Annotated in this window: 107 protein-coding genes and 2 pseudogenes (2 of these 109 running past the window's edge); 98 read left to right on the forward strand and 11 right to left on the reverse strand. The window is 50.0% G+C overall.

The features are described from left to right. The 36 genes and pseudogenes from cobT to AC506A_RS03345 form a co-directional block, all read left to right on the forward strand. Nucleotides 1–756, forward strand: partial view of a nicotinate-nucleotide--dimethylbenzimidazole phosphoribosyltransferase gene (gene cobT / locus AC506A_RS03170; RefSeq protein WP_495459521.1) — the 3' portion only. The gene continues 303 nt to the left of window position 1, outside the view; the window shows 756 of its 1059 coding nt (coding positions 304–1059); the start codon falls outside the window, past its left edge; the stop codon is at nt 754–756. Nucleotides 757–796: 40 nt separating this feature from the next. Next, nucleotides 797–1393 carry a bifunctional adenosylcobinamide kinase/adenosylcobinamide-phosphate guanylyltransferase gene (cobU, locus tag AC506A_RS03175; RefSeq protein WP_495459522.1) on the forward strand — a complete coding sequence of 199 codons (597 nt, stop codon included), beginning with the start codon at nt 797–799 and terminating at the stop codon, nt 1391–1393. A 1-nt stretch (nt 1394) separates the two neighbouring features. Continuing rightward, complete coding sequence (gene cobS, locus AC506A_RS03180; protein WP_495459523.1) at nt 1395–2210, forward strand: adenosylcobinamide-GDP ribazoletransferase; 816 nt, start codon at nt 1395–1397, stop codon at nt 2208–2210. A gap of 261 nt (nt 2211–2471) precedes the next feature. Continuing rightward, a complete protein-coding gene (locus AC506A_RS03185) occupies nt 2472–3512 on the forward strand; it encodes a LacI family DNA-binding transcriptional regulator (RefSeq protein WP_495459524.1) in 1041 nt (346 codons plus the stop codon). A gap of 357 nt (nt 3513–3869) precedes the next feature. After that, nucleotides 3870–5264, forward strand: a complete 1395-nt coding sequence (locus AC506A_RS03190; RefSeq protein ID WP_495459525.1) for an ABC transporter substrate-binding protein — start codon at nt 3870–3872, stop codon at nt 5262–5264. 193 nt (nt 5265–5457) lie between these two features. After that, entirely contained in the window at nt 5458–8394 is a 2937-nt protein-coding gene (locus AC506A_RS03195; RefSeq protein WP_495459526.1) for an extracellular solute-binding protein, read from the forward strand. Between the two features lie 109 nt (nt 8395–8503). Then, nucleotides 8504–9376: a carbohydrate ABC transporter permease gene (locus AC506A_RS03200; protein WP_240548257.1), complete on the forward strand. Its 873-nt coding sequence runs from the start codon at nt 8504–8506 to the stop codon at nt 9374–9376. A 4-nt stretch (nt 9377–9380) separates the two neighbouring features. Continuing rightward, nucleotides 9381–10247, forward strand: coding sequence for a carbohydrate ABC transporter permease (locus AC506A_RS03205; protein ID WP_495459527.1), 867 nt, complete (start codon nt 9381–9383; stop codon nt 10245–10247). Nucleotides 10248–10260: 13 nt separating this feature from the next. Further along, nucleotides 10261–11733 carry a gluconolactonase gene (locus AC506A_RS03210; RefSeq protein WP_495459528.1) on the forward strand — a complete coding sequence of 491 codons (1473 nt, stop codon included), beginning with the start codon at nt 10261–10263 and terminating at the stop codon, nt 11731–11733. Beyond that, nucleotides 11714–12334, forward strand: a complete 621-nt coding sequence (locus tag AC506A_RS03215) for a Yip1 family protein (protein ID WP_495459529.1) — start codon at nt 11714–11716, stop codon at nt 12332–12334. Before AC506A_RS03210 ends, AC506A_RS03215 begins: the two co-directional genes overlap by 20 nt. Before the next feature lie 14 nt (nt 12335–12348). Further along, the gene (locus AC506A_RS03220; RefSeq protein WP_495459530.1) at nt 12349–14925 is read left to right on the forward strand and encodes a DUF5696 domain-containing protein; all 2577 of its coding nucleotides are present in this window, start codon (nt 12349–12351) and stop codon (nt 14923–14925) included. Next, complete coding sequence (locus AC506A_RS03225) at nt 14922–15824, forward strand: carbohydrate ABC transporter permease (RefSeq protein WP_495459531.1); 903 nt, start codon at nt 14922–14924, stop codon at nt 15822–15824. The genes AC506A_RS03220 and AC506A_RS03225 overlap by 4 nt, the downstream gene beginning before the upstream one ends. Nucleotides 15825–15887: 63 nt before the next feature. Beyond that, on the forward strand, nt 15888–16844 hold the full coding sequence (locus AC506A_RS03230; RefSeq protein WP_475780114.1) for a carbohydrate ABC transporter permease: 957 nt from the start codon (nt 15888–15890) through the stop codon (nt 16842–16844). Between the two features lie 27 nt (nt 16845–16871). Then, on the forward strand, nt 16872–18605 hold the full coding sequence (locus AC506A_RS03235) for a DUF5060 domain-containing protein (RefSeq protein WP_495459532.1): 1734 nt from the start codon (nt 16872–16874) through the stop codon (nt 18603–18605). 29 nt (nt 18606–18634) lie between these two features. Next, nucleotides 18635–19651, forward strand: coding sequence for a glycosyl hydrolase (locus AC506A_RS03240; protein WP_495459533.1), 1017 nt, complete (start codon nt 18635–18637; stop codon nt 19649–19651). A gap of 23 nt (nt 19652–19674) precedes the next feature. Next, on the forward strand, nt 19675–20670 hold the full coding sequence (locus AC506A_RS03245; protein ID WP_495459534.1) for a glycoside hydrolase family 113: 996 nt from the start codon (nt 19675–19677) through the stop codon (nt 20668–20670). A gap of 209 nt (nt 20671–20879) precedes the next feature. Continuing rightward, entirely contained in the window at nt 20880–23426 is a 2547-nt protein-coding gene (gene hrpB / locus AC506A_RS03250; protein WP_495459535.1) for an ATP-dependent helicase HrpB, read from the forward strand. Between the two features lie 13 nt (nt 23427–23439). Beyond that, complete coding sequence (locus AC506A_RS03255; protein ID WP_495459536.1) at nt 23440–23730, forward strand: DUF1294 domain-containing protein; 291 nt, start codon at nt 23440–23442, stop codon at nt 23728–23730. Nucleotides 23731–23963: 233 nt separating this feature from the next. Further along, nucleotides 23964–26057 (forward strand): HelD family protein, encoded by a 2094-nt coding sequence (locus AC506A_RS03260; protein WP_495459537.1) that lies wholly within the window; start codon nt 23964–23966, stop codon nt 26055–26057. A 697-nt stretch (nt 26058–26754) separates the two neighbouring features. After that, on the forward strand, nt 26755–27570 hold the full coding sequence (locus AC506A_RS03265) for an aminoglycoside adenylyltransferase domain-containing protein (RefSeq protein ID WP_495459538.1): 816 nt from the start codon (nt 26755–26757) through the stop codon (nt 27568–27570). A gap of 117 nt (nt 27571–27687) precedes the next feature. Further along, nucleotides 27688–28788, forward strand: coding sequence for a DUF3900 domain-containing protein (locus tag AC506A_RS03270; protein WP_495459539.1), 1101 nt, complete (start codon nt 27688–27690; stop codon nt 28786–28788). Between the two features lie 30 nt (nt 28789–28818). Further along, the gene (locus AC506A_RS03275) at nt 28819–29238 is read left to right on the forward strand and encodes a ribosomal maturation YjgA family protein (protein WP_495459540.1); all 420 of its coding nucleotides are present in this window, start codon (nt 28819–28821) and stop codon (nt 29236–29238) included. A 96-nt stretch (nt 29239–29334) separates the two neighbouring features. Continuing rightward, entirely contained in the window at nt 29335–30096 is a 762-nt protein-coding gene (locus AC506A_RS03280) for an SDR family NAD(P)-dependent oxidoreductase (protein WP_495459541.1), read from the forward strand. Between the two features lie 76 nt (nt 30097–30172). Then, nucleotides 30173–30841, forward strand: a complete 669-nt coding sequence (locus tag AC506A_RS03285) for a response regulator transcription factor (protein WP_495459542.1) — start codon at nt 30173–30175, stop codon at nt 30839–30841. Nucleotides 30842–30843: 2 nt separating this feature from the next. Next, nucleotides 30844–32262: a sensor histidine kinase gene (locus tag AC506A_RS03290; protein WP_495459543.1), complete on the forward strand. Its 1419-nt coding sequence runs from the start codon at nt 30844–30846 to the stop codon at nt 32260–32262. Nucleotides 32263–32396: 134 nt separating this feature from the next. Beyond that, nucleotides 32397–32984, forward strand: a complete 588-nt coding sequence (locus AC506A_RS03295; protein WP_495459544.1) for a metallophosphoesterase family protein — start codon at nt 32397–32399, stop codon at nt 32982–32984. A gap of 26 nt (nt 32985–33010) precedes the next feature. Next, complete coding sequence (locus AC506A_RS03300; RefSeq protein ID WP_495459545.1) at nt 33011–33439, forward strand: NUDIX hydrolase; 429 nt, start codon at nt 33011–33013, stop codon at nt 33437–33439. 22 nt (nt 33440–33461) lie between these two features. After that, complete coding sequence (locus AC506A_RS03305) at nt 33462–33860, forward strand: GNAT family N-acetyltransferase (protein ID WP_495459546.1); 399 nt, start codon at nt 33462–33464, stop codon at nt 33858–33860. Nucleotides 33861–33885: 25 nt separating this feature from the next. Then, nucleotides 33886–34275 (forward strand): annotated as a pseudogene (locus tag AC506A_RS03310) (GNAT family N-acetyltransferase); the annotation flags it as partial. Nucleotides 34276–34422: 147 nt separating this feature from the next. Then, nucleotides 34423–34818 (forward strand): GNAT family N-acetyltransferase, encoded by a 396-nt coding sequence (locus AC506A_RS03315; protein ID WP_495460959.1) that lies wholly within the window; start codon nt 34423–34425, stop codon nt 34816–34818. 53 nt (nt 34819–34871) lie between these two features. After that, a complete protein-coding gene (locus tag AC506A_RS03320) occupies nt 34872–35357 on the forward strand; it encodes a DUF1572 family protein (RefSeq protein ID WP_495459547.1) in 486 nt (161 codons plus the stop codon). Nucleotides 35358–35371: 14 nt separating this feature from the next. After that, entirely contained in the window at nt 35372–35755 is a 384-nt protein-coding gene (locus tag AC506A_RS03325) for a hypothetical protein (RefSeq protein WP_495459548.1), read from the forward strand. 198 nt (nt 35756–35953) lie between these two features. Continuing rightward, the gene (locus AC506A_RS03330; protein ID WP_495460960.1) at nt 35954–36433 is read left to right on the forward strand and encodes an 8-oxo-dGTP diphosphatase; all 480 of its coding nucleotides are present in this window, start codon (nt 35954–35956) and stop codon (nt 36431–36433) included. 250 nt (nt 36434–36683) lie between these two features. Beyond that, on the forward strand, nt 36684–36881 hold the full coding sequence (locus AC506A_RS03335; RefSeq protein ID WP_495459549.1) for a hypothetical protein: 198 nt from the start codon (nt 36684–36686) through the stop codon (nt 36879–36881). A gap of 32 nt (nt 36882–36913) precedes the next feature. Then, entirely contained in the window at nt 36914–37618 is a 705-nt protein-coding gene (locus AC506A_RS03340) for a class I SAM-dependent methyltransferase (protein ID WP_495459550.1), read from the forward strand. Nucleotides 37619–37620: 2 nt separating this feature from the next. Next, on the forward strand, nt 37621–38187 hold the full coding sequence (locus AC506A_RS03345; protein WP_495459551.1) for a GNAT family N-acetyltransferase: 567 nt from the start codon (nt 37621–37623) through the stop codon (nt 38185–38187). Nucleotides 38188–38232: 45 nt separating this feature from the next. Here the strand turns inward: AC506A_RS03345 and thrC are convergent, their stop codons facing one another. Then, nucleotides 38233–39501, reverse strand: a complete 1269-nt coding sequence (gene thrC / locus AC506A_RS03350) for a threonine synthase (protein ID WP_495459552.1) — start codon at nt 39499–39501, stop codon at nt 38233–38235. Between the two features lie 186 nt (nt 39502–39687). Between thrC and AC506A_RS03355 the strand changes: the two genes are divergently transcribed. The 18 genes from AC506A_RS03355 (at nt 39688) to fosB (ending at nt 54402) form a co-directional block, all read left to right on the forward strand. Beyond that, nucleotides 39688–40584: a LysR substrate-binding domain-containing protein gene (locus AC506A_RS03355; RefSeq protein WP_495459553.1), complete on the forward strand. Its 897-nt coding sequence runs from the start codon at nt 39688–39690 to the stop codon at nt 40582–40584. Next, a complete protein-coding gene (locus AC506A_RS03360; RefSeq protein ID WP_495459554.1) occupies nt 40581–42059 on the forward strand; it encodes an FAD-binding oxidoreductase in 1479 nt (492 codons plus the stop codon). Before AC506A_RS03355 ends, AC506A_RS03360 begins: the two co-directional genes overlap by 4 nt. Further along, a complete protein-coding gene (locus AC506A_RS03365; RefSeq protein ID WP_495459555.1) occupies nt 42056–42616 on the forward strand; it encodes an MFS transporter in 561 nt (186 codons plus the stop codon). Before AC506A_RS03360 ends, AC506A_RS03365 begins: the two co-directional genes overlap by 4 nt. Nucleotides 42617–42763: 147 nt before the next feature. Then, entirely contained in the window at nt 42764–43426 is a 663-nt protein-coding gene (locus tag AC506A_RS03370; RefSeq protein ID WP_495459556.1) for an FMN-dependent NADH-azoreductase, read from the forward strand. 224 nt (nt 43427–43650) lie between these two features. Further along, on the forward strand, nt 43651–46059 hold the full coding sequence (gene helD, locus AC506A_RS03375) for an RNA polymerase recycling motor HelD (protein WP_495459557.1): 2409 nt from the start codon (nt 43651–43653) through the stop codon (nt 46057–46059). Between the two features lie 21 nt (nt 46060–46080). Continuing rightward, on the forward strand, nt 46081–46518 hold the full coding sequence (locus tag AC506A_RS03380) for a GNAT family N-acetyltransferase (protein ID WP_495459558.1): 438 nt from the start codon (nt 46081–46083) through the stop codon (nt 46516–46518). Nucleotides 46519–46682: 164 nt separating this feature from the next. Then, entirely contained in the window at nt 46683–47303 is a 621-nt protein-coding gene (locus AC506A_RS03385) for a TVP38/TMEM64 family protein (protein WP_495459559.1), read from the forward strand. Further along, the gene (locus tag AC506A_RS03390; protein ID WP_495459560.1) at nt 47300–47782 is read left to right on the forward strand and encodes a tetratricopeptide repeat protein; all 483 of its coding nucleotides are present in this window, start codon (nt 47300–47302) and stop codon (nt 47780–47782) included. The genes AC506A_RS03385 and AC506A_RS03390 overlap by 4 nt, the downstream gene beginning before the upstream one ends. 911 nt (nt 47783–48693) lie before the next feature. Further along, nucleotides 48694–49125, forward strand: coding sequence for an NUDIX domain-containing protein (locus AC506A_RS03395; RefSeq protein ID WP_495459561.1), 432 nt, complete (start codon nt 48694–48696; stop codon nt 49123–49125). Between the two features lie 339 nt (nt 49126–49464). Further along, the gene (locus AC506A_RS03400; protein ID WP_495459562.1) at nt 49465–49941 is read left to right on the forward strand and encodes an NUDIX hydrolase; all 477 of its coding nucleotides are present in this window, start codon (nt 49465–49467) and stop codon (nt 49939–49941) included. Further along, nucleotides 49938–50606, forward strand: a complete 669-nt coding sequence (locus AC506A_RS03405) for an HAD family hydrolase (RefSeq protein ID WP_495459563.1) — start codon at nt 49938–49940, stop codon at nt 50604–50606. Before AC506A_RS03400 ends, AC506A_RS03405 begins: the two co-directional genes overlap by 4 nt. Before the next feature lie 16 nt (nt 50607–50622). Then, a complete protein-coding gene (locus tag AC506A_RS03410) occupies nt 50623–51141 on the forward strand; it encodes an NUDIX domain-containing protein (protein WP_495459564.1) in 519 nt (172 codons plus the stop codon). Nucleotides 51142–51207: 66 nt separating this feature from the next. Beyond that, nucleotides 51208–51714 (forward strand): GNAT family N-acetyltransferase, encoded by a 507-nt coding sequence (locus AC506A_RS03415; protein WP_495459565.1) that lies wholly within the window; start codon nt 51208–51210, stop codon nt 51712–51714. An 18-nt stretch (nt 51715–51732) separates the two neighbouring features. Further along, on the forward strand, nt 51733–52224 hold the full coding sequence (locus AC506A_RS03420) for an NUDIX domain-containing protein (protein WP_495459566.1): 492 nt from the start codon (nt 51733–51735) through the stop codon (nt 52222–52224). 31 nt (nt 52225–52255) lie between these two features. Beyond that, nucleotides 52256–52735 (forward strand): SRPBCC family protein, encoded by a 480-nt coding sequence (locus tag AC506A_RS03425; RefSeq protein WP_495459567.1) that lies wholly within the window; start codon nt 52256–52258, stop codon nt 52733–52735. Nucleotides 52736–52770: 35 nt separating this feature from the next. Beyond that, nucleotides 52771–53358: a GNAT family N-acetyltransferase gene (locus tag AC506A_RS03430; protein ID WP_495459568.1), complete on the forward strand. Its 588-nt coding sequence runs from the start codon at nt 52771–52773 to the stop codon at nt 53356–53358. Between the two features lie 16 nt (nt 53359–53374). Beyond that, nucleotides 53375–53962, forward strand: coding sequence for a hypothetical protein (locus AC506A_RS03435; protein WP_495459569.1), 588 nt, complete (start codon nt 53375–53377; stop codon nt 53960–53962). Nucleotides 53963–53979: 17 nt separating this feature from the next. After that, on the forward strand, nt 53980–54402 hold the full coding sequence (gene fosB, locus AC506A_RS03440; protein WP_495459570.1) for a metallothiol transferase FosB: 423 nt from the start codon (nt 53980–53982) through the stop codon (nt 54400–54402). Between the two features lie 17 nt (nt 54403–54419). Here the strand turns inward: fosB and AC506A_RS03445 are convergent, their stop codons facing one another. Then, entirely contained in the window at nt 54420–54794 is a 375-nt protein-coding gene (locus AC506A_RS03445) for a VOC family protein (RefSeq protein WP_495459571.1), read from the reverse strand. Nucleotides 54795–54959: 165 nt separating this feature from the next. Beyond that, complete coding sequence (locus AC506A_RS03450; protein WP_495459572.1) at nt 54960–56366, reverse strand: sulfatase family protein; 1407 nt, start codon at nt 56364–56366, stop codon at nt 54960–54962. A 129-nt stretch (nt 56367–56495) separates the two neighbouring features. Between AC506A_RS03450 and AC506A_RS03455 the strand changes: the two genes are divergently transcribed. Genes AC506A_RS03455 through AC506A_RS03470 form a run of 4 tightly spaced genes read left to right on the forward strand, consistent with a single transcriptional unit; the run spans nt 56496 to nt 59281 of the window. Continuing rightward, complete coding sequence (locus AC506A_RS03455) at nt 56496–57533, forward strand: formylglycine-generating enzyme family protein (protein ID WP_495459573.1); 1038 nt, start codon at nt 56496–56498, stop codon at nt 57531–57533. Then, nucleotides 57526–58071 (forward strand): GrpB family protein, encoded by a 546-nt coding sequence (locus AC506A_RS03460; RefSeq protein ID WP_495459574.1) that lies wholly within the window; start codon nt 57526–57528, stop codon nt 58069–58071. The genes AC506A_RS03455 and AC506A_RS03460 overlap by 8 nt, the downstream gene beginning before the upstream one ends. Then, nucleotides 58068–58814 (forward strand): ferritin-like domain-containing protein, encoded by a 747-nt coding sequence (locus tag AC506A_RS03465; RefSeq protein ID WP_495459575.1) that lies wholly within the window; start codon nt 58068–58070, stop codon nt 58812–58814. Before AC506A_RS03460 ends, AC506A_RS03465 begins: the two co-directional genes overlap by 4 nt. After that, the gene (locus AC506A_RS03470; RefSeq protein ID WP_495459576.1) at nt 58811–59281 is read left to right on the forward strand and encodes a GNAT family N-acetyltransferase; all 471 of its coding nucleotides are present in this window, start codon (nt 58811–58813) and stop codon (nt 59279–59281) included. The genes AC506A_RS03465 and AC506A_RS03470 overlap by 4 nt, the downstream gene beginning before the upstream one ends. On the opposite strand, the gene AC506A_RS03475 is transcribed toward AC506A_RS03470, so the two are convergent. Continuing rightward, nucleotides 59270–59716, reverse strand: coding sequence for a GNAT family N-acetyltransferase (locus AC506A_RS03475; protein ID WP_495459577.1), 447 nt, complete (start codon nt 59714–59716; stop codon nt 59270–59272). The two genes, AC506A_RS03470 and AC506A_RS03475, sit on opposite strands and share 12 nt — an antisense overlap. 100 nt (nt 59717–59816) lie before the next feature. Here AC506A_RS03475 and AC506A_RS03480 point away from each other — a divergent pair, with 100 nt between their 5' ends. The 9 genes from AC506A_RS03480 (at nt 59817) to AC506A_RS03520 (ending at nt 67067) form a co-directional block, all read left to right on the forward strand. Next, the gene (locus tag AC506A_RS03480) at nt 59817–60323 is read left to right on the forward strand and encodes a GNAT family N-acetyltransferase (RefSeq protein WP_495459578.1); all 507 of its coding nucleotides are present in this window, start codon (nt 59817–59819) and stop codon (nt 60321–60323) included. Nucleotides 60324–60347: 24 nt separating this feature from the next. Beyond that, nucleotides 60348–60791, forward strand: coding sequence for a GNAT family N-acetyltransferase (locus AC506A_RS03485; protein WP_495459579.1), 444 nt, complete (start codon nt 60348–60350; stop codon nt 60789–60791). 29 nt (nt 60792–60820) lie between these two features. Beyond that, nucleotides 60821–61123 (forward strand): hypothetical protein, encoded by a 303-nt coding sequence (locus tag AC506A_RS03490; protein ID WP_495459580.1) that lies wholly within the window; start codon nt 60821–60823, stop codon nt 61121–61123. A 1-nt stretch (nt 61124) separates the two neighbouring features. Beyond that, nucleotides 61125–61577 (forward strand): GNAT family N-acetyltransferase, encoded by a 453-nt coding sequence (locus tag AC506A_RS03495; RefSeq protein ID WP_495460961.1) that lies wholly within the window; start codon nt 61125–61127, stop codon nt 61575–61577. A 415-nt stretch (nt 61578–61992) separates the two neighbouring features. Next, complete coding sequence (locus AC506A_RS03500; protein WP_495459581.1) at nt 61993–63246, forward strand: DNA polymerase IV; 1254 nt, start codon at nt 61993–61995, stop codon at nt 63244–63246. After that, the gene (locus AC506A_RS03505) at nt 63243–63749 is read left to right on the forward strand and encodes a YhjD family protein (RefSeq protein ID WP_495459582.1); all 507 of its coding nucleotides are present in this window, start codon (nt 63243–63245) and stop codon (nt 63747–63749) included. The genes AC506A_RS03500 and AC506A_RS03505 overlap by 4 nt, the downstream gene beginning before the upstream one ends. 105 nt (nt 63750–63854) lie before the next feature. Beyond that, complete coding sequence (locus tag AC506A_RS03510) at nt 63855–64364, forward strand: DUF4362 domain-containing protein (protein WP_495459583.1); 510 nt, start codon at nt 63855–63857, stop codon at nt 64362–64364. A gap of 70 nt (nt 64365–64434) precedes the next feature. Then, entirely contained in the window at nt 64435–65700 is a 1266-nt protein-coding gene (locus tag AC506A_RS03515) for an MFS transporter (RefSeq protein ID WP_495459584.1), read from the forward strand. Between the two features lie 374 nt (nt 65701–66074). Then, the gene (locus AC506A_RS03520) at nt 66075–67067 is read left to right on the forward strand and encodes a S41 family peptidase (protein WP_495459585.1); all 993 of its coding nucleotides are present in this window, start codon (nt 66075–66077) and stop codon (nt 67065–67067) included. A gap of 104 nt (nt 67068–67171) precedes the next feature. Here the strand turns inward: AC506A_RS03520 and AC506A_RS03525 are convergent, their stop codons facing one another. The 4 genes from AC506A_RS03525 to AC506A_RS03540 all read right to left on the reverse strand — a co-directional run bounded on the left by AC506A_RS03525 (nt 67172) and on the right by AC506A_RS03540 (nt 69783). Then, on the reverse strand, nt 67172–67684 hold the full coding sequence (locus AC506A_RS03525) for a hypothetical protein (RefSeq protein ID WP_495459586.1): 513 nt from the start codon (nt 67682–67684) through the stop codon (nt 67172–67174). Between the two features lie 65 nt (nt 67685–67749). After that, nucleotides 67750–68613, reverse strand: coding sequence for an SDR family oxidoreductase (locus AC506A_RS03530; protein ID WP_495459587.1), 864 nt, complete (start codon nt 68611–68613; stop codon nt 67750–67752). A gap of 91 nt (nt 68614–68704) precedes the next feature. Next, nucleotides 68705–69163, reverse strand: coding sequence for a hypothetical protein (locus tag AC506A_RS03535; RefSeq protein WP_495459588.1), 459 nt, complete (start codon nt 69161–69163; stop codon nt 68705–68707). A 92-nt stretch (nt 69164–69255) separates the two neighbouring features. After that, complete coding sequence (locus AC506A_RS03540) at nt 69256–69783, reverse strand: hypothetical protein (protein ID WP_495459589.1); 528 nt, start codon at nt 69781–69783, stop codon at nt 69256–69258. Nucleotides 69784–70002: 219 nt separating this feature from the next. On the opposite strand from AC506A_RS03540, the gene AC506A_RS03545 reads away from it, so the two are divergent. Beyond that, a complete protein-coding gene (locus AC506A_RS03545; RefSeq protein WP_495459590.1) occupies nt 70003–70572 on the forward strand; it encodes an SF0329 family protein in 570 nt (189 codons plus the stop codon). Nucleotides 70573–70616: 44 nt separating this feature from the next. Here the strand turns inward: AC506A_RS03545 and AC506A_RS03550 are convergent, their stop codons facing one another. Further along, entirely contained in the window at nt 70617–71819 is a 1203-nt protein-coding gene (locus AC506A_RS03550) for an HD-GYP domain-containing protein (RefSeq protein ID WP_495459591.1), read from the reverse strand. A gap of 328 nt (nt 71820–72147) precedes the next feature. Between AC506A_RS03550 and AC506A_RS03555 the strand changes: the two genes are divergently transcribed. Genes AC506A_RS03555 through AC506A_RS03565 form a run of 3 tightly spaced genes read left to right on the forward strand, consistent with a single transcriptional unit; the run spans nt 72148 to nt 74333 of the window. After that, complete coding sequence (locus AC506A_RS03555) at nt 72148–72756, forward strand: N-acyl amino acid synthase FeeM domain-containing protein (RefSeq protein ID WP_495459592.1); 609 nt, start codon at nt 72148–72150, stop codon at nt 72754–72756. Next, nucleotides 72756–73514 (forward strand): ThiF family adenylyltransferase, encoded by a 759-nt coding sequence (locus AC506A_RS03560; protein ID WP_495459593.1) that lies wholly within the window; start codon nt 72756–72758, stop codon nt 73512–73514. Before AC506A_RS03555 ends, AC506A_RS03560 begins: the two co-directional genes overlap by 1 nt. A 51-nt stretch (nt 73515–73565) precedes the next feature. Continuing rightward, a complete protein-coding gene (locus AC506A_RS03565; protein WP_495459594.1) occupies nt 73566–74333 on the forward strand; it encodes a class I SAM-dependent methyltransferase in 768 nt (255 codons plus the stop codon). Nucleotides 74334–75021: 688 nt separating this feature from the next. On the opposite strand, the gene AC506A_RS03570 is transcribed toward AC506A_RS03565, so the two are convergent. Then, nucleotides 75022–75729, reverse strand: a complete 708-nt coding sequence (locus AC506A_RS03570; protein WP_495459595.1) for a FadR/GntR family transcriptional regulator — start codon at nt 75727–75729, stop codon at nt 75022–75024. 241 nt (nt 75730–75970) lie between these two features. On the opposite strand from AC506A_RS03570, the gene AC506A_RS03575 reads away from it, so the two are divergent. The 25 genes from AC506A_RS03575 (at nt 75971) to AC506A_RS03695 (ending at nt 113193) form a co-directional block, all read left to right on the forward strand. After that, nucleotides 75971–77128 (forward strand): ABC transporter substrate-binding protein, encoded by a 1158-nt coding sequence (locus tag AC506A_RS03575; RefSeq protein WP_495459596.1) that lies wholly within the window; start codon nt 75971–75973, stop codon nt 77126–77128. Next, nucleotides 77125–78321, forward strand: coding sequence for a CaiB/BaiF CoA transferase family protein (locus AC506A_RS03580; RefSeq protein WP_495459597.1), 1197 nt, complete (start codon nt 77125–77127; stop codon nt 78319–78321). The genes AC506A_RS03575 and AC506A_RS03580 overlap by 4 nt, the downstream gene beginning before the upstream one ends. Next, the gene (locus AC506A_RS03585) at nt 78318–79373 is read left to right on the forward strand and encodes a CaiB/BaiF CoA transferase family protein (protein ID WP_495459598.1); all 1056 of its coding nucleotides are present in this window, start codon (nt 78318–78320) and stop codon (nt 79371–79373) included. The genes AC506A_RS03580 and AC506A_RS03585 overlap by 4 nt, the downstream gene beginning before the upstream one ends. A gap of 19 nt (nt 79374–79392) precedes the next feature. After that, nucleotides 79393–80232, forward strand: a complete 840-nt coding sequence (locus AC506A_RS03590; RefSeq protein WP_495459599.1) for an amidohydrolase family protein — start codon at nt 79393–79395, stop codon at nt 80230–80232. An 18-nt stretch (nt 80233–80250) separates the two neighbouring features. Continuing rightward, nucleotides 80251–80574: an L-rhamnose mutarotase gene (locus AC506A_RS03595; protein WP_495459600.1), complete on the forward strand. Its 324-nt coding sequence runs from the start codon at nt 80251–80253 to the stop codon at nt 80572–80574. Nucleotides 80575–80597: 23 nt separating this feature from the next. Beyond that, nucleotides 80598–81050: a MaoC/PaaZ C-terminal domain-containing protein gene (locus AC506A_RS03600; RefSeq protein ID WP_495459601.1), complete on the forward strand. Its 453-nt coding sequence runs from the start codon at nt 80598–80600 to the stop codon at nt 81048–81050. 100 nt (nt 81051–81150) lie between these two features. Beyond that, nucleotides 81151–82782 (forward strand): response regulator transcription factor, encoded by a 1632-nt coding sequence (locus tag AC506A_RS03605; RefSeq protein ID WP_495459602.1) that lies wholly within the window; start codon nt 81151–81153, stop codon nt 82780–82782. Beyond that, nucleotides 82779–84662 (forward strand): cache domain-containing sensor histidine kinase, encoded by a 1884-nt coding sequence (locus tag AC506A_RS03610; RefSeq protein ID WP_495459603.1) that lies wholly within the window; start codon nt 82779–82781, stop codon nt 84660–84662. Before AC506A_RS03605 ends, AC506A_RS03610 begins: the two co-directional genes overlap by 4 nt. After that, nucleotides 84646–86346 carry an extracellular solute-binding protein gene (locus AC506A_RS03615; RefSeq protein ID WP_495459604.1) on the forward strand — a complete coding sequence of 567 codons (1701 nt, stop codon included), beginning with the start codon at nt 84646–84648 and terminating at the stop codon, nt 86344–86346. Before AC506A_RS03610 ends, AC506A_RS03615 begins: the two co-directional genes overlap by 17 nt. Before the next feature lie 161 nt (nt 86347–86507). Further along, complete coding sequence (locus AC506A_RS03620) at nt 86508–87413, forward strand: ABC transporter permease subunit (RefSeq protein WP_495459605.1); 906 nt, start codon at nt 86508–86510, stop codon at nt 87411–87413. A gap of 19 nt (nt 87414–87432) precedes the next feature. Continuing rightward, nucleotides 87433–88311: a carbohydrate ABC transporter permease gene (locus AC506A_RS03625; RefSeq protein ID WP_495459606.1), complete on the forward strand. Its 879-nt coding sequence runs from the start codon at nt 87433–87435 to the stop codon at nt 88309–88311. A gap of 88 nt (nt 88312–88399) precedes the next feature. Continuing rightward, nucleotides 88400–90157, forward strand: a complete 1758-nt coding sequence (locus AC506A_RS03630; protein ID WP_495459607.1) for a type 2 periplasmic-binding domain-containing protein — start codon at nt 88400–88402, stop codon at nt 90155–90157. A 98-nt stretch (nt 90158–90255) separates the two neighbouring features. Next, nucleotides 90256–92745 carry a glycoside hydrolase family 2 protein gene (locus AC506A_RS03635; protein WP_495459608.1) on the forward strand — a complete coding sequence of 830 codons (2490 nt, stop codon included), beginning with the start codon at nt 90256–90258 and terminating at the stop codon, nt 92743–92745. A gap of 272 nt (nt 92746–93017) precedes the next feature. Then, a complete protein-coding gene (locus AC506A_RS03640; protein ID WP_495459609.1) occupies nt 93018–97652 on the forward strand; it encodes a fibronectin type III domain-containing protein in 4635 nt (1544 codons plus the stop codon). Between the two features lie 474 nt (nt 97653–98126). After that, a complete protein-coding gene (locus AC506A_RS03645) occupies nt 98127–101027 on the forward strand; it encodes a beta-galactosidase (protein ID WP_495459610.1) in 2901 nt (966 codons plus the stop codon). Between the two features lie 7 nt (nt 101028–101034). After that, entirely contained in the window at nt 101035–103020 is a 1986-nt protein-coding gene (locus AC506A_RS03650) for a right-handed parallel beta-helix repeat-containing protein (protein WP_495459611.1), read from the forward strand. 4 nt (nt 103021–103024) lie between these two features. Then, nucleotides 103025–104311, forward strand: a complete 1287-nt coding sequence (locus AC506A_RS03655) for an alpha-L-fucosidase (RefSeq protein ID WP_495459612.1) — start codon at nt 103025–103027, stop codon at nt 104309–104311. Nucleotides 104312–104451: 140 nt separating this feature from the next. Next, on the forward strand, nt 104452–105000 hold the full coding sequence (locus tag AC506A_RS03660) for a QcrA and Rieske domain-containing protein (RefSeq protein WP_495459613.1): 549 nt from the start codon (nt 104452–104454) through the stop codon (nt 104998–105000). Between the two features lie 95 nt (nt 105001–105095). After that, entirely contained in the window at nt 105096–105992 is an 897-nt protein-coding gene (locus AC506A_RS03665; RefSeq protein ID WP_495459614.1) for a proline iminopeptidase-family hydrolase, read from the forward strand. Next, a complete protein-coding gene (locus AC506A_RS03670; RefSeq protein WP_495459615.1) occupies nt 105982–106794 on the forward strand; it encodes an AAC(3) family N-acetyltransferase in 813 nt (270 codons plus the stop codon). The genes AC506A_RS03665 and AC506A_RS03670 overlap by 11 nt, the downstream gene beginning before the upstream one ends. Before the next feature lie 261 nt (nt 106795–107055). Next, entirely contained in the window at nt 107056–108837 is a 1782-nt protein-coding gene (locus AC506A_RS03675) for an AAA family ATPase (protein ID WP_495459616.1), read from the forward strand. Nucleotides 108838–109030: 193 nt separating this feature from the next. Further along, nucleotides 109031–109846 (forward strand): GNAT family N-acetyltransferase, encoded by an 816-nt coding sequence (locus AC506A_RS03680; protein WP_495459617.1) that lies wholly within the window; start codon nt 109031–109033, stop codon nt 109844–109846. Between the two features lie 162 nt (nt 109847–110008). Then, nucleotides 110009–111091, forward strand: a complete 1083-nt coding sequence (locus AC506A_RS03685) for a glycosyltransferase family 2 protein (protein WP_495459618.1) — start codon at nt 110009–110011, stop codon at nt 111089–111091. Between the two features lie 19 nt (nt 111092–111110). Beyond that, on the forward strand, nt 111111–111818 hold the full coding sequence (locus AC506A_RS03690) for a glycosyltransferase (protein ID WP_495459619.1): 708 nt from the start codon (nt 111111–111113) through the stop codon (nt 111816–111818). Between the two features lie 19 nt (nt 111819–111837). Continuing rightward, on the forward strand, nt 111838–113193 hold the full coding sequence (locus tag AC506A_RS03695) for a glycosyltransferase family 2 protein (RefSeq protein ID WP_495459620.1): 1356 nt from the start codon (nt 111838–111840) through the stop codon (nt 113191–113193). 365 nt (nt 113194–113558) lie between these two features. On the opposite strand, the gene AC506A_RS03700 is transcribed toward AC506A_RS03695, so the two are convergent. Next, a complete protein-coding gene (locus tag AC506A_RS03700) occupies nt 113559–113720 on the reverse strand; it encodes a hypothetical protein (protein ID WP_495459621.1) in 162 nt (53 codons plus the stop codon). Nucleotides 113721–114010: 290 nt separating this feature from the next. Between AC506A_RS03700 and AC506A_RS03705 the strand changes: the two are divergent. Together AC506A_RS03705 and AC506A_RS03710 are read left to right on the forward strand one after the other, a co-directional pair. Further along, nucleotides 114011–114623, forward strand: a pseudogene (locus AC506A_RS03705) (ABC transporter ATP-binding protein); the annotation flags it as partial. Nucleotides 114624–114752: 129 nt separating this feature from the next. Then, nucleotides 114753–115343: the 5' portion of a DUF2705 family protein gene (locus AC506A_RS03710; RefSeq protein WP_495459622.1), read on the forward strand. Its footprint extends 189 nt past the window's final position; the window shows 591 of its 780 coding nt (coding positions 1–591); its start codon is at nt 114753–114755; its stop codon lies beyond the right edge, outside the window.

Genomic DNA, 115343 nt, shown 5'->3' on the forward strand with positions numbered 1-115343 from the left:
AACGTGCTTGCCAGAGGTGCCGGTGCTGATGTCTACTGCGTGGATATGGGTGTGAATGCGGATTTGGAGCATGCGTCATTGATTAACTGCAAAGTCCGCAAAGGAACCGCGAACATGACCAAGGAGCAGGCGATGACTCGTGAGGAAGCGATCTCGGCTATCACAGCAGGGTTTCATCTGACGGAGAAGCTTGCTGCTGAAGGCTACCGCATGTTTGCAACAGGGGAAATGGGAATTGGCAATACAACGGCAAGCGCAGCACTTTGTGCTGTGCTTGGCAGCATGTCGGCTGATGAATCGGTTGGGCTGGGTACGGGCATTAACGAGGAGCGTCGTTTGCATAAGATTGATGTCGTTAACCGGGCGATCGCCTGCAACGCGCCTTCTTCCTCTGATCCAATCGGTACATTGGCCAAAGTAGGCGGACTTGAGATTGCCGGACTGGTCGGCGTCATTCTCGGTGCGGCCGCTACTCGCAGCCCGGTTATCATTGATGGTTTCATCTCTTCGGCAGCAGCACTTGTTGCAGCCTCGATTGCACCGCAGTCTGCGGCGTATATGATCGGCTCTCATCTCTCGCAAGAGCAAGGACATCGCAAGCTGCTGGATCAGATCGGACTTTCGCCAATGATTCATTTGGATATGCGGCTTGGTGAAGGAACGGGCGCAGTGCTTTGTTTCCATCTCATCGATGCGGCACTTCGTGTGATGCGCGAGATGGCTACGTTCGAAAGCGCTGGTGTGTCGCGCGAATAGCTGACTGTAAAGATTGGTGGTACGTGAGGAGGGGGAGAGAATGGCGATATTCATTACCGGCGGCGCCCGTAGCGGCAAAAGCGGCTTTGCCGAAGCATATGCGATGAAGCTTGCCAAGCGGGGCATCTATGTCGCCACATCGCAAGCTTGGGATGAGGAGATGAAAGATCGCACCGAGCATCACCGTCGTACACGCGAGCTGTCTGGTTATAGATGGGAAACGATTGAGGAACCGCTTGAATTAGCAGATCTGCTGCTGCAGCTTGAAACGGATGCGGCGTCGCTTGAGGGGGAGCGGCCTGCCGTTCTCGTTGATTGCCTGACGCTATGGCTGACGAATCAGATGCTTCGCATTGAAGAGGGAGCCACTGCAGAAGTTTTAACTCACGAAGACAACGTGCAAATCGCTGTTGATAGGCTTGTCGATGCCGTAGCCAGCTACACCGGTCCGCTGCTGCTAGTGACGAACGAGGTCGGAAGCGGGATCGTGCCTGCCTACCCGCTGGGAAGACGGTTTCGGGACGAGGCCGGCCGATTGAACCGGAAGCTGGCGGCATGCTGTCAGCAAGCTTTCCTGGTAGTGGCTGGCATCCCGCTCGATTTGAAGGCGCATGCTTTTCACCTGGAGGAGGAGTAGCTTGCTTAGCCGAATACTGAAAGAACAGCTGCAAGCTGTTGGAACCGCTTTTCAACTGCTGACGAGAATTCCGGTCCCTGTCGTGATCCCGTTCACGCCGGAGGTGCTGGCGCGAAGCGTCGTCTACTATCCCGTTGTAGGCGCAGTGATCGGCGGTGTTGTGGCATTGGCTGGTATGCTCCTTCATGACGCGGTGCCAGCGATGCCGTCTGCCGTTATTCTGCTCGTGGTCTGGATTGCGCTTAGCGGCGGACTGCATACAGATGGGCTGATGGATACCGCGGATGGGGTGATGAGCCACCGCTCCCGCGAGAAGATGCTGGATATTATGAAAGACAGCAGGGTCGGCGCGATGGGCGTATTGACGGCGGTGCTGCTGCTTTTGTTTAAATTTTCTAGTTTGACGGCCGTAATGAACGTATCGGAGCTGGATTGGCGCGTCTTCTTCCCTCTGATCATGATGGCTTGCGCCTGGAGCAGGCTATGGATTGTCCTTGCCATGGCAGTATTTCCGTTCGCAAGGCCAAACGAGGGGATGGCATCGTTGTTTCGAGCGGTGCATTTTCGTCATGCCGCGTGGGCTGTGTTGGTGACCATTTTGCTGGCGGCAGGATCATTGCTTGTATGGCCGATCACTGGGCTTCAGTCGGCGTTTGTTACGCTGCTGCTGCAAGGGGGGATCGCGGTTGCCGCGGGCTGGATGCTCGGCTTTTGGCTGACCCGCAAGCTGGGTGGTTTGACCGGAGATACCTATGGAGCCATGTCAGAAATCATAGAATCGATTCTGCTGTTTAACCTAATGTTGGTTCTGGTGTAATAAATACTAATTAAGGGACGACCTGCGACTTCGATGTCTGCAAGGTCGTTCTTTGTATGTCCAAATGGAGATTTCGTTAACAATTAGCCATTCGACCAAACAAATGCATAACAAATTGCAACATCTGATTTACCTTTGGCAAACTGTTTGCTATGATTAGTTTACAACAAGCGGCAAATTTGGACTCGTTCATCGAAATGCGGTCAAAGACCGATCAATAGGCTGAGACACCTAAATTGTGCACAGAATGGACTGGTCCGAATGAGAGGGAAAGTGAAAATCCAAGAAATCGCCGATTTTGCGGGCGTTTCAAAGTTTGCTGTGTCGCGCGCGCTATCAGGCAAGAATGGCGTGAGCGAGCGAACGAGAGAAATGATCATGAAAGCGGCAGGCCAGCTCGGATACTTCAAAAATAATGAGCCCGCCCGGTTTACGGGAGAGCTGAACGAGCATGAAGACGTGAAGCGAAGCGGGACCATTGTCGTACTGTTTCCGAACGTGCGTTATCAGAATCGGGATTCCGTCTACTGGGGTCCTGTATTTGACGGCGTCAACGCGAGATTGAGCCAGCGGGGCATGGACATTATTACGCTGACCGAACCGTCTGGCGAGCATGTATTTTCTCTTCTCAAGCCCGAAGCCATTCAAGGCGTCATTACGATCGGCTCTGTCTCCACTCAGATTCTGCTCGATATTAAACGAATGAATATCCCTGTCGTCATGATCGACCATAGTGATCCGGCACTCCATTGCGACACGGTATTCTCCGACAATTTTAGCTGTATGCAGGAGCTCATGACGAAATTAATCAGTAAGGGCTACCGGAAGTTCCAGTACGTTGGGAGCATCAAGGATGCACCTAGCTATTTCGAGAGATGGCTTGCCTTCCGCACAATGTTGGAAAGCTACCAGATCGAACTAAATCAAGACCCGCAGCTGATCGGTCCTGACGCTCAAGATATGTATCTCTTATTCTCCAAGATCAAGCTAGGAGAGCTGCCTGAGGTATTCGTCTGCGCGCACGACGTGAATGCAAGGTATTTGATCGAAGAGCTGAATAAGCTTCAGATCCAGGTGCCAGAACAATGCGCCGTTACGGGCTACGACAACACCTGCGACAATTATCCGATTCTTGCAACGGTCAATGTGAACAAAGAATTGCTTGGGATGAGAGCTGTCGATCAGATACTGTGGCGGATCCTTAATCCGAGCTCGTCCTATGAGAAAAAGTTGATTTACGGCGATATTATTATTCGAGATGCCCATGCTCATCCCATTGCGAGCATGGAATCCGTTATCTGAATCGATATCCGGGAGCCATTAGGCCCGCTTGAATGCGTCGAAGCATTCAGGCGGGCTATTTATATGCCGCCAGGAATGTCTAAAGACCTAACAAAATAACAAATACATAACACTTTAAAAAATAAATATAATTTAATTTGTTATTTTAACCAAAATTTAATTGACTGTTTTTGGTGGTGGGTGCTATGATCGGCATGTGGTTTTGTGAAAGTTAGCCTAACGGTGGTGGTGATAGAACATTAAGCGGTAAAATGTAAACGTTTACGTTGGGGAATCTGGTAAAGAAATGCAGTTCGGAGGCGGATTGGCTATTGCTCCGAAGTGCGGCAAGACAAACAAATAGGAGGTTGTTTTGCAATGAGAAAAATGAAAGCACTTACAATCTTGTCTGTCGCGTTAATGCTTACTCTAAGTGCATGCGGAGGAGGCAACAGCAATAACAGCAGCAATGGCACAAACACAACCGAAAGCAACACTGCATCCAACACAACTGCTGAACCCGCCGCTAACAATGCCGCAACCGAAGAAAATGCCGCAGCGAACGAGCCTGTGGCGGAAGCCATCGATTTAGGCGGCCGCACAGTCAAAATCTCCATGTGGTGGGATGGCAAGCCAAAAGGTGAAACGGCCGGCGAGAAAGCCTCCCTCGCGAAGATTGCAGAGCTCGAAGAAAAATATAACATGAAGCTCGAATTCGTGAACATTCCGTTCGAACAATACATGGACAAGTTCACGACCGCAGTGCTTGCAGGCGAGCCGATGGCCGACATTTCGATCATGGAGTTCAAACGTGCGATCGCGCCAATTAAACAAGGCTTGGTACTTCCGCTAACGGACTTCACAACGGCTGATAACGACATCAACAAAGAACAGAAGCACGTTCAGAAGTTGCCAGCAATCGGCGGAACGGAATATTCGTTCAACACGCCTGGCATTTCGGCAGTGGGACTGTACTATAACCGCGATCTAATCAAGAAGCTTGGCTTGCAGGATCCGCAGGATCTGTACAACAACGGCGAATGGACTTGGGAGAAGTTCATGGAAATCGCGAAGCAAGCAACGACTGACTCTAACAACGATGGCAAGAAAGATACATGGGGCTACGCAGGCTGGGCAGCTGACGCGGCTCGTCACATTGGCGTAACGAACGGCGCGCTGTTCGTTACAGATACGGACTTAACGTTAGGTTTTACAGATCCGAAGATGTCTGAAGCGCTAGAATTCATTAACCGTCTCTACAGTGTGGAGAATGTCGTGAAAGTGAAATCAGGCAATAAAATGGACTGGAACGAAACAAATACGTTCAAAGACGGCGATGTCGCCATGTCGATCAACTATGACTGGAACATGGGTGATCTGACCTTCGAGGTTGGTATCGTGCCTAACCCGGCAGGTCCGCAAAGCGACGGGAAATACACCTTCGCGAACACGGCGCAAAATGGTTACTTTATTCCAAAAGGAACGAAGGACCCGGAAATCGTCTACCAAATTTTCGAAGAATTGCAAGATATCCCTGCGACAGAAGAGTACCTCGGTCAAGACTGGCTTGAGGCCCGCTTCAAGAACGAAGCCGATATCAAGATGGCGATCGAGCATGTAAACGGTACTGGCCGCCTTTCGATTGAAGAAGGCGTAGCAGACTTCCCGTTCTTCACGATCATGGATGACATTATCCTCAAAAATCAATCCGTAGCGGCAACGCTTGAGAAGTATAAGGCAAACGGCCAAGCTGCGCTGGATAAGCTGAAATAAGCTGATTGGAGCTGTACTGGCAACTAAGGAGAGGGGCTGCCGACTAATCGGTACAGCCCCTTTTGTTTCACCAATTCCCGGATGCAACTTCAACCTATCATTGGATCATAACAACCTAACCGTCTAGTTAGTTCGTTAGGTGAAAAAATACGAGGTTGGTCGTAGATCAAGTCGCCGCATAGGAGGGCTGACATTGAAAGGAACTGTTCGAAAGAAGAAGTGGACAATAGGGGCGATCGGAATCCTTGCATCGGCCGCATTAATCGGGCTCTGGTCGCAACTAGGTGCTGACAATGTGAGTGGAGCGGGCGAGAAGTCGACGTTCGTCAGCGGTTCGTGGACCTCGCTGCAGCAAGAACGAGGAGACTACACATCGTACCTGGCTAAGAATCAAAGTGCCGGATTCCCTGATCGCGAAGTAATCATCAACGCTTCCGACTATGCGAATGCGGAAGGCGATGACATCGAGAAGCTCGACAATTACGAGGGAAAGAGCGGAACTTCGCTGAAGACCGGCGAGCAAGGGCAAGTCGACTGGTCGGTGAATGTCCCGGAAGCGGGCTTTTACAATATTTCAGTGCAGTATTATCCGATACAAGGCAAAAGCTCGAGTATTGAACGGTCGTTGTTGATCGATGGCGAGTTGCCGTTCGAGGAAGCGAATTATTTGCAGTTCGACCGCATTTGGGACAATGAACTGGATCAGGTGAAGCGGGATAACCGCGGCAACGACCTGCGCCCGCAGCAGTTTGAGCGGCCGGAATGGCGTGAAGCACTACTTAAAGATTCGAACGGCTACTACGCGGATCCTTTCCGGTTCTACTTGACCTCAGGAACGCACACGCTCTCCTTGGTATCGCAGCGCGAGCCGATGGTCATTCGGCAGCTGCGCTTATATCAAGACAAGCATCCTGCGCTATATGAAGAAACGGTCAAGCGTTACGAGCAGGAGGGCTTGAAGGAAACAGACGGAAAGATCATTACGGTTCAAGGCGAGGACGCGCGTGTTAAGTCGTCTCCGACGCTTTATCCGCAGACTGAACGAGCCAGCGCAGCCGTGAAGCCATATAGTCCGGAGCTCGTTCGGGTGAATACGATCGGCGGCTACAATTGGCGCATGCCCGGTCAGTGGATCGAGTGGGAGGTTAATGCTCCGGAAGCCGGACTTTATAAGATCGCTCTAAAGGCCAAACAACAATTCGTTCGCGGCATCTACTCGACTCGAACACTTTACATAAACGGCGAAGTTCCGTTCAGGGAAGCAGAGCAAATTCCGTTCCGCTATAAGAGTGGATACCGCATCGACGTCATGGGAGACGATGAGCCGTATTTGTTCGAGCTAAAGAAAGGGAAGAACATCATCCGCCTTGAAGACACGCTCGGCGAATTTGCGCCGCTCATCCGCGAAGTGAAAGACAGCTTATTCAACCTCAACGAGATGTATCGCAAAATCATTATGATTACAGGCGCATCGCCGGATAAGTTCCGCGACTACCGCGTGGATGAGCAGGTGCCGAACCTGCTGAAGACGTTCAAATCGGAGGAAGAAAGACTGACGGCCGTCAGCAAAGAATTGAAAAGACTGTCGGGTGGAAGCAGCGATTCCGAAGCGCTTCTCAAGACGATGGCGCTGCAGCTTGGTGAGCTCATCGATAATCCGGACACGATTCCGCGCCGCCTTGCCGCTTACAAGAGCAACACGGGCGGTCTGGGCACTTGGCTGCAGAAGGCGCTCGAAATGCCGCTGCAAATCGATGAAATCTATGTTGCTTCGCCGAATAAGAAGCTTCCATCCGCGGGTGACGGATTTTTTACGAGGCTTAGCCATGAGATCACAACGTTCGCGTATTCCTTCTTCATCGACTACAACCAAATCGGCAATGCGTCCGATGAGAAGAATCCGCGTTCCATTACCGTGTGGATCGGAAGCGGCCGCGACCAGGCGAATACGCTGAAAGCGATGATCGACGAAACATTCACACCGGAGACCGGCATTAACGTGAATCTGAAGTTGGTACAAATGAATACGCTGCTGCCGGCTACGCTTGCAGGCCAAGGGCCGGATGTCGCGATGCAAATCAGCAACGATATTCCGGTGAACTACGCGATGCGCAAAGCTGCGGCCGATCTGTCGCAATTCCCGGATTACCAGGAAGTAGCCAATTGGTTCCGTCCAAGCGCGCTTGTTCCGTTTACTTATCAGAAAGGCGTCTATGCACTGCCGGAAACCCAAACCTTCAATATGCTTTTTTATCGGAAGGATGTCTTAAAAGAGCTGGGCCTAGAAGTGCCTCAAACTTGGGACGATATGTATAAGCTGCTCGCAGTACTGAACAAGAACCGGATGCAGCTTGGGATGCCGATTACGACGCCTGCGACTTCCGTGCCGATTCCGGGTCAGAACATTCCGCCGAATTCCATCTTTGCTACGATGCTCATGCAGAACGGCGGACAATTTTACCGGAACGAAGGTAAGGAATCCGATTTGGATTCCAGAATCGGGGTCGAAACGTTCAAAACCTGGACCGACCTCTACAGCGATTATAAGCTCGAGCGCGAATTCGATTTCGCGAACCGCTTCAGAACCGGTGAAATGCCGATCGGTATCGTCGATTATACGACGTATAACCAGCTGTCTGTATTCGCGCCGGAAATTCGCGGCATGTGGGGCTTCGTTCCAATTCCGGGCACGAAACAGCCGGACGGCACGATCCGCAGAGATACGCCGAGTAACGGAAGCGGTACGCTGATGCTAAGCGGCGCGAAGGATAAGGATGCCGCATGGCAGTTCATGAAATGGTGGACAGGCGAAGATGCGCAGACGAAGTACGGCCGCGAAATGGAAGCGCTTATGGGCGCTTCTGCCCGCTATCCGACCGCGAACGTCAAAGCGCTTGACAGCTTGCCTTGGCCGGTGGCTGATTATGACAGCTTGAAAGAGGAATTTGAGTGGGTCCGCGGCATTCCGGAAGTTCCGGGCGGTTACTTCACCGGACGGCATTTGCAGAACGCATTCTTGAAAGTCGTAGTCGGTGCGGATACGGAGGCGCGCGAAGCGATTCTCGACTACGCGCAGTATATCCAAGATGAAATTCGCGCGAAACGCAAAGAATTCGGCCTGCCGGAATAAAGGAGGGGTCCAAATGTCAAATATCGATATTCCGAATCAACGTACAACGACAGTGGCTGGAAAAACGCCGACGAGCACTCCGAGCTGGTGGGCTGTCAAATGGGAGATTATGAAGGGGCACAAGCATTCTTATATCCTGATGTCGCCCTATTTGCTGCTCTTTGCCGTATTTACAGTACTGCCTGTCATTATGTCCATCGTTATTAGTTTCACTTACTTCAATATGCTTGAGTTTCCGCGTTTTATCGGCTGGCAAAATTACGGCCGCTTGTTTCTGGAAGACGACGTGTTCTTAATTGCGGTTAAGAACACAATTCTCTTCGCGGTTATTACAGGACCACTCAGCTACATCGCCTGTTTCGTGTTTGCTTGGCTCATTAATGATCTACGGCCGAAGCTGCGCGCATTCATGACGCTCGTGTTCTATGCGCCGTCGATCTCGGGAAACGTGTATTTCCTGTGGCAGATGATCTTCTCGGGCGACCGTTACGGCATCGCGAACGGTTTCTTGATTAAGATGGGGGTTATTCTTGACCCGATTCTATGGCTGAAGACGGAAAAGTACATCATGCCGATCGTCATCCTCGTTCAATTATGGCTCAGCTTGGGTACCGGCTTCCTTGCCTTCATCGCAGGTTTGCAGACCGTCGATAAGACGCTCTATGAAGCCGGCGCCGTCGATGGCGTCAAGAACCGCTGGCAAGAGCTATGGTATATTACGTTGCCGTCGATGAAGCCTCAGCTGATGTTCGGCGCCGTCATCCAGATAACGGCGTCACTAGCCATCGCGGACGTTTCCATCTACTTGGCCGGCTTCCCAAGCGTGAACTATGCCGCGGAAACGATCGTCACGCATCTGATCGATTTCGGTACGATCCGATTCGAAATGGGTTACGCTTCCGCGATCGCGACCGTCTTGTTCCTCTTGATGCTTGGCGCGAATTTGGCGGTGCAACGACTTCTCAGGAAAGTGGGGAATTAACCGCATGAAGCTTGCGCTAACGCTTCGTAAAAAACGCGTAAACCGTTCCTTTGTCGGGACATTCTGGCTTTCGGTATTTCTTGCTCTCGTTGCTTCTTTTATGGCGCTGCCGCTCGTTTATGCGATTAATGCGGCGTTCAAGCCGCTGGATGAAATTTTCTTGTTCCCGCCTACCTTGTTTGTCAGACATCCGACCACGAGCAATTTCATTGATCTGATGACGCTGCTCGGTCAATCGTGGGTTCCGTTTTCGCGATATATTTTCAATACGTTCTTCATTACCGGGATGGGAGTAGTCGGTCACGTATTGCTGGCTTCCGCCGCAGCCTATCCGCTAGCGAAGCATCGTTTTCCGGGCAGCAAGATCATCTTTACGATTGTCGTACTGTCGCTGATGTTTACGCCGCAGGTTACGGCAATCCCGAACTATATGGTCATGTCCTGGATCGGATTAATCGACACGTACTGGGCGGTCATCGTGCCAGCCTTCGCGTTCTCGCTCGGCCTCTATTTGATGAAGCAGTTCATGGAGCAAATTCCCGACGCGCTTCTCGAATCGGCGAAGATCGACGGGGCAAACGAATACCGTATTTTCTGGCAAATCGTCATGCCGAACGTAAAGCCGGCTTGGCTGACGCTTGTCATTCTCTTGTTCCAGATGCTCTGGGGTACGGACGGCAACGGATTTATCTATAGCGAACAGTTGAAAACGCTTCACTACGCGTCCAATCAAATTATTTTCGGCGGGATTGCCCGTGCTGGCGTTGGCTCGGCTGTCGCATTGATTCTCATGAGCGTACCGATTGCCCTGTTCATATTCTCGCAAAGCCGCATTATCGAAACGATGACGACATCCGGCATGAAGGACTAGAGGGGGTGGAAGCGTGCAAATAAAGAGAGTGTTCCTAATTGCTGCGATTATAGCGCTGGTGATGACGATCGTTGTGCCGCCGCCGGCTTCGGCAGCTGCGCCTTATGAAGCTTACAATTACGATTTCTACGGGGATGCAGTGCCGCTGCCCGCGCCCTACTTGCCGGACTATGCGATTACCGGGAGCAGCTTGGGTGTCGGCGATTTCAATCAGCCTAAAGATATGTACGTGACGCATGACGGCACTATATATATCCTGGACAGCGGCAATGCGCGCGTGGTCATCCTTGATAGTCAATTAAACGTCACGCAGATCATCACCAAGTTTGACAATAACGGCAAGGAAGATGGTTTCGCGGCGCCTGAAGGGCTGTTCGTCTCGGAGAAGAATGAAGTCTATGTCGCCGATACCGAGCATAATCGAGTCGTCGTGCTTTCAAACGATGGCAAGCTGATCAAGATCGTGGAAAGTCCGAAATCGGATATTTTGCCGAAAGACTTTAAGTTCGTGCCGCTTAAGGTAACAGTGGACAGCGCGGACCGATTATTCGTAGTCGCCCGTGGCGTCTTTGAAGGCATCATGCAATTCGACGACAAGAAGGTATTCATGGGATATGTCGGCACGATCAGCGTATCGCCTAGCCTGTGGGACCGGCTCTGGCGATCGTTGTCCACGAATGCGCAGAAGCAGCAAATGGAGCTGTTCATCCCGACCGAATTCGCAAGCGTAGATATTGACAGCAAAGGGTTTGTTTACGCAACGGCCATCGATAACACGTCGAATGAAACGATCAAACGGCTTAATCCATCCGGCCAAGATGTGCTAAAACGATTCGGCTACTGGCCGGTCAAAGGCGACATCCGCTTCCGGAGGTTCGGCAATAACTCGGGTCCGTCGAAGCTCACTGACATTAAAGTGCTTGACGGCGGCATGTATGTAGCACTGGATTCGAATCGCGCGCGACTGTTCACGTACAATGCCGAAGGCGACTTGCTCTATGTTTTCGGAGACAGAGGCAACCAGCTTGGCTTATTTAATACGCCAGTGGCCGTGGAACAAATTGGCGATAAGCTCGCCGTGCTCGATCGGGGCAAGAACAATATCGCGGTCTTCCGTCCTACGGAGTTCGGCAGCCTGGTTCGTCAAGCAACGATTCAGCATTACAGCGGGAACGATAACGAGGCCGTCAAATTATGGGGTCAAGTGCTGCGTCTGAATACGAACTATGAGATCGCCTACCTAGGTATCGGCAAATCGCTGCTGATGGCGAAGAAGAACGAAGAGGCAATGGAGTATTTCAAGCTCGGCATGAGCCGAAAAAACTATTCCGTTGCCTACAAACGATATCGCCGAGAAGTGATGAAGGACCATTTCGGCCCTTTCATGACGGTGCTGATTTCGCTTATAGCCGCATTTATCGTGTACCGCATCGCCAGGAACGTTATAAGAAGGAGGACTGTGAAACGTGAAGCAGGATTATATTAAGTTTCCGCTCCATCTCATCTTACATCCGTTCGACGGATTCTGGGACATGAAATATGAGAGCAAAGGGAAGGTCAAAGTTTCCTTGGCCATTCTCCTGTTGCTTGTACTGACGCTCATTCTGCAGAAGCAATTCGCAGGTTTTCTCGTCAATTTCGTGGACCCGAGATCGTTAAACAGTCTGGATGATTTGCAATTCACGGTGCTGCCGTTCTTCCTGTTCTGCATAGCGAACTGGTCCATCACGACGCTGATGGAGGGCGAAGGCAAATTTAAGGATATTATTATGGCAACCGGCTATGCGCTGCTGCCAATGGTGCTGCTCAATCTGCCGATCACGTTTATAAGCCGGTTCATGACGCAGGAGGAGACGCCTTTCTATTGGTTGGTAAACAGCGTAGCGAGCATTTGGTTCCTCCTCTTGCTGTTCATCGGCATTATGACGGTGCATCAATACACGCCGGCCAAAGCCATTCTCACGTTGGGGCTGACCGTGATCGCAATGGGATTCGTCGTGTTCCTCGGCACGCTGGCATTCAGCTTGGGATTGCAAATTTATTGGTTCGTGTATGATGTGTATCGCGAAATCATATTCCGTACGTAAAGGAGGCCGCACCTTTGAATAACCGAATGAAATGGTATGCGGCGCTGGCTTGTATCGGGATAGTTGGTATCTCGGCTCTCGCCTATTACCGGTCAACTAAAGGAGCTCCGGCGATCGAGGTAAGCACATATATGCAGCCTGTTGTGAAGCCGGCTTCGGCCGCGGAGTTAAAGTTTTTGCCTGATAGCGAACCAGCCGTTGCAGGCATGAAGCTTGCGGCCCAATCGGATACGCTAGCGTTGTATTTCAATCCGGACTCGACCGAAATTGCGGTGCTTAACCGAACAAGCGGCAAAGTATGGCGGAGCAATCCGGAGGATTTGGGTTCGGACGCTAAAGCGTCGCCTTTCGAGAAGGATCGGCTGGCCGCCCAGATCACGATCAATTATAGGGATTCTATCGGAACGCTTGGATCGATTACGAACTTTACGGATAGTATCGCACGCAAGCAGTTCAAGGCTGATAGCATTGACAATGGCATCCGGATTACGTATACGATCGGGGACACGTCACTCGGAATAGATGCGCTGCCGAAGAGAATCAGCAAGAAGCGTATGGAAGAGAAGGTATACAGCAAGCTTGATGAAGCGACGGCGAAATATGTAGGCAACCGGTATTTCCCGCTCGAGAACAATCCGGAGGTGCTGGAGCGGCTCGATACGGCGGTATCCAGAGCGCTCGTGCTCAGCAGAATGCTGGATGCTTTTGCGAAAGCAGGCTACACGGCAGAGGATTTAGCCGCTGATAATCAAGAGAACGGCTTGGCTGTCGAGGGCGGAGCGAGCCGACCGAACTTCACGGTTCCCATCGAGTATCAGCTCGCCGGCGATGAACTGACGGTCCGCGTTCCTGTGCAAGAGATTCAGGAAAGCAAGGGCTATCAAATTCGCTCAGTGGAGCTGCTCGATTTCTTCGGTGCAGCCGGTACCGATGCGAAAGGCTACATGCTTGTTCCGGATGGCTCCGGGAGCTTGATTCAACTGAATAACGGCAAGATCGGCGAGGAGGTCTATTCCCAGCGTGTCTACGGAGAAGATGAGAACAGAAACTCCCGTCGCCGAGGGCAGGTCTCGGAAGCAGCACGCCTGCCGGTGTTCGGCATGAAATCCGGCGACGACGCCTGGTTCGCCACGATCGAGAAAGGCGAAGGTATCGCCAGCATCAACGCCGATATTAGTGGCCGCAAAAATTCGTATAACTATGCGTACGCGAGCTTCGCCATCCGTGGGGAGGATGCGCTTGAAATCTACAAAGGCAATAAGGTAGACGAAATACAGCTTCTGACCGAGGATTCTTTCAAAGGTGATCTGCAGGTCTGCTACAGCTTCTTATCCGGAAGCGAGGCGAATTACTCCGGCATGGCAAAGCACTACCGCGAGAAGTTGGTTCAGGATAAAGTCTTGCAGACGAACGAATCGCAAGGAGGGCTGCCTTTCTATCTCGATGTACTGGGGGCCGTGGACAAACGCAAGTCGTTGCTCGGCATTCCGTATAAAGGGCTCATGCCGATGACTACGATCGAACAAGCCGGCCAAATGACCGAGCAGCTCAATGCCGCTGGCGTTTCTAACATCCAGATGCGTTATATCGGCTGGTTTAATGAGGGCATCGATCACAAAATTCCAGAGACCGTCAAATTGGACAGCGAGCTTGGAAGCAAATCCGAGCTGAAGCAGCTGTCTCAGAAGCTTGAGGGGATGGGCGGTCGTTTATATCCGGATGTCGCGTTTCAACATGTGCTTCGCGAGAATCGCAACTTTAAGCCCGCCTCGGATGCGGCGCGTTTCGTAACGCGCGAGCAAGCGAAGCTTGCGCCGATCAATCGCGCGTTCAATGCGATGGACCTTTCGCTTGGATCTTTTTACTTGCTTTCTCCGGCCAAGCTGCCTTACTTCGTTGACCAATTCATCGACAGCTATGACGGCTACGGAATCGATGCCGTTTCGCTCCGCGATATGGGAGACTTGCTGCAGGCCGATTACCGGGTAAGCCGCGTCGTATTCCGCGATGTCGCTAAGAACATCGTTACGGAGCAGCTAGGAAAGTTGGACAAGAGCTATCCCAATATGATGTTGACCGGCGGAAATGCTTATGCGCTGAAATATGCGGATCAGTTGATCGACGTACCGATGGCCTCCAGCGGTTTCGGCATCACCGATCAGGAAATTCCATTCTATGAAATGGTCATACACGGTTACAAGAATTATGCCGGCTCTGCTGTTAATCTGGGTGACAACCAAGATTTGACCTACCACATGCTGCGTTCATTAGAGTATGGGGCCGCGCCGCATTTCTTCTGGTCCTATGAATCGTCGTCCAAGCTGAAATTGACTGCTTACGAATCGTTTTTCTCGACGCATTATACCGATTGGCTCGAAGCCGCTTCCAGTCTATACGGCAAAGTAAACGATGCCCTCGCCGATTTGCAGAACAGAACGATTGCAGAACATGTCCAGCATCAACCCGGCGTCGTACAAGTGCGCTATGACAACGGTACCTCCGTTTATGTGAACTATACGGAAAAGTCGGTTACGGTCAATGGCATTCAAATCGCAGCCAAAAATTTCACGGTAGGCGGTGATAATTCGTGAACCTCAGACGATTAACCTTGTCGCAGAAGCGTGCATTTCTCGGAGTCGCGTTTATTACGCCTTGGCTGCTTGGCTTCGTATTCTTGTTCGCGACGCCGCTGGTTCAATCCATCCGATTCAGCTTCAGCGAGCTGAAGGTGGCTCCGGGCGGGTACTCGTTGGACTTCATCGGACTGAAGAACTTTACCGATGCGCTCTCGGTCGATCCGAACTATAACCGGATCCTGACCGAATCGTTAACGGAAATGGCTTGGAACGTGCCTATGATCCTGTTCTTCAGCTTATTTACAGCTGTCATGCTGAACTCGAAGTTTAGAGGCAGATCAATTGCGAGAGCGATATTCTTTCTACCGGTCATTCTCGCTTCAGGCGCCGTAGCCGCAGCTCAATCCTCCGGATTGATTCAGTTGACGGGCAGCTCCGAAGTTGCACAGGAATTAGGTCTTGCACAGAACGGCTTCGATCCGCTTATGCTCGCTTTTATGCTTGCCGATGCGGGCATGCCGACCGTTTTCATCGAATACATCATCGATGCCGTACAGCGGATCTATGAGATCATTAGCAGCTCCGGCGTCCAAATTCTTATTTTTCTAGCGGCGCTTCAGTCTGTACCGGTCACGATGTACGAGGTCGCCAAGATGGAAGGCGCAACGCCTTACGAGACCTTCTGGAAGATTACGTTCCCTATGGTAAGTCCGCTTATTCTAACTAACATCATCTATACGATTATCGACTCCTTTACGGAAAGCCAGCTAACGAGAACGATCTATACCACGGCATTCCAAGCGCAAAATTTCGGTCTGAGCGCCGCGATGTCCTGGATCTACACCATTGTCATCAGTTTGATTCTCGTTGTCGTCGGCATTCTGGTTTCCAGGAAAGTGTTCTACTATAACTGATGTAGAAGGGAGGAGAACAGCTTGAAAGGATCGCTTATGGAGAACGAAATTGTAGTCTTGAGGATGCAGAAGGCGAAGAACAAATCGATCGAGCTGCTGTGGTCGATATTTCGTTACATTCTGATTATCGGCATCTCATTCGTCATCATCTATCCGCTCCTTCAGCAGCTTTCGGTCGCTATCAAAGATAAGACCGATATTTACAATCCGACGATCTATATGATTCCCGTTCATTTCACGACGGAGAATCTACGGCTCGCATTGAGTGTGCTGAATTATTGGCCGCTGCTGAAGAATACGCTGCTATTCGTCGTCTCGACGACGGTACTGCAAGCTGCGTCTTGCGCCCTTGCAGGCTATGGCTTTGCGAGGTTCACATTTCCGGGACGTAATATTCTGTTCACGCTCGTTATTTTGACGATTCTCATTCCTTCGAGCACGCTTATGGTGCCGATGTATTTGCACTTCCGAAACTTTGACATCATGGGCTTGGTGAACCTGTTTACGGGCAAAGAGGGCATCAACATGTTGAATACGTACGGACCTTCCCTGATAACAGCGGCGCTTGCCAATGGCTTGAAATCGGGCTTGTACATTTATATTTTCCGTCAATTTTTCCGCGGCATGCCGGCGGAAATTGAGGAAGCGGCGCTCATCGACGGAGCGGGAGGCTTCCGGACGTTCTTTACGATCATGCTGCCGAATGCGATTCCTCCTTTGATCACGGTCACGCTGTTCGCTTTCGTATGGCAGTATAACGATACCTTCTACAGTTCGCTCTTTATGAGCCAAAGTAATCTCATGGCGATTAAGGTTGCATCCTTACCGGCTGACGCCAACCAATATTTGCCTGGCATTCTAGGCGTCGGCGCGGGCTCGAACGTGAAGGTCGATCCGAACCTGGTATCTATGATTGTGGATACGGGGGTTCTGCTGGCAATCGCGCCGCTTGTGGTCATGTATTTGTTCGTTCAACGATTCTTTGTAGAGAGCGTCGAGCGGACAGGCGTTGTTGGCTAACCGGCTGAGCGAGGGGAGACATCACGCATGATCAATCGCAAGCTAGCCCTCTTCGCAGGCGGAAGTTTACTCGTGCTGGCAGCAGTCGGCTTTATAGCGCTGACTGCCGGCGGCGGTCCGGCCAATCAAGCTGGACCACTGCTGAAGGAGCCGTCATCGGCAGTTAATGCGGGGACGGCACCGGATGCGGCGCCAACAGCGAAAGTGCCGGTCATTCACAATGTCGTGGCGAATGCAGATGCAATCGAGCTCTATTCGAAATTCGAGCTCACGCTGGAGATGGACGCCGATTATAAGAATCCGTACGATCCGCGCGAGATTGACCTTTCCATGGACTTGACTTCGCCAAGCGGGAAGAAGTGGTCGGTTAACGGCTTCTATGACGGTACCGGATTTGCCTGGAAGGTCCGGTTCTCGCCGGATGAAGCCGGCAAGTGGAGCTACCGGCTTCATGCCGTAACAGCTGGAGCTGCGAGCGAAGGGTCGCAAGGCTCGTTCGAGGCGACTCCTACCAAGAGTCGGGGCTGGATTCAGGTTTCGGACGATAATAAGCGGTATCTCGAATATAGGGACGGCTCTTCCTTCTACGGTGTAGGCGTAGCCTACCCGTGGGGAATTACCGATGTCAATCTTGATAAAATCGCAGAGCACGGCGGCAACCTCATTACCTACTGGAACGGCAATTATGACAGCTCCGGCAACGGCGGCGGCAGCAATCAGCTGCAATCCGCCACATTCGGCGTCGAGAAGATCGACCCGCTGAAGGCGAGGCGAATCGATGATTTGATCGAATCGTTCGAGCAGCGGGGACTGCATATGAATTTTGTCGTTTGGCCGCATGATTCGTTGTCCGACACCTTGGACGGATGGCCGAAAGCATGGGAGAAGAGCGGTTATGCGGCGCTTGGCGAAGCGAAGGATTTCTTCACGAGCCAAGAGATGTGGGTGTATCAGGAGCATCTCTACCGGTACATCATTGCCCGCTTTGGATATAGCAGCGCAATCGGCATTTGGGATTTGGTATGCGAGATTAACGGCACGGACGGCTGGGTGCACGGCAGCACAGCAGATACCGATGCTTGGACGGCGAAAGTGCACAGCTATTTCAAAGAGCATGATCCGTACGGGCATCCGACGATGGGCTCGATGGCGGGAAATCGTCAGGATTATTGGGATTATGGCTATCGGACGCTGGATATTGCCGATCGAGAGAACTACTACAATCTCAATTACAAAGCCTATGCCCAGGATATTCGCAAACGGTGGGACAGCTATGAGAAGCCGCTTATGATCGGCGAAACGGGCAATGTGACCGATACGCTGAAGTATCATCAAGCGATCTGGATTTCTCTGGCAAGCGGCTTGGCGTCCTCGCCGTTCTGGTGGGATTTCGGGCAACTAAGCGACGACATGTTCGTGCATATGAAGCATTTTGCCGCGTTTACGGCTGGTATCGATTTTCTCGAGAAGCGCGTTCCTGTTACTAGCGCGGAAGGCAATAATGGTGGTCAGGCGCAAGCTTGGGCGATGCAAGGAGAGAGTCAAACGTATGGCTGGCTGCTCGCGGAGGACGGTGGAGCCAGGGGTAAGTCCGTAACCTTGCCGAGCTGGTCGGCCGGTACATACACGTTGTCTTGGTACGATCCTTGGACAGGCGCTTCGCTTGACGGCGGGACCGTAGAGGCTGTGGACGGCAAGCTCGTTCTCGCCTCGCCGGACACCTCTCAATCCGATCTGGCGTTTACGATTACGCGGAACTAGTGGCAACAATCAAGCATGGGAGGCGGAGTATGTCAGCATATGCTGGAGATCACAGCCGATTTCAGGTACAGCCGAAATTAATCAATCCGAATGCCGATGATTGCGCCAAACGGCTGATGGCTTATTTATGCGATACCTACGGACGCAAAATGTTGACAGGACAGCAGATTGGCGTTGTCACGACGCCAGAGATGGAATTCATTTATCGTGAAACAGGCAAATATCCGGCTGTCGGCGGCTTCGATTTCATGAACGATTCCCCCTCGCGCCTGGAGCGCGGAGCGGTTGGGACGGATACGGAGCTGGCGCTCAAGTGGTGGGAGGAAGGCGGCATCGTCACCTTCTGCTGGCACTGGAACGCGCCAAAGCACCTCATTGATCAGCCGCCCGATAACGGATGGCATCGAGGCTTTTATACGTCGGCGACGACTTTCGATTTGGCAGCAGCGATGGAGGATCCCGATTCCGAGGATTATCAGCAGCTGCTGCGCGATATCGATGCCATATCTGGCTTGCTTGCCAAACTTCGCGACGCCGGCGTTCCCGTATTGTGGAGGCCGCTTCACGAAGCTTCCGGCGGCTGGTTCTGGTGGGGGGCGAAGGGCCCTCAGCCGTGCATCCGGCTGTGGAAACTCATGTTCGAACGCATGACCCAGATGCACGGACTACATCACCTGATTTGGGTTTGGAACGGCCAGCATAAAGACTGGTATCCCGGCGACGAATACGTCGACATCATTGGCGAGGACGTTTACGTCCCAGAGCGCAATTACGTTTCGAACGTTGTTCGTTTCCGCCAGGCGCTCGATTATACCGATGATGCCAAAATCATCGCTCTTTCGGAGAACGGGCCGCTGCCCGATCCTGACAGCATGGTTGCGGACGGCGCGCTTTGGTCGTGGAACTGTACCTGGTATGGCGATTTCGTAAAGTCGGAGCAGTTTACCGACTGGGAGATGCTCCGGAAATTCTACAATCACGCGTTCACGCTGACGCGCGAGGAGCTTCCCGACTTGAGAAACTATCCATTGCCAGTGCTAGAATAACAACATAAAGGAGAGAAGATGCGTTGCCTACCGAATTGTTCGTCAAAGGGATGACGTATGGATGGAATAGTTCCCGAGGCTCTTACAGGCAGCCTTATGCCGTTGATTCTCTCCGCAAGCTGAGCGAGACAGGCAGCGAATGGATCGCATTATCGTTTTATACGATGCAAAATAATGTGTATGCCACAGAAATTCCGTTCGATTACGGATGGACCATGACCGACCGGGATATCGAGCACACCGTAAAAGAAGCCAAGGCGCTGGGGTTGAAAGTATGCTTAAAGCCCGTCGTCAACTCCAAGGACGGGATCTGGCGCGCGCATATCGGCTTTCCGGAGGAAACCGGTGCTGAGCCTTACTGGGATGCATGGTTCCAGTCATATGGCAATTTTCTTAGCCATTATGCGGAGCTCGCTCAAGAATTAGGCTGCGAAATGTTCTGCATCGGCTGCGAAATGGTGAAGACCGAAGCCAAGCAGGAGCATTGGACGCGGCTGATCGCGCGAATCCGGAGCATCTATGACGGGCCGATCGTCTATAACGCCAACCACGGGTCGGAGGAGCGGATCAAATGGTTCGACCAAGTGGATCTCATCGGTACGAGCGCTTATTATCCGGTCGCGAATCATCCGGGCGACAGCGAGGAAGCCATGATTGCCAACTGGCTGCCGGTGCGGGAGAAGATGGCTTCGCTTCACGCGAAATTCGGCAAGCCGATTATCTTCATGGAAATCGGCTGCCGGAGCGCGCTTGGCTGCGCGACGATGCCTTGGGATTTCACGCATACCGAGCTGCCCGTCAGTGAAGAAGAGCAGGCGAATTTCTACAGCTCGGTCTTAAAGGTGTTCTGGGATGAGCCATGGTTTGCTGGGTTCTTCTGGTGGGATTGGAGCGTGAAGCTATACGATAGGGAAGAGGCTGAATCGAATGTTGGCTTTGATATTTATGGCAAGAAGGCGGAGCACATCTTAAAGGAATGGTATGAGAAGCCCAAGCAATCGTTAGTCCAGCTTGGATGAGCTTCGCTTGCTGTATCTGTGCAGCCTAATTTCTGGAATGCGATAGTGCTTGTTATGACCGTCAGAGAGTTGTTCTCTGGCGGTTTTTACATTATAGGCGTGCTCAGAGGCACGTATCTTCTAGCCATGCTCGTAGGTTTTGATTTTTGACGGTGGAAGCAGTAAGTCTCTATAATAGGACTTATGAGATTTGAGAGACAGGGGATCGAATGATGAACGAACGTAACAACAATCGAACGGTTCGCGCTGAAGAACCGCTTCCGATTGACGGGCTTCTGACTGAGCTGCGGCAGGTGCTTGAAGAGCGGAATTCTGCCGTGCTCGTAGCGTCGCCCGGTGCTGGTAAGACGACACGGGTACCGCTCGCTTTGCTGGATGCACCGTGGCTTCAAGGCCAACGCATACTTATGCTGGAGCCGCGCCGATTAGCGGCACGATCCGCAGCGCGTTACATGGCTTCAGCTTTAGGGGAACAAGTAGGAGGAACGGTCGGTTATCGCGTACGAATGGATACCAAAGTCGGACCGAATACCGTTATTGAAGTCATTACGGAAGGCGTTCTGACACGGATGCTGCAAACGGATCCTGCGCTTGAAGGCGTTGGTCTAGTCATCTTTGATGAGTTTCATGAGCGGCATTTGCATGGCGATCTGGGGCTGGCATTATGTCTGCAAACGCAGTCAGTCCTGCGAGAGGAGCTGCGGCTGCTTGTCATGTCGGCTACGCTGGAAGCAGAGCCTGTTGCGGCATTGCTTGGAGATGCACCTATGCTTGTGAGCGAGGGACGTGCGTACCCGGTCGAGACATACTATGCTGCCAAACCGGTTTCCGGCAGAATTGAGGAAGCAGCCGTACGGACTGTTATTGAAGCGATGCGTCAGCATGAAGGGGATGCGCTTGTATTTCTGCCCGGAGCCGGTGAAATTAGACGGGTTGAAGGGCTGCTGCGCACTGCCCAATCCTCGTCTTCACTGCCCGGGTCGGCGGAATCGCTAACCATCATGCCGCTCTATGGTTCGCTGCCGCCGGAGGCGCAGGATCGTGCCGTCGCACCGCCTAGCGCGCCAGGAATGCGAAAAATCGTCCTCGCCACCTCAATTGCGGAATCCAGCGTCACCGTGCGCGGTGTGCGTATTGTTGTGGACGCAGGACTTAGCCGCGTACCGCGTTTCTCGGCACGTACCGGAATGGCGAGACTTGAGACGGTACCCGTCTCTATCGCTTCCGCAGATCAACGGCGCGGTCGTGCCGGACGGGAAGCGCCAGGCTTCTGTTACCGGCTGTGGACGGAACAGATGCATGATCAGTTGCAGCCTCAGAGTGATCCGGAGCTGCTCGGTGCCGAGCTGGCGCCGCTTGCACTAGAGCTCGCGATTTGGGGAATCGCTGATCCAAGCGAGGATCTGGCTTGGCTCACGAAGCCGCCGGCAGCAGCGTATTCGCATGCGATGGAGTTGCTCCGGGAGCTTGAAGCCATCGATGCCCAAGCTAAGCCTACCGCTCATGGGCGTGAAATGGCGGAGCTTGGTATGCATCCGAGGCTGGCGCATATGGTGCTGGAAGCCAAGAAGCTCGGGCTTGGCCGCCTCGCGTGCGAGCTCGCGGCACTGCTGAGCGACCGCGACTTGCTGCGCCAGTCTCGCAGCATCGATATGCAGCTGCGTCTTGATGCGCTGCACGGGCGTGCTGCAGGTGAGCAGCCAGACGAAGCTGCGGTGAAGCGCATTGCAGCAGAGGCGAAGGAATGGATGCGCACCGCAGGCATCCGTGATGCTGCGCCGCAGCCGGGAGACAGCTGCGGGTTGCTGCTAGCGCTGGCGTATCCCGACCGCATAGCGCAGCGCCGGCATGATGGGCGCTATTTGCTGCGCAGCGGTCGAGGCGCAGCCATCCAAGAGCTGCAGCCGTTATCGAGCTTGGCTTATCTGGCCTCGGCGGAGCTGGAGGACAGCGGAAGTGACAGCCGAATTCAGCTGGCAGCACCGATAACGCTTGCGGAGATTGAGCACCATTTTGCCGATCAGATCGAGACGGAAACGGAAGTGAATTGGAATCGCCAGACGGAATCCGTGCGAGCACGACGCAGATTGCGGCTTGGGGCGCTGATTCTCAAGGAAACGCAGCTCACAGATGCTGAACCCGCTCTCGTTGTTGAAGCACTGCTCAGTGGCATTGCTGAACAGGGGTTGGAGCTGCTGCCTTGGACGAAGCAAGCGAGGCAGCTGCAAGCGCGGATTGCTCTTATGCATACCCACAATAGCAGTTGGCCTGATGTTTCGAATGAGGCTTTGATATCTTCGTTGTCTGATTGGCTTTCTCCTTATATTGGCGGCATGAGAAGCCGAAATGATCTTTCGCGGCTGTCTATGATAACGCTATTGGAATCGCTGCTCACTTGGCAGGAACGTTCGGAGCTGGATCAGGAAGTACCTACGCATATTACGGTGCCGAGCGGCTCGCGCATTCCGGTCGATTACAGCGATCCGGCAGCGCCTTTCATCGCCGTTCGTTTGCAGGAGTTGTTTGGACTTCAGCAAACGCCTCGCATTGCAGGAGGGAAACTGCCAGTGACGATTCATCTGCTTTCTCCGGCACAACGTCCCGTGCAGGTGACACAGGATCTGGCTAGCTTCTGGCAGCATGCCTATTTTGAAATTAAGAAAGATTTGAAAGGTCGCTATCCGAAGCATTACTGGCCGGATAATCCGCTGGAGGCAGAACCGACTAACCGCGCGAAACCGCGCCCCAAGAATTAAGGAGGTTTGCTTCATGACACTTACTTTACTAGACAAGCTCGTTCTGGGTTATATCATCATTATAAATGTATACGTGTTCGCCTTGATGCGCATAGACAAAACGCGGTCCGTCCGCGATCGCAGACACCGCATTCCCGAGCGTCGACTGCTCGGAATGAGCGCCATCGGTGGAGCGCTCGGCGGGTTTATAGCCATGCGAATGTTCCGGCATAAGACGAAGCACCCTTCCTTTTCTGTCGGGCTGCCACTCCTGCTTATTTTGCATATTATCGTATTGATTTGGCTGCTCCGAACGGTGCTGTAACAGTCGTATCCTGTCTAAAATGGGATGGATTGACTCCGGTTGTTTGGTTATGCTATATTGGTCACTCGTGCTCCGCCCTGGAGCCTTAGCTATTATCACATATTTTCAGACCAAGCCGCATGCGAATGCGGCTTTCGCCGCCTCCTGATTAGTCTACCGGGTACTGGCAGTGAGAGCCGTGTACGCTTCTAAAGAATGTAAGCGGCTTGCAGTCGCAGAGGGAGGTAACTGACATGACCGTTCAAAGTGCCTTTCAAGAAGAGGCTGCGCGCGTAGACGAAGTGCTGATGCAAATTCGCAAACAGCTTCGCGAAATCGGACCGCGCTACACCGGCAATGATTTCACCGAGCAAATGTTGGAACTGCAGCGCGAACAGCGGCAGCAACGGCTGGAGGTGGCCGAGCGAGAGCCTTATTTTGGCCGAATTGATTTTCAAGAGATGGTGCATCCTGCACCGAAACCGCTCTATATTGGAAAAGCCGGCGTTGCCCATGAGAAGTCGAATGAAGTGATGGTCGTCGACTGGCGTGCGCCTGTGGCAAGCTTGTTCTATGCTTTCAGCGGCGGGGAAGCTCCTGTTACGTATGAATCGCCAGATGGTGATGTTGAAGGTACGGTGCATCTCAAACGCAACTTGATGATCCGGGACGGGAAGCTTGAGCGGGTTGTCGACAGCTACGTGCGGGGTCAGGAAGAAGAGTCCGTTACTGATGAGTTTCTACTCTATCGGCTGGGTGAGAGCAAGGACAACAAGCTTCGCGATATCGTTTCGACGATTCAACAGGAGCAGGATCGCATCATTCGTACGGATAAAAATAAAGCTGTTTTCATTCAAGGGGTTGCGGGTAGTGGAAAAACAACCGTTGCGCTGCACAGGCTAGCTTACCTGCTTTATCGTTATGCAGGCGCTATCCGAGCTGAGCGCATGGTTATTTTCGCTCCGAACAGAATGTTTCTTGATTATATTTCCGGCGTCTTGCCGGAGCTGGGTGTTGGTGACATTCTGCAGACTACGTTTGCCGATTGGGCGCAAGAGCAGCTGCAGCATGAGGTTCGTCTGGATGAAGCTTATGATCCTTTCGTGTATTGGTTCGAACAGCCGAGGACGCGGGACGAAATGGAGCATGCCCCGAGTCGTGTGAAAGGTAGTCTTGCCTTTAAGAAGTTGGTTGACGAGAAGCTGGCTCTGACCGAAGCCTCGCTTATTCCGGAGCAGTCCTTCGAGCCAATGCCTGGTTGGAAGGTAACGCCGGCTATGATCGTCGAGTGGCTTTCAACGGACGATGCAAGCGAGCCGTATATGAAGCGACGCAACCGGCTGGTTAGCCGGCTCAAGCGCTGGCTGGAGTCTGAGTGGAAGACGCGCAGACTGACCGACAGCAAGCTGAAGTCGCAGCTGGGCACGAAGCTGAATGCATATTCGAAGAAAATTCCTTCGTATACGGCATCCCAGCTCTACAGCTCGTTGCTGCGTGAGCCGGCTGCTCAAGAGCTGCTGCCCGCCAAAAGCACGGCAGCGACGATCAAAGCGCTGAAGCAGAAGCTTGTTCAGCCGGAGGATCTGGCGCCGCTTGTTTATATTCAGCTGCGGCTGTTCGGATTTGAGCATTCGCCATATGATCACATCGTAATCGATGAGGCGCAGGATTACTCGCCGTTCCAGCTTGAAGCGCTGAAGCAGTGTCAGCGTCAGCCGTCGATGACGGTGCTAGGCGACTTGCAGCAAGGGATTCACGGCTATGTCGGCATTCATAGCTGGAAGGAGCTGACATCGCTGCTGCCGGACGAAGATACGGGCTATTTCGAGCTGGACCGGAGTTATCGATCCACGATGGAAATTATCGATTTCGCGAACCTTGTTCTCGGAGCGATGGGGACTGGCGTGAAGCCGGCTGTACCCGTATTCCGCAGCGGCGAAATGGTGGAAGTGACGAACGCTTCCACCGACGAGAAGCGGCTCACGATGGTCGTTGAAACCGTGAAAGAATGGCAGAAATCCGGCCATTACCGGACGATGGCCGTACTTGGCAGAACGGCACGCTCTTGTGAGGAGATAGCCGATAAGCTTGCTGAAGCAGGCATCGCGGCTTCGCTCGTGCAGAGCAAGCAGGATGCCTATGGCGGCGGGTTGACCGTCGTACCTGCTTATTTGTCCAAGGGTCTTGAGTTCGACGCTGTACTGATCGCGGATGCGGACGGTGACAGCTTCGGCAGCAACGATGCAAAGCTGCTCTACGTGGCTTGCACCCGTGCGCTGCACAAGCTGAAGCTGCTTTATTGCGGCGAATTGACCTCCTTGGTTTCCGAGCCGGTAGCTGCTGTTTAGTGTTTTTAGTATTTGTGTGAGGGCTGTCCCATCTGTCATCAGTTGATGACAGGGGGGCAGCTCTTTTTCTTTGTAGGGGGGCAGCTGAGGCTGAATGTCGGAAAATTCGACCTCAGTACTGAAATTGCCTCGATTTCGCCGCCTGCGCAGGCCGAGAGTAGGAAAAACCGACTCTCAGCGGCAAAACAGTCGCTTAAAAGGGCTGAGAGTAGGAAAATCCGACTCTCAGAACCGAAATTGCCTCGATTTCGCCGCCTGCGCCTGCCGAGAGTAGGAAAACCCAACTCTCAGCAGCAATACAGTCGCTTAAAAGGGCTGAGAGTAGGAAAATCCGACTCTCAGAACTGAAATTGCCTCGAGTTCGCTGCCTGCGCCTGCCAAGAGTAGGAAAACCCTACTCTCAGCAGCAAAACCATCGCTTAAAAAGGCTGAGAGTAGGAAAACCCAACTCTAAGTACTTAGAGAGAATCGATTTCGGAGATTGTACCACTTCGAGAGCGGAGTATCCGCACCAGCTCCTTGGAGGTTGCTCATAATTAGGTATCGCCGCCATCGCAGGCTGTGACCGCCTATTCCCCCCATTTTCAAAATAAGAAAGAAAATAATTCAACTTTTCTCTTTTTGCCGGAGGACAATACCGATACTATGTGGAGGGAAGGTCCTAAACTGCATGGCGTAAAGGAAGGGATTGGTGAACATGAACTTGAACTTGAACAAATCCACGATTCCAGACGAACTAATTCCGTTGATGGACGATTTTGGCCGGTTGCTTCGCTTGCATGTGCCGCATCTCGTGCATGGACTTTATCTTCAAGGCTCGATTGCCCTAGGCGGTTATCAAAGCATGAAGAGCGATATAGATTTCATTGTGGTGTTAAATCAAGCGGTCATTGAAGAGGAAGATCATGCGAAAATTACTGCTATCCATGAGGAATTACATGCACAGCAACCTTTTCACCTTGCGGCTGAAGGGCTATATACGAGCTTGGCACATTTGAGCAAGAAGGCGGAACCGGCAGGGGAGACATTTCCGAGACTGATCCATGGCGGGAACAAGAGGCTTCATACAGGTTATGTTGATGCCACTTCAGCATGGATATTGAGGAACCATGGAATTCCTGTATTTGGTCCTGAAATAGATAAGCTCGACATCGTCGTGGATTGGGAAGAAATACGGGCAGCGATGGACTATAATTTGAACGTCTACTGGGCGGGGAAAGCCGATCGCGCAGAGCTCTATATGGATGAAGAATGGATCGAATTCGCTGTTCTGACGCTTGCCCGAATCGTTTATACAATGGAGCATAACAGTATGATAACGAAGCTAGAAGCAGGTCAATATTTGCTGCAGCAGGAGACGAATCGGTGGCACCGTGTTCTCCGGGAAGCCGTGCAGATCCGCAGCGGCGGTACCGGCGGTACGATGTATGACACGGATCTGGAACGTGCACAAGAGGTGCAGCAGTTTGTGTTGACTACAATTGCGGAATGCAACGCGAAGTATCATTTCTAACGATTCCGAATTCGGTTTCCGGCAGGACAGGCTGAGGCGAATTATGCTATGCTAATGACTTGAGTGTCAGAATGACCACTTCGCAGATTACATCAGTCAAAGGAGTTTACATAACGAATGGATTTTGTCGTAGAGTACTTATCGTTTTTTGTGATACAAGGTGAAGGTGGCGACAATAGCGCCGCGAAGACGTTTAAACATTTTCAAACCTTGGATCGGTATGATTATGCCGAGAGCGAGCTGAAGTCCTTCCTTGATGGGGAGTTCACGCGTATCTGTAAACGGAAGGCAGAACGTCATCCGAGCACGGAAGGCGCGCCGACCAAAATCGGCCGTTTTATCGTGGAGCCCGGCTACGAGCTGGACAGCAACCCGAACTATAATACGTTCCAACGGCTCCGTTCGTCTGCTTCGGCCTCAGAATTTCATGGTTTTGCCGATGAGCTCGTTCGCCTCTATATGGAGGCGGCAGCTGTACGCGGCGGTGCGTTATTAGTTGTACATGCCACGCCGAATCGTCATACGGATGAGCCGCTGATATTCGTATTGAAATGTGATTTCGAACCGAAAATCGCCCGTATTACGGATGAGCATAACCTCATTTCTCATGTCGAGATGGCAATCAGCGCGCGCAATATGAAGTCGATCCAATATCCGTTCATGCCGGAAGAAGGTATGCTGGAGCCATGGGAACTCAAGATCCATCAAGCGTCGCATGCCCGGTATTTTGAGGATTTTCTTCGATTTGTCAGCTACGAGAAGGCGATGCCTGAGCTGATGAGCGAGCATATGCTGACGATGGTCCATGAGTATATGGAAGACAAATGGCAGGGGCATGTAGGTGAAGAGCGGCAGCAAGAAGAGAACCAGTTCGAGGTGTGGGCGGCCAGCGAGAAGCGGGAGCTGCAGCAGTCTTGGGATCAGGAGCGGGTCGTTGCCGCGGCGGAACGTCTGGTCGAGCAACAGCCGAACTTAAGCGTTGCGTTTAAGCTTGGCGAGATTTCGGTGAAAGGACCGCTTGCGGAATTTGGGCAATCGATTCATTTTGCAACCTATAATGGCCGTTATATTGCACTCATTGAAGGGGATGCCTTCCAATTCGACCGCAGTATGTCACCGGTTGAATTGCTGCAGCCGCCGGATTTGCTGGAAGTGCTCGAAGTCGTCGGACGGAAGAAAGAGAAGGCGGACACGAGCAAGGATAATCTGCCTTACTAAGACCATAATGGCGGAAGATAGGGGCTTCGGATGAGACGTCGTATCCTATATTTCATTGCAGCTTTGGTGCTAATTGTACTTGGGGTGTCTGTAAGGCACTTCGCTGATGCGCTGCCTGATTGGGTCGCGAATCACGCAGGCGATGCCCTTTGGGCAGGTATGATATATGTTGGTTGTCGAGCTTGCTTGGTTCGACAGCGTGCATCGCTGGCAGCCGGAATTAGCTTCCTATTCTGTATGGCGATAGAATTCAGTCAGCTGTATCAGGCGGATTGGATTCATACGCTGCGCTCGACTGTCATTGGCGGACTGGTGCTGGGGCAGGGATTTCTTGGCATCGATCTGATCCGATATACGGTGGGCATCCTAATCTTATATGGATTGGATATCGGGATCAGGGCGGTTTATGGACGAATGGTCAAAAGAATGGCATACAAGAGCGATCTGTGAGCGTTGTGCTTGCAGGTCGCTTTTTTGTGCAGGTTGCGAAGTTTATCCATAGATCGCTACAATAGAGGAAAAAGATACCAGGGAAGGGCGGCTGTTATGAATCGGGGAAAAGCAGTTGCAATCGTAACGGGTACGTCGCGAGGCATTGGTGAGGCATTGGCACTTGAGCTGCTATCAGCCGGATATGAGGTTTATGGATTATCACGTTCGGAATCAAGCCAGCTAGCAGGGCGTGATCAATTCACTTCTGTACCTTGTGATTTGGCGAATACCGAAGAACTTGAGCAGATAATTGATCGTTTGTTTGTGGAGATTGGCGAATACACTGAAGTAGGCGAAATGCTGCTCGTCAATAACGCCGCGATGTTGGAGCCATTAAAGCCGATTGATGCAATCAGCACTTCGGAAATGACTGCGCATCTACAGACAAGCCTGCTGGCACCGATGCTGCTCTGCAGCCGATTTATTCGCCATACGCGCACATTACCTACACTTCGCCGCAAAACAATCGTTAATGTGACATCCGGACTTGCCGAGTATCCGGCTCCTTCCATGAGCATGTATTGCAGCGGCAAGGCAGCGCTTAATATGCTGACACGGTGTATTGCGGACGAACAGCGGGATGAACCGAATGCGGTTCACGTGTTCGCTTTCGATCCCGGTATGACCGATACACAGATGCAGACTGTTGCGCGCGGACGGGACAAGTCGGATTTTCCACTGCAAAGCTTCTTTCAAACCAGCTATGAACAAGGGAAATTGCGTTCGACCGCTGAGGTGGCGGCTGAGCTGTTTCGCTTACTCGGGAAGTCTCCTCAGAGCGGCAGCCTTCTGCGTGCATTCGAGAATGATCGGTAGCTGTTCATATTTTGTTCATGGAGCGGCCTTATAATAAGCGCAAGAAAGAGTAATTTATAGACCGGAGATGATCACCATGACCAAACTGCTTATCGTAGATGACGATCCCCATATTCGCGAACTTATATCGCTGCTTCTTGCTGCTGAAGGCTTCGAGATTGTCGAAGCGGGCGATGGGAGGGAAGCGCTCGCCGTTCTTGAATCAACACAAGTTCAGCTTGTCATTCTGGACGTGATGATGCCGAATATGGATGGCTGGGAGCTGTGCAAGGAGATTCGCGACGGCATGGAGCTGCCTGTTCTGATGCTGACGGCAAAAGGAGAGACGAGCCAGAAAGTAAAAGGGTTCGAGCTTGGCGCGGACGACTATCTCGTAAAACCGTTCGAGCCGCTTGAGCTGATAGCCAGGGTGAAGGCACTGCTGAAGCGTTATCGCATCGCAACTTCACAAACGGTGCAAGCCGGAGGGGTTGTACTGAATCGGTCAACCTATTCGGTGACGGTTGAAGATACGACGATGACACTGCCGATGAAGGAATTTGAACTATTGTTCAAGTTAGCGAGTTACCCGGGCAAAACCTTCTCTCGTGAGCAATTGATCGAACAGCTCTGGGGTTACGATTACGAAGGCGATGAGCGAACGGTGGATGTTCATATTAAGCGTCTTCGCGAGAAGTTTCCTGAGGAACAAAGCCGGTTTCGCATTCAGACTATTCGTGGTCTTGGCTATCGGTTGGAGGTATAGTGATGCCGAAATGGAAGAGGTTTCTCTTTGGCTTAGCAGGTGTTCTGCTAATGAATCTCGCAATATATACGAGCTATACGGCTGCTTACACCATCGTTTCTTATACGAAAGAAAAGCGGAATCACTCCACGGTTACATCGGCGCTGCTTCATGAGGTTGATCTGATTACAATTACGCTTGCTAATCGAGAAAATGTATCGGAGTGGATCGGCGGCTTGAAGTCGATTTCGAACAGTAAGGGCTATCGGTTTATAGTGATAGATGCCACTGGTCGCGAGCAACGTGTCGGTGAATTGCGTGATGGCGGCAAAGAAGTCGCAACGGCGGTTGAGCAAGAGCATACTGCTAAAGTGCTTGGCGGTGGAAGCGTCGAAGATGTGGAGCGAGGTAATTTTGTTGGTAAAGGTCTCGCGTTGGTGGGGATGCCTGTTGATATTGGCGGAAAGCGCTATGCACTGTTCGCTGAACGGATCGTACCTGGCATATATGCCGGATTCTTGGAGCAGGTGTTTACCGTGTTCCTCGGCTTCCTTCTCTTGTTTATTGTCTTGTTCATTATTGGACGGCCATGGAGGCATCGGGAGGGTTTCAATATCTATATCTCGGCGATTCGCCGCATGTCGAAAGGGGATTTCTCCGTCACGATTGAATTGCCGAAGCAAATGCGCGGTGAATTCAGTGAACTTGCCCACAGCATTAATGATATGGCTGCGGAGCTGAGTCAGATGGAGCAAATGCGGCAAACATTTATCTCTAACGTGTCGCATGAAATCCAATCACCGCTGACGTCCATTCGAGGCTTCGCACGTGTTTTGCAACAATCGAAGTTGGAAGAGGAACAGCGCCAGCACTATGCGAGCATCATTGAAACCGAGAGTGTGCGCCTCTCCAGGTTGAGCGATAACTTGCTGAAGCTAACAACATTAGAGGCCGATCAGCAGCCCATGCGAATGAAGCCCTTTCGGCTTGATCAGCAGCTGCGTTCCACGATTCTGGCTTGTGAGCCGCAGTGGACGGAAAAAGATTTGCTCATGGATGTGAATTTAGACGAAGAAGTCACTTACAGTGGTGATGAAGAGCTGCTGTCGCAGGTATGGACAAACGTGCTGGCGAACAGCATGAAGTTCACGCCGGAGGGTGGTAGTATTTCCATTGAAGTGAAAAGGACAAGCGGCGGAGCGAGTGTCTGTATTTCGGATAACGGTGTGGGGATCTCTCAGGAGGATCTGCCTCATATCTTCGAGCGTTTCTTCAAGGCGGATAAAGCGCGCAGCCGTATGGCAAGCGGGAGCGGACTTGGTTTATCCATCGTAAAGCGTATTGTCGAGATGCACGGCGGAACGGTCAACGCGAGCAGCAAACCCGGAAGCGGGACTACAATTACGGTATTACTGCCTGATGCAGCAGTTAAGCAGCAATAGTGTGAAGCTATGACGGAAAAATGAAGAGGTTGCAACGTCTTGTGGGACGATTGCAGCTTCTTTTTTGTTATTTCCAGTTTTTACTATGGCTGATATACTGGGAGGAAACATGCGTTATAACCGGAGGAGATAAAATGAGGATTTTGATTGTCTCCGATGAAGAGTCAAAATATATCTGGGATCATTTTGAACCCAAGAAGTTTCAAGACATTAGCATCATCATTTCATGCGGGGATCTAAAACAGGAATATTTATCCTTCCTTGTTAGCATGATTCACGCACCATTATTTTATGTTCACGGTAATCATGATTCTACATATAAGCAAGTTCCACCTGAAGGGTGCGAAAGTATTGAAGACCGAATTGTTACATGTAAAGGAGTTCGAATATTGGGACTTGGCGGCAGTTATCGTTACAGTCCAGGCGAATTTCAGTACTCTGAGAGGCAAATGAAATGGAGAATAACGAAACTGAAGGCAAAGTTATGGTGGACCAAAGGCGTTGATATTCTAGTCACTCATGCTCCGGCGTACAAAATAGGTGATGGCGAGGATCTGTGTCATAGAGGGTTCGAATGTTTTATTGAATTTATAAATCAATATCATCCAACATTATTACTTCATGGTCATCAGCATTTGAACTATGGTAGAAACGAAAGAATTCATCATTATAAAAATACTAAAATCATTAATGCTTTTGGTTACTATATCGTAGAGATCTAGCATGAATAAATAAGGAGAGCCAAAAAATGAAGAGAGTCGACGTTGCTTATTCATTAATTACGAATCAGTCAAAAACGAAAGTATTAATGGTCAAAAATGTAGGCAACTCGAGTTGGTCGCTTCCTGGCGGAGCTGTTGAAGAAGGTGAAACGTTAGAGCAGGCTGCTGTAAGGGAAGCAAAAGAAGAGACCGGTTTGGAAGTCAAAGTGTTTGGCATCGTGGCATTAAACGAGTGCAGATCACAACAATCACAGCACCATCTCTTATTCTTCATCTTCAGAGCTGAGATCACCGGTGGAGAAGAAGCTATACAAAGACCGAATGAAATCTCAGAAATTGCGTGGGTCGAGATTGAGAAAGTGGATGCATTACTGCCATTTTACAATAACGGATTTGCACAACTGTTTGGCGGAAATGAAATTACGTATATTGATGAGGGATATTTGGGTGAGTGACCTTAGGATTCAACTATGCACAATGGAAGATCTAGAGCTGCTTGCCGTATTGAATAAAGAGCTCATTGAAGATGAGAAACATGACAATACGATGGATGTTGAACAATTGAAAGAGCGAATGAAGCATTTCATCGAAACCGACTATACGGCATATAAATTCGTGGTGCGCGATGTAGTTAGAGGTTACGCACTGGTTAATCATAATAGGGAGCCACTTTATCTAAGGCATTTTTTTATTTGTCGGAATGATAGAAGAAACGGGTATGGTAGATTGGCTTTTCTGAAGTTGACTGAATGTTTAAATACATCGGAATTGGATTTAGAAGTCATGCACTGGAATGAGGCAGCTCATCATTTCTGGAAGTCGCTGGGGTTTAAAGAAAGAAGTATTTATATGAGGTTGGAGAGTTCGGGAAAGTAAGCTGACAATAGAAGGAGAGCCACGCATGATCTCAATTCAAAAGGTTGAATACGAGCAGAAATCCATTCTGCGAAATTTATTGGAGCTGTACCGATACGATTTTAGCGAGTTTTTTCCGGAAGATGATCTCAATCCGCAAGGGTTGTTTGAGTATAAATACTTCGATCATTATTGGACAGAAGACGGTAGATTCCCGTTCTTAATCAAAGTTGATGATAAGTTGGCAGGATTTGCTCTCGTCAGAGAGCTTGGCACCAATGACAGGCAAGAAACGATCTATTGGATGGCTGAGTTTTTTGTACTGAAGAATTATAGAAGGCTGAAAGTCGGACAAAGTGCTGCTTACCAGCTGTTTAATCGCTTCTCCGGATCATGGAAAGTTGCTCAAATCGAAGCGAATGTACCTGCAAAAGCTTTCTGGAGGAAGACCATAAACAGCTACACGAATGGTGTTTATGAAGAAATCAGTGAGGCGGGTTGGGATGGTCCGATTCAAACGTTTTCGTCAGCCAAACAGGATAACGGTGCAGGAGAGGTCTTGTCCAGCACACCTCATATACTGATGGGTTCGTCGGAGGATGCGGCATATGTGCGAAATAAGCTGATCGAATATAACTCTAAGCACGCGCCAAACGGCAGGTACGAGGAAGTTAATTTATGTTTGAAGGATGATAAGGGCGAGATTATTGCGGGTCTAAATAGTGTTATGAAGTGGAACTGGATGGAAATTGATATTTTATGGATAGCTGATGCACAACGTGGGCAAGGGCTCGGGAAGCGGCTTTTGGAAAAAGCAGAGCAGATTGCAAGAGCAAAAGACTGTACGTTTATCAAGTTAAATACATTCAGTTTCCAAGCTCCGGAGTTCTATAAAAAGTACGGATATCAGGTAATCGGGATTATCGAGAATGCTCCATTAGGCAATAAACACTATTACTACAAGAAGGATTTGGATTAGGTTGTCTACGACTCAATAAGGCTCTTGCAAACTCTCTAATGGTAGGTGCTTCCATGGAAGAAATAACACTCATTCTAATTAGCAAATTTGAAGAAATCGAACGAAGAATACGTTCCGTTCTCGAGCTATTGAATGATGAAGAAGTTAATTGGCGTCCGAATGAATCAAGCAACAGCATCGCGAACTTGATCGTACATATCAGTGGCAATATTAATGAAAGAATCTTGAACGGCATACTTAACCGAAACGCGGCGAGAAACAGAGATGAAGAGTTTGAAGAATTATATAGAACGAAACAAGAACTGCTCGATATAACGCATGAATCTTTTCATATTACGATCGAAACGATTAAAGGATTGACGAGCGAGGACTGGTGTAAGACGCAGATTGTTAGAAACAAGGAAAGAACTCATATGGAAGTAGTCATTCAATGTGCTGCTCATTTCTCTGAGCATTTGGGACAACTTTTTTATATTGGAAAGATGATCAAGAACACGGAGTACGTAACGACATCGATTCCGAAAAGGATCAAGCCGTAAATGGAGGAATTGCCATGAAACCAAGATTATTAAATGTTGATAGTATTTATTTGCCGGTGAAGAATCGCGAGCAATCCATGGCGTGGTTTATAAGGAACTTTAGGCTCATTCAAGACGATCAGAACAGACTGAAAATCGGAGATGTCGAAGTATTTTTCTTAGAGACTCTGGATGAATCGAACTCTACTCTTCTGACCAAAGATTGGGTTGAAGGTAATGATCATTTTCCGATGGCAGCCTATTGTTTACGGACGGAAGGAATCACGGAATTATATAACGACTTGAACATGGATGGAGTAGAAACGGAAGAAATCCAGGATCATGGCTGGTTTCTTGAGTTTGATTTCTATGATCTTGATCGCAATAAGTTCAAGGTTTGGGAGCCGAAGAGTAAGTAATGCGTTACTGAAATACCCCGCGGAGGTATCGATGGAAGTCAAGAAACCGTTATGGAGAACGCTGCAGAAGTGCGGATTTAAACCTCTGTACTATGAAGGAATTTTTTGATTATGGAATACAAATATTGAGGCCTTACTGGCCGGACATAGATGGAGTGAATCAGATTGCCAGCGAATGTCACACACAAAATCTACACGATGTGTATGGTGCAGGATGGGACGAAAGTGCTGTTAATGAATAGGCCCGATAAGCGCGGTTTTCCGGGCTACATAGCTCCGGGAGGCAAGGTTGATTTTCCGGAAAGTATTGTCGATGGGGCCATACGAGAGGTCAGGGAAGAAACGGGATTAGTCGTGAAAGACATCATTTATAAAGGGCTGGATGAATTTTGCGAACCTAATCAAGGATTACGGTATATGGTGTTTAATTATTTGGCTACATCCTTTGAGGGGGAGCTGCTTAGCAACCCACCTGAAGGGGAGTTATTATGGGTGGAAATCAATGACGCCTTAGATCTGCCTATGCAGGATTGGTTTAAGCGAAGATTTCCGTTGTTCTTTGAACCGGGGACGTTCGAATTAAGTTTCGTATGGGATGAGAAACAAGATGAAACCTTAGGCCAGACGATCAAGAATTATGGTGTGGGCAAAGTTAAAGTTAATGTAGCTGATCGATGAACAGCTTGATTGAGCTGACTTCCTTTCCAGTCGCGAATATCTAACGAACCGTAGGGGCGTTATTGGGCCGAATTTCTGCGCTCCGAGAAGCTAACGAACCGTAGAGACGTTATTCTGGCGAAATCGGCTTCTAAATACCTGCAAAGTGTCAAATAGAGCCGCTAGGGTTCGTTAGAATTTTGTTGGAGCTATTTTTTGGCAATTAAGACCCCCACGGTTCGTTAGAATTTTTGTATTGGAGGTTGGGAAAATGAAATCCTACGCCGTTGGTTATTTTCTCCTTTCCGTTGTGATTACTATCATATTGTTCATTACACTTGCAGTAATCTTGCAATTCTCAGGTGACGAAGGACTCTTGATTATGATTGGAATCATCATTTCGCTTCAGATCTCTTTTCTAACTGGCTGGACCATCAACAAATTGAATCAAATTCAAAGAAAGCGATAAATAAAAAAGTGAAGAAAGCGAGTGGATCCGCTATGTCGAACACGAATGTAGGACTCGATCTTGAACGCATTATTTTCATCGGAAGAACCTTTAAAGAATATTGTGATATTTTCAACCTGTCTAAGGAAGATGTATTGAATAATAAGATATTGGATTGCCCATCAGGCGCCTGCTCGTTTACCGCGATTGCTAATCAGCTTGGCGGAGATGTTACAGCTGCAGATATCGCCTACTACCATCCCGTTGAGTCGCTTAAAGAAAAAGGTCTTCAAGATCTGGAGCATGGCATCGCACATATTCAGAAGGTGAATCAAAATTATCGGTGGGATTATTTCGAATCAACGGATGAGCTGCATGCAACAAGATCGAAAGCGTTGATAGACTGCACGAACGATATGATTGCAAATCCACAGCGTTATGTTGCCGCAACGTTACCTCAATTGCCGTTTGCAGATAAGCAGTTCGATATAACGTTATCGGCGCATTTCTTGTTTATGTATGCGGACCGGCTGGATCTTAGCTTCCACAAAGCTACGCTTACCGAACTCATGAGGGTAACTAGAAGAGAAATCCGTCTATTTCCGCTCGTCGATCAAACCAGTGAACGGTCTGAGTTTGTTGACGATATGCTCAGCTTTATTCAGCAGATGGGCTGGAGTTATGAGATTCAAGACACAACCTATGAGTTTCAACGAAATGCTAATCAAATGTTAATCATTACCGCTGCGGGAGAGTAAGAATGAACCTTTTTACGATTGAGTGTGAGGACGTCTTGCTAAGAGAATTTATAGCTGCGGATTTGGAGCCTTTCCATTCCCTGACCTGGCAGCCGGAAATTCATGAATTTCTGCCTGGCTGGAATGTTTCGAGAGAGCAACGAGAAGATTGGTTCATCAACTACGAAATACCGGAAAATAATGCGTTTCTACGTGCCATATCAGACGAAAGCGGCGACATTGGTGAATTGCGCCTTCGTTTGGGCATTATTCATAAAGAGTCGGGAGAGCTTATTGGCTGGTGCTGTACGGGAATGAAGGACGAACTGCCGGCTCCTAACCGTGAGATCATGTATGCAATTTCAAAGGATCATCGGGGAAAAGGATATACCACGCAGGCGGCAAAAGGGTTAATTCAGTACTTATTCGAGCATTCCAATGTTGAGGTGCTTAATGCGGTAGCGCTTCTGCGAAACAAACCTTCGAATAAAGTCATCGATAAATGCGGGTTCACGTTCCAAGGGATCATCGAAATGGATGATGAGCGATTTAATTCCTACAGGTTGAATAAACAGCATTGGAGAAAGTAGGTAGTTGGTAAAATGGCTGAGCGGAACTTCCCGCTCAGCCTGTTTTTATTCCACTAGTATGTCATTGCGGCCAAGTGTAACGGAGCGAATGGCATTTCGCAAATGTGGAGCGCTTAGCCCCCCGTCGATATGGAACTCGCGGATGGCATCCGTATCCTTAAGCATACTGCCGGTAAGGATGCACGCTGCCGTTTCCTCAGGCGCGATGATGCCATCTCGCACGAGTATGCGAAGCCCGGCGACAGCCGCCGCGGAAGCGGGTTCGCAGCCGATGCCGCTTCGGTCGACGCAGGCTTTGGCTTCCATGATCTCTGCGTCACTGACAGCTGCGGTTACGCCATCCGTCATATCGAGCATGCGCAGCGCCTTGAGCCAGCTCGGCGGGTTACCGATATTCAGCGCGGACGCCCGCGTCGAAGGTTTCAGCTCTGATGTGAGCGTGCGAAGTGAGGCTGCGACCATGCGATGGAAGGGGCTTGCACCTTCAGCTTGAATGACGGCTACTCGTGGCAGCCTATCTATAAACCCTAGTGTGTACAGATCTTGCAATCCTTGTCCAAGTGCAGCTGCATTGCTGAGTGCGCCTCCCGGAAGTACGATCCAGTCAGGCAGTTGCCAGTCGAGATCATGGGCGAGCTCGAAAATAATGCTTTTCTGACCTTCGATACGCAACGGATTAATGGAATTGCACACATACATGCCAAGCTGCTCGGCATTGCTGCTTAGCCATTGAATGCCGTCGTCGTAGGTGCCGCTAAACGTATTTACCGTTGCCCCATAAGCAAGTGTTTGCAGCACTTTATTAGGTGATACCTCACTGCTCGGCACTAGAACCATAGCCTGCATGTTCGCTGCAGCCGCATACATGGCTAGTGATGAAGAGGTGTTCCCTGTTGAGGTACAGGCGAAGGTAGAGTAGCCGAGCCACTTGCCGTGTGACACGGCAACGGCCATGCCATTGTCTTTGAAAGAACCGCTCGGATTCTCGCTTTGAGCCTTCAAGTATAGGCGGCGAACACCGGCAAACTCCCGTACCGGTGCCGGTTCGTACAACCCCGTATTGCCTTCGTTTCTAGTCACAACGGCAGCCTCCGGCAGTTCAGGAGCAATGAGCTCCTTATACCGCCACACGCCGCTGGCCGCGATGCAGTTTCGCATCCCGCGCCGCTCATCGAATATCCGCTTCAACCGCGCAGCATCCGCCTGACTGAAATCATGAACGATTCGCAGTAATCCCCCGCATATACAATGATACTGCATCGGTTTTTGGTCTAGCACCACCAGGGCTCCACATTCAATACAAGCTGCCTGCATCGACGCCATGCCTCCCTTTAGCTGTTCTTTAATGTTTGTTCGCTTGTGAAGCCGCTTCATACTTCATACAATAAATTGGAATCATTAATAATTCCAATACAGAGTTTTACGGTTAACATAACTTATAATTATGATAAACACTGCTAAGGCTAGCTGTCTGTCTCAATAGGGAGGCTCTAACGAACGATGAACCTGTACGGATTTATTGTCTTTCACCATGTCGCTGCTTCGGGCAGTGTTACAAGAGCGGCTGAAATCCTTCGTATCAGCCAGCCGGCAGTTACTGCACATGTACGCAATATGGCAGCTGAGCTTGGACTCACACTGCTGGCGCCGAAAGGAAGAGGGATTTTACTCACTGAAGCAGGTGAGCGTGTGGCCAAGCACGCGGCTAAACTATTTGCGCTCCAGAATGAAATCGCGCGTGATCTCGATCAATACCGCTCCGGTGAAGCAGGAGAGCTTCGCATTGCGGCTACTTCTTTGCCAGCCAACTTCTTGCTTCCGGAAAAGCTGGTTTCCTTCAAGTCTGTTTATCCGGAGGTTCATGTCTCCATACAGACGCTGAATGCAAGCGATGCGCTTGGGGCTCTTCAACATTATAAGGCGGATCTCGCTGTTATTGGAGGCGGGGGAGATTCGCGTCCAGGACTGGATCGGACGCTACTGCTTGAGGATGAGCTTTGGTTTGTCGTAGGGGCAAATCATCGATATGCAGGGCAGCGTGTAACTTTTGCAACGATTATGGAAGAGCCTTTCATCATGCGTGAACCGGGCAGTGCTGCGCGAGAGAGACTGCTTTCTTTATGCCGCGTTCAAGGTACTAGCTTGCCTAGAGCGGCCTTGCAGGTGAGCGGCGTACATGAATCGATTCATGCCGCTGCAGCAGGACTCGGAGTATCGTTCGTATCTTCACTTGAAGCGAATCGTGCCGTATTACGTGGTGAGCTGGCCCGAGTAGAGGTGGAAGGGGCGGACCTTAGCAATCCGATTGTTCTGTATACGAGGGAAGGAGAATCGCTGCCGCCTGCTGCTCAGCATTTTATCGATGTGATCATGAAGCAAGCGGAGGTGATGGTTTGATCGATGTCGAATCTGAGAGGTCAAATCGAAAGTTTCTAAGTCGGCCTGTCATAATCCTAGTAGTCTTTATCTATGTTTGTATGCTGGCGGGATCGATCATCGCCCGGCTTCATGCTCAGGATAACACGTATGCGAGTGATGTTAGTCGCCTTATGGAGGTTCGTATCTTTAAGACAGTTCATGTGCAAGAAACAGCAGATATTAAGGGGGCACTTGAGGAAGCCAAACGAAGAGGACTGCCGATCTCTGTTTCCGGGGCCAATCACAGCCAAGGGGGACAAACCTTCATAGAGAATGCGATCGTGCTGGATATGAAGCCCTATCATCAGGTGCTCCGACTTGACGTGAAGCGTAAAGAAATAACCGTCCAAAGCGGTGCGACTTGGGAGCAAGTACAGGAGGCGCTGAATCCCTATGGCCTCTCACCTCGAATCATGCAATCGCAAAATCTGTTCACCGTAGGCGGCACAATGAGCGTTAATGCGCATGGGCGGGATATTCACGAAGGTCCATTTATCGAGTCGGTTCGATCTTTTCGGCTGATGAATGCGAATGGCAATATAGTGAAGGTGAGTAGAGAGGAAGAGCCTGAACTGTTTGCGAATGTCATAGGCGGCTATGGATTATTTGGTATCATCTTGGACGTCACGTTATCTCTTACGGAGGATGAGGTTTACAAGCAGCATGTGATGCCTGTTCATTATGAGGCTTTCCCGGAACTCTTCAAGAAGCAAGTGCGCAAGCAGCCATCTGTCGTAATGGCGATTGCGCGATTGTCGGTGTCACCAGACTCATTCTTAACAGACATGTTCGTCACTACGTATGAGCGGACCGAAGATCCGTTGGATGAAGATCTGCGGGAGCTTCGAGAGGAGAATTTTGCAAGTACAGGGATTACGAAGTTCGTATTTGGCTTGTCACGCAAATGGGAATGGGGAAAGGAGCTTGTCTGGAAGCTGCAAAAGAAAGGTTATCTTCTTAGTGACGGAGATCTGATCTCACGTAACAATGCAATGCGCCCGGCAGCCAAGTTTATGGAATACGCCGATACGCAGCGGACGGACTTATTGCAGGAGTATTTCGTACCGCTTGATCAATTTAAGCCTTTTGTTGATGGTATGAGAACGATTATGCGCGAGGATGAGCTTAATTTGCTCAATATTACGGTTCGTTATGTGCCACAGAACGAGGAGTCGACGCTTTCTTATGCGAAGAACGAAAGCTTCGCTTTTGTGCTGCTCTTTAATAACAAACGTTCCGCGGCTGAGGTAGAGAAGCTTGCAGCATCCACTCGGCGTTTGATCGACTTAGCGATTCAGAGCGGCGGCACGTACTATTTGCCGTATCAGCTGTTTGCAGACGGAGAGCAGCTTCGAACCGCTTATCCGAAGACGGACGCGTTCTTTGAAGCCAAGCGGCGGGTAGACCCGAGTCTGCTATTCCAAAATGAATTTTATGCGAGGTATGCGAAATGACGAAGACGATGCGTTTCATGATGCTCTCGCAAAGTATGATGACGTTCGGTTCAGGAATTGTGTTCCCGTTCTATCTGATTTTCGTTAAAGAAATCGGCGGAGACTTCACGCAATATGGCATTGCCTACGGCTTATTTACGCTCTGTTCGGCATATCTGAATTGGTGGTTTGGCAAATCGTCGGACAAATATGGCCGCAAATTATTTCTACTGCTGAGTGCTTGGGGGACAGCGGTATTGTTTCTTATTTTCCCCATCGTAACAAGCATTTGGCAGGTATACGCACTTCAAATTGCGATGGGCGCGTTCGGTGCGATGCAGCGTACATGTGAAAAGGCTTTTCTAGCCGATCTGACAGAGGAAGGACGCCGTGGCGAGCAAATCGGACGTTATCATGTCGGAGTGTCCATCTTCTCGGGAGTCGCTGTTATTGCTGGCGGTTTCCTTATTGATTTGTTCACGCTGGATTTGATGTTTTATTTGGGATCGGTCATCTTGTTTATTAGTGGACTTATGCTTTCGCGTGTGGATGAAGCAGAAGTGCATACACGAAGCTGAGCGTCATACAAACATACTGTACTTTTTGACATTGTCTCCAATAAGACTTTCTTACATGCAGCGCTTCGCCGTACATCGATCGCCCCTTGCCGGTACACTCTAATCAGCGTGTTCGCATTCTAACGAAGAGGCAGGGATCAATACCTTATGGCAAAGCTTCTGTATATTACTGCGCATCCTCATGATCACCAGGCTTCGTATAGTATGGCCGTCGGCAAAGCATTCATTGATTCCTACAAAGAGTCACACTTGCAGGATGAAGTCGTTCATTTGGATTTGTACAACACGCAAATTCCTTATATCGATGCTGATGTGTTCAGCGGGTGGGGGAAGCTGAGGGGCGGTGGCAGCTTTGATGAGTTATCGGCCGAGGAGAAGCAGAAGGTGACACGGCTTGGCGAGCTGTCGGATCAGTTTGTCGAGGCGGATAAGTATGTGTTTGTTTCGCCGATGTGGAACTTCTCTTATCCACCGATTATGAAGGCCTATATTGACGCGATTTGCGTCGCGGGCAAGACGTTCAAATATACGCCGCAAGGTCCCGTTGGTCTCCTGCCAGACAAATCAGCCATTCATATTCAAGCCAGTGGCGGAATCTACTCCGAAGGTCCGGCAGCTGACTTCGAATGCGGGCATAAGCACTTATCGAAGATTATGCAGTTCTTCGGAATTACGGATTTCAAAGGCATCTTCGTTGAAGGCATGAATGCGGCCCCCGATCAGGCTCCGGCTATTAAGGAAAAGGCGATCGCAGAGGCGCAGAAGGAAGCCAAAGTATTCGGCAACCAATTAGCAGCCGCAAGGAAATAACGAATAAGAACTCCTTCCTCCACAGGCACTGGTTTCAGCGCACTTGTGGTGAAGGGAGTTCTTGTGTTTACATAGAAGAAGATACGGCTGTCGCCGAAACCATAATAATTCTATAATAGTAAAGAATGCAAGGTATCTTTCTCTAAAGGCTGGAGATGAAATCGGCTGCGGCTCTGCTGGTACTTGGGCGGGTTCATCTTATTTCAAGAGAGGATGGGTTTAGGTTGAGTCAAGATGAGGTGTGGAAAGTAGAACAAGCACGTGTAGTCTCGGTCGTCAAACAGATCGGTCAACGTATCGAAACACTGGAGCAACAAACGGCGGATACTAGGGAAGAAATGGTCGATATCCGCAAAAATTTCTGGGATGAAGTAACCGTCAACTTCGAAGATTCGGTTGAAATGGCGGAATCCTATGCAAGCTTGAAGCAACAGGCGGAGGTTCTCTCGGAGCGTGAACGGACGCATCGTCAAGCTGCGATGCAGCTGAAGACGCTGAGAAAGCTGAAGTCGTCGCCATATTTTGGACGGATTGATTTTCAGGAGGACGGCTTAGGTGTCCATGTCGATCAAGTTTACCTCGGCATTGCATCGCTTCGTGATGCAGAGGACGAAGATTATCTCATTTATGACTGGCGTGCGCCGATTGCGAGTCTCTATTATGACTATCCTCCAGGTCCGGCTCAGGTGGAGACACCTATGGGAACCGTTAATGGGGAGCTGAAGCTGAAGCGGCAGTTTGTCATTAAGGATGGGGAGATCCGCAGCTTATTTGATACCGGTGTAACAATCGGAGATGAGCTGCTGCAAGAAGTGCTGGGCAAACAGTCTGATGCATCCATGAAGAGCATTGTCGGCACAATTCAGCGTGAGCAAAATCGTATTATCAGAGATGAGCGAAGCCGTCTGCTGCTGGTTCAAGGTGCGGCGGGAAGCGGTAAGACATCAGCAGCGCTGCAGCGCGTGGCTTATTTGCTGTACCGGTTCCGTGGAACGCTGAGTGCCGATCAGATTGTGCTGTTCTCGCCGAATCCGATGTTCAACAGCTACGTATCTACCGTATTGCCTGAACTTGGCGAAGAAAACATGCAGCAAACGACGTTCCAAGAATACTTAGCCATTCGAATGGGGAAATCGTTTAAGCTTGAAAATCCATATGCTCAGCTGGAGTATGCCCTTACGGCGGAGCAAGAACCCGGTTATCAAGCTAGGATCGCGGGTATTCGCTACAAAGCATCGACTGATTTTGTCGCTCTGATCGAGCGGTATTTAGTTGTTCTAGGTCAAGAAGGGCTGAAGTTCCGCGATGTTGCTTTTCGCGATGAGCTTCTTGTTTCGGCGGATCAGATTAGGGACTATTTCTATGCGCTTGATGATTCGATTGCGATACCAAACCGGCTTCGACTCGTTGCGGAATGGCTGCTCGGCTTACTAAGGGAGCGTCAGAAAGCCGCGCTGGAAGAGGCATGGGTGGACGAAGCGGTTGAGCTGCTGGATAAAGATACGTATTTGAAGGCTCACCAGAGCCTGAAGAGGCAAAATCGTAAAAACAGAGAAGATACGTTCGACGATTTCGATCGGGAGCGTGAGCTGCTGGGTCACTATGTCGTTCAAGAGCAGTTTAAGCCGATTCGTGCTCGCGTGCGCAAGCTTGCTTTTGTAGATCTGAAGGCAGCGTATGTGAAGCTGTTCAGTGATCCGACATTCGCAGCAGGGTTGACTGATTCCATCGGGAAGTCATTGCCTCAGGAGTGGACCGAAATCTGCAATCAAACGACCTCGCGCCTACAAAATCGGGTCATGGCGTATGAGGATGCCACGCCGTTCCTGTATGTGATTGAGCGAATTCGTGGATTCCAGACGAATACATCGGTGCGTCATGTACTGGTGGATGAAGCACAGGATTACACGGGCTTCCAATTTGCGTATTTGAAGAGGTTGTTTCCGTTTAGCCGAGTAACGGCGCTTGGCGATTTAAATCAATCGATTAATGCGCATACGGTGTCAGATGAAAGTACAGGTTTTGCAGCACTGGCAGCCCTATACCCGACGGAAGAAACGGAGACGGTTGTGCTGAAGCAGAGCTACCGGTCAACGCGTCCAATTGTGGAGTTCACCAGCCAGCTCATTCCTGGCGGTAACGAGATCCAGCCTTTCAATCGGGACGGCAGCCGGCCGACTGTAACGTTAGCGACTGATCTTGATGATTTACATCGTCTCATTCATACTCGTATAGAGAAGCTGGCCGCAGAAGGCAACCGAACGATTGCCGTTATTTGCAAGACAGCTGTGCAAAGCATAATCGCCTTTGAAGCGCTTCGTGATGACTCTAAAGTTAGGTTGATTGAGAAAGAAACGACAACCTTTGAACCTGGGATAGTCGTCATTCCATCGTACCTTGCCAAAGGGGTGGAGTTTGATGCGGTTCTGGTATATGATGCATCTGCTGCTGCATCCGGTTATGGTAGCGAGAGCGAACGCCGGTTGTTCTATACCGTTTGTACACGTGCCATGCATGAGCTTCATCTGTTTGCAGTAGGCGACACGCTGAGTCCGTTTCTGCTTGGAGAAGCGGCAGCTTACTACGATGTTCCAGGCACTCGGTCTGACACCATGCCGGTCCATACTTTATAAATGTGAAAGAGGTATTTATTCGTGGATTATATTCGAGCGATTACAACTGATTTGTTAGAAGAAGCGATTGCGGTACGCTTCGAAGTGTTTGTAGATGAGCAGAAGGTGCCTGCGGATCTGGAGCGGGACGAATATGATGATTCACCGGAAGCTTGTCATCATTTTGTCGTGAAGGATAATGGCAAAGCCATTGCGGCCGGAAGATGGAAAGAATACGAGCCCGGCGTAGCGAAGCTGCAGCGAATTGCGGTTCTGCTGCCTTACCGCGGACACGGCATAGGCAAGAAGTTGATCGAAGTGATGGAGCAGGATGCTCGTGAGTGCGGTTATACGTCTTCCATTCTAGGCGCGCAATGTACAGCTGAAGGTTTCTATCAGAAGCTGGGTTATGTGACGGAATCGACAGAGCCGTTCCTTGACGCCAACATTCCGCATGTGAATATGCGCAAAGTGTTCTAATACGCGCGTCATGCACAGATAAGACACCTGTAGACAGTCGGCAATTTGAAGCCGCGGTCTCTACAGGTGTCTTTTTTGTAAGAGGCTGCGTCTCGAAGACCCATTCTTGCAACCTGCGAAACGAGTATGCGATAATCGCGAGATAGAAAGCAGGTGTACGTGCGTTGAAACGCGTATTGATTATCGTTTGTTATGCTTTAATTATTGCGATTGTTTGGTATAACAAAACTGAGCTGCTGGAATGGATGAAAGCAGGAGAAGCGCCGGTTCTGTTGATACTGCTGCTTGTAATTGGCCTTGCTTGCATTCCCGTAATTCCATTCAGCATCGTGATCGGAACGATGGGTTTTCTGTACGGGCCATTTCTTGGCGCGCTGCTCAGTTTGATTGGTGCGTGGCTTGCCGCGCTCTTCATGTACGGCTTGTTCCGTTACGCCCTTCGTGAACGAGGTCGAGAGCTGCTGCGGCGCTATAAACTGACTGAGCGGTGGACGACGATGGTCGAGCAGCACCCGTTCCGTTCCATTCTCCTTGCAAGGCTGATGCCGATCCTGCCGCAAACCGCGGTTAATTTGTATGCAGCTGTTGCGGCGATACCTTTCTTGCCCTATGTCTCTGCTTCTCTACTCGGCAAAGTGCCGGCGATGCTGATTTTTGCTTTCATTGGTGATCACATTTCGGGGGATTGGCAGTCGTTGCTGCTTGTGGCAGGTGTATATATCGTGTTTCTGCTTTCGGTGTATGGTTCATTTCGGTATTGGCAAGCAAGGGGGCATAAGGCATGAATGACCTAAATAAGGCTATTGCGCTGCGAGAGACAGGTCAATTGGAAGAGGCTCGTCAACTGTTGCTTGAATTGCTGAAGACGGACGCGGACGATCCACATGTGTGGTATCAATGCGCCTGGGCTCATGATGTGATGGAGCTCGAACGAGAAGCGATCCCCTATTACCAGCAGGCACTTGCGCTTGGAATCACAGGTAAAGACAGACAAGGCGCATATTTGGGACTTGGCAGCACGTTTCGCGTGTTAGGGCAGTATGAAGCAGCAATGAAAATCTTCGAGCAGGGTCTATCGGAATTTCCGGAGTGCAGGGAGCTTAATGTCTTCTATGCGATGGTGTTGTACAACTTGAAGGATTTCAGCAGTGCGATGTCCATCATGATGCGGGAGCTCGCCGAAACGAGCGAGAATGCGGGTATTCGTGATTATAAGCGAGCTATACTTTATTACTCGGACAAGCTGGATGAAGTGTTGAACTAGCAGATGAATAGAAGAACAGTTAAGGAGAGTGCAACTGATCCTAAGGGGTGCGGTTGCAATCTCCTTTTTATATACCTTTTTACCATATCCTGCTATAATCAACAAAAGATTGATCCTATTGGAGGTGGAACAGTATGCTGAACAAAATGAATAACCATCTTATCGAAATCGTCGGTTATGCCGCATCCATCTTCACGACAGTTCTTTGGATGGTTTTAGTTTGGAAGGACCCATACTTCGAGGGGATGAACAAGGTCGATCCAACTCACTCCTTCCTTATGTTAGTACTGCCTGCTTGTTTATTTGGCATTGGATTACTACATTCTCGGGTCATCATTATGCTCGTTGCGTTTATTTGGAGTGTTCCGTTTAGCATTTTCATGCTGTTTTCGTCCAGTATTTTTGTCCTTTTTGGCGTTTGCTGCCTTTTATATTTGATTTGTGCAGTCTTGTCACGTGTGAATAAGATTCGATATTGGTAGAGAGAGATTGTCAGGCGTGGTGAAACATTATTGCGGATCATGAAGTTGGTAGGATATAGAAACAACTAATACCAAGGTCGGTCATGGAGGCGGCAGTTCTGAGAAATTACGTCCGATCACCCTTGCGGAGGCCTATCCCGGGGATATTTCGAAGGTAACGAGAATAGAACTTTTAAATGGTTCCTCCGGGGAACGGGCTGCAGTTGAAGATAAGGAAACGATATTGCATTGGCTCAATCAGGTAAAGGATATGAAGCTGAAACCGGACGATAATCAAGAAGATCGAGCGGGTTATGTGTTTGGCCCGTTCCTTATTCGAGAAAGCGTTCGGGCATGCGTTCTAGGCGCGTGAAACGAACGCAGTGTGGCAGGATTTTAGGGTAGCGGTACCGTAAATATAATCTTATCTAGTTCGAAAAGAGGGATTCCATGCCAAAGGGTCAGGATGCTTCAGGAATCATCATCATCGATGTGCAGAACAGAGTATTGCTGGTTCGTCAAACGTATGGGAAGAAGAAATGGTCCATTCCCGGCGGCATGGTCGAAGATGGGGAATCAGCTTGGAACGCGGCCGAGAGAGAGCTGTTTGAAGAAGCCAATATCAGAGTTCGCGACATGGAGCTGTCCGGGCTCTATTTTCAACCGCATAAAAACCGATACATCCACACCTTTAAAGCAGATCACTATGTTGGCACCATACGCGTAGATAACAACGAAATTGATCAGTATGGATTTTTCGATGTGGAAGCACTGCCGAGGCCGATTTCCAGCTTCACCATTCAACGCCTGAAGGATGCGATTCAACAAACGAAAACCGTCTTCAAGGAAGAGTCGATTGATCAGTATGAGATTTTGTATTAAGTGTGGGGCAGTGGTACATAGTCACTCACGCTAACGAATCCTAGAGGTCTTATTTCAACAAAAAGAAGGGGTCCCAAATTCTAACGAACGCTACAGGTCTTATTCGGTATCAAAAGGCTCTTTTTCTCCCCATTTTGCCTGAATAGCGTCTCTACGATTCGTTAGATTTAATAAGGGGCTAATTTCGCACCAATAAGACCCTCAGGATTCGTTAGCGCGTAACCATGTAAACAACAGACTTCTTGCTGCAACAGGCACATGAATACGATTGATGAACTCACCAAACTGCTCCAGCTCTTGTTACAATAAATCAGATCAAACGATCCGGAGGACAATACCATGTTGACTTTCATTACGGAGCTTCCAACTGATTATCCAATCGGAGGCGTGCATTGTGTGCCTATTATGGATAATGGCAACTTGATCATGGTTTGGGATCGAGAGGAGAAAGTGCTCACTACAATAGGCGGCAGGCTGGAAGCTCATGAATCCCTGGAAGAGGCTTTAGATCGGGAAGTGTTAGAGGAAGCGGGGATTGAACTGACAGAGAGACGTATTCCTTTTGCCAGCTGGTTCTGGAAGGAGTCTAGCGGATATACGATTTATTATTTAGCTCAAGTAAAGAGATTCGCCGAGATGCCTGTGGGGTACGAGAAGACGGGTTATGTGGTGATGAATTTCGAAACTGCCATTGATATGATAAAGAGTATTGAAGGCAGACAGGAAAGAATCGATATTATTCGGCGAGCTGGTATATTGTCAGGTCACCTTATTGAAGATGATAGCTCAGAATCTAGTTTGGAGGCGACCACTTGATCGTTAAAGCTGTTTTCTTCGATTTGTTTGAAACGTTAATCACTGAATTTGAGCAAGGGAAGAGAATGTCGAATCGGAACTATGATTACAGTACGTTACTGGGCATCTCAAACGCTGACTTTAAGAAAGAGTGGAGCCTTCGCCAAGAACAACGAATGAACGGGCATTTCGACTCTTACGAGGAAGTGCTTAGAGACATCGCTCTAGCGAGACATCTGGAGATCAATGAGGACTCTGTTCGATATCTATACCAAGCAAGAGTAGAAGAGAAAAAACTCCCCTTCCATGCAATTCAAGGTGAGATACTGGAACTGTTAACTGACCTTCGCAGCCATCAAATCAAGATTGGCTTAATAAGCAACTGCACGGAAGAAGAAGTGACCTTATGGCCGGAATCCCCTATATCGGCGTTCTTCGATGATTATGTGTTCTCTTTTGATGCAAAATGCAGCAAGCCGGATGCAAGAATCTATGAGATCGCATGTGAGCGGTTGAAGGTGAAGCCTGAAGAGAGTGTATTTGTAGGCGATGGAGGATCCAATGAACTAGAGGGGGCTTCAAGAGCGGGAATGCGCGTGTATCATGCCTTCTGGTTCAACACCTACGTGCAAAGTGATTTTAATAAACTGCGAAACCCGAAAGAACTTCTTAAGGAACTTTGGTAGGCGGTGGCTGACAAACATGCGAAAGGAAGTCCACATGGAACTAAGGCAGATGGCAACGGTTTTCTTATTTCATGACAACCATGTATTGATGATGAAGAAAACAAGCAGCAGGCTCTATCAGCATGAGTTTTATTCCGGGTTAGGCGGGCATCTGGAGCCAAGTGAGCTTAATGATCCAAAGACAGCCTGTCTCCGGGAGATTCAGGAGGAATCAGGCATTTCTGAGCAGAACATCCATGATTTGAAGCTCAAGTATATCTTACTTCGTGTGAAAGAAGAGGAGATCCGGCAGCAATTCGTCTATTTTGGACGGACAAATGACAGGCAGTGTGTGCCCTCTGAGGAAGGCGAGCTGCTGTGGGTCGAAGAGAGGGAACTGCTGAACCTGCGAACTTCGAAAATCATTCATTTCATGCTGCAGCATTACTTCGCTCATCCTCATTCCGATGAGGTCATGGTCGGGACAATCGCTCTTAACGACGAACAAGAACCCGTTATGCAATGGTCAAGATTGCAAGATCCGATTATTTTCTAGACAGGCGTAATACCGTTACCAATCCTGGTAATGGTATATTTATTTCCGAATAGGTAGGTGGGTCTGATGAACATTCGCGAAGCCTCAATTGCTGACTGTGAAGGAATAGCCAAGGTCCATCTGGAAAGCTGGAAGACGACGTATGCTGGTCTAGTTTCAGAATCCTATTTAGAGGGCCTGACATTAGAAGGTCGTATGCGCAACTGGATATGGACGTTCAACCATCCCAATCCTGATCAAATTACGCTCGTAGCCGAAGAGGCGAACGGCCGTATTATTGGTTTTGTGAATGCCGGGAAGAGCCGAGAGGCGGATTGGGGTTACGAAGCAGAGCTATATTCAATCTACCTGTTGAAAGAAGCGCAAGGTCAGGGCTGCGGAAGCCGTCTGTTCGCTGCTGCTCGGGACGAGATGAAGTCCAGATCTTATTCCTCGCTCATGCTCTGGGTATTGAAAGACAATCCATCACTGCAGTTCTATACTAAGCTTGGCGGTGAAGTCATCGGGAGCAAAGAAATTCAAATCGGTGAGCAGCTATTGTTGGAATCGGCGATTGGTTGGAAAAACATATAAAGGGAGGGTGACGGCAAAATGTCTTTTCCTATTCGAGTCAGGCCTACCGCTCTTATTATCGACAATGATCATATACTGCTTATCGAATATAGCGAACATAAGGATCGGCTTCATTACAATCTCCCTGGTGGAGGTGCCGAGCCAGGTGAATCCGTTAAGGAAACGCTGGTTCGCGAATTGCGCGAAGAAGCCAATGTCGAGATCGATATCGGCCCGATCGCGTTCGTGTACGAGTTTGCACCGCATCGTCAGTCTGGAGAGTATGATTCGGTAACCCCCTGTCTTAATCTTATTTTTGAATGCTCGATTCGAGAAGGATCCGTGCCAAGATTGCCGGATATCCCCGATCCGACGCAGGTAGGCGTTCGCTGGGTTAGTCTTCAAGAACTCGAAACCATTACGCTGTATCCCAACATGAGTAAACTTATCATTGAATACGCCCGCGCGAAAAGATCCATTCCTTTGGTTGAAGACCATCAACTAGAACGGTATGCTAATAACAGGCAATAACCTGACCTAATACGAAGGAGCTGTTCTCAAAATGATCGAAACAACGTTGATTGCTGAACCGGGCAAACAGGAGTATTTTATGAGCGTTACGTTCAATGCGCCGCGTGAGCTTGTTTTCAAGACCTATACCGACCCGAGTACGATTTCGGATTGGTGGGGGCCAAGACGCTTAACCACAAGAGTGGACCAAATGGATGTCAGAAAAGGCGGCGTATGGCGTTACGTTCAGCATGACAGCAGAGGCAATGAGTATGCGTTCAGTGGGGTCTATCATGAGAGTGTTGCGCCTGAGCGACTTGTACAGACGTTCGAATTTGAAGGAATGCCAGGTCAAGCCGGGCTTATTGTAGTGACTTTCGAAGAGCTCCCAAATGGCAAAACGAAGCTGACGGAGCAATCGATTTTCCCATCGCTTGCCGCCCGAGATGGTGTGCTTCAATCGGGCATGGAAGCCGGAGCGAAAGAGCTCTTTGAACGATTTGCCGAGCTGCTGGCGAAGCTTCAAGCGTAACTTGAATGATTAACCGGAACGAGGGTGATATAACCTTGTTAGACAAATCGGTTCCCTACTTTAACATCATTATGAAGAGGTCGGCAGGTAAGCCGATCGCTGAGGCTGTGCTGCCTCCGGGCTATTCTTTTGTCCCTTATACGTCTGGCCTTGAGCAGGCTTGGGCCGAGATTGAGACTTCGGTGGGGGAGTTTGATGATCCCGCGGCGGCGATGGCATATTTTCAGAACGAATATAGCATTCATCCGACGGAGCTTGCGGAGCGGTTGACGCTGCTTCAGAATCCGGACGGGCAGTTCGTTGGTACGGTCATGGCGTGGTGGAATGGCGATGGGGACGAGAGAGTCCCTTCGCTGCACTGGCTGTCGGTAAAGCCGGGTTATCAAGGATTAGGTCTTGGCCGGGCGCTTGTGTGTCATTGTCTGCAACGGCTGCTCGAAACAGAAGGCGACGAGAATGTTTACTTACATACGCAAACGTGGAGCTATCCCGCGGTCGGATTATATTTCAGCACGGGATTTGAGCTTGTACGAACGGGGAGCTTCGGCCACTATCGGAATGATTTTGAATTGGCGGAACCTATCTTGCTCCAGCGGTTGAAGGGATATCGAAAACGTGACTGAGTGAGGTGGGAGCGGGATGTCGCCATCCTTGACGATGAAGAGTGAAACGGCCTACACCTTGAATTTTCTTGTGTACATTCAAAATCTGTATCTAAACCAACGAAGCGGACAGGGCGAGGAGCGCTATAAATTTCCTTTTCTTTCGGAACGAGAGATTCCGTTCTTGGCTGATTTTGAGATGGAATTTGCGAAGGTGTGGGCGGAAGCCGCTACACCACGTATAGCCGAAGTGCCCTTTCATGATCTGAACATGTTCAAAGCGCATCGGGAGCTGGTGTACGAGAGGCTGTTCGTGCAGGAGGAAGACAATGATCGCCACTATAACGAGATCCATCAATCTTTCCTTGCTTGGTGGAACAGCATGGCCGGGAGATTCGCGCTGGAGAACGCTTTTGACATTCAGAGGCTGTATGCTGCATTGAAGGCTGCTGTACAAGCGGCCGGTGGTGAAATCCGCAAAACGTTCGATATTAGCATTTTGTATGACGCTTGCACACTAGGGGACGAAGAGGTATTTTCGTATTTTGCGATTATGCCGTATGCGGATTGCTTATTGAAAGAGGAAGTCCTCGTGGATAAATTGATGGCTTGTTTACATAACTAGAGGTTGGGGAGATAGCTATGCAGCTAGAACGTATGAATCATCTCTGTTTCTCTGTATCCAGTTTGGAGCGTTCCGTATCCTTCTATGAGCAGGTGTTTGATGCCAAGCTGCTGGTGGTCGGGCGCTCACTTGCTTATTTTGACTTGTTAGGTTTGTGGATTGCTTTAAATGAAGAGCGGGACATCCCGCGAAATGAGATTCATGAGTCGTACACGCATATGGCCTTTACGATCGCAGAATCAGACTTCGATGCTTGGCTTGCGAAGCTGGAAGGTCTTGGAGTGAACCTATTGCCGGGCCGGTCAAGAGAAGCGGAGGATCGTCAATCCATCTATTTCACCGACCCGGACGGACATAAATTCGAGCTGCACACGGGAACGCTGGAGGAGCGATTGGCACATTACCGAAACACGAAGCCGCATATGACATTCTACACGTAGGCTGTCTCGCGGCTTGATTACTGCCACTCTAGAAACTCTAGACGATTGCCGAAAGGATCAACGACATAGAATCGTGTGACGCCTTCGTCTACCCGTGCCTCATCATCGATGACTTGAAACTGATTGTGGAGCAGATGCTTGCGCAATTCATGAATGCCGCGAACGTGGAAGGCCGGATGCGCTTTGGTGGCGGCGACAAAATCACGCTGCACCCCGATATGGACTTGGTGGATGCCGCATTGAAACCATACGCCGCCGCGCTGTCGCAGCGGCTCCGGCTTGGGCAGCTCCGGCCAGCCGAGCACATCGGTGTAGAAGCTGCGAGCTGCTGATTCACAGCCTTCAGGTGCTGCGAGCTGAACATGGTCAATGCCTTCGAATTGGTGGGGCATAGCAGGTTCCTCCTTGTCGTTTTAACGTGATAGTTGTTTCATTGTACGCAACTGAGTTTCATGAATTCACATCTCAATCATAGTGGAATTCGATAGATCGGTCCAGCACAAATAAGCTCAGCCCCGACTTGCGGAGCTGAGCTTCATAGCAGATGCTGCCTTACGCTAGTGCAGAGCCTCGTCTCCGACATCGCGCATTAGCTGCTCCATCTCAAGCGTGAGCGATTTAACAATCTGCTCATAGCCCGGAGAATGGTATACGTTGCGCAGCTCGTAGGGGTCCTCGGCAAGATCAAACAATTCCCATTCCGGCGGCTTCGATTCGTCCCGAGAATCTGTCGTACCGAGCGCCTGAGCATAATAATAAATGAGCTTATATCGCTGTGTTCTCATCCCATAGTGGGCGTAAACTTCATGGTTACCGTCAAGATGCATCCAATATCGGTAGTACATGGAGGTTCTCCAGTCCGCCGGTGTGTCGGCGTTCAGTACGGTTCTGAAGCTGCGGCCTTGCATCGTCTCCGGGATCGGGTGGGCGGCATAATCCAAGAAGGTTGGCGCGAAATCGACATTCAAGATCATGGTGTCGCTGGAGGTTCCGGCTTGGATGGCCCGAGGATAACGGATCAGGAATGGCATACGCAGCGATTCCTCATACATAAATCGTTTATCGAACCAGCCATGATCACCCAAGAAGAAGCCTTGATCGGATGTGTAGATGATAATCGTATCGTTCGTTTCGTCTTCTTCATCTAAATAATCCAGTAAACGTCCCACATTGTCGTCAACGGAGGCAATGCAGCGTAAGTAATCCTTGATGTACCGCTGGTATTTCCACTTCTTCTGCTGCTCCGGTGTTAGCCCCTCAGGCGGAGAGCCTTTGGTATCAAAGTCATTTAGGTCTTCAATGCGCATCTTCGCATTCACGGCAGCCTGTGAACGAGTGGCATAATCGTCGTAAAAGGTTTCCGGCTCTGGAATGTCGATATCGTCGTATAAGTGCAAATGCTTCTCGTCCGGCTCCCAACTGCGATGCGGTGCCTTGTGGTGACACATGAGCATGAACGGCCGCTCTCTATCCCGGTTCTTCAGCCAATCTAATGATTTATCGGTAATTATATCGGTTACATAGCCGTCAACGTGCTGGGAGACGCCCATCTCGATCATGACGGGATTGTGATACTCTCCTTGGTCGGGAAGGACGCTCCAATAGTCGAAGCCGGTCGGATCGTAGTTGCCACCGTGGCCGAGATGCCATTTGCCGACAATCGCGGTTTGGTATCCGTCTTTTTGGAGCAGTTTTGGAAAGGTCGTCATGCGCCCATCGAGTGGGTCGGCGAGCGTCTTTACCCCATTCATATGATTGTATTGCCCTGTTAAAATGGCTGCGCGGCTCGGTGTGCAAATCGAGTTGGTGCAGAAGCAATTGTCAAAACGCATGCCGCCTTCTGCGATACGGTCAATATTCGGCGTTTCATTGATCTGGCTCCCATAAGCGCTGATGGCATGGGAGGCGTGGTCATCCGACATGATAAACAGAATGTTCGGTCGTTTCGGAGTGTTCGTGGTCAATTTTCATCTCTCCTATCCTCTTGAAACGTTTCGATAGATTCACGGTTATTGTATAATATTCCCTTGGAAGCGTCTACAACGGGTGCCGATACCGGCAGTCCGATAACGATATGCTAGGAGATGACAGAGATGTCTGAACAAATGAAGTCCTGCTGCTGCGCAAGCAGAAGTGATGCATCTGTAAAGGCGCTAGAGTCAGAGATGTCAAACGAGCGCAGCGATTGTGAAGAACATCAACAGCGATTACAGGAGCCGGAATCTTCTCCGCGTTCGCTGCAGGCTGACGAGAATATGATGCTCATTCCCGCAGGCGAGTTTCTGATGGGAACTGATGATGCGGAAGGTTTTCCGCAGGACGGTGAAGGTCCGATTCGAAACGTGAGACTGGATGCGTTCTACATCTCTCGTTATGCGGTTACGAATGCGCAGTTTGCTCAGTTTGTGGCAGCTACCGGTTATGTGACGGAAGCGGAGAAGTTCGGTTGGTCATACGTGTTTCACCTTCTGGCGTCTGACGCTATTCGCGAAGCTGCGGCTGGCACACCTCAAGGCACGCCTTGGTGGCTCGCGGTGAATGGCGCATATTGGGCGCAGCCGGAAGGCCCGGACTCCTCGATCGAGGAGCGGGCGGATCATCCGGTCGTACACGTGTCTTGGAACGACGCAGCAGCTTATTGCACATGGCGAGGCGGGCGACTGCCGACCGAGGCGGAATGGGAGTATGCGGCAAGAGGCGGACTGGTGCAGAGGCGGTACCCATGGGGCGACTTGCTGAAGCCGGACACCGAGCATCTCTGCAACATTTGGCAAGGGAAGTTTCCGGTCAAAAACAATGCGAGCGACGGCTATCACGGAACCGCGCCTGTAGATGCTTATAAGCCAAACGGCTACGGACTGTACAATATGTCCGGCAACGTGTGGGAGTGGTGCAGCGACTGGTTCACTCCGCAATATCACCGGGTCACATCAGCGGTTAGTCCTCACTATACGAAGCCGACCCATGCGCGTTCCATGCGCGGGGGCTCCTACCTGTGTCACAAATCCTACTGCAACCGTTACCGGGTAGCGGCGCGAAATTCCAATACGCCGGACAGCTCGACCGGGAATTGTGGTTTTCGTATCGTAACGGCAGTTGGCGCAGGCAAAGGAGGAATCGGCAGTGAGTGATCCGATTATTGTTGTTGCTTATGATGCGGAGTGGGTACGTGAGTTTCAGGTCATTGGTCTGCGTGTGCGCGAGGCACTTGGTGAAACGGCGCTTCGTATCGACCATATCGGATCTACGTCTGTTCCGGGATTGGCAGCGAAGCCTGTTATGGATATTCAAGTTTCGGTCCGCTCACTTGAGCCGGTCGAGCAATATCGTCAAGGGTTTGAGCAGCTCGGCTATGTGTTCAGGGCGGATAATCCGGAGCTCACTAAACGTTATTTCAGAGAAGGGACAGGTATGCGGCGCACGCATATCCATGTCCGAGAAGCAGGCAGCTTCGGCGAGCAATTCGCGCTGCTATTTCGAGATTATCTGCGGGCGAATCAAGAGGATGCGGATTACTATGCTGACGTGAAGGTGCGGCTGATGCATCAGTACGGGCAAGACCGCGGTCGATATGTGGACGAGAAAGAGCCTTACATCTGGGAGATCATGCGCAAGGCCAGCAATTGGAGTCAATGCATGGGCTGGAAGCCGGGAACATCGGATCTATGATGAAGGTTGATTTTGCGGCCTGGAAGCATTATTTTCTGCAAAATCAGCAGAATCTGATGGCCATTGATTGGGACGATTCGTATCGGCTGACGGAGGCGGAGCGGGCGTGCATTCAGAAATCCATTCAGCAGTTCCAGCTCGGCGAGAGCTCCGAAGGCAAGCATCTCATTCATCAAGCGAAGCGTTATGCCGAGCGAACCGGGAATCACGATTATTATGCTGCAGTCACCGCCTTTATTCGTGAGGAGCAGCGGCATGCCAGAGACCTGGGCCGGTTTATGAAAGGGCAGCAATTGCCGACCATCCGCGGTCACTGGGTGGATCATGTCTTTCGCAAAATGCGCCAATTCGCTGGGCTCGAGCTGTCCGTTATGGTGCTGATTACAGCCGAAATTATCGCGAAGGTTTATTATATCGCACTTCGGCAGAGCACGGATGCGAAGGCATTGCGCGACTTGTGCGATCAGATTTTGCAAGATGAGGAGAAGCATGTCGAGTTTCAATCGGAGACGCTCTATACGCTGGGCTTAGGCAGAATGTCAGTCGTGAACCGCTTTAATCGGACGGCCCATCGCATGCTGCTTGAAGGAACACTCGTCGTCGTTTGGGTTCAGCATCGAAATGTATTTCAAGCCGGCGGGTACCGGTTCAGCGACTTTCTGGCTGCTTGTCGGAAGGAGTTTCGCTTATCGGGAATCATCGTTGCCGGAGCCACTCAAGCGGGGAGGGCGTTTGAAGGATGATCCGTATTATGGAGCTGCATGATCAGCCGCAAGCTTGGATCGAAGAAGCGATTCGATATATTTGGAACCAGTGGGGCAGCGAGCATAATTATCCGTTCTATCATGACTGCATCGTACACGCGCTGCAAGGGGAAGTGGATGTGCCGAAATTCTATGTAGCCGTTGATCTGGAAAAGGAGCAGTTTATCGGCATGTGCGGTGTGCTGCGCAACGATCTCATCAGCCGGCAGGATCTGTTTCCGTGGCTCGCTTGTCTCTACGTAGACCCGTCTTATCGGGGCGATGGACTCGGCAGCCGATTAATGGCGCATGTGGAAGCAGAGCTTGCAGGCAAGGGTTATACACAGCTTTACTTAAGCACAACCCTTGACGATTATTATGAGAGATACGGGTGGAACTATTTCAGCGATGGCTATTACTTGGATGGGAGCAGCACGAAAGTGTATCGTAAACTGCTAGGCGGTTAAAGACCAGTAGAGCATCCCGTCTTGCGCGACCGTTTGCTTCATGCCAAGCTTCTTCAGTACGTTGATCGAAGCGTGATTGTTCGCGTGGCACTCGGCGATGATTGTCAACGCTTGGCCGGTGGAGAAAGCCCAGTCCAGGAGTGCTCGAACGCTCTCTGTCGCGAAGCCCTGATTGCGGGCGGAAGGGAGAAAACCATAACCGACTTCTGCGACGCCTCCGGTTGGTGTGCCTTTAAATCCGATGTCGCCAAGCACTTCGTGAGTCGTTGTGTCAGTAACCAGCCACACGCCCCATCCGAGCAGCGCTTTATCGAGCTTCAACTGCTCGACATAGCGGCCGATATGCTTCTTATCTTGGATATAGGGCTGGAAGTCATCCGCGTTGTCGACGGTGATTGGGAGAAGCGTGAGTCGTTCAGTTGTAACGTTAAACAACGAATTTGTTCACTCCTTAAGCAAGTGCAGTTTTTATCATCATAGGGGCAGGCTACGGTTCAGCACAAGTTTTTGTGGAAATAAGAGAGGGAGGCTGGCCATGATTGAGGTCAAAAATATTACGCCTGACGACGTAGAGTTGTATTGGCGATTGCGCTTGGAAGCGTTGCGAGATAGTCCGGAAGCGTTCGGAGCGACGTATGAGGCATCGGTTGACACTCCGATTGAATCGGTTAAAGCACGGATTCAAGTGACGGCGGATCAATTTATTTTAGGCGCGTTCACGGCGGACGGAGGGCTTGTCGGCATGGTTGGGTTTCAGAGGGAACAATCCGTCAAAGCGAAGCATAAAGGTTTCGTGTGGGGGATGTACGTGTCTCCAAATGCACGGAAGCAGGGAGTTGGACGACTGCTTCTGCAAGAACTGCTGGACCGGGGGCGTGAGCTGGATGGGCTTGAGCAAATCAATCTCATGGTTGTCACGGGCAATGATCGGGCGAGGGGCTTGTATCTGTCGCTGGGCTTCGAAGTGTACGGCTTGGAGCGCAGGGCGCTTAAGTATAAAGGGAACTATTACGATGAAGAATTGATGGTATATACGCTCTAATTGGGACAAGGGGAGGTTGTCAGAATGGTGATTGTTCGCCCGTATGAATCGGAGTCGGATTTAGAGCCGCTCACCGCGCTGATGGCCGATTTGGGATCGCCTTCGACGCATGAGGATATGAAGCTGCGAATGGCGCAGATCGAAGGGAGTCCGAATTATTTTACATTCGTGGCGGAGCTTGAAGGTGCTGTGGTCGGCATGGTCGGGCTGCGGATGCAGTTCAGCTATGTCAGCAATGATGTGAAGACGCAAATTTCCTCACTGGTCACGAAGAAGGAGTTTCAAGGTCAAGGCGTCGGCCAGGCGCTGCTTGCGCATGTGGAGCAGTGGGTGCTGGAGCAAGGCGGGCATTTTATCTATTTAAACAGCGGAATCAAGGAAGAACGGACGGAGGCTCATGGATTTTATAAGAAATGGGGCTACTCCATTACGGGATATCGGTTTGCGAAGAAGCTGCAGCGCCCGTAGATGAAACAAAACAAAGGGAGTCTATCACGTTGAGAAAAGTTGAGATTCGCGAGATCGGCACGAAAAGTATGTTCAAAGCGACGATTTATCTTATGATCATTCCAATGGCGCTGATGGCCTTGATTGGTTTGATGATTACCATTATTGGAGCAGCTACAGGTAAAGGCACGCTGCTCCTTGTGGGAATTCCATATTTGATCATGCCATTCTTTCTAGTTTTCGTTTACGGGGCACTGAGCATGCTTGTTGCCTTGGTCTATAGCGCGTTTGCGAAGAAATTCGGCGGATTGGAGCTAACGCTGGCGGATAAGGATGCGGGGGCAGATGTCTGAGCTGAGGATTCGCTCATTAGGCGAGGGCGAGGCGCTGCCTTATGAACTGCTGCTTCTGGCCGATCCGGAGCGGCAGGCGATCGATGCTTATGCGGGTCGGTGCGTGTGCATGGTGATAGATGAGGATGGCGAGGCGGTCGGCGTATATTTGCTGCTCGCCACTCGGCCGAAGACAGCTGAAATCATGAATATCGCCGTACGGGAGGACTGTCAGGGCAGAGGTCTCGGCAGGGAACTGATCGAGCATGCGGTTCAGCATTGCAAGGAACAGGGATATCGTGCGGTTGAGATCGGAACGGGAAATTCCAGCCTGGGGCAGCTTAGGCTTTATCAGAAATGCGGTTTCCGCATAGTGGGCGTTGACACCGACTACTTCGTTAAGCATTATGCGGAGCCGATTATCGAGAACGGGATTCCTTGCCGGGATATGATTCGGCTGAGGCTTGAATTGTAAAAAAGCCACGAAAATTTCATCTCGCACTCCTCATCTTGTATTCCGCGAAAATCTAACGAACCGTAGAGGCGTTAATTGACTGAATTTAAGGGTTCCGAGAATCTAACGAACCGTAGAGACGTTATTGGGGGATAATCGGTTCCCAAATACTCAAAAACTGTCAAATAGTGCCCCTACGGTTCGTTAGCTTGTTTTCGGAGCCACGAATGGGCAAATAAGACCCGTACGGTTCGTTAGAGCCTTCCGCCGAAACAGTACCGGATTCGCAAGTGTTGGGGCTGCTCCTTTTCTCATAAAAATGCTGTTCCGAATCGTTTAATCGGAACAGCATTTTTTTGGCACTTGCATTGCGAACATACATTCGGTGTATAATGATGATGAGAACATACATTCCTATCGCTGAAAGGTGGGGGCCATGGAACGCATCATTATGTTGGCGGATTGTCAGTCGTTCTATGCGTCCGTCGAGAAGGCGGCGCACCCGGAATATCAGAATAAGCCCGTCGCCGTCGCAGGAGATCCCGCACGGCGCTCTGGCATTATATTGGCAGCTTGTCCGATTGCCAAACAATACGGCGTTACAACGGCGGAAACGCTCGGCGAGGCACTTGGCAAATGCCCGCAGCTTGTTATCGTGAAGCCGCGCATGCAGGCTTATATCGACGTTTCTTTGATGATTACGGAGATTTTCGAATCATTCACGGACTTGGTGGAGCCTTTCTCCATTGACGAGCAATTCCTCGACGTGACCGGTTCTGTTGCTTATTTCGGTTCTGCAGAAGAGATCGCAAGGCGTATTCAGAACAAAATCATGCTGTATACCGGCGTCTGGTCGCGAGTGGGCATCAGCTCCACGAAAGTGCTCGCCAAGATGGCGACGGATATATGGGCCAAGAAGAGCGAGAGCGGCATCTTCACACTGCCGAAGTCGGAGGTGGATACGAAGCTTTGGCCGCAGCCGGTGGGTAAGATGTTTGGCATCGGATCACGGATGACAGCGCATTTTCAGCGGATCGGGATCTTCACGATCGGCGACCTGGCGCGGATGGAGCTCCATGAGCTGAAACGCAAAATGCGCGTATTGATGGGGCGCAACAGCGATATTCAAGCGGAGCTGTACTGGCAGACAGCGAACGGCATAGACACAAGTCCGGTTAAGCCGAGCACACATAACAATCAGCAGGCGGTCGGTCATCAGATGACGCTGCCGCGCGACTTCTCCAGCCGTGCCGAAATCGATGTCGTACTGCTGGAGCTCAGCGAGGAGGTCAGCCGTCGGTGCCGGGCCAAGGGATATATGGGCCAGGTGGTCGCGGCCGGCGCTCAAGGAGCGGATTTCGACAAGCCGACCGGGTTCTTCCGGCAGACGACGCTTACTGATCCGACGAATATTACGCGAGAAGTGTTCGATGCAGTGCGCAAGTTGTTTGATACGCACTGGGATCAGATGCCGGTGCGAAAGCTTGGCGTTACACTGTCGAAGCTGTGCCAAGATGACCAATATCAGCTTACGCTGTTCGGTAACCGAGAGCGGGTGCGTAAATTGGAACGAACGACTGATCAAATCAAGTACCGTTACGGGAGTACGGCGATTCTGCGCGCCTCCTCGCTGCTGGACGCTGCCCAGGCTCGCGAGCGCAGCGTGAAAATCGGAGGGCATTATAAATGAGCAAGAAGCTGGAAGGAAACGGCCGCTGGGAATCCAGCCGCATGATGCTGCCTGAGCATCGGGAGCAATATTTGCAGCGCAGGGAGCAGACTGAGGCAGCGGAACAGCCTCAGGATTCGGGGAGATCCACGCCCGAGCAGCTGCCCACGAAGGAGGAGCTTGAGCTCATTCGCGACTTTGTGCTCCTGCCGATTATGATGACAATCGTCGATAAGAACTGTACCGAAATCAGCTTGTCCTCTTATTCCATGAAGAGTTTATATATCAAAGCTTCGCAAGTGCTGATGACCCGCCTTCATGGGGAACTAAGCGAGGTGCGCAAGCAGATGAAGCGGTGCCAGATTAAGGTATTCGAGGATGAACGGGTGGACAGCGCGATTCATTATCACTTTACCTGCCGCGGTTATAAGGATAAATTCGCAATGATGCGTGAAGTCGTGCGTGCGGAGATGAGCGTTCGCATCGCCAGATATGTGGCGGAGATGTTTAAGGCGAACAGTTGACACGAGGCGAGTCCGGAATTACCGGAGCGAGTCCGGAGTTACCGGACGATCATCCATGCAACTTTCGGGGATGTCTTCGCGTCGATAGGCATGAGGTGATTCTAGATGATGAGAAAAGCGGCAATGATTGGATTAGCCCTGCTGCTGCTGACGGCTTGCGGCCGAGAAGGAAGTAACGGTCAAACCGTAGGCAGCGGACAGTCGCAGGGGGCCGAGAATGATTTTCCGAAGGTGACGGAACCTTACCATCCTGAACAGGCGATAGCAAACGGTGACGTTGTTAATGTGCATGGGAAGTACTCGAATTTAGAGAAATGGAATCAATTTGTTACGCATGTGAAGCAAAAACAAGCCGGTCGAATGAATGTCCGAATCACCCAGTATACGATTGAAGGGGATCCGATCTTCTATGAGCTTACATACGATGGGAAACAGATTTATTATACGTTTGACAATGGCATGGATGCATTCGGGAGCGATCTAGGCAGGCCAAGTACGACATGCGAAGGCTTGGACACCAAGGAGATCGAAGGAGGACAGAGATTCGTAGTGCTGACAGGCTGTGTAGATCAGAAGACGGCGGATACGTTCTACTTTGATGCTAATGCCAAATGACGAAAGCGGTTGAAGGCGCCCTCTGCATCCATTAGAATAGGAGGACATTAGCAAGAGGAAAGGCGTTCTTATGTGGAAGTATACGTTTCATCTATTTCGTGATCTATCTCCGGGCGTAAAGCGATTTATTGCCACGGAAAGTCTGTTTGGCATCGGGGCAGGTATTTTCAGTCTCATTCTCAACTTGCATCTTCTTGATCTTGGATTCTCCAAGGGTGCCATCGGTCAAATAACGTCGCTCGGGGCGCTCACCATCGGACTGACAAGCTTGCCGGTCGGGCTTATTGTGCAGCGGGTCGGACGCAAACGAATGCTGGTTATTGGGATGCTGCTCTCCTTTATTTCGCTTGTTGTGTTCGGCTTCGGTACGAGCAGGGTCGCAGTTACGGCGGCGCAGCTCATATGGTCGCTCGGGGTTACAGCAATCGTGAACTCTGAGATTCAATTGATCTTCCAATATTGCAAGAGCAAGAAGGAAGAGACGAATGCCTATTCACTGCTTTTTGCCGTATTTACTCTGTTTACAGGGATCGGCACGCTGCTTGGCGGGTTTCTGCCGAACTGGATTCATGGCAGTACGACGGTTTATCAATATGCATTCTTCGCAGCGGCAGGCTGTTTTGCACTGTCTGCGATTCTGAGAGGGATCTTACTGCCGTCGCCTAGCGAGGCACCGAAAGAAGGACAAGCGAAACATAAAGAAGACGCGAAGGGCGAGGCTGTCAGACGGCAAAAGAAACGTCATGCTGTGTATTTCCTGCTTGCGCTTTCGCTGCTCATCTTTAACTCCGGCTTCACCTACGGATTGCTCAGTCCGTTTCTGAACGTCATTCTGAAATTCCGGTTTGCTATGAATGATGACACGATCTCCGGTTTGCTTGCACTGTCCGGATTCTTCTTCTTCATCGGTTCCATCATTATGCCTTATTTCATCGAGAAGCTGGGAAGCCGTAGAAGCTTCATCATCTTGTTTCTCTACAACATTCTGATTGTGGCGTTAATGGCAGTAGCTATACCGGCGGCACCATTTGCCATTCTGCTCATGCTGCGCGGGACAGGCTTTACCATGCTAAACAACATTATTGACAGTGAATCGATGTCAGCGGTAGCCGAGGAAGACCGCAATTTATTCGCAGGCATGCGAACGGTTTCTCGAAGCGTTGGCAATACGATTGCCTCCTATTGGGCCGGGTATATTCTGGCCGGAGATCACTATTTGCTGCCCTTTGTACTGACGGCTGTAGCCACGTTGCTTGGTTTTATCGGGTATACTTGGTTTATACAGGGAATGTTGGAGCGAAGAGGGCAGAGCGATCCGGCAAGTGTCTCTAATTAAGTTGGCGATTTGAATTAATGGTGCAAATGGATAAGTTGTATGAATAAAAGTTATGAGTGAATACAACGATCATACAAAAACAGAACTGGGGAAATGAAACCAGTTCTGTTTTTTGTCGTTGGCGTTAGAATCGGTTTGAAGAACTTGCATTTGTTATCCGAAACCACTGGAGTCTCAGATTTCAGGATTCAATCAATAAGTAGTTATTGTGAATCTAGTCTGTTATATTGAATAATTTAACCTGTAGTATTGCAAACTTTTGTTGTATTTTCAATTGTTTTTTATTTTATTTTATTCTGTTATATACAAAATTGGTGTCTGTAATATAGAATAAATTTGACTACATAACAGCTGCGGCGGAAAGGAAAGTACAATTGACTACTACATTTCAGCTAGATGATGTTTTTATTAAGAAAACTGTTGAATCTCTTTCAGACCTGTTGCTTGATTATTATATTTTCCCAACAACTGCTGAAACCATTAAGACGGTTCTATTTGAAAAGCTTACTGAAGGTGACTTTTACAATGTGGAGAGTGGCTTAGCTTTAACGGAGAAGATTAATAGTTATATGCGTGAAATAAGTAATGACATACATTTGAGTCTACTATTTAGTGAAAAGCCGTTACCTCTTGATTTTCACGATTCACTCGATGATGAGGACATCAAATTAAGCGAAAAACTGAGTAACTACGGCTTTGAAAGGGTAGAGAGATTACCAGGAAATATAGGATATCTTGTTCTAAATGAATTCGCTTATCCCGAGCTTGCAGGTGAAACGGCAGGACACGCCATGAGTTTTTTAGCGAATACAGACGGGTTAATTATTGACCTTCGTAATAACCATGGGGGCTCTTCATTTATGGCGACGTTAATTGCCAGTTATTTGTTGGATGGCTCTCCTCCAGTACATTTAAATGATATTTATTGGCGATTTCATGATATGACACAATCTTTTTGGAGTTTGCCATTCGTGCCAGGGAAACGATTTGGCATGAATAAACCTGTTTATCTGCTGACCAGTCAAATAACATCTTCTGGTGCTGAGGAATTTGCTTACAGCCTACAAGCAATTAAAAGAGTTAAGATTGTCGGCGAAAAAACTCGCGGCGGAGCAAATCCAGGTGGCGTCCATCGCATAAATGAACATGTTCAAGTCTTTATCGCTAATGGACGTGCAATTAACCCGATAACCAAAGATAACTGGGAGGGCACTGGAGTTTTGCCGGATATCGAGATCAACAGTGACGATGCTCTCGAAAGGGCATATAAACTGCTCCTTCAAAAGTCATTAGAACACTTTAGCGAGAACTTGGAACCAGGACGAGAGGCGTTATTGAAGGATATCAAAAAAATATTAGTTTGCTGAGAGCCCTATTAACTAATGGACTTTGGTAGCTCTCAAGGGGTTACATCATGCAGGATAGTGCTTTCGGCTCCGTCACCATACAAATAAACGGCAAAGGCGTACAATCAGCCTTTGCCGTTTATTTGTGGGGACAGAAATTGATCGGTCTTGGATTTCATAGTCGCAATAATCATTTGCTTATGACGAATGGCAAGGAGGAGCACTTGTGCTTGCTGCTTGCGCGAAAGCTGTTTGAATCGCGGCTCTTCATTCAAATAGGCGCGAACGATTGCCCAGCTGGATGGCGTTAACCGCCGATTCAGCGCACTTGAAGCGGGTTCGGATGCAGTTGGCTTCCGAGCGAAGCGATGCAGCCAAGCTTGTAGACCGGCCCCGAGCTTGGATTCATCGACGATGCAAGGTGCCGTCAGTTTCTTCGTATGGTTGCGCAAATACTCATAGCGGTCATTGCCGAGTAGAATTCGATATTGGCCGTCCTTTCGGTCTTTCTGCACGACGATGAGATGTAAGCCATCCCACATCAAATGACGTAAATACCGAAGGCGGGCAGTCATGCCGACAGGCAAACCAGGCTTGATTTTGCTCAGCGGGATGTAGCGAACTGTGAAACGCACCATGATCCCCTCCCTTATTGGAGGATATGGGGAGCATCCGTTGTCCTAGTCCTTTCCTCGCAGGATCGTTACTTCCCTTTGCGAGACAATGCGGAAAGGGCATCCCATTGTTCATCCGTGACATCGGCAAGTCCGTTGAATTGGCCTGCGCCTTGCAGCCATTCGCCGCCATCGATCGTCACAACTTCACCATTAATGTAGCCAGCGTAGTCGGATATCAAATAAGCGGCGAGATTAGCGAGCTCGGTCGGGTCACCGACTCGCCCGAGCGGAATGCGGCTAAGCAGACGCTCCTCGATCTCCGGTGTCGGCATAAGGCGTGACCATGCTCCTTCGGTGGGGAAAGGACCGGGTGCAATGGCTACCTGCCGGATTCCGTGAGGCGCCCACTCGGCGGCAAGCGAGCGAGTGAGTGCGAGTACGCCTGCTTTTGCCGCAGCGGAGGGCACTACATAGCCCGAACCGCTGGTGGAGGAGGCGTAGGTGGTCACGATATTGAGCATGGTCCCGGCTCTTCCTTGCGCAATCCAGCGTTTACCGAGCTCAAGTGTTGTGTAGAACGTACCGTGCAGTACGGTGCCGAGCACGGCATCGACTGCACGGTGGGAGAGCCGCTCAGTCGGACTAATGAAATTACCGGCTGCATTGTTGACGAGTACATCGATATGACCGAAATGTCCTTCCACCGCATCCATTAAAGCTTGGACGGCGGCGGGGTCGCGGACATCACAGCTTTGGAAGAACACCGGCGCCATCCCGGGTGAGCTCATTTCTGCACTGGCTTGCTGCAGTACCTCCTCACGGCGGCCCGCAATGGCGAGCCGAGCCCCGAGGGCAAGAAACTTCTCACCCATTGCGCGGCCAAGGCCGGTTGCTCCGCCCGTGATGAGCACGACTTTCCCGTTCAATAAATCAGGTGCAAAAGGTCCCATAAGCCGATTCTCCTTCGTGTCAGACATGCGGCAATTATGGTTATAGGTATGTCACCAAGGCAAGCGGCATGCCTGCCCGCTCGATCCAAAGTTACGTTGCAATCTGGCGAAGCTCGGGATAGTCCTCCAAATAACCTGCGTGCTTCAGTTCAAGCAACGCTTTGCGGATAGACGTCTCGTCTTCGTCGGACTGATCGGAAAGGGCGATTAGCTCGGTTACACTAATGCGTGGATGTTCTTTACAGTAGGTGAGCAGCCCTTTGGCCGCCCATGACAGACGGTCGTCTTGAAATTCGCCGATTAAGTGACGGAACACTTTATGGGAGATCAGTTTGTGCTCAGTAAGATCCTGCATCGCTTTGATAACCTGTTTAACTGACATTCGGCCTTTGCGGGCCATGTCAGGCACGCTCAAGGATAAGGAGTCCGTGGAGCCGGAGCTTAGCACGATATACGTCATCTGGGCATAAATATCGAGATTGGGCATCGAGAAAATTTCACCTGAAACCGTGAAGCTGCGCGCAGAGGCTGCAGAGGATTCTTGCGACATCGTTATCTTCCTCCATTTGGCAGAATATAGCGTACGTTTATACAATACGAGCCTGCTGTTTGGATTCAGGGGTTTATGAAAAGTTTTTAACCTTATTTGCCGATACATCTTCGCGCGGCGTTGTGAGCCATGCGGTGCAGCGCATTGTTCGTCTTATGACGGCGCATATGCTTGATGCTTATTTTGATATCCGGGTGTAAGGTGTGCAAGCGATCAACGAGTGTGAGGATCTCATCACGCACCACTGCATATCGGGAATCGGCAAAATAAGACTTCTCCAGCATTCTTACGATTGTATGGCAATCGGTGAAAACAACAGCAGTTTGAGGCATAGGTTGGAACTGCTCGTCTGATAAGGCGTGAGCAAGCCATTCCAAGCTAAAATAAATCGCCTGCAATTCCCCGTAATCAGAACCGATGGTGTAGTCATATTCAAGCCGCTTGGCCTCCACACGAAGGGAGCGGTTAAAGACAAACGTGCAAGCAACCGCGTGAACATGCTGCTCCGATCCGGAATAATCACAATAAAGCGAAATCATGCCGGCATTGACAAGGTTTGCTCTGACTGCCGGGTTGGCGTAAGCTTGCCTGGTTAAAGCATCCATTCGAGGATCCATCATGCGTTCTCCTTCTGATTGAATTCCCCATATTGAGCTGCAATGGGAGTGGCATTACCGTTTATAGCTGATAGCATGGACAACAAAATGATTGGACAAAACAATTCTTCGTGACATAACAAAATTCGCATCGCGATAACGTGTGTGATATATTTGTGGCAAACATGACCGGGGCAACGACTGCCTCAATTGGTATTTGTAATAAAGATCATAGGAGGATCCATGTCCTGGAGCAAATTAAAGCAGCAGCTAGAGAGTTTTCTCAGTCCGGCGTTAGATGGAAGGGTCGAATACCGTGCGACCAGCTACCGTTATTTACCTGATAAGGCAGGTCATTGTTATATTGCAGTAGATAAAAAGAACGTACTCAATATGAGTGATAACACTACCTTAATCAAATGGTATCAGACGGAGCTCGAAATCAAGAATGATTCAGATATCCAACTTCCTATCAGCGATGAGGAATTGGAAGCGGTAAGAATAGAAACCAAGGGGACAGTTCCGGAGGATCGTCTAAAAGTAATCGCTAGAAGCAGAAAGATTTCAGGACATGCAAAGGAACTTTTGTCAGCACAGTCCTCATTAAGTAAATCTAATTTTACGGTTGCTGCTACTAAGTTTTTAGCCAGTTCGATAGAAGAAAACATAGAAAGCAATGATATCTTATTGAATATTCTAGCATTGGTAGACAGGCGAGTTGGGAAAAAACGAATGTTAAACATGACCGAGATGATGAAGATCAAGCATCCCAGCGTGCAGTATTTTTATGAACTACGGCGTAGTACGTTATGAAAAAGAGGGACAACCGATGCAACTTCCGGTTGTCCCTCTTTTATCTACGGCAAATCAAGCAGCGTCTCAAACTCCGATAGATCCTCGCTGTATTCTTTATAAATTCTTCTCCAGCTCATCACGACTTCATCAATAATCATGATTAATGCGGGATCGAATTGCGTTCCACTGGCCTCTTTGATTCGCTCAATTGCATCGTTGACAGAAGCAGCCTGGCGGTACGATCGGCTCGAGGTGATGGCATCGAACGTATCGGCTATGCTTAATATCCTTGCCTCTAGCGGAATATCCAGTCCTGATGCTCCAGTCGGATACCCTTTTCCATCCCACCGCTCATGATGATAGAGAACGCCTGGTTTTAATTGTCCCAGTCCTGGTATTTTCTCCACCATCCGGCCACCGGCAACCGTATGCGATTTGATGATCTCGTATTCTTCGTCCGTCAGCTTTCCTGCCTTCGTCAGCACCGATTCGGGAATATTGATCTTTCCGATATCATGAAGCAAGCCGGATAACCGAAGCGTCTGCATGCGCTGCTTATCCTGAAACTCAGGAAGTCTTGCTGCCAGCTCGACTGCGTATTTGCTCACTCGCTCACTGTGACCGAAAGTATAGCTATCTTTGGCTTCAATGGATACAATGAACGTTTTGACAACTTGTTCGATCGTTGTTTCCATCGAGTGGATAATCAAATTCACTTGATTGTTATACAGTTGATCCAGCTGTTTCGGCAGCAAGTAGCTGAACGTCCCGAGGACCACATAAAGCAGCGCCCGATTGGAGATGTCGATCGAGTCAAACACGCCGGTGACGAGCGGATGGGTCAGATTTACACCTAACATCGTGGCTAATCCAACAGCCGAATAAATGAACAATACCCGTAGATTACCATACATGCCCGCCAGAATAGGGATGACTAGAAAATAGCCCCACGCCTCTCTGTACCCAGAGCCAAAATATAAGCAGCAGATGACAAGAACACTAAAGGAGAGAACGATATGCTGCATAATAATCGGCTTGATTTTGATAAAACGATTGAGGACTAGTATAACGGCCAGAACAGCAACCGGAATGAGCAGAAATTTGATTTCTGCCCTCGAATAAGGCATATCGAGCAGACGGAAAACCGAATTCCACCCGATGCTAAGAAGCAAATAGATGAGTGCAATCTTCAATATGTTTAAGCTGAGATTTCGCTGATGTGTTTTGTAGTACGAAGACAGTAGTTTTTTTCGTTCGCTCAGCATACGTCCATCCCGTCCGGAGTAGTAGACTCCAATTCGTAAATCAATTAATCTTTCATCCTCTTGCACCTCTATGAATACGACAAACCTTTGGTATAGTGGATATATAATCCATTTGAACTAGGAGTTGATAGACGGAGAGAGAAAAGTCCTACATCGCACCTCAGTCATGACCCAATTAACCTCAGCATGAGATATGCAGATGATTAAAATCAGTGTATCACTCGGCATTCGACAATAAAAGACCAAAAGCAGGAAGAAGTAACCGTTTTAATGAATAAAAATATGCCGAAACACCGTACATAATTCAAAATAAGAGGAGTGTTTATTTATGAAAACAGATTCTCAATATTCATACAGCGTTGCAAGAGGGAAATTGCGTGAAAAAGCGATTAAGCTGCATGTCGAAAGATACCTTGAAGTCGGATTTTTTAACAAAAATGAGAAAGACCCCTATCAAGCCAATTCTACCTATTTCACCACACAACCTATCGGATCTGACGAGGTAGTTGGCGTAACCCGATTGATTTTCGAAAAGCTGGATGAACTGCCTACTCTGCAAAACTTTCGCATTTTTGACATTGAGCGCATTAAACTCCAGCAGCTTGAAGTCATTCGTTATGCCGAACTGAGCGCTTTCACCAAATTGCCCGCACATGACGTTGCGCTTGGATTGCTGAAGACGGCCTTGCAATATTCGCTTCAAATCGGCATCACGCATTGGGTTTGCTGCGTAGATGAGAGAGTCTATAATTATATGAATCGGATCTTCAAATTCCCTTTCCGACTGATCGGGGAGCCTCGCGTTTATTTGGGTTCGAATACGATCCCATGCGTGCTAGTGCTGGATGATGTATTAAATACGGTTAGAGAAGAGCGCCCTGCGCTATACGACTACTTAGTTGAACAGGAAGCTCGCTATTTGGAGGTGCTTAATTAATGAAAGAGCAATTTGTTCGCAATTTAGGGATTATGTCCGAAATCGACGTGGACAAGCTTCAGCATTCGACGATTGCGATTGCAGGCTGCGGCTGCATTGGCGGCTTCTCGGCCGAGCTGCTGGTGCGCATGGGAATTGGCCGTCTCGTGTTGGCCGATCCCGACACCTTTGACATTTCTAATATTAACAGGCAGTGCGCAGCAACCTATCATACCGTCGGTATGTCCAAAGTAACTGCGCTGCGCAATCATTTACTGGCCATTAACCCGGACTTGGAAATTATTGAATATCCGAATGGTGTAAGCGAAGCGAATGTTGACGAATTCGTCCGAGATGCCGATTATGTCATCGATGCGATCGATTATTTTGCCTTTCCCGATGCGGTTGCTCTGCACCGCGCGTCCCGCAGCTTCGGCAAGTATATTATTACGGCAGCGGCACTTGGGTTCGGTACTACGGTGCTCACTTTTGCGCCTGATGGGATGACGATCGAACAAATCGCCGGTATCCCGGAAGATATGCCGATCGAGCAGCTGAGAGGCGCAACATTCCCACCATCGAGCTATGCCGATAAGCTGCCATCTTATGTGACGGCCGATCATCTCCAAGAATGGTTGACGAATAGGACGATTCCGACGATCAGCGTTGGACAAGCCTTAGGTCCGGGTGTTCTCGTATCGCAGCTCGTTCTCCATCTGCTTGGCAGAAAGCAGCCGCTGCTAGTGCCGGAATCTTTTCAACTACAATTTGAATTGTAGCGCTGCATTGACTGCTTTCGTGAACAGTCAAACTCATGGAGGGAAGTATAAATGTCTTATAGCTATTATGGAAAGTTATGTACAGAAGTTTATGATTTAACGAAACATGTCGGCCAGTCTTTCGGCGGCGATTTGGAATATTACCAAGCACGATTGAGCTCTTGCAAAGGACGAATTCTCGAGGCGATGGTCGGCTCGGGGCGCGTCATTATTCCACTGCTCGAAGCAGGATTGCTTGTTGACGGTGTGGATTATTCGCCAGAAATGCTGGAATCTTGCCGCAAACGGTGTGAGGAGAGAGCGCTGAACGTCAGATTATTCGAATCGAATCTCTTAGAGCTGGACTTGCCTGATCGCTATGAAGCGATCATCATACCGGGCGGATCGTTCTTGTTAATTGAGAATCGCGAGGAATCTCTAGCCGCATTGAAGCGTCTGTATGAACATCTGCAACCAGGCGGACGACTCCTAATGGATTTATTTCTGCCGGACACTAATTTTGAAAGCGGCGGGTTCAGCGGCTCATCGACCTTTCATCTGCCGGATGGCGATCTGATTACGATGGAGGGCAAGCTGCTTGAAGCAGATTTATTCGATCAGTATAAAGTGTCTTTGTTAAAATACGAAAAATGGCGCAAAGGCACCTTGATAGAAACGGAGCTGCAGCGTTTTGCCTTACGTTGGTACGGCGTTCACGAATTTAAGCTCGTGCTGGAGAGCATAGGCTTCACGGATGTAGTCGTGTCAGCGGATTTCGAGTTTGGCCACGCTCCAAGCCACGGCAAACAGAAGTATGTGTATGAGGCGACAAGGAAGTAAAGCGTGTTAAGGGCGGTTTCAAAAGCGGGTTTGTGGCTTTTGAAGCGGCTCTTTTTTATTTTGTCCGGCGGGGGAGATGACACTGACAATGCGGGATGGTATACGAGAGTCCGATTTCGGAACTCTCGGTGCAGAAAGTGTGGGGTTTCGCGATTGAGAGTGCGATTTCGAGACTTTCAGCCTCTGATGAGGGGGAGGTTAGGAGATGCGAGAGTCGGATTTCGCGACTCACAGCGTCAGATTAGTGTGTTTTCGCAATTGAGAGTCGGGTTTTCCGACTCTCAGCCGCTGGTGAAGGTGAGAATTGGGAATTCTGAAGTGCGAGAGTCGGATTTCGCGACTCTCAGCGTCAGATTAGTGAGTTTTCGCAATTGAGAGTCTGGTTTAACGACTCTCAGCCAATGGCGAAGGTGAGAATTGGGAGTTAGGAAGTACGAGAGTCGGATTTTACTACTCTCAGCGTTAAATTAGTGAATTTTTTCGGTTGAGAGTCGGTTTTTCCGACTCTCAGCCTGTGTTGGAGGTGGAAATTAGAAGTTAGGAAGTACGAGAGTCGGATTTTCCTACTCTCGGCGTTGAATTAGTGGATTTTCGCATTTGAGAGTCGGTTTTACCGACTCTCAGCCCCCTGTCTGCTTCCGTAGATGGGGGGGGAGCACGGCGGAGCCGGTTAGGAGGTTTTGTAAGTCTAGTCGGTTTTCATAATGTTGGCGTAAAACTGCTTCGAGGATGTAAACAGACCCTTGAGCGCGGCGTGCAGCTGTTTCTTGTCGCGAGAAGTAAGTGCGGCTAGAATGGCCGATCGCTGTTTGACGCTGTTTTCTTTGGCACCGGGCACGCGCAGCAGCTTCAGGCTTGTTTCTCTTCGGAGATGAATGCTCATCTGCATCAGTTTGTTGAAGATCCGGTTATCGGAGCGTTCGCCGATGCGTAAGTCGAAGTCATCAAGCAGCTGTAGAAAAGCATCTGCCTCCATATGAACCGACGCAGACATGTGGGAAAGTTTTCTGTCAAGCAGAGTAAGCTCCTCTTCGGTGAGCTGTTCGGCGGCGGACAAGTAAACCTCGGTTTCGATCAACTGCCGCGCGGCATAAACCTCATCGAGATTATGCTTCTCCCGGTGAAACATCCATGCAATCGTATCCGAAGGAATCGGCTCCTCCTGTTTATTAACAAAGCTGCCTTCGCCCGCCTTGATAGTGATCAGGCCGATGAGCGCAAGCGCTCGAAGCGCTTCGCGAACTCGCCCGCGGGTAACGCTGAACCGCTCGGCAAGCTCCCGCTCATTAGGCAGTTGCGCTCCGGGCTCAAGGTGACCGTTCGTAATGAGCTGAGCGATCTGCTCCATAATTTGTTCGGTGACGGTTAATCGTTTGACGGGTTCAATCTGTATCATGAAAGGTAGTCTCCTTAGTTTCACATAGGATCAAAAATTAAGATTGATGGAAGTTCATGGTTCATGGTAATCTGGTCTCGTGGTACTACCAGAGAACCGTTCAACAAAAGCTTAACATGAATCTGAAAACGAGTAAAGAACATGCAATCATCGATGACAATGATCTGTCCTATCAATCGTGGTACTACCAGAATACCAACTAACGATAACCGAGCCGAAGCAGATGAAAGGTGATGACAAAGTGACAACAACTTTAAGGGGCATTACATGGAACCATAGCAGAGGTTATGTGCCTAAGGTGGCCACCGCGCAGCGTTTTATGGAAACGCATCCAGGCGTGGAAATCACATGGGAGAAAAGGTCGCTGCAAGAGTTCGCCGACTCGCCAATTGAGCGGCTTGCCGAACAATACGACCTGCTCATAATCGATCATCCTTGGGCGGGTTTCGCGGCGGACAAAGGAATACTCGTTCCGCTTGAGCAGCATGTATCTGCAGCATATCTTGCTGATCAAGCGCTGCATACGGTCGGTCGCTCGCATGAAAGCTACCTGTTCGATGGGGTGCAGACCGCATTTGCTGTTGATGCGGCAACTCCGGTTGCTTCGTATCGGCAGGATTTGCTTGCGGCGGCGTCTGAAGAGGTGCCGAAGACATGGGATGAGCTGCTTGCATTAGCGAAGAAGGGCCGAGTAGCTTTTGCAGGAATACCGGTAGATACGTTGATGAATTTCTATATGCTCTGCGTCACGCAGGGTGAGGAGCCTTGCAGCAATAACGGAGAACATGTAGTGAGCGAGGAAATCGGCGTCCGAGCGCTGGAGCTGCTTCGTGAGCTAACGGTCTTGTGCACAGAAGAGATGTTGAATTGGAATCCGATTCGGGTATATGAGGCCATGTCTTCCGGGGATAGCATTGCTTATTGCCCGTTCGCATATGGTTACTCGAATTACGCTCGGGAAGGGTATGCTCAGAACTTGCTACATTTTGCCGACATGGTGTCGCTCGGTTCTCATGGGCCTCTACGGTCAACGCTTGGCGGAACGGGAATTGGCGTCTCGGCACGATGCGCTAATATAGATCTTGCGGTAGAGTATGCTGCCTTCATGGCTAGCCCGAAGATCCAGCGAACCGTATTCGCGGAGAACGGAGGGCAGCCCGGACACCGCTCGGCTTGGGTCGACGAGGAGCTGAATCGGCGCACGAACGGATATTTTCAGGCTACATTGCCGGCACTTGACCGCGCCTACTTGAGGCCGCGATACAGCGGGTATTTGGAATTCCAAGATCATGCGGGCGACGTGGTACGAGATTATATCATATCAGGCGGGCGGCCGCAGGAAGTACTCCATCGCCTCGATGAGCTTTACCGGTTATCCAGATTGGAGGCGGCGAAGTGAAACCATTAGAGGGACTGTTGGTTTTGGATTTCAGTCAGTTTCTGGCAGGTCCGTCGGCTGCGCTGCGGCTCGGTGATTTGGGTGCGCGGGTCATCAAGATCGAAAGGCCGGGGACTGGAGAATTAAATAGGCAGCTGTCGATCAAGAATCAGATGGTGGACGGCGACAGCATGCTTTTTCACACGATTAATCGGGGAAAAGAGAGCTATGCGGCGAATTTGAAGGACAGCGAAGATGCAGCAAGTGTAAGGGCATTGATCGCGCAAGCGGATGTGCTCATTGAGAATTTTCGGCCGGGGACCATGGAGAAGCTTGGACTTGGCTATGATGCGGTCAAGGAGCTGAACAGCGGCATCGTATATGCCTCTGTGACCGGTTATGGGCAGGAAGGTCCGTGGCGGGATAAGCCTGGGCAAGACCTGTTGATTCAATCTTTATCAGGACTTGCATGGCTGAATGGCAATGCGGATCAGCCGCCCGTACCGTTTGGGCTAGCGATTGCAGATATGTTCGCAGGTGCTCACTTGGTGCAAGGGATTCTAGCCTGTCTAGTGCGTAGAGGACGAACCGGGCAAGGGGCGCGCGTGGAAATCAGCCTTCTGGAATCTGCGCTGGATCTCCAGTTTGAGGTGCTGACGACACACTTGAACGATGGCGGTGAACTGCCGCAGCGAAGTGCGGTGAACAATGCACATGCCTACTTGGGAGCGCCTTATGGCATTTATGAAACGAAGAACGGCTATTTGGCGCTTGCGATGGGCTCGGTTGTGAGGCTCGGCGAATTGCTGGCATGCGAGCCATTGGCGGCCTTTCAAAACCCGAAGTCATGGTTTACGCAGCGAGATGAGATTAAACGAATTCTTGTGGATCATATCCAAACGCGCAGCACGGAAGAGTGGCTGCAAGTATTGGAGCCGGCGGATTATTGGTGCGCAGATGTGTTGACGTGGGAGCGATTGTTTGCCCATGAAGGATTTAAGGCGCTTGGTATGATTCAGGAAGTAGGACGGGAAGATGGCAGCCGCCGAGTCCGTACGACGCGCTGTCCGATTCGGATTAATGGGGAGCGGCTGTTCGATGGCAAGGCGGCGCCGAAGGTCGGGGAACATAATGCGGCGATTGAGCAGGAATTTCAGCTGCGCGACGTACCGGCATCAGAAGAAAAGCGGACAAACGGAGGCGAGGGAGGTTGAGCGAGTTCAGCAGCGAGAGCGATTCCATACATTTCAGCACTATGCAGCAGCGTCCTTTAGAAGGACTTCTCGTGCTTGATTTCGGGCAGTTTCTGTCTGCTCCTTCCGCCGCGCTAAGGCTGGCTGATCTTGGTGCACGCGTAATTAAAGTGGAGCGGGCAGGCAGCGGAGATATATGCCGCAGCTTGTATATTTCCAATATGGAGCTGGACGGAGACAGCACACTGTTTCATTCGATCAACCGAAATAAAGAGAGCTTCGCTGCCGATCTGCGCGATCCGGTTGATGCAGCCGAAGTGCATGCACTCATAAGGCAGGCTGATGTGCTCATTCAAAATTTCCGCCCAGGCGTTATGGAGCGATTAGGCCTCCATTACGAAGCAGTCAAGGAGATCAATCCAGCCATCGTCTATGGAGAAATTACAGGCTACGGTAACGAAGGTCCGTGGGTAGGTAAGCCAGGTCAAGATTTGCTCGTGCAATCGATGTCCGGATTGACGAATGAAGGAGGAACCCGAAGCGGTTCGCCAATGCCGCTCGGGCTGGCAGTTACGGATATGATTGCCGGTGCGCATCTCGTTCAAGGCCTATTAAGCTGCCTTGTGCGAAGGGCAGTGACCGGAGTCGGAGCGCGAGTAGAGGTCAGCCTGCTGGAATCGGCGTTGGATCTTCAGGTAGAGTCATTGACCGCTTATATGAATCGTAGTGATGAGAAGCAAAAACAGCCGCCCATTCGATGCGGTATTCATGCAGTTGGTGACGGATATGCTGCAGCTGTGCAGCGGGAACATGAAGAAGAGTATGGGGAACCACTAGGATCTGCCGGATATGACGTCTCACAGGTGCTGGATTGGCGGCAGCTTCTCCAAGAGGAACATGTTAAGCAGCTGAATATGGTTCAATCGATCACCAGAGGCAATGGAACAACGATGCGGACGACATGCTGTCCGATCCGCATAGACGGCATTCAATTCCGGTCGGAGAAAGGCTCGCCGAAGGTCGGCGAAGATACGGCAGCAATTCGGAAACAGTTCATTAATCCTACAATTTAAAGGAGGATGACTCCCGAAGATGATCAAAATCGACGCACACCAGCACTTTTGGAACTTGGAGAAAGTCGCTTATCCGTGGCTTGATCCTGCATTCGGTACAATTTGCCGCACAATCGAGGCGCCTGAACTGGAACCGCTTCTGAAGGAAGCAGGCATCGATAAGACCGTTATTGTTCAGGCGATGAACAGCTATGAAGATACGGAATACATGCTGCAAGTGGCGGAGGAGAAGGACTGGGTGGCTGCGGTCGTAGGCTGGGTACCGCTAAACATCCCTGAAATTGCAGATAAGAAACTAAAGCAATTCAAGCAGAATCGGTATTTCAAAGGCGTCCGCCACCTCATTCACGAGGAGAAGGATCCGGATTATATCATTCGCGATTCGGTCATTGAGGGCTTGCGCGTGCTGGCTTCCTATGACTTAGCCTTCGATCTGGTGTCCGTGTTTCCGGATCATCTCAAGCATGCTCCGCGCCTGGCTAAAGAAATCCCCAATCTCAGAATCGTCATTGATCATCTGGCCAAACCGCCGATCAAAGACAAAACGTTGGGCGACTGGGCGGAGCAGCTCGCACGTGCAGCGCAGTTCGAGAATGTTTACGCCAAGGTGTCCGGGTTGAATACGGCTGCGGACCATGAACGCTGGTCAGCCGAAGACATAAAACCGTATATCGATTACGCCAAGGAGCAGTTCGGCGCGGATCGCCTCATGTTCGGCAGCGACTGGCCTGTTGCGAACTTAGCCGGTGATTACGGCAAAGTATGGAGAGAAACGAACCGCGCCATCGCCGCTTATTCGGAAGCGGAGCGGGATGCGATCCTTGGCGGGACTGCAGCAACATTTTATCAAATCAAATAAATAGGGAGGCTTGCGTAAATGCAGCGATATGGCAGTGTAATCCAAGTGAAACCTGAGATGCTGGAGGAATACAAACGGCTGCATGCCGCGGTTTGGCCGGATGTGCTGAAGCGCATCAAGAAGAGTCATATCCAGAACTACTCCATCTATTATAAGGACGGCTGGCTGTTCAGCTATTTCGAATATACCGGCGAGGATTACGAGCAAGATATGGCGCAGATCGCCGCCGATGAAACGACGCAGCGATGGTGGGATGTATGCAAGCCATGCCAACAGCCGCTCGCGACAAGGCAAGAAGGTGAATGGTGGGCGGACATGGAGGAAGTCTTTCATCTCGATTAACAGACCCAAGGAGGAACAACACAATGAAAAGCTTATTTTACGAAGATTATGAGATTGGAGCAGCAAGAAGCACATTCGGACGCACCATTACGGAGACGGATATCGTGCTGCATGCCGGGCAAACCGGCGATTTCTACCCGCATCACATGGACGCGGAATGGTGCAAAACGCAGCCGTTCGGTCAGCGAATCGCACATGGCACGTTGGTATTCAGTGTAGGTGTCGGCTTGTCTGCAGGAGAAATGAACCCGGAAGCGTTCTCCTACGGTTACGACAAGCTGCGATTCACCAAACCGGTATTTATAGGCGATACGATCTCGGTAAGCATCACCATCTCCGAGAAGCGCGACTATCCGAAACGTCCGGAATACGGCGTTGTCGTGGAACATGTGGAAGTCATCAATCAAAATAAGGAAACCGTTCTGGTCTGTGACCATTTGCTGCTAGTTAGCAGAAATAAAAATCACGCCGAGTAAATAGGAACATCTACCGCGAAAGTAGAAACGATTGACCATCTGCTAGGCAAGGTAGTATGGTAAGCTTGCAGCACCAACGAAGGGGCTAGGAGGCTTCTGCATGTTCAACGTCATGATTGTTGAAGACGAAATGCTGGTACGATTAGGGTTTAAAAACTCTGTGCAATGGGACAATTACGGGATGACCGTATGTGCAGATGCAGCCAATGGCAGAGAAGCGTGGGAATATTATACGAACAGCGTTCGTCCGGATATTATCATTACCGATCTTCGCATGCCGATCATGGGCGGGATTGAGCTTATCAAGAAGGTACGAGAGCAGGATGTGCAGACGCGTATCGTCATCTTGTCGTGCATGGAGGATTTTGATTTAATTCGTCAGGCGATGCAGCTTGGAATCTCCAGTTATATTTTGAAACTAACGATGACGGAGGAGGAGATCCATAATGTTCTGATGCGTGTGCGCGAGGAGCTCGGCACACAAATCACGCTCGGTACATCGAAAGGAATCATCCGCAATCCGGATCTGCTGAAAGAAAATATCATTAAAAACTTCGTCTTCTATCATCTCTACTCCAAAGACGAGTTCGTTCATCATATTGATCAATTGAAGCTGCGGCTGCACCCGGAGCGTCTTATCGTGTCCATGATGGAAATCGATCATTTCGAGCTGGTACAGACGAAATTCAATGACGAGAAGGGTGAGCTGATTCGCGTTACCTTCCTGAATGTCTTGAATGAGCTGCTCGTACAATCGCAGCGGGGCGAGGTTGTATCCGATGAAGATAAACGGTATCTCTTCATCTTCAGCTTCCGGGATATCGCCAGCGAATATCAAATCCGCGAGGAAATGATCGGGATCATGACCCAGATTCAGAAGGTGCTGGGGCGGTTCTTCAACATCTCCGCAACATTCGGCGTGAGCGGAATGAAGAGCGGTTACGCTTCACTGCACACATTGTACAAAGAAAGCGAGCGAGCTGTCGCGCAGAAATTCTTCTATGGCACGGAGCGATTACTGTTCCTCAGTGATGTGGATGCCGATGCGACCGAGGAACTCGTGCGAAGGAAGCTGCAGCAGTTTCATGAGAAATGGTCGATGATCGAAGAAACGGCGCAGAAGGATGTGGAAGCAATTGTGCAATCCTTCCTCACATCCGGCCGACTCAGTCATGAACAGGATATTAGGAAGCTGTTCGTTCGCCTGCTGCATTGCCCATCTGTAACCGCCTCGCTTAGTGAATCGGAAGTAACGGCGCTTGTCTCGACTTACGGGGAAGAGATGCAGAAATGCGAAACGCTGGATGAAGCTGCTACAGCCTATAGTAAGTTCCTAACCGAAATCATCTCAAGAGGCGGCATTAAGAAGCAGCTAAGCAAAGACATTGCTCGTGCCGTCAAGTTCATTCAAGATCGATTCCACGAAGACATCTCTTTGCAGCAAATCGCGCAGTACTTGGAATTGACGCCGAACTACTTGAGCGTACTGTTCAAGAAAGAACTGCAAATGAACTTCTCCGAATATCTCAATCGCATTCGTTTGGAGAAAGCGAAGGAGCTGCTGCTCGGCACCAATCTAAGATCGTATGAAGTGGCACAGCAGGTGGGGTTTACCGATGACAGCTACTTCAGTCGCGCCTTCAAGAAGCACACGGGCGTCAGGCCGAACGGCTTCCGCAGACTGTGGATCAACGACTGGACGACCGGTGTGGCGGAGGCGGAGGACAAATGATCGCTAAAGCATCGAGGTTCAAGTTCCGACTCTCCGGAATCTCGCTCAAAGCCCAGCTGATTTTCTCGTTTATGGCTGTTACGCTGCTTGTCCTGTCCATCAGCTCTTATTACAGCTACAAGAAAACGCTGGACATCTTCCAAACGAGAACGCAGGAGACCACGTTGTCGCAATTTCGTCAGATTGAAATGAATACGCTTACTTTACTCCACGAGGTGGATAAGCTGTCCAAGACGTTTCTGATGGAGTCCAAAGTCCAATCCTTTCTGCAGAGCGACAAGCTGTCGCATCTTGAATTCATCGCACTGGAACGAGAAATTATGGATCGAATCAATCAATACTTAACGACTTACAATTATTTGGATTCGGTTTATATTTTCGCGGAGAATGGCACGGTTATCGGGGGAACGCTCTCTCAAAATCAGAGTACGGCCGAAGTAGGCAGAAACTATCCGTTCTACGACACGCAGCTCTATGAACAAGTGAAATCCAGCTTCCCGCAATCGATCTGGAGCGGCGGATTGGAGACGATCGACTTCATGCGCAGCTCGATTCCGGATGGGTTGTCCAATGCCAGAGTGATCTCTTCGCTTCGAGGCGTCAGGTGGATCGGCGGCAGTCAGATGAGTGCAGAGCTCGTCTTTAATGTGAATGAGCGGTATTTCAATTCCGGCTATGGAAGCCTGCAGAGCACGCCGGGCGGCTCCATGCACATTATTGACCGCAATGGCAAAGTCATCTCGAGCACGATCGAGGATACGATTAATCAGCTGTATCCGTTAAACGCTAAACTTGCACCGGAGCAGGCATTCGGCAGCTTCGCGGGCAGTCGAACCGGAACGCATGAGCAAATCATTTATTACCGAATGAAAGAAACCGGCTGGACCTTGGTGAATGAAGTGCCAACCGAGCTATACACGAAAGATATTAGCCAGATTGGGCGCTTTACCGCTGCCGTTTTCCTGCTGTCGCTCATTCTGATCGTTGTATTCGCCTCCCTATGGATGGACCGCATTATGAAATCGCTGCACCAGCTGATTAAAGGGATGAAGAACGTTGGACGGGGGAACATCGGCATGACGCTGCCGCAAGCGTCGAATAAAGAAATCGGGCTGCTCATTGAGCAGTTCAACAACATGTCTACCGGGATTCTGGAGCTGATGAACCAGAATGAGGAGACAGAGAAAACGAAGCGGCAGTTGGAGATCGAAGCGCTCCAATCCCAAATCAATCCCCATTTCCTATACAATACGCTAAATACGGTGAAGTGGATGGCGGCCATCGCCAAGGCGCCGAACATAATGGAGTGCATGACCAGCTTAGGCAATATGCTTAGGCCGATCTACTATGATCCTTCGCCATTATGGTCGATTAAAGAGGAAATCGCGTTCGTACAGAACTATATCAACATCATGAATTTCAGATACGGCGAGGAAATGAGATTCGAATTTGACGTGCCGGAGCGGCTGCTGCACTGTCAAACGCTTCGCTTCATGATCCAGCCCTCAATCGAAAATGCGCTCATTCATGGCGAGATGCATAAAGGGGTCATTCAAATTTCGGTATCCGAGCATGGCGACGATTTGCTTGTAGTCGTGCATGACACCTGCGGCGGCATGGCGGCGGATAAAGTAATTGAGGTCAACCAGAAGATCCAATCCCAGTTGAACGGTGATCGGGCATCGAAAGGAATCGGGCTGAACAATGTCAACAAGCGGATCAGGCTGCATTTTGGCGATCGATATGGCATTGAAGTGCAAAGTAAAGAAGGGGTAGAAACAAAAGTCTTCATGACCATCCCCGCCATTTATGAGAGTGCTGCTTTCCCAGAAGTGCGAACCAACCTTACCGGAGGCGAACAGCTTGAAGCCGATATTTAGGACGCGAACCGTATTCACGATGACGATTATACTTGCCTTGCTGTCCGGCTGCAGTGGTACCGGTAAGCCGCAGCAGCAATCGCAGAATGCGCAGAATGAAGATAACAAAGATACGGTCGTGCCGGGCAAAGAACCGGTTACGCTTAAGGTACAGCTGAACAGTGTGGGTAAAGATTTCGAGCATACCGAAGTGTATGACGAAATCACGAGACAGACCGGTGTCACGATGAATCTGGAGTTGTATGATGAACAGAAATTCAAGGTGGAGCTGGCTGGCGGCGATTTGCCCGATATTATTCAAGTGCCGAACAAGAACATCAAGGAGCTTATTGAAGGCAATAACATCATTCCGCTGGATGAGCTGCTGAAGACGAATGGGCCAGATCTGCAGCTCCCGATCTACGAGAAAAGCTTCGAATATATCCGGAAGTTCTGGAGCGACAACACGAACAAGCTGTACATGGTTCCGGTGCAGATCGGCACGAGTGATTTTGGCTTCGAGCAGCAGATCGGCTTTAACGTCCGTTGGGATTATTACAAGGAGCTTGGATATCCGAAGATCGAATCCATTGATGACATGGTGAATGTGCTGGCAGATATGGTACAGAGGCATGGGACGACGAAGGATGGCAAGAAAGTGTACGGCGTGAGTATGTGGAATGACTGGTCGACATGGGGCATTCGAAGTCTGGGGCTGATTACCGGCAACGGCATGTTCAATACGAATGCGATGCAGTTGATCAACACATACACCGATGCGGCTCACAGTGAAATTTGGGACACCGCGTTGTTCATGTATAAGGCGCAGCAGAAAGGGATTCTGGATCCGGATGCGTTTACTGCCAAATATAACGACATCGTTGCCAAAGCTTCTGAGGGTACGCTAATCTCGGCTGTTGCGACATGGCCGTTTACACAAGTGAATGCAGACCTGCTGAAGGAAGGGCCTGATAAAGGGTTCGTCACGATTCCACTCGACTGGGGATTCACGAATGTCGGAGGCACGACGATAGCGGGGTGGAACGATCGCGCTTTTGCCATCTCGGCGAACTGCAAGTATCCGGAGCGAGCGATGGATCTCATCAATTTCCTTGTGTCCGAGCAAGGCTCGCGGCTTATTGCCAGCGGCATTGAAGGTGTACATTGGACTTATGTGGATGGGAAGCAGGCGATGAAACCAGATACCGTTTCACTTGCTGCAGCCGGTGGAGATAGCTGGAAGAAAACGGGGATTGGCATGATCGCTAACCAGCAAGGTCTTGCCGACTATACGAAGCTAAGCGACGGAGGAATTGTGAATCTGTTCAATACGCCTGAAGTATTCACGACCAAAGTGAATTCGCTGAACAAGGATTACGATGAGTACTACGACGTATCTTACCCGGCAGAGGCGTATAAGAAGCTCGTGGATCAAGGGAAAGTGAAAACGCTCGCCCATATGCCGCTGGATGTGCTGAGTGCGATGCCATCGCCGCCGGATGATATGAAGCGGATCCAGACCAAACTGGATGAGCTGCTTGTGAAAGGAATGCCGATTATTGTGCTTGGTTCCAAGACGGATGAGGCATTCAAAGTCAATCAGCAAGAGTTGATAGATGAATTAATAGAGGCTGGCGCAGATACGTATTTCGCATGGTATAAACGTACGTATGAGGAAACAAAGGCGCGGCTTGCAGGCGAATAAACGATACTTCCCGATGTAAAATCAAACGAGGCTCTTCCAAAGCAGCATGTTGCTGCAGCGGGGGAGCCTATTTTAGTCCAAAAATCGTAGAAAACTTCATATTTCCGTTTATTGCGATTTCTTATACTGAGGATAGAAAAAGAGATGGAGTGATAAGAGAGATGAAATGGAAAGCAAGTCGAGTCACATTGTTTCTGATGGTTATCCCGTTTATCCTTCTAGTGTTCGTCTTTAACTACATTCCATTATTCGGATGGGCGTACGCTTTCTACGATTACAAGCCCGGCATACCGCTGTCACAGACACCGTTTGTCGGATTGAAATTCTTCCGCTGGGCGATCGAGGAGAAGGAAGATCTGCTCCGGGTGTTAACCAACACGCTTGCACTCAGTTTGTTATCCATCCTTGCTTCACCGCTATCGGTTATCTTCGCCATCATGCTTAACGAACTAAACAGTAAGCGCTTTCGGAAAGTCGTTCAGACATTGACGACACTGCCGAATTTCATAAGCTGGATCATCGTGTATTCACTGGCGTTCTTCATGTTCTCATCCGGAGGTTTGCTGAATGAAGTGCTGATGAGGCTCCACATCATCGATGAACCGACGACGGTGCTCGGCAACTCTGCAGCAACATGGTGGTTTCAGACCGGCGTTACGATTTGGAAGAGCTTAGGCTGGGGCGCCATTATCTACTTGGCCGCGATTGCAGGCATTGATCCTGAGCTGTACGATGCCGCGAAGGTTGATGGAGCGGGTAGGTTTCAACGCATCATGGCCATAACCGTTCCGGGTATTATGCCAACCTTCTTCGTCTTGCTGCTGCTCAACATTGCCAGCGTTCTGTCAAACGGAGCATCCGGTTTTGAGCAAAACTTCGTCTTCTACAATCCATTGGTAGCAGATCGAATTGAAGCACTTGATTACTATGTCTACCGCGTCGGGATTACGACTGGCGACTTTTCCTTCGGTACCGCAATTGGAATTGCCAAATCATTAATCAGCATTCTGCTGTTGTTCTCAATGAATGCATTGTCTAAGAAAATTAGAGGCCACTCGGTATTCTAGCTGGAGGTAATGACGACCAATGAAAAAAGATTCAACCACAGTATTCGATGTATTCAACTACAGTGTTCAAATTATCTTCACGCTCATGTGCGTATACCCGTTCTATTATATCTTGATCTATTCGTTCAGCGATCCGCAACAGGCGCTCAAAGGCGTGTTTCTAATCCCGAGGGGGCTGTCCATTGTCAATTATACGACGATCTTCCAGCTCGATAATATGCTTCATTCGTTTGGGGTTTCCGTGCTGCGAACGGTTATCGGAACTGCGCTCACCATCGCATGCTGCTCGTGGTTTGCTTATGCCGTGACGAAGAACGAGCTGTATCTGCGCAAATACATTTATCGTTTCCTGGTCATTACGATGTATTTCAACGCCGGTCTGATTCCGTGGTACATCACGATGAAAGAGCTCGGCTTGAAAAACAATTTCCTTCTCTACATCCTGCCTGGTGCAGTTGTCGCTTATTATGTGGTCCTGCTGAAGACGTTCATTGAACAGCTTCCGCAAGCGCTGGAAGAGTCCGCCATGATCGACGGCGCAGGTCATCTGAAAATCTTCACGAATGTCATCTTCCCGCTATCGATGCCCATTGTAGCCACCATTGCCGTATTCGCTTCGGTGGGGCAGTGGAATACCTGGTATGACAATTACTTCCTTGTCTCAAGTGACAATCTGCAGACGCTGCAGCTGATTCTGTACAACTATTTGACCGATGCGCAGCGCATCGTGGCAAGCAGTAACATGCAGGATCTGAATCGTGGTCTGGCTTCCAAAATATCACCGGACTCCATCCGCATCACGATTACGATGGTCGTCACATTACCGGTTATGCTGGTGTACCCGTTCTTGCAGCGATATTTTGTCAAAGGACTTATGCTTGGTGCGATTAAAGGATAACAAGGTTTGGCTTCGGCTCCAACTGCTGTAGGATGCAATAGCCCAATAGAGGCTGTCATCATAGAAATTAAATTCGGGAGGTCATGGTATGAAGGGGAACAAAGCATTACGCGGCAAGGCAGCAATGATGCTGGCCGCTATGCTGGTAGTATTGTCAGGCTGCGGTGGAAACTCGAATAATACAAACAATACCGCTACGACGAATGCACCGGCAGCAAGCGATAACACAACAACGGCGACTACGAACAACACCGCCGCAACTACGGACGAAGCTGCCGCGACCAACGAAACGACAGAGCCTGCCAAGGCACCTGTTACATTGAAAGTACAAGTAAACAGCACGACGAAGGACTTCGAGAACACCGAGGTCTACAACGAAATAACGAAACAAACGGGCGTAACGATGGACCTTGAAACGTTCGACGAAGAGAAGTTCAAAGTACAGCTTGCAGGCGGTGATTTACCGGATATCATTCAAGTGAAGAACGTTGGAACAACTTACTTGAAACAGCTGGTTGAAGGTAAGAACATCATTCCGCTTGATGATCTGGTGAAATCGAATGGACCTGATATTCTGAAACCTGTCTTCGAGAAGAGTATTGCGTACAGCAAGAAATTCTGGAGTAATGATACGGGCCAACTGTATGTCATTCCGGTACAAATCGGTAACGCAGGCTGGGGCTTTGACCAACAAATCGGCTTTAACGTACGTTGGGATTATTACAAGGAGCTTGGCTATCCGGAAGTGAAAAATATCGATGATATGGTTAACATCTTGGCTGATATGGTTGCCGCGCATCCGAAATCCAAGGACGGCAAGAAGGTATACGGAACGGCAATTTGGAATGACTGGGGCACATGGGGCTTAAACGGCATGGGGCTTCTGACAAATCCAGGCGACCCTGTTGTCAACAATTACACGGATGTACCGAAGAGCGGCTTCTGGGCAACGTCGGAATTCTTGTACAAATCCAAGCAAAAAGGCATTCTTGATCCGGATGCATTCACAGCGAAATACGAGGATCTCGTAACGAAGGCTTCCCAAGGTACATTGCTTAACTCCATCGCAACATGGCCGTTCCAAGCCGCGAATGGCGAGCTTCTGAAAGAAGGCCCGGATAAAGGCTTCGTAACGATTCCGCTGGATTGGGGCTTCGCATGGACCGGCGGCTCGACAATCGCAGGCTGGGGCGACCGTGCTTGGGCGATTACGTCGAATTGTAAAGATCCGGCTCGCGCTATGGATTTGATCAACTTCTTGTCCTCTGAGCAAGGCTCACGTCTGATTGAGAGCGGCGTTCAAGGCGTTCACTGGGATATGGTAGATGGTAAACCGACAATGAAACCGGAAGTTGTAGCACTGGCTGCAGCAGGCGGCGACCCTTGGAAGAAAACAGGGATTAACATGATGGCGAACCAACAAGGTCTCTCTGACAATACCGTTCTTAGCGACGGTTTCCCGGTCAACCTGTTCAACTCGCCGGAAGTATATGCAACGAAGCTTAACTCGCTTAACAAAGATTATTCCGAGCACTACGGTGTTGCTTACCCAGCCGCTGCGTACAAGAAGTATGCAGATGAAGGCAAAGTGAAGACGCTTGATGTGATTCCGCAAGACGTGCAGGCTGCAATGGCACCGCCGCCGGAAGACATCAAACGGATCCAAACGAAGTTGGATGATCTGATTACGAAAGGCATTCCGGAAATCGTCTTGAAATCGAAGAATGATGAAGATTATAAAGCAAGACAACAGAAGCTGATCGATAAGCTTAACGATGCAGGCGCTGATCAGTACTACCAATGGCAGCTTAAAGCCTTCGACGAAGCGAAAGCTAAATTTGAATAATCGGTTGATGCTGGCTTAAAACATGCAGCGCCGGACTGTTGAGAGGAATCAACTTGTCCGGCGTTTGTGTTTTTTGCCATGTAAGAGAGGAGACAGACATGGGAATTGGCAGACAGGAATTGAATGGCGCATGGAAGCTGCGCGGAGCAGACGGACAGCGAGGCGCGGTGAAGACGCATCACTTATTCGAAACGGATGCTGCAAAGTGGATGGATGCGACGGTACCGGGAGAAGTCCATTTGGAGCTCATCAAGCAGGGGCTGATTGAGGAGCCAACTATTGGACTTAATGCGTTGTCCTCAAGGTGGGTAGAAGAGAACTTATGGAGCTACAGAAGAAGCTTCACCGCTTCTGATGAAGCGATCAACAACCATGCTTGGTTGATTTTCGAAGGACTGGATTACCATGCGAAAATCTATCTCAACGAAGAGTTGATCGGCGAGCACGCTAATTTCTATCGACCTTGCAAAGTATCTGTGACCGGCAAGCTGCGCAAGGAGAATCTGCTTGTCGTCGTGCTGGACAGCGGATTACATATGGCTGGCAGCAAATCCGTTGAAGGCTACTATGAGAACTCACAGGATCATGAGCTCCATAAGCGGATATGGCTTCGCAAGCCGCAAAGTTCATTCGGCTGGGATTGGTCGGCCCGCTGCGTGAATGTCGGCATTCATAAGCCTGTTGCGCTTGAATGGGCGACGAGTGTTCGGCTCGATGATGTCGTTATTCTATCTCAAGTAAATGAAACGATGGATGAGGCGGTCGTGACTGTTCGCGCATTCGTAGAAGGCTGCGGGGAAAGCGCCGTTTCAGGCAAGCTGACGGTCCGAATCGGCGGCGACACGAATGCCGTCCAATCGTTTGACTATACAATTGAACCCGGCATGCGGCGGCTTGAAGCCAAGTGCACTGTGGCACAGCCGAAGCTGTGGTGGCCGTCAGGTCAAGGGGAGCAGCATCTCGTTGAGATAGCCGTGGAACTGCTTGCTTCGGGCGAACTCGTCGGGACGCGCACGAAGCGGATCGGATTCCGCAAGCTGCGTATCAATCAGGATCCGCATCCCTCCGGAGGCAGTTACTTCTATCTGGAGGTTAACGATCGCCCGGTGTTCGCGAAAGGCGCGAACGCAATCCCGGCAGATATGATTTTCTATCGCGCGGACCGCGCACGCTACGAAGGGCTAATCAGTCGGGCGCTCGAAGCGAACTTCAATTTCTTGCGTGTCTGGGGCGGCGGCGTCTACGAGACGGATGACTTCTATGAGCTGTGCGATGAGCACGGGATTATGGTTTGGCAGGACTTTGTATTCGCCTGTGCGGACTATCCCGTGACAGATGCCTCGTTCATGAGCAATGTGAAGCGGGAGGCTATCCATAATGTCCGGCGTCTGGCGCATCATCCGAGCCTTGTGATGTATTGCGGAAACAATGAGAACGAGTGGCATACCTTCAATCGTGAGGAAGGCATTATCTACCCGGACTATGCACTCTACCATCATATCCTCCCCCGCATCGTACAAGAGGAGGATCCCGGCAGGTATTATCAGCCAAGCAGCCCGTTTTCTCCGGATCATCAGTATCCGAACGCAAACGATCGCGGCGATCAGCATCCTTGGTCAGTCGGTTTTGAAAATAACGATTTCCGCGAATATCGCGAAATGATCTGCCGATTCCCTAATGAAGGCGGCATTCTGGGCACGACAAGCTTGCCAGCCACTTATGCTTGTTTGCCTGAGAGCGGGCGCCATGTGTGCTCCTATGCGTGGCAGCAGCATGACAATGCGGTTGACTCTTGGTTCGCGCTGTCGGCACCGGATAAGCAGATCAGCGACTGGACCGGACTTGATCCGCGCGGCATGTCGATCGAGCAATTCGTCTATTACGGTGGCTTGATTCAAGGAGAAGGCTTAAGAGAATATATTGATAATTTCCGGAGGCGCATGTTCGACTGCGCTTCGGCGATCTTCTGGATGTTCAACGACTGCTGGCCGGCTACGCGCAGCTGGACAATCGTCGATTATTATTTGAACCGGACTCCGGCGTTCTATCCGGTGAAGCGGGCGTTCCAGCCGATTTCTGTCGTGGCGGCCAAAGAGGGGCAGACGGTTCGCATGTTTGGAATCAATGAGACCGAACAAACGTGGGTCGGGGAGTTGAATGTAGGCCTGTTCCGTTTCTCCGGCGAATATGTGATGGATGAGCTTCGCAAAGTGGAATTACCGCCGAATACATCCGTTTGTGTGATGGAATTCAGCGATGAGCAGTGGGAAGAAGCGGGAATTGCCGAAACGGCTGTTTTCGCAAAGCTGCTTAATGAACAAGGCGTTACAGTGGCGCGGAATCGGCTGATTCTACCTCGTTTTGTCGAGATGAAATGGGATAAACCGCGTATTGAAGTGGCCAGAGAAGATGCGTATGCGGTGTTCCGCAGCGACGTCTTTGCATGGGGCGTTTGTATCGATTTGGATGGATTGAAGCCGCTATCGGATAACTTCTTCGATGTATGGCCGGGGATGGCTTATCGGATTCCGTGGCCGGAGGATCAGGAGCTGCCGATCGTCCATTATGTTGGGAATTTAGTTGAATAATTTTATGTGAGGCGGCAGTGCGCGAATGGAGCGTACCGCCGCCTTTTCAAATCAAATGTCCAAAAACAGTAGAAATCTTCATTTCACCAATCGGCTTCGAAACGCTATACTTTTACTTGGGTTAGAAAGCGTTTTCATAACTGATCGTTTTGCGAGGAATAGCTTCTTAGGCATGGGAGGTAGGTAGATTCAGGTGAAGTGGAGCTGCTGATTTCAAGTCCTCGATTTCAGAGGTTTGAGATACAATCTTTTAGTGAGGAAGGGTGTAATTGATGAGGAGAAGATTCATCTCGTACTTTCTGATTGCGGCATTGCTGTTGACCGGCTATGTCACGGCAGCCCCGCAGAAGGTATCCGCAGCAGGCAACACGTACTACGTCGATGGCATGAACGGCAACGACACAACCGGCACAGGCAGCACGGGAAGTCCGTGGAAAACGATCAGCAAAGCGGCAAGCATCATGACAGCAGGTGACACAGCCAAAATCCGTACCGGCATTTATCGCGAAACGGTCAAGCCGACTAACTCGGGTACTCCGGGCAATGAAATCACGTTCCAGCCGGATACCGGCGCAGATGTCACGATCAGTGGCGCGAATCTCGTAACCGGTTCGTGGTCGGTTCACTCCGGCAGTATTTACAAGGCAAGCGCTGCACTGCCTATGGGCGATTACTTGGATTCGGTGTACGTCGATGGGATTGCCAACAATTTGGCCCGATCCCCGAATACAGCGGTCGGCAACCTGTACGATCCGGCCCTCTATCACTATAACAACACCTCAAACCGTGGACTGCTCGTCGATTCCACCAATCTGACGCAGGCTGCCGGCTATTGGGATAATGCTTCTGTTTTTGTGGAGGATTCCGGCGAATGGAACTTCAGCAACGCGCTGGCAACCACCTATACCCCCGGTAATTTGAATCTCAAAACCTCGCAAAATGCATACAGCCTTAAATTTTCCACCTATGATAACACACTCAAACTGCTTGGCGCAGGCGGGGCCGTATTAGGCTCCTACAATGTAACAATCACTCAGAACACGACCTATAACCTGAAGGTTACGACATCCGGCAGCACCATTAATGTCTATCTGAATAATGGAGCATCGCCTGTCATCACAGCGACCGATTCGAATTTGAAGGAAGGAAGCTTCGGCTTAGGCGTGGAATCGAGCAGTTCCACGACTGCAGCAAAGGCGGAGTTCACCAATGTTAACGCAACCATCACAAGTCAAGATCCGAATCAAGCGACAGGCAGAGAGGCAGCACCTTTCACGAGTAACATCAAAGGCTGGTTTGCGCCGGAATCTACGGGGTACTGGAAACCAAGCGGAACTACGCTGTTTGGCTATACACAGCCGCAAACGTCAGGAACAACAGCTTGGTATGAGTCGACGACGACCGCGAAGGATTTTACGTACTCGGCAGACGTGAAGCTGACGAGCGCAGGTACGGCATATCTTGTGTTCCGCAAAGAAATGCCGCCGGGCAGCGTCATCGATTTATCCAACTGGGGCTATGGAGCGGCAGAATATTTTATCATGGGCAAGCTTGCCGCGCTTGATTATCCGGGGGAATGGTACTATGACAAAACAGCCGGTCAGCTATACTTGCGGACAACGGCAAGCAATAGCCCGGCATCCCACACGGTTGAGTATAAAGCGAGAAATTTGGCGTTTGACTTGTCTGGCAAATCCAATATCGTCATTAAGAATGTGAAGCTGTTCGCAGCGGCCATTGATACGACAGATGGTTCTAACAATGTCATCGACGGTATCAATGCCAAATACGTATCGGAGTTTAACCGAGCGATCACGTATTCGGCCGGAGTGTGTCTGTGCGGGACGAACAATACGCTGAAGAACAGCGAATTGCAGTATTCATCAGGCGCTATTGTCACCATTGAAGGAGATAACAATAAGCTGATCAACAACTCCATTCATGACGGAACATATGGACCAATCGTCTTCAACTCCGTCGTTGATATTACCGGGAGAGGCCATCTGATCAGCCACAATACAGTCTACAACTCAGGAAGATCGCTTATCGGAGGCGAATTCTTCGCGACGGTCATCCAGTATAACGATTTCCATCATGGTAACTATTTTGCCAAGGATACCGCGATGTTATATACGGCCCATAATGATCTCGGGAACTCGGAGATTCACCACAATTATTGGCATGACAGCGTCAGCCGCACAAACGCGGATGCCAACGGTTCAGGCGGGTGGACCGGTGGGATCTATTTGGACGAATCATCGGCCAATGCCCTTGTTTATAAAAACGTGACATGGAATTTATCGTGGGTTGGCGTTGTCGTCAATCATCTCTCGGACTATGTCATGGTCTATAACAACACGACGCATAACTTCTCGGGTATCCGGATTTCGGAGCCGACCTACGGAATCGATGCTTACAAGGACCGCATTGCCAACAACATTGCGCTTCAAGAGTTCGGTATGGGCGCTTCCGCAATCGGTGCGGTGTTCAGCAACAATATGACTTCCGGTTCGCCGCTTTATGTCAATACAGCAACGAATGATTTCCACTTGCAGTCCGGATCAGGTGCCAAGGATATCGGACTTGCGATCAGAGGGATAACGGATGGTTTTACCGGTTCTGCACCTGACGCCGGAGCCTATGAATTCGGCGGCACGAACTGGACGGCAGGTCACAACTTCGCCAGCCCGCCAAGTCCTGTCTATCAGCTTGTGGATACGGATTACAAGAATCTGGTGATTAACGGCAGCTTGGATATGAACCGGATGCGCCATCTGGCGGTAGATAGCTTGTATGGATGGACAAAGACAAATTCACAGACGGCACAGCCTGCCTACGACTACACCGGTGGCAAGGTTTCGAGCAGATTTAGTTATGAGACCGCCGCCAGCCTGGGTACAGGGGCAGATGGAATCGAGCAGACGATTACCGGCTTGACGCCAAATACAACCTATGAACTTTCGGGTTATCTGCGGGCCGGCTCTTCCGGGCAAACGGTCCGACTTGGTGTCAAAAATTACGGCGGCAGCGACACGTACCAAGAGAACACCACGACAGCATGGGTGAATAAGACGTTTACCTTTACAACCGGCGCCGCCAATACAAGTGCGACGATTTATGGGTTGAAGCCGACGACTGGTGGTTATGCTTTCGTCGACGACATTATGCTGTCCGCGACCACTGCAATATCAGGCAGCGACACAACTGCTCCAAGCGCTCCAACGAGCTTGGCAGTTGCTTCAGTAACGGATACAACTGCATCGCTGACGTGGACGGCATCGACGGATAATGTGGCTGTGACGGGATACAGAGTCTACCGTAATGGCGCGGAAGTGGGGACGCCATCCGGAACCAGCTTTACGGATAGTGGATTGACGGCTAGCACGACCTATACGTATACGGTAAAAGCAATCGATGCCGCAACCAATCTATCGGCAGCAAGCAGCTCGGTTAACGCTACTACGAGTGCCGGTTCGAGCGGCGGTTATTCGGAAAACTTCGAAAGCACGACGATTGGGCAAATGCCCGCCGGCTGGACGGTCAACACAGCGGGTGGCGCGGTGTCCGTACAACAAGTTGCTGACGGAGCAAATACGACGAATCGCGCATTGACTTTAACGCAAACGTCGGCGAACTATGGGGTGGCGGATGTTAGCGCGACGAAGTCGTTCACCGCGGCAACGGGAACGGTAACGATCGATACGCGCATGAAGGCGAATCAGACGAACGCGCTCACCGCCAGCCCAGTCTTGATGAACAGCAGCGGAACACCGATCGTGCAGCTCGGCTTCCGAGATAACGGTAAGTTCGCTTACGTCAGTTCAAGCCTGGCATGGACGGACACGACGATGACGTATGCGGCGAACCAATGGTACGATGTCCATATTGTGGTCAATCTGCCTGCGGGAACGTTTAGCCTGACGATCAACGGTACAGCTGTATTAACGAATGTGCCTGTAATGGCTTCATCCAGCAATCTGTCGCAAATTAATTTCTCGTCAAACATGTGGTACACAGGGGCAGTTTCTTACGACAATATCCAAGTCGGTACCGGTGGTGGCGGATCCGGGGATACGCAAGCGCCGACTGCTCCGACCGGTTTGGCTGCAGCTTCGGTGACAGCTGCAACCGCATCGTTGACGTGGACGGCATCGACCGATAACGTTGGCGTGACCGGATACAAGGTTTACCGTGGTGGCGTTGAAGTAGGAACCGCTTCCGGAACCAGTTTTACGGACAGCGGCTTGACGGCGAATACAACCTACACGTATACGGTAAAAGCTTACGATGCCGCAACCAATCTGTCGGCAGCGAGCAGTTCTGCAAATGCCAAAACGAACATTTTCGCGGAATGGTTTGATGCCACGACGATTGGGCAAATGCCTGCGGGATGGACGGTCAACACTTCAGGCGGCGGAGCGTCGGTACAGCAGGTTGCTGACGGAGCCAACACGACGAATCGTGCGTTAACCTTGACGCAATCGAATTACGGGGGTGCGGATGTCAGCGCCGTGAAGTCGTTCACATCCACTTCGGGAACGGTCACGATCGATACGCGAATGAAAGCGAATCAAACGAATGCGCTCATCGCCGGCCCGGTGCTGCTGAACGGCAGCGGAACGCCGATCGTGCAATTCGCCTTCCGGGAGAACGGGAAGTTCGGCTATGTCAGTTCAAGCATCGCCTGGACCGACACATCGATGTCTTATGCGGCGAACCAATGGTACGATGTCCGTCTCGTCGTGAATTTGACGGCAGGAACGTTTAATCTGTCGATCAACGGTACAGCTGTGTTAACGAATGTTCCTGTGATGGCATCTGCAACCAGCGTTTCACAGCTTTCATTTGTCACCAACATGTGGTATTCCGGCGTGGCTTCCTACGACAAAATTCAGATTTCACAGTAACAAGAGGTGATTAAGGGTTAGCACATGCGTTAACCGCAGGCTGTCGAGAAAGTCTCGACAGCCATTTTTTTATCTATACATCGTGAGCAAAACTTTAACGGTTGTCAGCGTGGCTATTTCATGAAAATGAGCCAGTTGTAAACTCTAACGGTTGTGACAGACGTTATTTGCAGTAAATTGGTCGATTCTAGTGGAAAACGTTCAAATAAGCTCGCTAGTAACCGTTAGAAAATAAAAAGGGTAAATCTATGCCAAATAACCACTGTCACAACCGTTAAAGTTGGAAAGCGACAAAGTATACACAAGATCGCCAACCAGCCTTCCACGCAGGCAGGTTAAGGCGATCTTGTTGTTTGGGAGTGTGAAGACCTTCATTTCTTTGGACCCTAAGGCAATTCGTCCAAAAATCGTAGATTACTTCATATTTGGTCTTGCTTCCGGCTCGTATACTCGAAAGTGTGAGAGTGGGATTCCATGACTATTGAAGATCGAGGTGTACGGATGAAGCTGACGTATGACGGAAAATCATTTATGAAGGATGGCGAGCGGATTTGGATTGTGGGCGGTGAAATCCATTATTTCCGTCATCCAAGAAGCGAATGGAGAGACGTGCTGCTCCGGGCTAAGCGTGCCGGATTAAATACGATTTGTACGTATGTGGCATGGAATTTTCACGAAGTGACGGAAGGTCAAGTGGATTTCGCTGGCGACAAGGATCTTGCCGCTTATATCGACCTTATCGGGGAGCTGGGTATGTACGCGATGCTGCGCCCAGGTCCATATATTTGCAGTGAATGGGATGGCGGCGGTATACCGGCTTGGCTGTGCGCGAATCCGGTTCTTCGATTCCGAGAGGACGATCCCGTCTATATGGCTGCCGTAGAAAGCTGGTTCGATCAGCTCATTCCGATCATCAGTGAGCGACAGATTACGCGTGGCGGCCCTGTCATCACCATTCAGAACGAGAATGAATATCCCGGCGGCTGGGATGAGTCGATGCGCCGCTATCTCTATAAAATCAATGAAATCTATTATGGACACGGCATCGAAATTCCGATTCTGGCCTGCAATGTCCATGGTGCAACCCCTACAACGGTTAAGATCAACGATTCCACGGATGCCGCGGATCAATTTATCGATGAAAGCATGATTCTGACCTACAACCATCATGTTGAGGTTGAGCCTGTGTATGACCTGAAGAGTAAGCAGCCGAATGCGCCGCTGATTACGACCGAATTCTGGTGCGGTGCACCGATCTATTGGGGCAATCAAGTCACTGATTGGCCGAACCGGCTCGATCTAGCACGAGCGGTTTATGAGTATACTTCATCCGCCACGCAAGTTTGTTATTACATGTTCGAAGGCGGAACCAACTTCGGGTTCTGGGGCGGCAACAATATTGCCACCTCGTATGCCTCCGGTTACCCTGTCGGCGAAGGCGGGAAGCTGACGGACAAATATTATGCGGTGCGTCCGCCAAATTTGTTTATTTCGCATTTCAACGATTACATCATGGATAGCACAGAGGTTAAGGATCGCGGCGGCATGACATGCGAAGAAGGCGTGCGGCTTATTGTCCGTGAGAGCGACAAAGGCTCACTAGCGTTTGTGTCGACGGCTGCTGCGAAACGGGAGCTTACGATTACGACCAAGGCAGGGAAGCAGCTGACTGTTCATCTAGGCGAGGTAGCCGCGGCGGTTATTCCGATTGAACTGCAGTTGTTTGGTGCTTCAGGTGAGGTAACGATCAATTACAGCAGTCTTTGCCTGCTGGCTTGCAATGAATCGAAGAAAGTTATTGTGTTGTACGGTCCGGCGGGGACAGAAGGTGTTATTAGTGTAAATGGCATTGAACACGACTTGTCCGTTAAGAGGCGGAAGGTACAGCACACGGCAGCAGATGGCGTTAACATTATCGTTGTTGATGAAGAAATGGCCAGAAGATGCTGGATCGTCGAAGATCATATCGTCTTCGGCCCAGATTATGCGGCTGAGCAGCAAGCTGACGGTTCTCTTGATATTCGGGTAAGCGATGGTACGCCTGAGGTCGTATATCTCGATGCGAACGGACTTCCGGTCAGTCGCACCTTTAAGCATAAGACGTTGGAGATCACCCTTCCAGAGCTTCATTCGTGGAAAATAGCGCCTTGTCCGGAGATTCATGCTGGGGCATCTGCGGATTGGTCAGCACTTGATAAACCTCATTCCCATGAGGACTTAGGTGTCGTTCAAGGGTACCTCTGGTACAGTGCAGAGCTGGAGTGGGACAAAGACGGAGTGGAGACGATGCTGCTCAGTCATACGCCAACGCGGGCAACTGTGTTCGTGAATGGACAACTATGCGGCATCCATGCAGAGCGCAGATCCGTGCGAATGAGAGACGAATACGGACATCCGGCGGATTGGGCATTCGAGGAAATTACCGTAACGCTGAAGAAAGGAACGAACCGCTTCGTCTTCTTATCCGATGATCTCGGTCACAATTATGACGTGCCGATTGCAGTCGGTATTCAAGGACCGGTCGTTGTCGGCTCGCGCAGGGTTCAGATCGAGACTTTCCGTGAAGTGAGTGCTCAGCCGATGTCCGCACAAGCATTCCACTTCTTATATAACCGATTCTACAGAGAACAAGAGCCGCTGCCAGCAATAGAATTTGATCTTGCGCTGCAGGCGGATCAGCAATCTTTCATTATGATTCATGGCGTAAAGGCATGGGTGACGATGAATGGCGAAGAAGTGTTGCCTTTGTCTTATCCGGACTCGCCGTGGACGATGTTCTCCCAAATCAAGCGATGGATTACATGGCAGCTTCCAGTGCCAGCTGCGGGCGGCGGAAAGCTCAATGTCCGGATTCATTACGCCGAGAATGTGCCGGATGCAGTGAAGGAGAATTTGGCTGTTTATGTGGCGCCGAAATCAGGTGAACTGACCAATTGGCAGTGGAAGCCTTGGGAAGAAAGCGGCGACTTCTCGGCATCGCAGCTTATGAACGGCCATGCCAAAGAAGAAGAAGGACTTGTGGTTCTGCTTCCGGTGGGAAACAGGGTTGCTAGGAAAGGCAGAGCATTGAAACCGGCTTATCTGGAGACTCATTTCAAGCTGCCGGATGGTGATCGTCCCGTCTATCTTCTAATCGGGGAGCTGCAGAAAGGACAAATTTTCTTGAATGGCCATAATGTCGGACGGATGTGGGCCTACGGCGGCACGCAAGATCGCTATTATTTACCGAGAAGCTGGATGAAGGCGGAGAATGAGCTGATCATCTTCGAGGAGCTCGGGTTACATCCGCAGAACACTTCACTGGTAATTGGCGATGCCGGCAATTGGAGCAGTGTAAAGCTGCAATTCGAGCAGAAAGAAGCTCATAAGGGGTGATTTCGGTTTGACTACTACGAAGACGGAGACCCTATATGTCGCGCCCAATGGGCTGGATTCCAATTCCGGTACGAAGGAGCAGCCGTTAGGGACGCTAGTTGAAGCGCTGAATCGCACAAGAGCAATGAGGTCCGAAGCTGATGCGAAACGCATTCTCATGCGCGGAGGACATTATTACGATGTCAGCTTGACGCTCAGCAAGGAAGATGCGGGGCTTCAGATTGCAGCCTATCCGGATGAACATCCGATTCTGTTCGGCGGCTCCCCGATCACGACTTGGCAGCGGGAAGGTGATTGGATCACGGCACCGATTGCCGGGGTGCATGATCGTGAGCTGGATTTTCGGCTGATTGAAGTGGATGGAAAGTATCGGCAGCGCTCGCGCCTGCCTGAGCAAGGCGCATTCCGTCACTTGAACGAATTTCAGGTGGAATGGCTGTCCACTTTCGCGGGCGGATGGAAGCGCCCGCCGACAGAAGAAGAAATGATGTCGTTACGCGTGAAGCGAGAGGATGTAGCAGAGTGGCTTGATGCTCGTAATGCGGAGCTAACCCTTTATCACGAATGGGATGAATCGCTTCTTGGCGTTGCAGCTGTTCGATCAGAAGGCGATGAATCCGAAATTCAGTTCTTATATGCGCCTGGACATCCTCCGGGTGCATTCTATGAACGCAATGACAATGCGCGAACCTATGTGATTTGGAATGTGCGCGAGGGCTTGAGGCAGCCGGGGCAGTGGTACTTAGATCGAACGAACGAGAAGCTGTTCTATTGGCCGCTGCCCGGCGAGGAAATGGACCGCATGCAGCTCATTGTTCCTTCGAAGGAGCATATCCTCTATCTGGGGCCGGGTGCACATGATCTTCGGTTTGAAGGACTAACCTTCGCGTGTGCGGCTTCGCCACTCTCAGCAGGAGGTTTCGGGGCGATTTCCGTGAGTGCCGCCATCCACGGTGAAGAGGTTGAAAGGATCATATTTGAAGGCGTAACCGTACGGAATACGGGCGGTTGGGCTTTCAATCTGAGCGGTAATGACATCCGCCTGCACGAATGCCATATCCATCACACCGGAGCGGGCGGCCTGAAGTGGAAAGGCGAAGGTGTTCGGCTGGAGCGTTCACGCATCCATGATATTGGGCTGTCGTATCAGAGTTCGATCGCCGTCAACAGTGATGGTACGGGGCATACCATCGCCCACAACGAAATTTATAATACGCCTTACAGCGGGATCGCAAGCAGCAGCCCGAATACGGTGATCAACGGGAATTTATTGTATAACACGATGCAATTTATGAAGGACGGCTCCGCGATTTATATTTGCTGGTATAGCGACAACGTGACCGTAAGCGGAAATGCGGTGTTTGCTAAGACGAACTCATCCGAGAAGATTCGCAGATATGCGTACTACTTAGATGAGAAATGTACGAATTGTTCCGTGCAAGGCAATTTGGCGGTGAATCTCGGTGTTCCTATGCTCAGTCATATGACGCGTGATTGCCGATTCGAGAACAATATATTTATGGATCAAGGGCTGCAGATCGTCTCGGTCTTGAATTCATCCGGCACCATTTTCGAACGGAATATTCTCCTAGCAGGTGCGATTGAAATCCATACCCCGCAGGGGAATCCGGAAGGTATGATATCGGAGGAATATGACTCGCATCCGTATATGAGCACATTCTCCTCGTCGGATGGGATCATATCCTTTCAGAACAATATGTTGGTTAGCCGGATTCATTCGAGACGATTCAAGCGATATTTTCATTATAAGGCCATTCATGAATATGAACTGCAAGAGGAAGACGGTAACGTATTTGCTGACCCCTTGTTAACAGGACCCTCTGCAGGGGAGTTTTCGTACGATGCGAGTTCAATGGCAAGGTCACTCGGAATCCGTCCGTTATCTTTTGTTGATGTAGGCTGTGACGGGCGATTTATTGAGGTATATAAACAATTCAACAGCGAACAAAATGATGACGGAGAGAGGTCGTAGCGAGATGGCAAGCACCGTTGCACCACATATGAAATGGTTTATGGACGATCGATTCGGCATGTTTATCCACTGGGGGCTCTATGCGATACCGGCGCGAGGTGAATGGGTACGCAGCCTGGAGAAGCTGTCCGCAGCGGATTATGAGCCGTTCTTCGAGGAATTTAACCCTATTAAATATAACCCGAAAGAATGGGCCAAGGCTGCTAAAGCAGCAGGAATGAAGTATGCGGTTATGACGGCAAAACATCATGATGGCTTCTGCTTGTTCGATAGTAAGCTGACGGATTACAAAGCTACCAATACCCCGGCAGGCAGGGATTTGATCCGTGAATATATAGAAGCCTTCCGCTCGGAGGGGCTTCGCGTTGGGCTTTATTATTCCATCATCGATTGGCATCACGAAGACTATCCGCACTTTGGGGACAAAATTCATCCTATGCGTGATAACGAAGACTATCGAGATCATCGCATCGAATTTGACCGTTATCTTACCTACATGCACGGACAAGTCAAAGAACTGCTTACGAATTACGGGACCATTGACGTCATGTGGTTCGACTTCTCCTATGATGACATGACGGGAGAGAAATGGAAGGCGACCGAGCTCGTACAGATGATGCGCAGCTTGCAGCCGGACATCGTGATCGATAACCGTTTAGGCGGCGATAAGAAATCGGCAGAACCTGAAGTGTACGCCGGAGATTTTATGAGTCCGGAGCAGCTTCTGCCGCCGGAAGGTGTTGTGAATGAGGCAGGCGAGCCGATTCCTTGGGAGGCGTGTATTACGCTGAACGATCATTGGGGCTATTGCGCAGGTGACAACAACTACAAGTCGCCGAAGACCGTCATTCGCGGGCTGGTCGAATGCGTGAGCAAAGGCGGCAACCTGCTGCTTAATGTCGGACCTAACGCGAAAGGAGAAATCCCACGGCAATCACTCGAGATCTTAGCCGAAGTCGGCCGGTGGATGGATGACAACGGCAGCAGCCTATATGGCAGCGGTCCCGCCAAGCTGGAGAAACCGGAGTGGGGTCGTTATACGCAGAATGGCAAATACTTATACGCTCATATTTATGATCGAGGCATGGGGCCGATTAACTTCCGCGGTTTGAATGGCAAGATCAAGCGCGCCCGTCTGCTCGCAGACGGTACGGAGATCAAAGTAGAAACACCGTGGAATGCCTGGGAATATCCACATGATGCCTTTATTATCTTCAGTGGCGCATCGCTCCCGGATGACATCAATACGGTAGTGGAGCTTGAATTGTTGGATAATGCGTTAGATGATTAACTACATTAATTACTTCATGTAGAGCAGTGTTGCAGTTGGAGAGCCCGCTTGAGCAAGGAGCGAGGGGGTCTTCGGCAGCAATGCTGTTCTTCTTTTTCATAATAGAGTGGGGTAATATGGAAGAAGTGGAGGTGATTGTTATGGACGAGATTAAACCTAACAAAATAACGCGGAGAGCATTTATCGGTAATACTGGCAAACTTGCCATAGGAGTAGTTGGTGTATTGGCAGGGACGAGCGGCTTGTTCTATTACGGGGCGATCAAGCATCGAAGTGCAGGTAAGGAACCTTTGCCGCAGAACTATGCGCTGCTGGGTGAATTCAACTGGTTAATGTCATTAAATAGTGTCACGAAAATAGAATACGAAGCCACCTACGTCGATGCATGGAATACCAAGCCGCTGAAGGGATTTGTCTATGTGGCTAGAGATGCGGAGAGAAAGGTGCGTATCATGTCGCCGGCTTGCACCCACCTCGGATGTACGATCGCACCTGCTACTGCAGAGCAGAAGAGTGCGGCAAAGGACAAATCGCTTTACTTTCAATGTCCCTGCCACGGTGCTCAGTTTGACCAAGTTGGAAATGCCATCTTTGTCGTAACTAGAGGCCTTGATTTATATGAACCGATTATTATTGACGGCAACGTGTATATCGATATTATGAAACCGATGATGCAGGAAGAAGCATAGTTACGTTACATATTGCGGTCTGCCACTTGAATCAGGTAGGATTTAAGAGCGCGGCATTCATGAAAGCGCGCTATGCAATTTAGGAGGAAATTAACGTGGCTAATCAAGAAGGATATATTGAAGTACCTGGCGGAAGGGTCTGGTATGTGCGAGTTGGTGACACAGGGAAAACGCCGTTAGTCGTGCTGCATGGCGGACCTGGTAATGTGCATGATCCGCTCAAGTCCGTGCTAAGCGCTTTAGCGGATGAGCGGCCGGTAATTTTCTATGACCAGCTTGGCTCTGGCAATTCCGATCGACCCGAGGACCCATCATTATGGAATACCGAACGATTCGTAGAAGAACTCGCATGCATACGCGAAGCGCTCCATCTGGATGATATGCATTTACTTGGGCATTCGTGGGGAACGATGCTGGCATCGTCCTATTTCATACAGCGTAAGCCAAGAGGCATCAGAAGCTTGATTTTGTCCAGCCCATGCTTAAGTGCGCTTCGTTGGAAACAGGATGCGGACCGTTTGCTTGCGCAGCTGCCGGAAGCTTCTCAGCAGATAATAGCACGCCATGAGGCGGAAGGGACTACGGACACCGAAGAATATGGGGAAGCCATTAAGGCTTACTACAATCGGCATGTGTGCAGACTCGATCCTTGGCCGGCTATTATGGCAGAGAGCAGGCCGAAAGGGAACAAAGAGGTTTATCTGTCCATGTGGGGGCCATCAGAATTTTGTCCGACCGGCAGCTTGAAGACCTATGATGTCACGGCACAGCTTCATGAAATCAACGCTCCGACGTTGTTTGTTTGCGGCAGATTTGATGAAGCGACTCCTGAGGCGACGCAGTATTATCAATCCCTCGTTCCAGGCGCGAAGCTGCATGTATTCGAGGAAAGCTCGCATATGGGGTATTTAGAAGAGACGGACGCCTACTTGCAAGTGGTTCGTCAGTTTATTCGCGAGGCAGAGGACAAGGATAGCAATCATGGTCATTAATGAAACGGAGTTTCCACTGACTCGCGCATCTATTGCTCAAGCATTGACGCAAATAGGTGTAACACCGGGAATGACCTTACTCGTTCATTCCTCGCTTAAGTCATTCAATCGATGGATCGTCGGCGGCGCCGAAGCTGTCGTACTGGGACTAGAGGATGCCATTGGAGAAGAAGGTACACTGGTTATGCCGACGCACAGCGGGGATTTATCCGATCCCGCTCTTTGGGCAAATCCTCCGGTACCGCAGGACTGGTGGCAAACCATTCGGGAAGAGATGCCTGCTTTCTCCCCGGATCTGACGGTAACGCGGGGTATGGGTCAACTGGTGGAATGCTTCCGCAAGCAGGATGGAACGCTGCGCAGCCAGCATCCACAAGTATCATTCGCAGCACGTGGACCGCGGGCAGCGTTTATTATAGAGAACCATTTGCTAGCCTTCGCTCTTGGAGAGCATTCTCCACTTGCTAAATTATACGAATGCGGCGCTTATGTACTGCTGCTGGGCGTTGGACATGGCAATAATACTTCGCTGCATTTATCCGAGTATCGGGCGATCTACCCGGGTAAGAGCGAAGTTACGCAAGGAGCGCCGATTGAGATTGATGGCGTCAGAGAATGGGTGACCTTCCCGGATATTAACATCAATTCGGATGATTTTGCTGAGCTAGGCGCAGCCTTTGATACACATGCCGGTGCCTCTATGAAGTCGGCTCTCCTGGGAGAGGCTGAAGTTAAGCTGATGTCGCAGCGAGAGCTTGTTGATTTCGGTATACACTGGCTTACTAGCTTCCGGAAACAGTAATCAAGGCTAAGCGGATTTGAACCCCATTTCCCCCCTATCCATAAGTGGATAGGGGGTTTTGCGCGTGTGTCCAAGCAGCTTATTTTACCGTTCCCGTTCTATTTTTCGATGTCAGGTTTTCTAGTATTTCATTTATATTACAGATGCATGCGGGGGACTTTCTTCTCTTTATTCCACGCATATTTTCAAATATTACTAAGTAAAAATGAGTATCGCAATCATTACGAGCGAGCACATTTTGTGTGAAAAGGAAGTGTAGCCATGAGGAGTTATCAGTGGATCAAGTGGCGCAAATTCCTCATAAGGCTCACCGTCATCGTCATCATTGGCGTGTTGGTGTGGTCAGGAGGGCCCCAAGTCTGGGGGATTACGCTGAGCATAGTCAGTCTCCTATTCCAGCTGGTCTTCGCTATGATGTTCATGATCGTGCAATTCGCAGCCCTATTCTGGTTCCTTGCCAGGGGAAGAACCTATTGGATTCTGCCCGGCGAGACCGGCGCCACCTGGGACGATTACCGAGGGAATCCCGAAATTGTAGAGAATGCGAAGCGGATTGTAATCCTGCTCAAGGGGGTTAAAGAGTTCAAGGAGATGGGAGGAGAAGCGATCCGGGGATTCCTGCTTTGCGGTCCACCGGGTACAGGTAAATCCTACTTGGCTCAAGTTATTGCGAATGAGGCACAGGTTCCCTTCGCTTACGCATCGGCACCGAGCTTCCAAAACATGTTCTTTGGGGTCGGTAACCTCAAAGTCATGCGTATTTATAAGAAGGCTCGAAAGCTTGCCAAAATGTACGGTGCGTGCATCATCTTCATCGACGAAATTGACGCCATCGGCATGAAACGCCAATCCGGCGCAGGCGCAATGGGCGGGATGATGGGGATGGGCGGCGGTTCGGGGCTCCTCAATGAGCTGCTCCTGCAAATGGATCCGCCTAATATCGATAATACGAGAATTGCGAAAATGATGCGTATGCTCGGGCTGCGCCGCAAGAAAGCGGATCGACCGGCCGTGCTTACGGTCGCAGCGACGAACTTGCCGGATGTTCTCGACTCCGCGCTGCTGAGGCCGGGACGGTTCGATCGCCAGCTTTGGATCGATACGCCGGATTACGACGGCCGTGTGGACGTCTTCCAATACTATCTCAAGAAAGTGAAACATGATTCTTCCCTTACGCCGGAGAAGGCAGCCTTGGATACAATTGGGTACAGCCCGGCTCAAATTAAGCATATCGTCAATGAAGCTGTCGTCATCGCTCATCAGCGCGGTGTCTTTGTCGCCGAATATCCGGATTTCCGCGTTGCAATGGAGACGTATGAGTGGGGACTTAAACAGCCGCTGCGCTCCATGCGTCCCGATGAGAAACGAAACGTGGCTTACCATGAGGCGGGTCATGCGGTTGCCCAGTATTTGCTGAAGCCGCACGATCGGGTATGGAAAGTAACGATCGTTCGGCGCGGGAATGCGCTCGGTCTTGCTGCCACCAAGCCGACGCATGAGCGGTATAACCGGAGCGACAGCGAGATTTTGGCCAGTATTCAGGTCTGTTTGGCAGCTAGGGCGGTTGAAGAGCTGTTCTTAGGGAAGAAGTTAAACGGCGTGACCTCCGATTTGCAGCAGGCCACGAATATGGCGGGTGCTTATTTGGGTGCAGTTGGTATGGGCGATGAATTGTTCAGCTTCCTGGCTGTCGGTTCCCAAGCGGATGCGCTCCGGTCGCTGCGGCCGAAAATCAACGAGCTGCTTAAAGATATGATGAATCAAGTGAAGAAACTCGTATCGGATCATACGGAATTTGTGGATACGATCGCAGAAGAACTGCTGAATCAGGATGACTTGACCGGCGAGGAAATCGAGCAAATCTATATTAGGCTCTATGGTCAGAACAGGCCGGAACCGTCGATTATTCGGACGATCATATTCGACCAGCCGTCTAAGATTAAAGAAGTTGAGGCAGCAGAGGAGTCAGAGGAAGAAGTTGTGGAAGAAGAGAAGGAAGTTACGGAAGAGGATGGCGATACGGAGAAACCGGAAGAGTCTTGAGACTGAAAGATTGTCGATTAGAAGCAGTGGCTGCTTAAGTGCAGCCGCTGCTTTATTTGTGTCGGTAAAGATCGAAATAGGAGTGAAAAAGACAAAGGATAAGTCGGATTTAAACTCGAATTAATAATCTAAGCTCATCGTGCAATACGATGCAAGTTGCTTGGCGGGAACGTAAATGTCAAGGAGGGCAATCATGTTTGTGAGATGGGGTCAAAATGACAAGTATTTGGGGGAGCCTTCGTTTGTTCACGATGAAGTCCAATACAATCTGCTTTATCGCATTACAGCGATAGAAGACTCGTTATGCATACGTTCCGTAGATGGTCAACTCTTATTTGCGCAATCGATGGGGAATAACGGTTGGTTGTGGACACCAAGAACGCTAGCCGGAGATGAAGAGAAGCGGCTGCTTCAAGGGTTGGTCAATCATCTGGATGGTCATTTGCTGCCTGGCATTTCCGGCGCGCCACACACTGCATATCCTTTTGCAATTGAATATTCCAGGGCGAACAATCTTCGGTATACCACTCAAATGACGATGGAAGCGTATCATTGTCCATTGGTAAACATGCCATCGCATGTCAAGGGGGACGCGGGTCTCGCGGCGCAGCAAGATGTTGACGTCGTTGCATTGTTTCTCGCCGGATTCTCGGAAGACGCACATGGAAAAAAAGTTGAACCGGAGAGTCAGATCGAGTCGGCGAAGCGGTATATCAACGCTGGCGGGCTTTATCTGTGGCGCAAGCAAGGTGAAGTGGTGTCGATGGCAAACATTGCCCATCGATCGCCGAGACACGGACGTATCAACGCCGTGTTCACGCCGCTGCGATTTCGGAAGAAAGGGTATGCGAGTGCAGTTGTGGCCGCAGTTTCCGAGCAGTTGATTCAAGAGGGGCTAATACCGATGCTTTATGCTGATGTGCGCAATCCGGATTCCAACAAAATATATCGAAACATCGGCTTCATGCCAAACGGGCAAATTTCAGATATTGGATTTAGTCCGAACTGAATGGTTGAATTTAAGAAAGACACCTCGAATCCTATTAATGGATGAACGAGGTGTCTTTTTTTATAGAGTTGCGCCCTAACAACTGCCAAGATAGCAGCATAGTTATAAATAAGGAGTAAGGAAGCTATTTTGGCTGATTAAAGGGGGAAGCAGCGCGGACAAATGGTTACGATAAGCCTTTGTATGATCGTGCGTGACGAAGAGCTGGCACTGGAACGATGCCTATTATCGATCCATGATCTTGTGGATGAAATCAACATCATAGATACGGGATCCGCCGACCGTACGAAGCCAATTGCTCGGAAGTTTACGGAACATATTTATGATTTTGAGTGGATTGATGATTTTGCTGCTGCTCGTAACTTCGCTTTTCAGACAGCAACTAAGGATTATGTATTGTGGCTGGATGCCGATGACACCATTGAAGAAGAAGATCGGATCCGCTTCAAACTGCTGAAGCATGCATTAACGACTTCAGTTGATAGAGTGACGATGCCTTACAATTTAGGGTTCGATAATGCCGGCAACGTAACGTCCAGTTTAAGGCGCAATCGACTTGTGCGTAGGGAATGCAATTTCCAGTGGATCGGGCCTGTTCACGAGTATTTAAATGCTTGGGGACCGGTGCTGGATAGTGATGTTTGCGTCACGCATAAGAAGGAGAAAACGTACACCGATCGGAATCTGAAAATTTATCAGAAACGGCAAGCGGCAGGCGAAGAATTCTCCATTCGTGACTTGTATTACTTTGCCAACGAGCTGCGTGATCATAGCATGGATGCAGAAGCCGTCGTTTATTATGACAAGATGCTGAAGTCCGGACAAGGATGGATTGAGGATAACATTCAGGCTTGCCTCAAAATGTCGGAGTGTTATCAACGATTAGCAAACAAGGAAATGCAATTCAACTCACTTACTCGCGCGCTCCATTATGAGCGTCCGCGACCCGACGTGTCCTGTGCGATAGGGGCTTATTTCTTGGAGGAGAAACACTACGAGACCGCTATTTACTGGTATCGCCAAGCAACTGAAGTGCCCCAACCGGCGACGATGGGAATGGTGAATGCAGCGATGTCGACGTGGTATCCACATCTGCAGCTCTGTTTATGTTACGACAGACTGGGGCAGTATGAGACCGCCTATGCCCATAATGAGACTGCACTGACGTTTAACCCGACACATCCGAGTTTATTGTATAATCGCAATTATTTTGCAGAGGTTCGTAAGCTAGGAGGTACAGCTTAAACGAAGGGGGCAGTGACGAGTGACAGAGAGACATGGGCGAATAACACTTTCCATGGTTGTACGGAACGAAGCAGGACGATATTTGCGACAAGCGCTCCTGCAGCATCGCGAATTTATTGATGCGGCGGTCATCATTGATGATTGCAGCGACGACGAAACCGTTGCGATTTGTCAGGAGATGTTGGCGGGTTTACCGCTCAAAATCGTAACGAACGAACGATCGGAGTTCAGCAATGAAATCGAGCTTCGCAAGCGGCAATGGGAAGAAACGACAGCTACGAATCCAGAGTGGATCTTGAATCTGGACGCCGATGAAATCTTCGAGGCCAATATGCGTGATTATGTGCCTGCGCTGGTTAATCAGCATGCGGTCGATACATTTGGTTTCCGTTTATACGATATGTGGAGTGAAACGCATTACCGGGAAGACCGCTGCTGGCAGGCACATCTCTTCTATCGGCCGTTCCTAGTAAGATACCGGCCAGACGTGGTCTATAGATGGAAAGAAACACCGCAGCACTGTGGACGTTTTCCGCTGAATGTGCTCGAATTTCCTTTTGGCATCCATGAGGCTAGGTTGAAGCATTACGGCTGGGCGACTCCGGAAGACCGACAGTACAAGTATGAGAGGTATATGCGTCTTGATCCGGGTGCCAGATACGGGTGGAAGGAGCAGTATGATTCCATTCTCGACCCGGCACCTCTGCTTCAGGCATGGACGGAATAATAGGAATGGAGACTAGAACGTGTTGACGAAGAAACGTGTGCTGATCGCCAGTCCTGTCAATCAGGTCAGGGTTATTTTGGAGCCATTTCTGGAGTCGCTGCTGGGGCTGGAGAAGAACGAAATCATCGTTCATTATTTGTTTATCGACGATAATCAGGATCCGGCGTCGAGCCTCCTCCTACAGGAGTTTCAACAGAAGGCAGGCCATATCGAGCTTCTGCCGTACATGAGTCTCAACTCGCCAGCCTCCGGTAATCCAATCTACTACAAGGATGAGAATACTCATTATTGGAAAGAGGATTTGATTTGGAAGGTCGCTGAAATGAAGGACTATATGATCCGAAAGGCGATTGAGCAGCGGTTCGACTATATCTTTCTGATCGATTCTGATTTGGTCCTTCATCCCGGGACGTTGGAGCAGCTTGTCCAAGCGCAGTGTGATGTAGTCTCGAATGTATTCTGGACGAAATGGCAGCAAAGCGGGATGGAGCTCCCGCAGGTGTGGTTGTCGGATGAATATGTCTTATACGATAAGAAGCGAGAGGAACATCTGCTGCCTGCTGAAATTACAGCCCGCACGCAGCAGTTCTTGGAGCGGCTTTGGATACCTGGGGTTTATGAAGTAGGCGGTTTAGGCGCATGCACCTTGATCAGTCGCCAAGCGCTTCTTGCCGGTCTTCGCTTTGCGAAAATTCCAAACCTCAATTTCTGGGGGGAGGATCGACACTTCTGTATTCGGGCGGCCGCCATGGGTTTTCCATTACATGTAGATACTCATTATCCAGCTTATCATATCTATCGAGAAGCCAATTTAGCCGGACTAGAAGCCTTTAAGGCAAATGGGCACAGAACGGTGCGGGATCGACTGGGCAATGCGAAATGGCTGGAGCAGCAGGAATGCTATGATTTAGCTGTCGTGCAATATGAAGCTTATTTGGAGGAGGAGAGTGGATCGCCTGAGCAAATGGCTGGCGCAGCCATTAGCCAGGCAGCATGCTGGGAGAAACGGGGGAATCAGCTTAATCAATTAAGATCACTGCACCGTGCACTCGTTTTTGGAGTTCCGCTGCCAGAATGCTGCTGCCAACTCGGAGCCGTATATGTAGAAAGGAAGGAATGGCAGCAGGCCATTGAAGCCTACACCGCTGCTGCGAACATGAATGAGCAGGAAGTACCCTTTGAAATATGGAGCAAGTATTGCACATGGCTCCCTCATTTGCAGCTGAGCCTGTGTTATGACCGTTTGGGGTTGTTAGAGGCAGGCAATCGCCACAATGAACTCGCTTACTCCTATAAACCGGATCATCCCTCTATTTTGTATAACAAAGCTTACTTTACAGAAGCGTTAAAGGGGATAGACACGCAGCATGATTGAATAGAATGTCCTCTTTTGAGATATTTTCAAAATGCTGCATCTCGCATCTCATCTTGTATTCCGCGAAAGCTAACGAATCGTAGAGGCCTTATTTGGCCGAAATTCAGAGCTTCGAGAATCTAACGAATCGTAGCGGCCTTATTTGGTGATAATCGGCTCCCAACACCTCCAAAATCGTCAATTAGAGCTCCTACGATTCGTTAGAATATTTTCGGTGCCATTAATGGGGAAATAAGGGCTGTACGATTCGTTAGCGTTTTCTGTGCGAATCTAACGAACCGTAGTGACGCTTATGGGTAGGATTCCGATTTGATTTGATATAAAGGCGACGTGCACCGCATATGGCGGTAAGCGTCGCCTTTTTGTTAGCAAGAGGTTGTTCGCTTCTTTAATAACAGCCGGAAACAGGACAAGCCGCCCCATTGATCGGTGTAAAGAGCATGCTGCGGCAGCGCCGTATCGATCTCATGCGGCATCCAGTACAGTGTCCTCGGCTCCGGCAAATAACGAACACCACTGATATTCATAAGGCCGGCTCCACCAAGTGCTCGGAAGCGGAAAAACGAAATCACTGGAATACGGATCACTGTCAAGAATAAATCGTGATACGAGGTCGGACGGAGGCAAACGGTTCAAACGTTCACACTCCTTTACGGTCGATCGTTCGTATTTTGATGATAGTTTATGAGTGGAGCGATCCTTTTTGTTCGGCCGACTGCGGAGCAGTTCGAAAGACTTTCGTAACATTTGGGAAAGGGTCAGGTATGGTTTCTCCATTACGATTAGAACAATGAATGAGTGGTGGAGGGAACAAGCAATGAACGAACCTATTGTTGAAGTAAGTAATCTAACGAAGCAAATACGTGGAAAAACAATTGTTCATCAGCTCAGCTTTCAATTGAACCGCGGCGAAGTCTTTGGTTTACTCGGTCCCAATGGCGCTGGTAAAACAACAACGATCCGCATGATGGTAGGCTTAATCGAGATGAGCGATGGCGATGTTCGAATTGGCGGCAGCAGTATTCGAAGACAGTTTAAGCAAGCTATACGGCATGTTGGTGCAATCGTGGAGAATCCTGAGCTCTACAAGCATCTCACAGGCATGCAAAATTTGAAGCAATATGCCCGCATGGGCGATGGGATTACGCAAAGTCGGATGGAGGAGGTTGTCGCACTTGTCGGACTAACTTCCCGCATCCATGACAAAGTAAAAACCTATTCGCTTGGCATGCGCCAGCGACTTGGCATCGCACAAGCACTGCTGCATGAGCCGGCCGTACTTATTCTCGATGAGCCGACCAACGGCCTTGACCCCGCAGGCATCCGTGAGATGAGGCAGCTTGTTCGCAGACTCGCACATGAAGATGGCATTGCCGTAATGGTGTCGTCACATCTGCTCGCCGAAATGGAGCAGCTGTGTGATCGATTCGGCGTTGTGATGGATGGCCATCTGCGTGCGACCTTTGCGTTGGAGGATCTTGCAGGTGCGTCAGCAGATCAGTCTAAGATGCCACAAACCTTAGAAGAGAAATATATGCAGCTAACGGAGGGCGAAAGCGATGCTACGACAATTACGCAAACTGCTCGTTAACGAGCTGGCTAAACTTTATACGCGGACGGGTACTTGGATTATGGTTCTTCTCGTTCCTATCATGGTCATTGCTGCCGGACTGCTTTGTTACTACTCGAGCGAGCAGGAGATTCAGATGAGTCATGTTTGGGAATTTCTTGACCTTACGCTTACAGCAGTGCCAAATCTGATCGATATTGTGACCTTATTTACGATCATCGTTGCGGCAGGGATTGTCGCATCAGAATTTTCCGGCGGCACCATAAAGCTGCTGCTTATTCGACCTTATAGCAGATCGCAAATATTGCTGGCTAAATACGCAGCAGTGCTTTTATTCGGACTTTCGCTCGCTCTGCTCATGGTGATTACCGCTTTTATCGCTGGTGGCTTATTATTCGGTTTCGGAGCTGGCGAAACTGCACCAGACGCAGGTAACGTGCTCAAGGCAGCCTTCTACGGCGTTATTGAACTTGTTGTCATGGCAACCTTCGCTTTCATGATCTCATCTGTTCTTCGTTCTAGTGCAGTCGCTATCGGGGTTTCAATCTTCTTCCTGCTGAGCGGTCCGCAGCTTGCCTAT

The sequence above is a fragment of the Paenibacillus sp. N22P23 genome (assembly GCF_059383735.1).

What these genes read in the sequence shown, in the direction of transcription:
- cobU (WP_495459522.1), top strand. Translation starts at nt 797, where the DNA reads ATGGCGATATTCATTACCGGCGGCGCCCGTAGCGGCAAAAGCGGCTTT.
- AC506A_RS03185 (WP_495459524.1), top strand. Translation starts at nt 2,472, where the DNA reads ATGAGAGGGAAAGTGAAAATCCAAGAAATCGCCGATTTTGCGGGCGTT.
- AC506A_RS03190 (WP_495459525.1), top strand. Translation starts at nt 3,870, where the DNA reads ATGAGAAAAATGAAAGCACTTACAATCTTGTCTGTCGCGTTAATGCTT.
- AC506A_RS03200 (WP_240548257.1), top strand. Translation starts at nt 8,504, where the DNA reads ATGAAGGGGCACAAGCATTCTTATATCCTGATGTCGCCCTATTTGCTG.
- AC506A_RS03205 (WP_495459527.1), top strand. Translation starts at nt 9,381, where the DNA reads ATGAAGCTTGCGCTAACGCTTCGTAAAAAACGCGTAAACCGTTCCTTT.
- AC506A_RS03230 (WP_475780114.1), top strand. Translation starts at nt 15,888, where the DNA reads ATGCAGAAGGCGAAGAACAAATCGATCGAGCTGCTGTGGTCGATATTT.
- AC506A_RS03235 (WP_495459532.1), top strand. Translation starts at nt 16,872, where the DNA reads ATGATCAATCGCAAGCTAGCCCTCTTCGCAGGCGGAAGTTTACTCGTG.
- AC506A_RS03240 (WP_495459533.1), top strand. Translation starts at nt 18,635, where the DNA reads ATGTCAGCATATGCTGGAGATCACAGCCGATTTCAGGTACAGCCGAAA.
- hrpB (WP_495459535.1), top strand. Translation starts at nt 20,880, where the DNA reads ATGATGAACGAACGTAACAACAATCGAACGGTTCGCGCTGAAGAACCG.
- AC506A_RS03255 (WP_495459536.1), top strand. Translation starts at nt 23,440, where the DNA reads ATGACACTTACTTTACTAGACAAGCTCGTTCTGGGTTATATCATCATT.
- AC506A_RS03260 (WP_495459537.1), top strand. Translation starts at nt 23,964, where the DNA reads ATGACCGTTCAAAGTGCCTTTCAAGAAGAGGCTGCGCGCGTAGACGAA.
- AC506A_RS03265 (WP_495459538.1), top strand. Translation starts at nt 26,755, where the DNA reads ATGAACTTGAACTTGAACAAATCCACGATTCCAGACGAACTAATTCCG.
- AC506A_RS03270 (WP_495459539.1), top strand. Translation starts at nt 27,688, where the DNA reads ATGGATTTTGTCGTAGAGTACTTATCGTTTTTTGTGATACAAGGTGAA.
- AC506A_RS03275 (WP_495459540.1), top strand. Translation starts at nt 28,819, where the DNA reads ATGAGACGTCGTATCCTATATTTCATTGCAGCTTTGGTGCTAATTGTA.
- AC506A_RS03280 (WP_495459541.1), top strand. Translation starts at nt 29,335, where the DNA reads ATGAATCGGGGAAAAGCAGTTGCAATCGTAACGGGTACGTCGCGAGGC.
- AC506A_RS03285 (WP_495459542.1), top strand. Translation starts at nt 30,173, where the DNA reads ATGACCAAACTGCTTATCGTAGATGACGATCCCCATATTCGCGAACTT.
- AC506A_RS03290 (WP_495459543.1), top strand. Translation starts at nt 30,844, where the DNA reads ATGCCGAAATGGAAGAGGTTTCTCTTTGGCTTAGCAGGTGTTCTGCTA.
- AC506A_RS03295 (WP_495459544.1), top strand. Translation starts at nt 32,397, where the DNA reads ATGAGGATTTTGATTGTCTCCGATGAAGAGTCAAAATATATCTGGGAT.
- AC506A_RS03300 (WP_495459545.1), top strand. Translation starts at nt 33,011, where the DNA reads ATGAAGAGAGTCGACGTTGCTTATTCATTAATTACGAATCAGTCAAAA.
- AC506A_RS03305 (WP_495459546.1), top strand. Translation starts at nt 33,462, where the DNA reads ATGGAAGATCTAGAGCTGCTTGCCGTATTGAATAAAGAGCTCATTGAA.
- AC506A_RS03315 (WP_495460959.1), top strand. Translation starts at nt 34,423, where the DNA reads ATGGGTTCGTCGGAGGATGCGGCATATGTGCGAAATAAGCTGATCGAA.
- AC506A_RS03320 (WP_495459547.1), top strand. Translation starts at nt 34,872, where the DNA reads ATGGAAGAAATAACACTCATTCTAATTAGCAAATTTGAAGAAATCGAA.
- AC506A_RS03325 (WP_495459548.1), top strand. Translation starts at nt 35,372, where the DNA reads ATGAAACCAAGATTATTAAATGTTGATAGTATTTATTTGCCGGTGAAG.
- AC506A_RS03330 (WP_495460960.1), top strand. Translation starts at nt 35,954, where the DNA reads ATGTGTATGGTGCAGGATGGGACGAAAGTGCTGTTAATGAATAGGCCC.
- AC506A_RS03335 (WP_495459549.1), top strand. Translation starts at nt 36,684, where the DNA reads ATGAAATCCTACGCCGTTGGTTATTTTCTCCTTTCCGTTGTGATTACT.
- AC506A_RS03340 (WP_495459550.1), top strand. Translation starts at nt 36,914, where the DNA reads ATGTCGAACACGAATGTAGGACTCGATCTTGAACGCATTATTTTCATC.
- AC506A_RS03345 (WP_495459551.1), top strand. Translation starts at nt 37,621, where the DNA reads ATGAACCTTTTTACGATTGAGTGTGAGGACGTCTTGCTAAGAGAATTT.
- thrC (WP_495459552.1), bottom strand. Translation starts at nt 39,501, where the DNA reads ATGCAGGCAGCTTGTATTGAATGTGGAGCCCTGGTGGTGCTAGACCAA.
- AC506A_RS03355 (WP_495459553.1), top strand. Translation starts at nt 39,688, where the DNA reads ATGAACCTGTACGGATTTATTGTCTTTCACCATGTCGCTGCTTCGGGC.
- AC506A_RS03365 (WP_495459555.1), top strand. Translation starts at nt 42,056, where the DNA reads ATGACGAAGACGATGCGTTTCATGATGCTCTCGCAAAGTATGATGACG.
- AC506A_RS03370 (WP_495459556.1), top strand. Translation starts at nt 42,764, where the DNA reads ATGGCAAAGCTTCTGTATATTACTGCGCATCCTCATGATCACCAGGCT.
- AC506A_RS03390 (WP_495459560.1), top strand. Translation starts at nt 47,300, where the DNA reads ATGAATGACCTAAATAAGGCTATTGCGCTGCGAGAGACAGGTCAATTG.
- AC506A_RS03395 (WP_495459561.1), top strand. Translation starts at nt 48,694, where the DNA reads ATGCCAAAGGGTCAGGATGCTTCAGGAATCATCATCATCGATGTGCAG.
- AC506A_RS03400 (WP_495459562.1), top strand. Translation starts at nt 49,465, where the DNA reads ATGTTGACTTTCATTACGGAGCTTCCAACTGATTATCCAATCGGAGGC.
- AC506A_RS03410 (WP_495459564.1), top strand. Translation starts at nt 50,623, where the DNA reads ATGCGAAAGGAAGTCCACATGGAACTAAGGCAGATGGCAACGGTTTTC.
- AC506A_RS03415 (WP_495459565.1), top strand. Translation starts at nt 51,208, where the DNA reads ATGAACATTCGCGAAGCCTCAATTGCTGACTGTGAAGGAATAGCCAAG.
- AC506A_RS03420 (WP_495459566.1), top strand. Translation starts at nt 51,733, where the DNA reads ATGTCTTTTCCTATTCGAGTCAGGCCTACCGCTCTTATTATCGACAAT.
- AC506A_RS03425 (WP_495459567.1), top strand. Translation starts at nt 52,256, where the DNA reads ATGATCGAAACAACGTTGATTGCTGAACCGGGCAAACAGGAGTATTTT.
- AC506A_RS03435 (WP_495459569.1), top strand. Translation starts at nt 53,375, where the DNA reads ATGTCGCCATCCTTGACGATGAAGAGTGAAACGGCCTACACCTTGAAT.
- fosB (WP_495459570.1), top strand. Translation starts at nt 53,980, where the DNA reads ATGCAGCTAGAACGTATGAATCATCTCTGTTTCTCTGTATCCAGTTTG.
- AC506A_RS03445 (WP_495459571.1), bottom strand. Translation starts at nt 54,794, where the DNA reads ATGCCCCACCAATTCGAAGGCATTGACCATGTTCAGCTCGCAGCACCT.
- AC506A_RS03455 (WP_495459573.1), top strand. Translation starts at nt 56,496, where the DNA reads ATGTCTGAACAAATGAAGTCCTGCTGCTGCGCAAGCAGAAGTGATGCA.
- AC506A_RS03465 (WP_495459575.1), top strand. Translation starts at nt 58,068, where the DNA reads ATGATGAAGGTTGATTTTGCGGCCTGGAAGCATTATTTTCTGCAAAAT.
- AC506A_RS03470 (WP_495459576.1), top strand. Translation starts at nt 58,811, where the DNA reads ATGATCCGTATTATGGAGCTGCATGATCAGCCGCAAGCTTGGATCGAA.
- AC506A_RS03480 (WP_495459578.1), top strand. Translation starts at nt 59,817, where the DNA reads ATGATTGAGGTCAAAAATATTACGCCTGACGACGTAGAGTTGTATTGG.
- AC506A_RS03485 (WP_495459579.1), top strand. Translation starts at nt 60,348, where the DNA reads ATGGTGATTGTTCGCCCGTATGAATCGGAGTCGGATTTAGAGCCGCTC.
- AC506A_RS03500 (WP_495459581.1), top strand. Translation starts at nt 61,993, where the DNA reads ATGGAACGCATCATTATGTTGGCGGATTGTCAGTCGTTCTATGCGTCC.
- AC506A_RS03505 (WP_495459582.1), top strand. Translation starts at nt 63,243, where the DNA reads ATGAGCAAGAAGCTGGAAGGAAACGGCCGCTGGGAATCCAGCCGCATG.
- AC506A_RS03510 (WP_495459583.1), top strand. Translation starts at nt 63,855, where the DNA reads ATGATGAGAAAAGCGGCAATGATTGGATTAGCCCTGCTGCTGCTGACG.
- AC506A_RS03515 (WP_495459584.1), top strand. Translation starts at nt 64,435, where the DNA reads ATGTGGAAGTATACGTTTCATCTATTTCGTGATCTATCTCCGGGCGTA.
- AC506A_RS03525 (WP_495459586.1), bottom strand. Translation starts at nt 67,684, where the DNA reads ATGGTGCGTTTCACAGTTCGCTACATCCCGCTGAGCAAAATCAAGCCT.
- AC506A_RS03530 (WP_495459587.1), bottom strand. Translation starts at nt 68,613, where the DNA reads ATGGGACCTTTTGCACCTGATTTATTGAACGGGAAAGTCGTGCTCATC.
- AC506A_RS03535 (WP_495459588.1), bottom strand. Translation starts at nt 69,163, where the DNA reads ATGTCGCAAGAATCCTCTGCAGCCTCTGCGCGCAGCTTCACGGTTTCA.
- AC506A_RS03540 (WP_495459589.1), bottom strand. Translation starts at nt 69,783, where the DNA reads ATGATGGATCCTCGAATGGATGCTTTAACCAGGCAAGCTTACGCCAAC.
- AC506A_RS03545 (WP_495459590.1), top strand. Translation starts at nt 70,003, where the DNA reads ATGTCCTGGAGCAAATTAAAGCAGCAGCTAGAGAGTTTTCTCAGTCCG.
- AC506A_RS03550 (WP_495459591.1), bottom strand. Translation starts at nt 71,819, where the DNA reads ATGCTGAGCGAACGAAAAAAACTACTGTCTTCGTACTACAAAACACAT.
- AC506A_RS03555 (WP_495459592.1), top strand. Translation starts at nt 72,148, where the DNA reads ATGAAAACAGATTCTCAATATTCATACAGCGTTGCAAGAGGGAAATTG.
- AC506A_RS03560 (WP_495459593.1), top strand. Translation starts at nt 72,756, where the DNA reads ATGAAAGAGCAATTTGTTCGCAATTTAGGGATTATGTCCGAAATCGAC.
- AC506A_RS03565 (WP_495459594.1), top strand. Translation starts at nt 73,566, where the DNA reads ATGTCTTATAGCTATTATGGAAAGTTATGTACAGAAGTTTATGATTTA.
- AC506A_RS03570 (WP_495459595.1), bottom strand. Translation starts at nt 75,729, where the DNA reads ATGATACAGATTGAACCCGTCAAACGATTAACCGTCACCGAACAAATT.
- AC506A_RS03590 (WP_495459599.1), top strand. Translation starts at nt 79,393, where the DNA reads ATGATCAAAATCGACGCACACCAGCACTTTTGGAACTTGGAGAAAGTC.
- AC506A_RS03595 (WP_495459600.1), top strand. Translation starts at nt 80,251, where the DNA reads ATGCAGCGATATGGCAGTGTAATCCAAGTGAAACCTGAGATGCTGGAG.
- AC506A_RS03600 (WP_495459601.1), top strand. Translation starts at nt 80,598, where the DNA reads ATGAAAAGCTTATTTTACGAAGATTATGAGATTGGAGCAGCAAGAAGC.
- AC506A_RS03605 (WP_495459602.1), top strand. Translation starts at nt 81,151, where the DNA reads ATGTTCAACGTCATGATTGTTGAAGACGAAATGCTGGTACGATTAGGG.
- AC506A_RS03610 (WP_495459603.1), top strand. Translation starts at nt 82,779, where the DNA reads ATGATCGCTAAAGCATCGAGGTTCAAGTTCCGACTCTCCGGAATCTCG.
- AC506A_RS03620 (WP_495459605.1), top strand. Translation starts at nt 86,508, where the DNA reads ATGAAATGGAAAGCAAGTCGAGTCACATTGTTTCTGATGGTTATCCCG.
- AC506A_RS03625 (WP_495459606.1), top strand. Translation starts at nt 87,433, where the DNA reads ATGAAAAAAGATTCAACCACAGTATTCGATGTATTCAACTACAGTGTT.
- AC506A_RS03630 (WP_495459607.1), top strand. Translation starts at nt 88,400, where the DNA reads ATGAAGGGGAACAAAGCATTACGCGGCAAGGCAGCAATGATGCTGGCC.
- AC506A_RS03635 (WP_495459608.1), top strand. Translation starts at nt 90,256, where the DNA reads ATGGGAATTGGCAGACAGGAATTGAATGGCGCATGGAAGCTGCGCGGA.
- AC506A_RS03640 (WP_495459609.1), top strand. Translation starts at nt 93,018, where the DNA reads ATGAGGAGAAGATTCATCTCGTACTTTCTGATTGCGGCATTGCTGTTG.
- AC506A_RS03645 (WP_495459610.1), top strand. Translation starts at nt 98,127, where the DNA reads ATGACTATTGAAGATCGAGGTGTACGGATGAAGCTGACGTATGACGGA.
- AC506A_RS03655 (WP_495459612.1), top strand. Translation starts at nt 103,025, where the DNA reads ATGGCAAGCACCGTTGCACCACATATGAAATGGTTTATGGACGATCGA.
- AC506A_RS03660 (WP_495459613.1), top strand. Translation starts at nt 104,452, where the DNA reads ATGGACGAGATTAAACCTAACAAAATAACGCGGAGAGCATTTATCGGT.
- AC506A_RS03670 (WP_495459615.1), top strand. Translation starts at nt 105,982, where the DNA reads ATGGTCATTAATGAAACGGAGTTTCCACTGACTCGCGCATCTATTGCT.
- AC506A_RS03675 (WP_495459616.1), top strand. Translation starts at nt 107,056, where the DNA reads ATGAGGAGTTATCAGTGGATCAAGTGGCGCAAATTCCTCATAAGGCTC.
- AC506A_RS03680 (WP_495459617.1), top strand. Translation starts at nt 109,031, where the DNA reads ATGTTTGTGAGATGGGGTCAAAATGACAAGTATTTGGGGGAGCCTTCG.
- AC506A_RS03685 (WP_495459618.1), top strand. Translation starts at nt 110,009, where the DNA reads ATGGTTACGATAAGCCTTTGTATGATCGTGCGTGACGAAGAGCTGGCA.
- AC506A_RS03700 (WP_495459621.1), bottom strand. Translation starts at nt 113,720, where the DNA reads ATGAATATCAGTGGTGTTCGTTATTTGCCGGAGCCGAGGACACTGTAC.